This window comes from Lacrimispora amygdalina, assembly GCF_003432035.1.
GTDB classification, from domain to species: Bacteria; Bacillota; Clostridia; order Lachnospirales; family Lachnospiraceae; genus Lacrimispora; species Lacrimispora amygdalina.
On sequence record NZ_QOHO01000003.1, the window covers coordinates 1 to 98,538 of the forward strand.

Consider the following 98,538-nt stretch of genomic DNA (forward strand, 5'->3'; position numbering starts at 1 on the left):
TAAGCCGGTGGTCATGATTTTCTTTTCTACAGCAACCCATATCTCACAGGTAAAACCAGGATTCTTCACATCAGCTGACGGATAGGCTTCAAAGTCCGTACCGCCGCAGGGCTGATAGTCGCTGGTAGGAAAAAATTCGCTGTAAATTTGCTGATACAGCCTGGTAAATGCTTCCGGCATTGAACCAATGCATGGGAACACAGCGTAAGTATGGGCTGGTATTTCCCATACTATCAGATCTTTTTTAGCAGCTGGAATGCCATTATAATGAACACCAATGGCATAGGGGAAGTTGGAATCAGAGGCATCCTTGCCAAAGCCCGCCCCGGCAATGCTTTCACCAAATATATTAGCTTCAGAAATGTATCTGGACAGTTCCGTAATTGTTCCATCCATGCGGCACTGATGCCAGAAATCAGATATTCTGTCAGAGGTCAGTTCCTTTTTACCGGACACGCGCAGAGGTCTGCCAATCATTTGAAAGCCTTCTCTCTTTTCAATTCTGTAATTGGTCACATTGGCACCTGCCAGTATCAGTTTTACAGAAAGACGGGAAAAAGATTTTAAACCGGCTCCGTTTCGCGCCTGAGAAGGAGATACGCCATGAAAACGCGTAAAAGCGCGGCTAAAGCTTTCCTGAGTGTCGTAGCCATATTTTACAGCAATATCCAGAATCCGGGTGTTTGTTGCCGCCAGCTCCAGGCCTGCAAGAGTAAGTCTCCGCATACGGATATAGTCTCCCAGCGTGAATCCGCAGAGAATTCCAAATACACGCTGAAAATGAAAGCCTGATGAATAAGCCTGTTTTGCAATCTCACTAAAATCCAGATCCATGGTGATATGTTCTTCCACGTAATCCACTGCCTTTTGTATTCCGCTGATCCAATCCATCTTACTTTACCTCCAGCCTGATTTCTGATAATGTTACGGTTTTATTCAAACAAGGGAATAATCTCCCTGGTAACCAGTTCAATTTTAACTTTGTATTTCGGCACAAACCGGGATGCTATGGCGACAACAATGCTTTTATCCTGGTTGACAAATATAAAGTTCCCTCCGTCACCAATCGCTGCGTAACAGTGGTATCCATCATAATCAGCAATCCACCATAAATAACCATAAGGCAGTTCTCCCCATCGGCTTTTTTCCTTTGTGCTGTCCGCAATCCATTTACTGGGTAGGATCTTCCGGCCTTCATAAATTCCGTTGTTTAAATATAGCTGCCCGATTTTTGCCATATCCCGGGGCGTCAGGCAAAGCCCCCAGCCAGCCGTATTCACGCCCTTTGGATCTACAGCCCAGCCGCTAACATGTCTGTCCTTTAAGAAGGCAAAATGTTCCTCTTTATTGCTTATTCTGGTATTGCCAGGAGCTTTTATGCCAAGAGGATTAAACAAATACTGCGCTGCAAAATCGGACACTGGTCTGCCTGTAGCATTTGTAATGATCCCTGATAAAATCTGTGTTCCTACAGTGGAATATTTAAATTCCCTGGTGATACCAGCTTTGCCTCCTAGTAAATCCAGGGCAGCTTTTGTCCAGTCATCACTGGTATATACCTTTGTGTAAGGCTCTGATTTATACTTATACGGTGCTGTCATAGTAAGCATATTTTCTATGGTAACATGTTGTATCGTTTTTTCTCCCCGCTTAAGTTTGTATTCAGGAAAAAATTCCAAAACCTTCTGATCCGGGCTTTTGATATAGCCTTTATCTATAGCAATGCCTGTCAGTGCCGATATGATACTTTTTGTCACCGACATAGTATGAATGGTATCATTAGAGGCGAAACCATCAAAATATCGTTCATAAACGATTTCACCCTTTCTTTGTACAACAATACCTGCAATATTATCATAATCCGTTTTAATTAAGTTCTCTAAATTCATAATAGCATTGTTCATGATCTTTCCCCGCCTGTGAGTTTTTAGTTTTATGTGATAGTTCGTATAGAACCTATAATACGGGAAAATAATTTTAGCCGCCTGACAATTTGTGCGGAGCGGTGTTATTTCTGGCAGATATTATTTTTGATTGACAGCTATATTTTTCTCAGATAGTCCCAGTATAGCATAAAGTATAGTTTTTTCAATCTGAGAGAAAAAACTATGTGTTAGTTCAGTTTTACTTGACAATTAATACCCATGGGGGTATATTTGACGAGTAAATACATATACCCCTATAGGTATACATGGAGGAAGATTATGGTTAAATTAAAAGAGATTCTGGAATGGGGAGGTCCTTTAAAGGAAAAAGCAAGTCTGGCAGTTTCCGCACTTGCACTTATTATCAGCTTTTTTCATCTGGCCCCGGTTTCCTTTGATCCAGCGTGGGCTGCAGTTCTTCTTTGTGGAATTCCTATCATTTTGGAGGCGTTTATTGGTTTAATCACTGAGTTTGATATCAAAGCTGATGTGCTGGTATCCATTGCTCTGATTGCTTCTATTGTAACAGGAGAAATATTTGCTGCCGGAGAAATCGCCTTTATCATGCAGCTGGGGGCATTTCTGGAAGAGTTTACTGTGAAAAAAGCGAGAGAGGGGATTGAAAAACTGGTTCATTTAACGCCCCGCACAGCAAGGCGGCTGGAAGGATCCAAGGAAACCATTATACCGGCGGCAGAGGTTCTCAAAGGAGATCTTCTGAGAGTGCTTCCGGGAGAGACGGTTCCTGCTGACGGGGTCATTAAATCTGGCAGAACCTCTGTGAATCAGGCTGTTATGACAGGTGAATCCCTTCCTGCTGATAAGGGTCCGGGAGATGAAGTTTCCAGCGGTACAGTCAATCAGTTTGGTTCCTTTGACATGGAGGCGTCCAGGGTAGGAGAGGATAGTTCCATACAAAGAATGATACGTCTGGTTCAGTCGGCAGATGCAGGAAAAGCGAAAATAGTAGGCATCGCAGACCGATGGGCTACGTGGATTGTGGCAGCAGCCATGATTTCTGCTGTACTGACCTGGTTTTTTACAGGGGAGCCAATGCGTGCAGTTACCATACTGGTTGTATTTTGTCCATGTGCGCTTGTTCTCGCTACCCCTGCGGCTATTATGGCAGCAATCGGCAATGCCACAAAGCATGGATTTCTGGTCAGAGAGGGAGATGCATTAGAACGCCTGTCTGCAGTCAGTAAACTGACCTTTGATAAAACCGGTACCTTAACCTATGGCACTCCAAAAGTAGTGGCTGCAGTCAGTTTTATGAAAGAGTATGGGGGAGAGAAAATATTTGCACTTGCTGCAGGTGCGGAAGCCCGCTCTGAGCATCCCCTGGGAAAAGCGGTTCTTCGTTCGTTCAAAGAGGAAAAGAAAGAAGATATCATGTCTGCAGAGGAATTTGAGATGATTCCGGGACGGGGAGTTAAGTCAGTCGTTATGGGAAAGGAAATTCTGGCTGGGAATCGGGAACTGCTGTGGGAAAACGGGATTGAATTAGACGGGCAGCACAGAGGAAAGGCAGAATCTTATCTTCAACAGGGCTGTACTGTCATCTATCTGTCTGTGGACAGGAATCCGGCTGGCTTCCTTGCATTATCCGATACGCTCAGAGAGGAGGCCGGTGAGGTAATCAAACAGATAACGGAAATCGGAGCAGCGCCTGTGCTTCTGACAGGTGATCACAAAAGCGCAGCCATGCATATTGCCGGACAGCTTGGGATTATGGAAGTTCATGCAGAGTGCCTGCCTGAGGATAAACTGAGCTGGATTAATACCTGTGAGGGAGATCAGAACCGGGTCTGTATGATTGGAGATGGTATAAATGATGCTCCTGCTTTAAAACGGGCTTTTATTGGAATCGCCATGGGCGGAATCGGAAGCGATATAGCAGTGGAAGCAGCAGATATTGCTCTTGTGAGTGACGAGATAAAGGAAATTCCGCATCTGCTTTCCCTTTCTAAAAAAATGATGAGGACGATCCATTATAATCTGGGGTTTTCCATGCTGCTGAACTTTGCGGCAATTATTCTTGCAGTAACCGGAGTGTTAAATCCGGTAGTGGGAGCTCTGGTACATAATGCAGGATCTTTAGCAGTGATTATTAACTCGGCGTTTTTATTAAAGTGGAGTGTGAAATAAATAAGCAGCATTGGAAATGCGGGGAGTACTAATAAAATCCTCTCATTTCCATGCTGCTTAACCGTTATTCTTTTTCTCTGCCGTTTACAAAGGCTTTAATTGCTGCAAAGCTTTCTGCACTGATCACATGCTCAATCCGGCAGGCATCCTCCAGGGCGATCCTGCGCTCAACGCCAAGAGCCATAAGCCAGTCGGAAAGGAAGGTGTGGCGCTCGTAAATCCGTTCTGCGATTTCCTGACCTTTTTCCAGCAGTGTAATATGTCCATTTTCATCCATATCGATGAAACCATTCTCCCGCAGATTCTTCATAGCCACACTGACGCTGGGCTTAGAAAACTCCAATTCTCCCGCTATATCGATTGAGCGGACATATCCGTTGCGTCTGTGAAGCATCAAGATTGCTTCCAGATAATTTTCAGCAGATTCCTGTATTTTCGTAACAGCACCTTCTTTCAATAGTTCTTTTAGTATCTGTTTATTATAACACAAACAGCCTGGTATTTTCAAGTCAGGTTATCCAAACCTTTTTCGTGCTTTTTTATCATAGTCCTAAACTGGCTGATAGTGATTCCCAGGACTTCGCTGCCGGTCCGCAAAGAATAGTCCCGGTTCAGCCATTTTTCATATACCGGGAAGAATTCATCAGGAAGGGGGGAAGGATATCTTCCCAGATGTTTGCCGTTTGCTTTTGCTATGGCAATTCCTTCTGCCTGTCTCTGCCTGAGCTACATATGAAAGCAGCTGTAGGACAATGTCAGATATCAAAGTTCCTATTAAATCCTTATTTGTCCGTGTGTCAAGAATCGGCATGTCAATAATTACAATATCTGCCTTTGTCATTTTAACTATGTCTCTCCATTCTTGTTGTATATCTTCATAGTTTCTTCCAAGACGGTCCAGGCTCTTGACCACCAGTACATCACCCTCTTTTAGTTTTCGCTTCAGCTTCTGATACTGAGGCCGGTTGAAATCTTTTCCCGATAATTTATCACAGTAGATGTTTTTCTCTAAAACTCCCCATTTAATCAGCTCAATCAGCTGCCGTTCCACATTTTGGTCCAGTGTGGATACTCTTACGTAACCATAAAAATTATTCATATTGTTCTTTAACCTCCTGACCTTCTTATTATGGCAGAAAGGGTCGATTTTAAAATGAGACAAGCATATTGTAATGCTAAAAAGGTGTACCTTTCTATATCAACATCAAAAAAGCCCTTTCTGTTATTTTTTTGTTGAAATATGTCGGAATTTTTATTATAATATATTATGGTTGATTTTACTCATTTAACAAGCATATTGTAATGCTGAAAAGGTACACCTTTTTATCACCAAATATAAGAAAACTTATAAAAATAAGTTATTTTAATCGAAAATAAGAAGGTTATAACTGCATTTTGTAACAAAGAAAGGGGGGGGCCGGTGTAAATCCGGTACATAACTATGAAAAGATCATCAATGAAAAAGGCATTTGCTCTGCATTTTCTGGCAAATACCGTGCTTAAAACAAGTGTCAACTCATGATTGAAGGTGTAGTAAATGACGGAAAAAGATGCCTATGTTCTTCTTGAACAGATTCGGAGTATTATGTTAAACAAACCGGCGGTAGGAGAACTGGAAGGAGAAGCGCCAGTATATAAGGAACTGCAGGAGACAATATCCTGTCTTTCCAGATGCATGAAGGAAATGAAAGTAAGAGAGAATAAGCTGATAGAGCAGGCGGTTAGAAGCAGGGGATTCAGTTCCCTGCTTTTGTCCATAATTAACAGCTTAAAGGACTGGGTTGTTGTAACGGAGGAAAAGACAGGTAAAGTCCTTTATACCAACAATCTGGTCAGAAAGCGTCTCTATAATCAGGAAAACGGGCATTTTATCTGCGGAGAGACGTGTGGACTGATGGAACGGCTTCGGTCATCAGAAGAAATAACAGATATACATAAATATGAGTTTAAATGCAGCAGAGAGAAATTTTTTCAGGTGGAATCCCATCCGCTGAAGTGGGAAAATACGAAAGCGGTCATTCATCTGATCACAGATGTGACTTATCAGAAAGAAACAGAAGCCTATCTGGAAGTGATGGCATATAAGGATGAACTGACGGGGCTTAATAACCGGAGATGCTGTATCAGTACCATTGATGAGTATATCAAGGATAATTCTTCATTTGCCTTGTGTATGGTGGATTTAGATGGATTAAAAACCATCAATGATCAGTATGGTCATTTAAATGGAGATAAATATTTAAAATGTGTATCTCAGGAATTAAAAGAGTCTGCCGGTAAGGGTGATTTTGTCTGCCGGTTCGGCGGAGATGAATTTGTGGTCCTTTACCGGGGATTAACGGAAGGTGAGGCTGAGAAAAGGCTGGCCGGAATAAACCGGAATCTTTCTGGCATTTTGTCAGGCTACCCCATGTCTGTCAGCTATGGAATCATCTGTATTAAAAAAGAAATGAATCTGCTGCCTGAGACTGCCTTAAAGATAGCGGATGAAAAAATGTACAGGTTAAAAAGACTGAGAAAGCAGAAAAATAAGGAGTCTTAAGAAAGCAGTAACTGGCAGGTGTATCTTTTCTTGTGTTTTTTATGATTTTACATTATAATGATAGGCAGGTAAAATGAAATGGGAGCAAGAAAAGAATGAGATTTATTGGAAGCAAGACACTGCTGCTGGATCAGATTAAGAGTGTAATTGACGAGAAAGCACCGGAAGCGGAAAGCTTTTGTGATATATTTTCTGGAACCGCTGCGGTTGCCAGATATTTTAAACAGTGGTACCAGGTCTGTTCCAATGACCTGCTGTACTTTTCTTATGTGCTTCAGCGGGCAACCGTTGAGAACGATCAGATGCCGGAGTTTGCCCGTTTGCAGGCAGAGACAGGGATTGCAGATCCTCTGGACTATTTTAACGGGTTACAAAAGAAGGAATTGGAAGAATTGCCTTTGGAACGGCGTTTTTTTCAGAATACATATGCACCTGCGGGCGGCCGGATGTATTTAAATGATGACAATGCACTACGTATCGATTTTGCACGCTGTACTGCAGAGGACTGGAAGACAGCCGGAATGTTAAGTGAAGATGAGTATTTTTATCTGGTTGCATGTATTGTGGAGGGAATCCCCTTTGTTTCCAATACATCAGGAACCTATGGCGCGTTTCATAAGTCCTGGGAGAGAAGAAGCTATAAGCATTATGAGCTTTACCGGCTGCCGGTCACTCACAATGGGAAGGAAAACCGCTGTTATAATGAGAATGGTTCGGATTTATTAAAGCGGCTGGAAGGTGATATACTCTATATTGATCCCCCTTATAATTCCAGACAGTATTTTTCTAATTATCATGTTCTGGAAACAGCTGCCAGATATGATTATCCAAACGTGCGTGGAGTTACAGGACAAAGACCGGAAACAGAAGGACAGAAGTCAGAGTTCTGTATGAAAAACAAGGCAGTTCCTGCCTTTGAGGAATTGCTTTCTAACGCCAGGTACCGCCATATCATACTGAGTTACAGTACAGATGGACTGATGTCAATGGAAGAGATAGAAGCGGCCATGAAAAAATATGGAAAGCCGGAGACCTATCAGGTTTATGAGATCCCTTACCGTAGATACAAAAGCCGGAAAGTTAAAGAAACCGAACGTTTAAAGGAACTTTTGATTTACATTGAAAAGCAGGTGCCGCCATGTACATAAAAAGTCCTCTAAATTATACAGGAGGAAAGTTTAAGATTCTGGAACCTGTTTTTCAGGCATTTCCGGCTGATATCCGCACATTTGTGGATGTGTTTGCAGGAGGGTTTAACGTAGGGATTAATGTAGAGGCTGAGACGATTATCTGCAATGATCAGATTAATTATTTAATTGAGATGTTTCAGATGTTTCAGGCTACTGAGACGGGAGAACTGTTAGAAAGAATTAAAGGCATTATCAGCACCTACCAGCTGACCCAGCAGAATAAAGACGGTTACTATGCACTTCGGTCTGATTACAACCGAACCGGTGATTTAACAAAGCTTTTTGTTCTGACCTGTTATGCGTTCAATCACCAGATCCGCTTTAATAACAGCCACGAATTTAATTCTCCCTTTGGGAGAAACCGAAGTTCCTTTAACAGCAATATCGAAAAGAATTTAACACAGTTTTGCCTGGCGCTTCAGAAAAAGAATATTCAGTTTACCAACAGGGATTTTACGGAACTGGATTATTCGAAACTTGGGCCGGAAGATTTGGTTTACTGCGATCCGCCTTATTTGATTTCCACTGGAAATTATAATGATGGTAACCGGGGATTTAAAGACTGGAAGGAAAAGGAAGAACGGGCGCTGTTAGACCTGCTTGACAGAATGAATCAGAATGGAATCCGATTTGCTCTGTCCAATGTATTTTACCATAAGGGACTATCCAATGAGCTTTTGATTGAATGGAGCCGGAAGTACCGCATCCATTATATAGATAAAACTTACTCTAACTGTAATTATCAGTTTAAAGAACGGAATGCAGTTACGGTTGAAGTGCTTATAACAAATTATTAATAAAAGCGGAATCTCTGATTCGTAACATACAGAGATTCCGCTTATTTTATTTATCTGATTCTTTCTCCACCTTAATCTCCCAATGGATCAAAAACGTGAGTGCAGCCCTAAGAATTATGATGGCAGCAACCAGAACCACCTCAGAAAGCTCCCGTACAACTACAGTTCTTAAAATCTCACTTCCAAGCTTAAATTCCAATCCAAGTGCCATGCCCTGGGCAAGATGCAAACGTATGGCAGGATTGTGCTTAACATAGTTGATGATACCCTTTATACCAGATACAATGATGACAATTACTCCCATAAATTCAAAGAGAAGAATAGCCATATCGACCACCTGCCGCAGCAAAAGTTCCAGATTTCCTACCATGTGTTTCTCCTCCGTCTGGTATTATTAATTAGACTTAACTTCCTTCCAGGCTTCGTTATAGAGACTGTCCGGCTGATCCCCCAGGTATTGATAAACTTCGCTGTTCTTTAACACGCTGTCATCTGGGAATAAAGCCTTATTATTTTTCATCTCCGGATCAAGAAGGTCAAAAGCACCTTTATTTGGTGTGGGGTAAGTGATGTATTCAAAGTTCTTCTTTGCAATATCCGGACGGCATAAGAAGTTGATCCACTTTTCTGCATTTTCCTTGTTGGGAGCATTGGCAGGAATTACCCAGGAATCAAGCCATAGATTGGTTCCCTCTTCCGGAATTACATATTCAAGTGAATAATCAAGGCCAAGTTCCTTTACTTCGTTCTGAATGTAGAGCATCTCACCGGAATAGATTACGCCCACAGCCGCTTCGCCGCCGATCATCTTGTCGCGTACCTGATCGATAACATAAGCCTGTACCAGCGGTTTCTGCTTAATTAAAAGCTCTTTCGCTTCTTTAATTTCTTCTTCATTGGTGGTATTCATGGAATACCCCAGTGATTTTAATGCTACCATAAATGCATCCCGGACACTGTCCTGCATCAGGATGTTGTCTTTGAATTTTTCATCCCACAGATCGGACCATTTGGAAGGAGCATCTTCTTTCGCCACCATGCTGGTATTGTAAAGAATTCCTACTGTTCCCCAGCAGTAGGGGACGGAATATTTATTTTCCGGGTCAAAGCTCTTTGACATCTCTAAGTACTTGGGGTCGATTTCCTTAAGGTTTGGGATGTTGTCAAAATTAATTTCTGCAAGCAGGTTGTTCTGTGCCATCTTCTGAATCATGTAGTCAGAAGGGCAGACAGCATCGTACTTTACACCGCCTGCTTCAATAACAGGGTACATCTCTTCATTGGTTTCAAATAAGTCATATACAACCTTAATGCCCGTTTCTTTTTCAAATTCCTCAATGACTGATTCGTCAATGTATTCTCCCCAGTTGTAAACGTAGACCTCTCCGTTGCTTCCTGCCTTAGTCTGGGATTTCCCGCAGCCGCTTAACAGGGAAATGGAAAGCAGGGCAAGGGTGCTGATTGTCATAACCGTTTGTACTCTTTTTTTCATATACGTGATCTCCTGTTATTTTTTTCGCTTTGGTGCAAAGTTGGTAATTAAAAGAAGAACCAGCACCGTTAAAAAGATAATCGTGGAAAGTGCATACATGGAAGGCTTGATTCCCCTTCGCACTTCACTGTAAATTAAAGTCGATAATGTATTAATGCCGGCGCCCTTTGTAAAGTGAGTGATAATAAAATCATCAAGAGACATGGTAAATGCCAGCAGGAATCCGGAAAGTACACCTGGAAGAATGTCCGGGAATACTACCTTGAAAAATGCGGAAACTGAGGTGGCTCCCAAGTCCATGGCTGCCTCGTAGGTACTTTTATCTGTCTGCTTTAACTTCGGCATGACACTTAATATGACATACGGAATGTTAAAGGTAATATGTGCGATCAGTATGGTATTAAATCCCAGAGAAATTCCAAAAGCAATGAATGCCAGCATTAAGGAAATACCCGTCACAATATCCGCGTTCAGCATGGGAATGTTGGTGATGCCCATGAGAAAAGAGCGGGGAAACGGCTTCATGCTGTTGATTGCAATAGCTGCTGCTGTTCCGATCATAACTGCAATCAGAGACGAGACAAATGCAATCAGCAGGGTTGTGTAAAGTGCATCCATAATTGTGCTGCTTGAGAACAGCTCTGCATACCATCTGGTAGTAAAACCGCCCCACTGGGTGCGTGATTTTGAATTATTAAAGGACAGCACTGTCATGGTAGCAATCGGTGCATACAAAAACAACACGATAAAAACCAGGTAAAAATCCTGGATAAAACGTTTGATAAAAGCAGTTTTTCGATTCATCACAGTACCGTTCCCTCCCCATTTTTATCATACTTGGCAATCAGTGCCATGCTGATTAAAATAAATACCATAAGGACCAGAGAAAGGCCGGAGCCTAAGTTCCAGTTGATCCCTTTCGTAAATTCCTGTTCGATTACATTGCCGATTAAAAGAATCTTGCTTCCGCCTAATATATTAGAGATTACGAAGGTTGTAAGGGCAGGAACAAATACCATGGTAATGCCGCTTACGATACCAGGTATGCTTAAAGGAAGGAGAATCCGAATGAGCACCTGGGCAGAATTAGCACCTAAATCCCTGGCAGCATTGATCACATTGTCATCGATTTTCATCAGCACGTTGTAAATAGGAAGAACCATAAATGGAAGAAAGTTATAAACCATACCAAGAATAATGGCTCCCGGTGTGTTGATCAGTCCCTGGTTTGGCAGATGGAGTGTGGATAAGATTCCGTTAATCACACCATTCTTCTCCAGAAGCGTCTGCCATGCAAGTGTGCGGAGAAGAAAATTCATCCACATGGGAAGGATAAAGATAAATACGATAAAACTTCCCTGTCCCATGCCTCTGGAGCGGAGGACAATTGCGAGGGGATAAGCCAAAAGCAGGCATAAGACCGTACTTAAAAGGGATAGTCCCAGGGAAAGCCACAGTGCTTTTGCGTGTTCTTGCGTGGTAATAGAAAGAACATTGGAAAGCGTGAAAGCCCCGCTCTTGTCAGTCAGTCCGTAAAATACAATCAGTGCAAGGGGTATCAGGATAAACCCGATCATCCATAGAAGATACGGTCCGGACAATAGTTTCTTATTCATTGACTCCCACGGCCTCCTCATCCTCTGAAGCCGGCTTATTCATGATCTGGATATCAAAAGGATCGACATGAATGCCCACCTTTTGTCCGACCGGGAATAAGTCCGTACTATGTACCAGCCATTCAAAGCCATCCGGTGAAGTCACTTCCATTTCATAGTGAACACCTTTAAATATTAAATGTGTCACCACTCCCTGAAGGCTTCCGTTCTCCGGGGCAACCAGGTCGATGTCTTCCGGTCTGATTACCACATCGACAGGAGTGTTGAATCCAAATCCCTTATCCACACAGGTAAATTTAGCACCGAATATTTCCACCAGCTCATCTCTTAGCATAATTCCAGGCACGATGTTGCTTTCTCCAATGAAATCAGCTACAAATGCATTCTCCGGTTCATTATAGATATTTTCCGGAGATCCCATCTGCTGAATATAGCCCTGATTCATGACGACGATGGTGTCTGACATAGTCAGTGCCTCTTCCTGGTCATGGGTAACATAAATAAAGGTAATGCCAAGCTCATTTTTTAAACGGATCAGCTCATACTGCATATCCTGACGCAGTTTTAAATCCAGTGCACCCAAAGGTTCGTCCAGCAGAAGGACCCGGGGTTCGTTAACGATGGCTCTTGCAATGGCGATTCTTTGCTGTTGTCCGCCGCTTAAGGAACTGACGCTGCGGTTTTCAAAACCATCTAAGTTTACCAGCTTTAAGGCGTATTTAATCTTATCCTGAATATAGGATCTGGATTTATTCTTAATTTTCAAACCGAATGCAATATTTTCCGCAATGGACATATGGTTGAAAAGTGCATACTTCTGAAAAACCGTGTTCAGCTGCCTTTTATTAGGCGGCAGATTGGTGATATTCTGCCCGTCAAAGATGACTTCGCCTTTGCTGGGGCTCTCAAAACCTCCGATAATTCGCAGGGTAGTGGTCTTTCCGCAGCCGCTTGGGCCCAGTAATGTAACAAAGGTGTTCTCCTTTACGGAGAGATTTAAATCATCAAGAACCATAGTTCCGTCAAAGCTTTTTGATATATTTCGTAAATCAATGAGTGGCTGACCCATGAGCTTTATCCTCCTGTTAAAAGCTTGGAGGTGAACTTACCCAGATTAAGGAAGCACCTGCCTTGCTGCTTAAGTAATGTTTTTTATCTGGTATAAAGTAAAAGGATTCCCCCTTTTTTGCTTTATATGTTTTGTTTCCTATATGAATGGAGACGCTTCCCTGCAGCACATATCCGAATTCCTCTCCTTCATGAGGATTGTCCGGATAAGTCTGTCCCCCTGATTCCAGGGTCAGTAAAATGGGCTCCATCATATTTTTCTGTGCGTTTGGAATGATCCATTTGATTTCGTTTTTCAGATCCCCGTCGTGCTTTTCAAAATAATCAGTTTTGCCGAATACGATCTGCTCTTCCCGGCTTTCATTGAAAAATTCTCCGATGGAGGTTCCCAGACACTGTAAAATATCCATAAGAGTCGCAATGGAGGGGGAAGTTAAGTCCCTTTCCAGCTGAGATATAAATCCCTTTGAGAGCTCCGCGCGGTCAGCCAGTTCTTCCTGAGTCAGCCCTTTTAAAACGCGCAGTTCCTTTAATTTTGTACCGATATCCATGTGCTCCTCCTTCTTATTATGTTAAGCTGAAAGTTTACTAATACTAACTGACGATAAATATAACTATAAAGTTTAGTAATAATAAACACGCAGCAAGATACATTATACTTGTTTTTCCATGTATGTCAATAGTTTTTAAGGAAGTTTTTCCTTAACAAACAGGGAAACTTATGATATGATATTTCTAGTTTATACAAGGAAGATTCGAGGAGGAAAAGTGTTATGACAGGTAAATATATGGCGTATGTAGGTTCCTATTCCTACAATGGACAGGCCAAGGGCATCACTGTGTATGATGTTGATGTGGAAAAGGGCCGTTTTATCCCAAGATGTGAAGTGGAAGTAGACAATTCTTCTTATGTTATTGCTTCCAACAATGGCAGGACACTTTATTCCATAGCAGATGAAGGCGTGGTATCCTTCCGCATTCATGAGAACGGTTCCATAACAAGACTAAACTCTGCAAATATTAAGGGTATGAGAGGCTGTCATTTATCTACGGATCAAGATGACAGATATATTTTTGTATCCGGCTATCATGATGGAAAGTGCACCGTCCTCCGTTTAAATGACGATGGTTCCGTTGGTGAGATTGTGACCGGAGTGTTCCATAAGGGACTTGGCAGCGTGGCAGAAAGAAATTTCCGCCCCCATGTAAGCTGTTCCAGGCGGACTCCGGATGGAAAGTTTATCATGGTTGCCGATCTGGGAATCGATCAGGTGAAGATCTACCATTTTGATGAAAAGGACGAAGAGATGCTTCTGGTAGATGCCATAAGAAGCGATTTAGAGTCCGCTCCAAGATGTTTCCGGTTCAGCCAGGATGGAAAGTTCTTTTATCTGGTTCATGAACTTAAGAATGTCATTGATGTATTTACCTATGAAACGGGAGTACACCAGCCAAAGATTGAAAAGATACAGACTATAAAGACGACTGGCCCCAAGCCGCTGACACAGCTGACTGCAGCAAGTGCCCTCCGTTTCTCAAATGATGAAAAGCACATGTTTTGCGGAAATGCAGGAGATAATACGGTTACGGTATATGACCGTGATACCCGGACAGGTCTGTTGACCTATTTATGCTGCCTGCCGATCAGCGGAAGCTATCCAAAAGATATCTGCGTATTCCCGGATGACAGGCACATCGCTTCCATTAACCACGAGACCGGAAGCATTACCTTCTTTACGGTGGATTACGAAAAAGGACTTTTAATCATGAACGGCAAAGAACTGAAGGTTAATGAGCCCAACAGCTGTGTAATCGTACAAGTCAGCAAATAAAAGGAGAGACAACTATGGCGGGATCGACACTTGGCACAATATTTAAAATCACAACATGGGGAGAATCCCACGGAAAAGGAATCGGTGTGGTAGTAGACGGCTGTCCTGCCGGTCTTTCGCTGGAAGAAAAGGATATTCAGTGTTTTCTTGACCGAAGAAAACCGGGGCAGAGTAAATTTACCACAATGCGCAGTGAAGGAGATCAGGTGGAGATTTTATCCGGCGTATTTGAGGGAAAAACAACCGGAACTCCCATCTCGATGATTGTCTGGAATACAGACCAGCGCTCTAAGGATTACGGGAATATTATGGAAGTTTACCGTCCTGGCCATGCTGATTACACTTTCGATGAAAAATATGGTTTCAGGGATTACCGGGGAGGAGGGCGTTCCTCCGGAAGGGAAACCATCGGCAGGGTTGCGGCAGGTGCCATAGCTGCCTGTTTTTTAAGAAGCCTGGGAATCACTGTCACGGCATATACCAGATCTGTAGGACCGTATGAAGTAAAAGAAGATAGTTTTGATTTAAACGAGAGGGACCAAAACCGTCTCTATATGCCTGATAAGGAGACATGTCTTCTTGCAGAACAGTATTTGGAAGAGATGATGGGAAGAAAGGATTCTGTTGGCGGTGTGGTGGAATGCGTCATCGACGGAGTACCTGCCGGAATTGGAGATCCTGTATTTGACAAATATGATGCTTCCCTTGCAAAAGCAGTTATGTCCATTGGGGCGGTAAAAGGCTTTGAGATCGGAGATGGGTTTATGGCATCCCGTGCTTTGGGCTCTCAGAATAATGACGGTTTCTGTATGGATGCAGAAGGCAGGGTGAAGAAAGTAACCAACCATGCCGGAGGTGTGCTGGGAGGATTCAGTGATGGGTCCAGAGTCGTTTTCCGTGCTGCTTTTAAACCCACTCCCTCTATCGCACAGCCCCAGAAGACAGTTACCAGACAGGGAGAAGAAACGGAGATTGAAATCAAAGGCCGGCATGATCCTATCGTAGTGCCACGGGCAGTTGTGGTGGTGGAGGCGATGGCAGCTCTTACAACCGTTGATTTACTGCTTGCCAATTTATCTGCCAGAATGGATCGTATTGTTACCTTTTATGGCAAAGGAACTGAATAACTTGATTATATCCGGTATTTATGCTATGTTAAATGCCGGATATATTACTGAATATTTATATGGATACGAGGAGAATGACAATGAAGATTGCAATGGGTAATGATCATACAGCGATAGAGATGAAAGAAGTGATTAAAGAATTTGTGGAAAGCAAAGGCTATGAAGTAATTGATTTTGGGACCAATTCCACGGAAAGCTGCGATTATCCAGAATATGGAGAGAAGGTAAGCCGCGCGGTAGTAGAAGGAAAGGCAGATTTGGGAATCGCAATCTGCGGAACAGGAGTTGGTATTTCTCTTGCCTGCAACAAAGTAAAAGGAATCCGTGCCTGTGTCTGCAGTGAGCCATATACAGCGAAGCTTTCCAGAATGCACAACGATTCCAATGTCCTCTGCTTTGGTGCCAGAGTTATTGGTGTGGAGATGGCCAAGATGATCACGGAAGAATGGCTTGACGCCAAATATGAAGGCGGAAGACATCAGCGCCGCGTAGATATGGTAATGGATATCGAAAAGAGAAATTAGCCGTGTGAAAGGGGGGCCTATGAGCTACGAACCGGAAAACAGGACAAAGCAAACCCTGGCGGAACAGGTGGCAGAGCAAATCCTGAATGATATTGTGGATAAAGATCTGGAGGTAGGTGCAAAAATTCCCAATGAATTCGAACTGGCTGAAAAAATCGGAGTAGGCAGGGGAACGATCAGGGAAGCTGTGAAGATTCTGGTTTCCAGAGAGATTCTTACCATACGAAGGGGAGCGGGGACCTTTGTCTCTGAACGCCAGGGACTGTTAGACGACCCGCTGGGACTTTGCCTTTTAAAGGATAAAACCCATCTGGCCCTGGATTTATTAAGCATCCGACTGATGCTGGAGCCCGAAATCTCTGCGCTTGCTGCGGCAAATGCCAGACCAGAGCAGCTGAAAGAACTGGGAAAGTTAAGAGACCAGGTGGAAGAACTGATTAACCGGGGAGAGGACCACACCCATGCAGATATTCTTTTTCACCGGCAGATTGCCGCATGCAGCGGCAATCTGGTGATGGAAAAACTGATTCCTGTGATTCATTCTTCTATTACCCTGTTTGTGGATTTAACGAATGCCAGACTTAAACAGGAGACCATTGATACGCACAGGGAAATCACGGACTGTATTGTCAGAAAAGACCCGGAGGGGGCCAGATGCGCCATGTATATGCATCTGACAGTGAACCGGAGACTGATTAAATCTCTTGAGGGGAATTAGATGGTTATTTCAATCTGGTTCCCTTCCAGACCTACAATACAGCTTTCATAATATCCGTCACCGGTCGTACGCGGACCGCTGATCACTTCATAGCCATCCTGCCTTAGTTTGCTGGTGAGCCTGTCAACATTCTCTTTGCTCCCTGTGCTGAAAGCGATATGGATGAAACCGGTGCGTGCCAGTGTTTTTTGTGGATCTTCCATAACCGGTTTGTTCATGATTTCCAGCCGGCTGCCGTCTTCAAAAGTCAAAAAATAGGACCGGAAATCTGTTTTTTGATTGTGGTATCCGTCATTTGCTTTTCCATTAAAATAAATGGTAAAGAATTCCTTCGCTTTTTCCAAATCATTTACATACATGGCAATATGCTCAATCTTCATTATGATCCTCCTCATTATTCCGGCATTTCCCGTCTGATTAAAATTCCCTTCATGTATCTATTCCCTGTCCATCCATGGAAGATGTGTTCTTTAAGTATCCATAATCAACCCTGTAGATAAAATCAGGATATTTAGGATGAGCGGATCCCTTAGGTCTGTCAATAATGATTTCGGAATTATTTGCAAGCTGTTCCAGAGCAGCCCAGAATTCAGGATTCAATTGGATCACTTCCTTTCACACTGGCGGCTATATCCCCATGAAGCTGCCAGACATTGTCTCCATAATTACTTACTAAGGTTACCAGTATCTGATTTTCCTTATCAAAAGAAGAAATAAAGCTGACACCCGGATCACAGCCTTCAAAATGGGGATTATAATCATTGCCTGTTTCTGTTAACCAGACTCCATAGCCATAACAATGGCCTTCGCTGCTATGATTGGATAACATAGTTTCTGTCATGGCAGGAGAGAGCAGCTTGTATGACAGAAGGTTCTCCCAGAATAAGCGGATATCTCCGATTGTTGTAAAAGCACCTCCTGCACCTGTCCCTTTTACATCAACACTATATATATTTGTCCGGTAGTCATTTCTTTCCCTGTCAAATATGTAATTAAAAGCGCATTTAGCTGGCAGTCTGTCCAGTTCGTAATATCCGGTATGTGTCATATTGCAGGGAACAAATATTGATTTTTCCAGATATTGGTCAAATTCCATTCCTGTAATCTGCTCCAGAATCATTGCTAACACAACAAAACCAGTATTGTTGTATTGGAATTTGGTCCCTTTTGGATACATCATGGGTTTATGTATGAAAAGCGGAAGCAGATCTTTGTTGGAACGTATCCTGTAGTTGGGAAAGTCATACCACAAATCTTCATATTCCGTCATTACAGATTCATCGAAATAGTCGGGTATCCCGGAAGTGTGGGTGAGGAGCTGCTCAACTGTGATTCCCGGGTCGATCTGCTCCCAGTCAAAATCAAACAGTGTTCCGATTTTATTTTCCAGATGAAGCTTCCCTTTCTCAACCAGCTGCAGGATTCCTACAGCAACGAATATCTTTCCTGCAGAAGCTGTTGCAAATCTGGTTTCAATATCATTAAGAACTTTATTGGACAGATCTGCATATCCGTATGCTCTCTGGAAAAGCCTCTCTTCTTTTTTATAAATGGATATACAGCCTCTAAAGCCGGTTGGAATTATCCTTTCAATATTCATACAAAAGCCCCTCTCCTGTTTCTGATAATTTTATCTTAATAGTAGCAAAAAAGTGAAGAAAAATATAGTGCTTTATTCATCATATGTGTTTAGAGGCTGTTTGATATTGACTTTTAGACAGAAAAATGTTATTTTTTAATCATAAATACATCATACGTATTATGACTATGAAAAAGGAAGTGGCCGCAATGGAATTAAGAAGTCAGCAGGTAAGAAAGATTGCTCCTGAAATGGACCCGCTTAAAATGGGAATGGGCTGGTCTGCGGGGGATTTGGAGAAACCCCAGATTATAATTGAAAGCACATTTGGAGAGAGCCATCCGGGAAGCGCCCATCTTCTGGAGCTGGTGGATGAGGCAGCAGAGGGAATCTATGAGTCCGGCGGCAGGGGAGCACGTTATTTTGCCACAGATACATGTGACGGCATGAGCCAGGGGCATGACGGAGGAAATTATTCCCTGGTATCAAGAGATATGATCTGTAACATGATCGAAATACACAACAACGCAACCCCTTACGATGCGGGGGTATTCATAGCAAGCTGTGACAAGGCAGTACCTGCCCATTTAATGGGAATCGGCAGAATTAACATTCCCTCCATCGTTATAACAGGAGGTGTGATGGATGCCGGTCCGGATCTTTTAACTCTGGAACAGATCGGGATGTACAGTGCCATGTTAAAGAGAGGGGAAATCTCTGAGGAGAAGCTTACCTGGTATAAGCATCATGCATGTCCCTCCTGCGGTGCCTGTTCCTTTATGGGGACTGCCTCCACCATGCAGATCATGGCAGAAGCGCTGGGGCTGATGCTGCCAGGAACAGCACTTATGCCTGCCACCTCAAAAGAATTGAAAATTGCGGCAAAAGAAGCAGGTGCACAGGCAGTATGGCTTGCAAAGAACGGTCTTACTCCCAGGAAAATGATAACCATGGAATCCTTTGAAAATGCGATTATGGTACATGCAGCCATCTCCGGGTCTACCAATTCCCTGCTACATATCCCCGCTATCGCCCATGAACTGGGACTCACCATTGAGGCGGATACCTTCGACCGGATCCACAGGAATGCCCGTTATCTTCTTGATATCCGTCCCGCAGGAAAGTGGCCTGCACAGTACTTCTACTATGCAGGAGGTGTACCCAGGATCATGGAGGAGATAAAATCCATGCTTCACTTAGAGTGCATGACAGTAACCGGAAAGACGTTGGGAGAGAATCTGGAGGATTTAAAAAAGAAGGATTTTTATGAGACATGTGACGACTACTTGCAAAAAATTGGAATTAAACGTACCGATGTAATCCGCTCCTTTGAAGACCCGATTGGAAAGAACGGTACCGTTGCCATTTTAAAAGGGAATTTAGCACCTCTTGGGGCGGTCGTCAAGCATAGTGCCGTAGCAAAGGAAATGCATCAGGCAGTGTTGAAGGCAAAACCGTTTGACAGCGAAGAAGAGGCCATGGAAGCGGTACTCCAGGGGAATATCCACCCGGGAGAAGCTGTGATAATCCGGTATGAAGGTCCAAAGGGAAGCGGGATGCCGGAAATGTTTTATACCACTGAGGCAATCTCATCCGATCCCGTTTTATCAAAATCCATTGCGCTGCTTACAGACGGAAGATTCTCAGGTGCCACAAAGGGTCCTGCAATCGGACATATTTCGCCGGAGGCGGCGCAGGGAGGCCCCATTGCGTTAATTGAAGAAGATGATCTGATTGAGATTGATATACCGGGGAGAAGTCTTCGGATTACGGGAATAAAAGGGAAAGCGGTGAGTGCGGAGGAGGCAGACCGGATTTTAGAAGAACGGAAAAAGGCCTGGAAACCCAGAGAAAGCAGAATGAAATCCGGTGTTCTTAAAATCTTTTCCCAGCATGCAGTATCGCCCATGAAGGGTGGATATATGGAATAGCAAAACCGGCTGAAGGAAAGCGGGAATTGATCCCGTTTTCTTTCAGCCGGTTTTTTACTGAAGCTGTTTGATTGATGGGAAATAGCGGAACAACACTTTGGCAATAATCTTGTCCTTTTTCACATACTTATTTTTCCACCTTCTTGCATCAGCCGAATAATTCCGGTTGTCGCCGAGCATGAAGTAAGAATCGTCAGGCACCTCATAGTGGGCGTCCGGTTCCGGCTCCATGGGTTCCGGCAGATACGGCTCCTCAAGAGGGGTATCGGAATTATTGATATAAACCTTTCCGTCTCTGATATCAATGATATCCCCAGGGAGTCCGATGATACGCTTCACATAGTAAGTCTTACCAGTGGGATCGTCAGGAAAATGGAAGATGACAATGTCGCCCCGTTCCGGCTCTTCAAAGTAATAGGATAGTCTGGAGCCGATAACCCGGTCGCCGGTCATGATGGTCTTTTCCATGGAACCGCTGGGGACTCTGCTGTTCGCAATGATGAAATTGTTCAGCAGAAATGCAATAACGGCAGCTGTAATAATAATTTTGATCCAGCTGATAACTTCTTCCTTCCAGTTAAATGGTTCCTGTGGCATGTTTTCTTCTCTTTTCATATGGTTTCTCTTCTTTGCTTTCTTCATAGTTCTGAATCAAAGTTTAAATGAGAATGGAAAATTGTGCAAGGGGTTTCACAAAATGGTAAGAAAATATTCACAATCATTCACGGTTTGTCCATAATCATGTGGTAAAGTTTACTCCATAAAATCATTCACATCCGGGGGACACAGGATATGGGAAAAAGAGGGAAAATTACTGATAAAAGATTGATTATAAGTTCTGCAGTTTTGTTTCTGCTGTCGTTTGCATTTCAGATTCTGGCCAGATCTGTTCCAGGGACCGGTGACCGGTATGCGTTACTTATTTATCCGGCAATTGTAGGAATCGCAGGCAGATTTTCAGGTTTATTTCCCTTTGCAGTGGTTGAACTGCTTTCTTATGCACTGGTACTGTATTGCGTTGTATATGGAATCAGGCATATTAGAGAAGGGAAGCGACTTCTTGTCCGGACACTTTTTGTGATTGCGTGTCTGTTTTTCCTCTTTACCTTTAACTGCGGGATTAATTATTACAGGACGCCGTTTTCAAAGACATCGGGACTGGAAGTGAAAAAATCTACAGAAGAAGAGCTAAGGAATCTCTGTCTTCAGCTTACCAAGATTGTCAATGGATTGTGTGAAGAAGGAGTAACCGGGCAGGTGGATACAGACGTTATAAAAAAAGAGAGTGTGAAAGCGATGGGAAAGCTGGGAGAGACCTATCCGGACTTATCCGGATATTATCCGCAGCCTAAGCCGCTTCTCTTATCCCAGTTTTTTTCTGTTCAGCAGCTTTGCGGACAGTATTCTCCTTTTACCGTGGAAGCAACCTATAACCGTTCCATGCCCGATTATAATATTCCCCATACAGTCTGCCATGAGCTGTCCCATTTAAGAGGGTTTATGAGAGAAGATGAGGCGAATTTCATCGGATATTTAGCCTGCATTGGTTCGGATAATGAAGCCTTCCGTTACAGTGGGTATCTAACCGGCTGGGTCTATGCCACCAATGCGCTGTCTAAGGCAGATGCTGTCTCTTACAGGGAGATCTGCCATCTTCTTGACCAGAGAGCATGGGAGGATTTAAGAGATAATAACGAATTCTGGGGGCGGTATGAGAGTAAAACAGCAGAAGTTGCAAACCAGATGAACAATACGTATTTAAAAATGAACAGCCAGTCTGACGGAGTAAAAAGCTACGGCAGAATGGTGGATTTAATGCTTGCTTACGCCAGAACAAAGTAAAGGAAAGCCATTGGAACTATTGAAAAATACTTTCTGCTTTGATAAAATTACGGTACAGAATCAAAAAAAGCGGGAGGAGCCAGATATGGATAAAACTTTATATGAGTTAATGGATTGGGCAGGTATCGAGGAAATCGTATATTCGGAAGCAGCAGATCCCCACCGGTTATTGGGACCTCATGTGACAGAGGCAGGGCTTTTGATTCAGACATTTATTCCTACGGCTGCAGATATCGTGGTGAAAGGAATGAATAACGGCAGGCTCTATCCGATGGAGCGGGCAGACGATGCCGGGTTTTTTGCGGTGCTTTTACCGGAGAAGACGAAAATATCCTATCTCTATCAGGTTACCTATGATAATGGCACCACCGGGGAACTAGTTGATCCTTACTGCTTTGATCCCTGCTATACGGAAACAGACATTAAAAAGTTCAGTTCCGGAATTCACTACAGCATTTTCGAGAAAATGGGAGCGCACCCTATGACCATAAAGGACACGAAAGGCGTTTATTTTTCTGTCTGGGCCCCCTGTGCCATGAGAGTCAGCGTCGTGGGTGATTTTAACCTGTGGGACGGCAGGCGGCACCCGATGCGAAGGCTGGGTGATTCCGGAATTTTTGAATTATTTATTCCCGGCTTACATACTGGAATGATATATAAATTTGAGATAAAGGCAAAGGATGGGGCTGTTCAGCTGAAAAGTGATCCCTATGCGGGCTTTTGTGAACTGCGCCCGGGCAATGCTTCTGTTATCTGGGATATGGAAGGCTATTCCTGGAATGATGATGCGTGGCTGAAAAAAAGAGCCTCTGTAAATCTTGCCAGGGAACCGTTTTCCATCTATGAAGTTCATCTGGGATCATGGCTTCGCAAAGAGGCGGAATATGATGAAAAAGGTTCCCCTTTGAATGGTTCAGAATTTCTCAATTACCGGGAGATTGGTAAGAAGCTTGTTTCATATGTGAAAGAAATGGGATACACCCATGTGGAGCTGCTTCCTGTTATGGAACACCCCCTTGATGCTTCCTGGGGATATCAGGTAACCGGTTATTACGCGCCTACCAGCCGTTTTGGAACGCCTGATGATTTTAAATATTTCGTGGAGCTTCTGCACCAGGAAGGAATTGGTGTGATTTTGGACTGGGTTCCGGCACATTTTCCAAGGGACAGTTTTGGTCTTGCCTGTTTTGACGGCACCTGTGTCTATGAGCATAAGGATCCGAGGCAGGGAGCCCATCCCCATTGGGGAACACTGATTTATAATTATGGACGCCCTCAGGTGACCAACTTTTTAATTGCCAATGCCCTGTACTGGGTAGAAAAATACCATGCAGACGGAATTCGTATGGATGCTGTGGCCTCCATGCTCTATCTGGATTACGGAAAAAATCCTGGAGAGTGGATCCCTAATATATATGGGGGGAATGAGAATCTGGAAGCGGTAGAATTTTTAAAGCACTTAAATTCCATTTTTAAAAACAGGAAAGACGGTGCGGTTCTGATTGCAGAGGAATCGACTGCCTGGCCCAGAGTTACTGGTGATGTGAAGGAAGACGGACTGGGATTTGATTTTAAATGGAATATGGGCTGGATGAATGATTTTACGGGTTATATGCAGTGTGATCCTTATTTCAGGAAAAATCATTACGGAGAACTGACCTTTAGCCTGCTGTATGCTTACAGTGAAGATTTTATTCTGGTGTTTTCCCATGATGAGGTAGTTCATTTAAAGGGATCTATGATTGGTAAGATGCCGGGAGATACGATGGAGAAGAAGGCGGCCAATTTAAGGGCTGCTTATGGATTTATGACAGGGCATCCGGGAAAGAAGCTTTTATTTATGGGTCAGGAATTCGGCCAGGTCCGGGAATGGGATGAAAACAGAAGTATAGACTGGGAACTTTTAGACGAAACTCTCCACAGTCAGATGAAGGATTATGTAAAAGCCCTGAATCATCTCTATATAAGCCAGCCGGCCCTGTATGCGTTTGATTATGATCCGGAGGGTTTTGAATGGGTGGAATGTACGAATTCCGGGGACAGCATCATTGTTTTCTTAAGAAAGACAAAAAAGAAGGGAGAAACGCTTCTCTTTGTCTGCAATTTTGATACCATGCTACATGAAAAGTATCCGGTGGGCGTCCCGTTTGAGGGAAAATATAAGGAACTGATCAACAGCAGCGATACTTCGTTTGGCGGAGAAGGATACCAGAATAAGAGAGTAAAGATTTCTAAAAAGAAAGAAGCCAACGAACGGGAGAATTCCATAGAGATTACGGTGGCCCCTCTTAGTGTGGCTGTCTTTTCCTGTACGCCCGTAAAAGTAAAAACAACAAAAAGAGTTGCAATAAAAAAGGATAAGAAAGTGAAACAGGAGAATCTGACATGATAGTTCATTTCATTGCCGCTTCAGCGTCTCAGGAGTCTCTTGCAGCGCTGCAGCAGGAAGTTCAGGAAAATTTAGAACAATTAAAACCCAATGTTTTGATGGACACGATAAAAGGCTGGCTGCCGGCAGTCATTGCATTTGGCATTAAACTCTTACTGGCACTTTTGATTTTTTTTATCGGATCCAGAGTGATTAAGGTTTTGCATGGTATGCTGAACCGTTCTTTTAAAAGAGTGGATATGGAGGTGAGTGTAAGAAAATTCCTTCTTTCCGTCTTAAATGCAGTCATGTATTGCCTTCTGGCATTTATCATTGCAGGGCAGATTGGTGTGAATTCCGCTTCCATTGTAGCGCTTCTGGGTTCTGCCAGTATTGCCATTGGTCTGGCTGTTCAGGGAAGTCTGGCAAATTTTGCGGGAGGAGTACTGATCCTTCTTATGAAGCCGTTCCGGGTGGGTGATTACATTGTATCACAATCAGGTGAAGGAACCGTCCGTACTATCGGTCTGGTCTACACTATTCTCAACACGGCAGATAATAAACAGGTGGTAATACCAAACGGAACTCTTTCCAATTCCCCCCTTACCAATGTGACAGCCATGGATAAGCGCAGACTGGATATCCTTGTAGAGATCGGTTATGGGGCGGATTTAAAGAAAGCAAAAGAGCTGCTGGAATCCATCTTTAACAGTCAGCCTGAGGTGAAAAAGGAAGAACCGGTTGATATCTTCGTCAATGATTTATCCTCCAATTCGGTAACCATCGGGGGAAGGGGCTGGACTTCAGTGGAAGACTACTGGACTGCAAGGTGGAAGATTTTAGAGCGGATTAAGCTGGAGTTTGATGAAGCGGGGATTGAGATTCCTTACAGCCAGCTGGATGTTCATATTAAAGACGGGGGAAGATAAAAAGAAAGCTGTAGCAGCCTGTTCCCGGAGATATCTCCGGGCGGGTGCTTCAGCTTTCTTTTATTTATTTAATACTGTAGGTTACGGTAACCTGCGCTGTTATGCTGATCTGACCAGGTTCAATAGCTATTTGTTTGGCGCCTGCTTCAAGGGAACCTGCGGCGGAGTCTGCAGCATAAGTTGTATATCGGTTCTCATTGTAAGAACTGATTTCCTGTACATTTGTAACCTCGCCAAGAGATTTTCCGCTTGCAGCTGCCATAGCCTCCGCTTTTACTTTTGAGGACTCAACAGCTTTTTTTAAGGCTTCCTGATAGGATTCATCATATTTGCTGGACAGGTAAGATATACGGTCTATGTTGTTGATACCTGCATCGATGGAAGAGGTAAGGAGCGTACCTACCTGATCCATAGGGATATCTGAAACAACAATACCTGTTCGCATCTCGTAACCGGTTATTTTCTGTCCATCGTTCCAGTCATAAATAGGCTGCAGACCGAAACTGGAGGTCTGAATGGATTTTTCATCAATACCGGTGCTTTTCAAAAAGCTGATTACTTTATTTACGTCAGTGCTGTTTAAATCCTGAACGGATTTTGGGTCTGCAGCCTGGGAGGAAACAGCAAAGCTGACTTCTGCTTTGTCGGGAACAACCTTTACTTCCTCTTCGCTTTGTACCTGTATATTGTTCTGGTTCTGTGCATTAACAACCGCCTGCGGGGCGGGAGCAGAAGCACCGGCTGTCTGAGTGCAGGCAGTTAAGCCGAGAACTGCGGCTGTAGCAGCAGCTGCTGCCAGTGTTTTATTCATTCTTCTCATAATTAAATCCTCCTGATTTTATAGTAGTTGCTGCGTTGTTGTGACATCTTCATTCTACATGAAAACAGAAGAATTAGTATTTCTTTTCTCTTAACATTCCGGGTCGAAATTCCTATGATTTTTTTACAGAAAAATCCTGGGAAGGCAATGGTTGCCATTCCTGTGGCTTTATGCTATTGTTAACCCATAAGATTGTTGAAACATTGGAAAAATGTGTGGATAAAGGAGACTGGTTTATGCGGAAATGCGGTATGTTGCTTCCGGTTTCAGGCCTTCCGTCCAAGTACGGAATCGGAGCGTTTTCAAAAGAGGCTTATGAATGGATTGATCTGTTAAAAAAAGCGGGACAGCATTACTGGCAGATTTTACCCCTGGGACCTACGGGTTATGGGGATTCTCCCTACCAGTCCTTTTCTTCCTTTGCAGGAAATCCATATTTTATTGATCTGGAAGAACTGGTCAGGGAACATTTGATTTCAGAAGAACAGTGTGATTTACAGGACATTGGAGATGATCCCTCATCTGTAGATTATGAAAAGATATATGAAAGCCGTTATCCTTTATTGAGGCAGGCATATGAGTCGTGGAAAGATAAGGGGAATTCTGCCGGAGAGTTTCAGGAAACTCTGGGTGGGGAAACGGTATGGTATTGCTTTTATATGGCATTAAAGGATCATTTTCAGGGAAAAAGCTGGATTGACTGGGATGAGGATATCCGCTTAAAACAAGACGCGGCTGTGGAATATTATAAGAAGACTCTTTCGGATGAGACAGGTTTTTATATATTCCTTCAGGTTAAGTTTTGGGAACAATGGGAAAAATTAAAGGCCTATGCCGGTGAACAGGGGATCCGGATCATCGGAGACCTTCCTATTTACGTGGCATTTGACAGCGCAGATGCCTGGGGCCACCCCGAGCTTTTTCAGTTTGATGAAAGCGGATATCCGGAGGCAGTTGCGGGCTGTCCGCCGGATGCGTTCGCTGCTGCAGGCCAGCTGTGGGGAAATCCCCTTTACCGCTGGGACTATCACAAGGAGACGGGGTATGAGTGGTGGATGAAACGTCTGGAATACAGCTTCCGTCTGTATGATACGGTAAGGGTGGATCACTTCCGTGGCTTTGATGAATATTACCGTGTTCCGGCAGGAAGAGAAGATGCCATGGTGGGGACCTGGGAAAAGGGACCAGGCATTCAGCTGTTTCAGCGTTTAAGGGAGAAATTCGGGAATCTTGATATTATTGCGGAAGATCTTGGGTTTCTGACTCCGTCGGTACTGAATCTGCTTTCAGAAACAGGTCTGCCAGGCATGAAGGTTCTGGAATTTGCTTTCGATGCCAATGGCGAAAGCATTTATCTTCCTCATAATTACTCCAAAAATTGTGTTGTTTACACCGGCACCCATGATAACCAGACCTTAAGAAGCTGGTATGAGGACCTTTCTGAGGCGGACCGGAATTTCAGCCACAGATACTTAAACAATTGGAATACTCCTTACGATGAGGTTCACTGGGATTTTATCAGGCTTGCACTTGCAAGCGTGGCAGACCTTGCTGTAATACCGGTTCAGGACTATTTAGGAACTGGCAGAAACGGAAGAATTAATGAACCGTCTACGCTGGGAAACAACTGGAAGTGGCGTCTGAAACAAGGGGAGATAACGGAAGACCTTATTAATAAATGCAGAGAGTTGGCATTGCTTTATGGACGAAAATAAAAAAAGGATCCGTGCCTGTTTTAAGCGCGGATCTGTTTTTTTGCCTTTATAAATTAATTTTTCTTTTTGTTAGAATTTGATTTCGACGGAGATTTCGAGGTATCTGTATTTTTAACGTTTTCTTTCGTTGCTTTGGCAGCAGTAGTAGCTTTAGCAGCAGTGGTAGCTTTGGCTGCCTTGGTATCATTGGCTGCCTTGGTTTCTTTCGCCGCCTCTGTTTCCCCGGTGGCTTCAGTTTCTACAGTATCCCCGCTTCCTTCGGCTTCCTCATTTTCCATCTCAGCCTCCTCAAAGCTTTCTCCCTGAGGTGTGAAAGTAACGTGAAGTTCATTACCGATCTTATCCTTTGCGGTAATAGTGATGTTCTCTTTCTTAATTTCAAATGTCACAAGTCCGGTACTGCGGTCAATAGATAGGGGAAGAATATCGGTATTCTCCTCATCAGATGCTGCAATGGAGGAATAATCGACGCCGGACTGGGTATCTTCCAGACGGAATGAAAGAATGCCATTCTCCAGTACATTATCTTTAACTACAGGAGGCGTATCATCCAGTACACTGACCTGTTCATACATAGCTGTTTTCATTTTGTTAAATCCGGTTAATTTCACTTCCAGCATGCCATTATTGGTTAACGTGGCTTTGTAGGTTTTTCCCCCTGTTTTAGTTAATTCAATAGGAGTGCTGTCCAGGGCGACTTCCATGGTTTTTATGGGAAGAAGGGATTTGACCTTTAGTTCCATCGTGGTGGTAATATAATCGCTGCTTTCACCAATGGTAATCTCCGCTTTCGGACTGGAGGTTACCAGTAAAAAGATGAGTCCGTTAATTACGATGAAAGGAAGCACATAAAACAGAAGGACCGAAAGAAAACCGCTTTTTCCATTGTCACGCCGGTATCCGGAGCTTGTCCTGCGGCGGTCCGGTCTGGGTTGGTTGTTATACTGATTCATATGAATTCAAATTCCTCCTGATAATTATTCCGTTACCTAGCATAGCAGAAATTGGGTGATCTTACAAGTTTATACGGGAAATTGTAATAATTTAATTTATTCTTACGAAACGCCGTTTCTATGCGTGTTTCAGTGGTTCCATTTTCTGCATACCTAAAACTGGGCACAGGTGTCACATGTAGACCTTCGGCTTATGATTGATACTTATTATAGTAACAAATGTTGAAAAACATGTCGAAATATGTTAAAATGAGTAACATGAAAAGGGGGGATTAAAACTATGGTAAACTTAATATTTTTCTTGTTGGTAGCTGTAGCGTTAGGTTCTGTGATAGTAAAAAAGTTAAAGAAATAAAAGTGATTAAGAGGCGGTTAACCCGTCTCTTATTTTTCCTGGCAGGTTGTTGACATTATTAAGTCTAAAAATTACTATAAGGGAATTGCAAATGCTATATTAATGATGTATATTATATAATCGTATTTTTGACGAAGGCATTGAACAAGTGCCTCTTTCTTATCTGGTGATATAACCGGCTATTTAAGGTTATTTAAGCTTTTTACAATACGGACTGTTAAATTGTCACAATTTGTGTTAATATATAAAAAAAGATAAGGAGATCAGGTATGGTGGAGAAAGCTGTTGCATTTGCGAGCAAATGCCATGAGGGGACCTGTCGGAAGGGAACTCAAATCCCTTATATTGTCCATCCTTTGGAGACCGCAGTGATTGCATCATTAATGACTTCAGACCAGGAAATAATCTGCGCTGCGCTGCTGCATGATGTGATTGAGGATGCAGGCGTTACGAAATCACAGCTGGAAAAGGAATTCGGATGCCGGGTTGCACAGCTTGTCATGGAAGAGACAGAAGATAAGACCAAAAGCTGGAAAGAACGCAAAAGTGCGACATTAAAGCATCTGGAACAAGCCTCAGAGGAGATTAAGATTCTTGTATTAGCGGACAAGCTTAGCAATCTAAGAACAACTGCAAGAGATTACCTTCTTATGGGGGATGAGATCTGGCAGCGTTTTAATGAAAAAGATAAATCCCAGCATGCCTGGTATTATTTAAATATAGCCAGACTCTTAAGCGAATTAGAACAGTTTGGTGTTTATCAGGAATATAAAACATTGTGTGAACATGTATTTGGTAAGATCTATGAGTGAGAAACAACATAAACTTTTCCCTAACCTTTACGAACCTGCTGACAGACATTTTTGAACTCATTTGTTGCTGTATTTGTGAACACTTATATGAAAATCTTTGCTGGATACATAGATTAAGTAAAATTATAAATGGATTGGTTAGAAACCTTTACTTTCAGGTAAACTACCAGATAAAAGCTTTATTGTATGAAGTGTGACCGAAAGGAGTAGGTCGTATGAACAAACTTTGTATTGTTGTGCCATGCTATAACGAGGAACAGGCGCTTTTGTACACCAATGCGGAATTGACCGGAGTTGTGGCCCGGCTGGTGAAGTCTGAAAAGATTGATAAATCCAGTTTTATTCTTTATGTGGATGACGGCAGCGAAGACAGCACCTGGAAAATCATTGAGAATTTCCGAAAGCAGTCTCCGCTTGTCTTTGGTTTAAAACTTGCCAGAAATACAGGGCATCAGAACGCTTTGACAGCTGGTCTTTTAACAGCCATGAATTATGCGGATATGGTTATCTCAATTGATGCCGACTTACAGGATGATGTCTCTGTCATGGTAGAGATGGTGGACTTATATCTTCAGGGTAATGATATCGTATATGGTGTACGTAAAAAGCGTGATACAGACACCTTTTTTAAAAAGTTCACTGCCCTTGGTTTTTACAGACTGATGCAGCTGATGAAGATTCAGATTGTTTACAATCATGCTGATTATCGTCTTATGTCCAAGAGAGCGCTGATGCAGTTTTCTCTGTATAAGGAACGAAATCTGTTTTTAAGAGGAATCGTTCCTTTGATTGGATATCCGTCTGCCACAGTAACGTATGACCGGAAATCCCGTGTTGCAGGTGAGTCCAAATATTCACTGGGCAAAATGCTTTCCATGGCTTTTGAAGGAATTACTTCATTCAGTATACAGCCCATCCGCATGATAACGGATTTAGGTCTGATCATTGTACTCTGCAGTATCTGTGCAGCTGTTTATGCATTTTATTCCTTTATTACGGGGAGAGTGGTTGCAGGATGGACTTCTACCATCCTGTCCATCTGGTTTATCGGTGGAGTGCAGCTTCTATCGGTGGGACTCATTGGCACGTATGTGGGAAAGATTTATGTTGAGGTAAAGGAGAGACCCAGATATGCAATTGAGGTAAATGATTTGGCGGAGATAAAGCATGAAGAATCGTGAGGATAAAGGAGCAGCTTCCTATATTACATTTTTAATAAAGTTTCTGCAGAGAGTAAGAAGCAGGATAAATAAGATTAATTCCATTATGGAAGGAAAATATTCTCCTGCCCTTCTTGCATTTGCTGTTACAGTCCTTGCAGCGCTTACAACAATTTTGATTCTTTTTCTGCCTAATTATCTTGGTGTGGCAAATGACGGATCTACAGATGAAGTGATGAGATCTGCAGGGATTTATTATATGGAAAAAGATCCGGAACAAAATTACGGGGATTATTTTAATAAAACTTATACAGAAGTTGCATCTGGAACGGAGGTTCACGGGAAGGTATTAAATAGCCAGCTAATCTTTTTTAAGGCAGCAAAGGCTCTTGACCATTTGTTTACAAGAGACAGTATTTTTGATATTCGTTTTTTGGGTTTGATCTATTTCCTGCTGTATCTTCCTGCTTTGTATCTCATTGTCCGGCAGACTTGTGAACGGGTGAAGAGCTTCTCAGAAGGGATCCTGATCGCAGGAGCGGGACTGATTATTTTTTCAGATGTAGGGTATGTGACTTATTTTAATTCTTTTTATCCGGAGGCGTTATGGTTTCTTGCCATGCTTTATTGTGTGGGTGCCTTTATGTCTTTTCAGAATAAGCGCTCTGTGTATAAAGATTTAGCTGCCCTGATTCTGATTCTGGTATCAGGAAGTGTACTGATCAGTTCCAGACGGCAATGTGCTGTAATGGGTTTTATTCTCGCGGTCACGGTTATTCGTCTGATCTCTGTCCGAAGAAGCTTTATCTGGATAGGAGGCTGTGCTGCAGGGGCTTTTATGCTGAGTCTTCTTTCGTTTATTTGTATCCTGGGCTATCCGTCTGATTTCAGTGAGACCAGTAAATTACATGCCATGACGAGAGGCGTTTTGTTTTGTTCTGCTGATCCTGCCCGGACTCTTGCGGAATTTGGTATTGATCCTTCCTATGAATTGCTGGCTGATGCTTCTGCCTATGATTATCTGCCTTTTGTAAAATCAGGTGACAGTTCCTTATACCATGGTTTCATGGATCAGTATTCGATTTCCGATATTGGGGTTTATTACTTAAGACACCCTGGCAGTCTGATTGGTATGATTGATGTTTCCATCAAACAGGGGATGGATATGAGACGAAGTAATTGCGGAAACTATGAGAAAGAGGCAGGCTTTCCGGAGAAAGCAAAGAGTCTGTTCTGGTCAGGCTGGAGCAGTTTTAAGGAATTGTCGGTACCCAAAACGGCAGGGTATTTATTTTTGCTTACAGGTTCCATTATTTTTTTGTTTTACAGAGGATATTCCATACGTCCGGTGAAAGACAGAAGAAATGCGGTTTTTTTAGATATGCTTTTCATGGTCCTGTTTTCTTTGCTTTCCCAGTCCATTGTGGTAATTGTTAACAGCGGTGATGCGGAGATGGTGCAGAGACTGTTTCTTGTGGGGCTGTCAATTGATATTATGACCTACTGTGTTTTCGCAGAATTACTTCATAAACTGGGAATCGTTTAGAATCCGCTTTATGTGTTGAAATGTGAGGAAATTAATATGATGACAAGTAAAAATTCGTTTGGTTATCTGCTGCAGGATTTTGGACTGGTGATTTTGCTGTTTTGTCTGTTTGCCGGATCGATGATAGTCAGTTATTCGGAAAAGAGCATGATGTTTGAAGCAGTTATTATGCTGCTTGGAACCTTTTTTGTAATTCTGTTTTCCGGATTTAAGCTGTTTTCCCTGTCACTAATTCTGGCAGGAATAGAAGTTACTTTTTATACCGCTTACCGGTTGTATCTGTTCCTTTCCTATGATGTTGAGATTCCCCTTTACAGCTATCTCTGGATTATCATACCGATTATTTCCGCTGCGGCCATGTATCTGTTTGTATCCGGAACCCACAGACTGGAGCTTGAAAATGATATTTTAAGAAACCAGGTGGAAGAACTGGTTGTGCTTGATCCGCTCACTAAGCTGTATAATCTAAGAAGCCTGTACAATGATTTAAATGTGCTGACAGCTTATGCGGAAAGAAACCAGATGTCACTTTCCTTAATGATCATAGTACTGAAATATGAGGCAGAGTTAAAAAGCATTTTATCAAGACAAAACTATGAGCTTGTCATACAGAGACTGGCCGAACTTGTGGTGGATACGGTGCGGGTGGAAGACAAAACTTATTCCATTGACAAGAAAGGATCTCTCGCAGTCATACTGACCTGCGGCAAAGAAGGAAGTGAAATTGCAATGAGAAGGATCAGAAGCCGGATTTCCAACCGGGAAGCCTTTCATGGTATTACTGACGCTTCTATTAAGATTGAAGTAAAGATGGCCAGCCTGGAATATAACAAAGAGGTATATGAGAACAATATGATTCTGTTCAAGCAGAGGGTAGAGAATGAATTGCAATATGATGTATAGAAAGTTTTTTGCATGTGTGGGCGTATTCCTGTATTTTTCTTTCGTCAGTATGGGCGGTGTTTTAACTTCTTATGCAGAGGACATGCCCCAGGGAGATATCCTGATTATCTACAGTGACAATGCTGGTGAAGATACAGTGGCTGCAGTCAATGATCTTGTGGAGCTTCTGACCTATCAGAGCTTTAAAATCAGCTATGGACCGGCTTCTTTTGGAATGCAGTATATGGACCGGTTTTCCTATATTATCTGTTATGATTTAGATCAGAGTCCGGCTGGCTTTACTGAAAGGCTTAAACAGTATGAAAACAGCGGCATAACAGCCGGAAGAACAGAATCACCCCATATTTTATTTACAGGCAATGAGTATTTCAAATACTATCTTGATCATACAAAGAGATCGGATCAGTATGAGCTGTTAAACAGCACTGTGGGACAGCTAAAATATTCCTTTGATGGTTTAGACAATAAGACCGGACTGGTCAGGGAGAGCTGTTTCGTATTCTTAAAAAATTCAACATATCGTAGCGGAATGTTAACAGTCAATGATAAAAGGGGATATTTTTGTGCCGGGAACGGAAGATTAACCCATATACCTGCAGCCGATATAACCAATCAGTTAATAAGGGCTGCTATGATAAAAGAGGTATCCCAATGGAAATGGCCGTTTAACGGAAGTCCTCACGTATATGCGCAGTACATTTTAATAGACAGGGTTTATCCCTATGAAGATCCGGAGAAGCTGCTTAAAACAGTAAACCTGCTGATTGAGAGAAAAACTCCGTTTGTAATCTCTGTGATGCCAATGTATGTAAATGGAGACTATCCTTCCATGGTGCATTTTTGTGAAGTATTGCGTTTCGCACAGGCAGGCAAAGGCGCAGTGATCATCAATGCTCCCATTAATCAGATGAACCGTCTGGATAAAGACGTTATGCTTGACTATCTCAACCGGGCGATAACCATATACAATAAGCAGGGAGTTTATCCTTTAGCTTTGGAAGTGCCCCGCAACTGGATGTTTCAAAAAGATACCATTGAGATTATGAGCCATTTTAAAACAATTTTTACTTCCAGTGAGACGGATCCGTATTTAAAGCCGGAAGATAGGAACACCAATGAGGTTTACAAAGACGGACATCAATGGGTGGGGACATCAATTCCTATCGATGATACAAAAATCAGCTATGTATCAGCTTATTCCACGTCACTACCCATCAGCCTGCAGGAGGATTATGAGGAAATTGAAAGAAAAGTAAAAGCCTGCAGGGACTCGTTCGTTCCGTTTAAAAGCCTCTGGGATATGGAACATGGTTATTGGCTGGATAAGCAGCTGATGACTTATAAAAACGGGGATTTGATTCTGAATAATAAAAAAATGGATTTAAAATTTACGCCTTCTGTTTATCCGGACCGTTATAATTACCGCCGCAATATGCTTCAGCGGTTTTCCAGGGATTTAACTTCCCAGAGCAGGAGACTGGTCATTGCAGTGGGACTTACTTCGGTACTTTTTTTGCTGCTGATTCTCTGGGCCAGGTATAGAAACAGGAAAAACTATTTCTTTCATGATTAGGGAGGGGCCATGTCATTTATTGATGTTCTCGCAATCTATTCAATCTTTGCCATTTGGAGTCTGCTGTTTTTAAATATTGTACTTTCCATAGGGGGTTATATCTATATTATGGGAATGTACCGTACGGACGGGCATCAGCCGGTTTTGGAATATCCCATGGTGACGGTTATGGTTCCTGCCCACAATGAGAGTATTGTGCTGAGAAAAACGATGGAAGCTTTATTAAAATTTGATTATCCAAAGGACCGGTATGAGATCATCGTGGTGAATGACAATTCTACCGATGATTCAGCCCAGGTTTTAAAAACCATTCAGCAAAAGAATCCGTCTGCCAGAATTATTATCATCAATACGGATCATGTAGCAGGAGGAAAAGGAAAATCCAATGCGTTAAATATCGCACTTTCTATGGCCTCTGGCTCCGTAATAGCCATCTATGATGCGGATAATACACCGGAAAAACAGGCCCTTAGGATTCTTGTGGAGAATCTTATGTCAGACGACAGGCTGGGAGCTGTAATTGGCAAATTCCGTACCAGAAATAAATATGCATCTCTGCTGACCAGGTTTGTAAACATAGAAACTCTGGCTTATCAGTGCATGAACCAGGCAGGGCGGTACTTCTTTTTTAAATTGTGTACCATACCTGGAACAAATTACGTGATACGCCGGGAACTGATTGACCGGATGGGCGGGTGGGATGTAAATGCACTTGCAGAGGATACAGAGATCAGCTTTCGTTTATACAGAATGGGTTATTATATCAAATTTATACCTCAGGCAGTCACCTGGGAGCAGGAACCTCAGAAACTGAAACAGTGGTTTAAGCAGAGAACACGGTGGGTAAAAGGCAATTTATATGTTTTAAAAAGTAATTTTAAATATGCCTTTGATCCTGAGGCAGGAATCATGAGACTGGATGTGATCTATTATGCCCTGGTTTATCTGATGATGTTCAGCTCTCTTATTTTCTCGGATATGATATTTATCATTGGAATTCTTGGGCTTGGTCATGTTACCCTGGGCGGATTTTCTTCCCTGCTGTGGGAGATGGCAATTTTACTTTTTGTATTAAATGTAGCAATTACTTTATCTGTAGAAAGAAATGAATTTAATTTGAATAATATACTGCTTACATTTGTCATGCTGTTTACTTATGCAAAAATGTGGGTACTGGTTGTAGCAAATGGCATGATTCAGGGAATCCGGGATGCACTTTATCAAAGGGAGACAGTCTGGGACAAGACGGAGCGTTTTGAGGAATTGGCAGAGACAGTTACAAAAAATACGAAGCAGATGTGGAAGTAAGGAGACGAATATGACAACATTGACGGATAAACATAAGAAAAAAACAGCGGCGCCGCGGAAAATATCAACCGCCTTTCTGCTGCTGTTTATCGTGATAACAAATCCTCTGGCTGCATACGGCTCCAATGCAAATGTTCCTGAACCTGGAAAAACTCAGGAAACTACACAGGAGAGCGTACAGCAGGAAAGCCAGCCTGACACGCCTGAAGCTCAAAAAGAGGACCAGTTAAACGTTCTGCCAGCAGCAGATCCTGACCTAGCTCAGATACCAGACCAGAATGAACCTGTGTACGAGCCTGTCAGTCATACCCAGGATACCTTTTTCTACAGGAAAACGCTGAAAGGAATTTATTCTTCCACAGATCTGTATTTTTATGTGGAAGATTACTGGGATACAAAGTATGTATATGCAAAAATACAGTATGATGTCAGTCAGCTCATTGAGAGCGCGGCATCATCCGTTACCTTTTCTGTCAATGATGTCCCTGTTCAGTCTTACAAATTGGAGTACAAAGATGGTAATTCCCAGATTCTCTATGTGAAGATTCCCATGGATCAGGTTCATACCGGTTTTAATTCGCTTTCTGTATCTGCTTATGCAAGACTTTTTGATGAACAGGGCTGTGTGGACGATTATTCAGATGCCAACTGGCTGAGCATTGCAGATACATCCTATATCCGATGCGGATATGAAAGCAGGGATCCTGAACACAGGATTTCCTATTACCCCTATCCGTTTATGGCAGCTTATGAGCCGGCTGGTAAAGGGCTGGTGATTGCTGTATCTGATAAAGCCGCATCAGGGGAAGTCGCTGCCGCCATGAACCTGATGGCCGATTTGAGTAAGCATACCGGGAAAAGAAATGATATTGAACTATGCCGGATATCTGATTTAAAGAATTATCAGCCATCAGAAACTATACTTATATCGGATTATAACGATCTGCCTTCCGAATATAAAGATAAAATCACAAAGGCGCCGGATTCCTCAGGAAATGCAATTGTAAATTTTATCGATGATTCCAATGCAAAACCATTGCTCATAATCACTTCAAATGATGATTCAAGCCTTATGGAGGCAGCTGACATGCTCATGGATGAGAACCGCCGCAAGCAGGAGACTGGAAATCTTGCAGTCATAGAAAAGGGAAGCGGGCAGCTGGCGGTGAATGCAGCAAAACAAAGTGATATGACTGCGTGGAACTATACTCTTGAGGATATAATGGGAAGCGGGCTTTCCTATGTAGGACCGTTTCATCAGGAGAAATATATCTATCTTCCTGTGTCAAAAGATTTTGTACTGGCACAGGGCGGTAAGGCAGTTTTAAAGTTCCGCTACAGTGAAAATCTGGATTTTAAACGTTCTCTGATCACTGTATTTTGGGGAGATGTGCCTTGCGCCAGCAAACGCCTCAGCCAGGAAAAGGCTTCCGGAGATGAGCTGACATTTGAGATGCCGGGGGATGTGACAGGAACATCTGCGTCCAGTTTAAAAATAACATTTGATTTGGAACTTCCTGATTTGCTTTGCACCCCCAGACAGAGTGACATGCCATGGGCTTATGTCTCCAGAGAATCTGCCATATTTTTGCCGCCTGCTGCTGATATTACGCTGTCTTTTGATTCCAGAGTATCTCCGTTTAGCAGAAATGGAAAATTTAATGATGTGCTGCTGATTCTCAGTGATGAACCGACTTCTGTTGAACTGAATCTGCTTGGACAGACACTGGCAATGTATGGTGAGGAGGCAAAACCCTATGGAACCATTCTTGTGAAAAGAGCGGGCGAATTTAATGGGAAGGAGGGAGATTACAATATCATTACAGCAGGTACACGCAATGGGAATGCTTTTATTTCCCAGATTAACAATAATCTGGCATTTAAGTTTGCACAGGACGGTGCCTCCTTTGAAAGCAATGAGCAGTTGGTTTTATCCAGGGAATATGCAGGGAAGATCGGGATTATGCAGCTGTTAAAATCGCCTTATTCCCTTAACAGGGGCATGCTGGTTCTGACTGGAAGTAACGATGAAACCCTTAAGAATCTTCTTGATTATCTAAGAGACAGCAGTAAGAGAGAAGAACTGAAAAAGGACTGCGTCATTATAGATGCCAGTCAGAATATTACGGCTCTTAAGTTTATAAAGGATGAGGAAGGTAAGGAGGGGCCGACTCTTGCCGAAAAACTGGTCAGGAATAGGAGATCCCTTGTATTTACAGCTATTGCAACATCAGCCATGTTTTTAATGCTGCTTGCAGTAATCATAATATTGCTGCGGATGCGCTCATACAGAAAAAAGAATGAAGAATAAACGGATACTTTGGGGAAGGGGTGAGGAAAAGGGTGAAATTAGAGAAAAACTGGTTTTATAGTTTTTGCATTGCATTATCAATTGCAGGCATGGCATATATCCTGATTACCGGCGTTTCTGATGTACAGGGCAATCAGGAGTATCCTTATGCAATGAAAGGAATGCTCATTCTTTTCTTTTTCCTCACCTGGGCCGGAGTAAATTTCTTTGCGCTGCTGTCTGCAAGAATAGGAATTACCGCAAAGCTTCGGAAGTATTATAAATACTTCTCTGGTATGGAGGTGGTCTATGTTTTCCTGATTCTGATCCTTGCATTTGCCGCAAGAGTTTTTGTGATACGGGAACTGCCCATGGATCTGGAATCTGATTATAAGACTTACTATGAGATTGCTAAAATGTTAAAGGATGGAGTTCTTCAGGAAAAGGGAGAGGGATATTGCAGCTATATCGGGATGTTTCCCATATATTAGGGTATAGTTATATTTTAAAGATTATTTTTGTTGTATTTGGGACTAGTATATGGCACGGACAGGCTGCAAATGTCCTGTTTTCCGTAGGAACTGTATTTTTAATTTACCGGATCGCCAGACGGCTGGGAGGCAGAATGGCAGGATTGACAGCGCTTACAGCTGCGGCGCTCTGGCCCTCCCAAATCCTCTATATCAATATGCTGGCTGCCGAGTACTCGTTTACCTTTTTCTTTTATTTATGTGTTCTGCTTTTTCTACATCTGGTCATGGATTATGATGGTGCCACAAAGCATGGGGTCAGAGGGGTTCTTCTTCATATTCTGCTCGGCTGTATGATTGCAGTGACAGCCGCAATCCGCCCTATGGCTCTGATACTTTTGATAGCAGTCCTATTATTTTTGATACCCATTAAGACCAGATTACCGGGAATACCGATCAACAGCATTTCCATCTGGGTGAGATTTCTGGCTAAGGGCTGGCTGCGGGCAGCACTGATTCTGGCGGCTTATATGACTGTATCAAGTATCATTAATACAGATATAGAACTTACTATCAATCAGTCAATTCCTTCCTTCAGCCAGTCCTTTGGATATAATTTGCTGGTGGGACTTAATGCGGATTCCAATGGCGGATGGAATGAAGATGATTCCAGGTTCTTATATGAAAATCTGGAACGGACCGGTTCTCCAATCCAGGCACAGCTTGCGTGCCGGAATAAAGCGTACCAACGGCTTACAGCTGATCCGGGCGGGGTATTTAACCTTGTTATAAAAAAATATGAATTACTTTGGGGAAATGATAATTATGGTGCTGACTGGAATCTGGCTTTTTTAAAAGAACAAAATGAGCTGACCCCAAACCGGGCAGTATTTCTGAATCAAATGAAAAGTGCCAACCAGATTGCTTATCTGGTGGCTGCGCTCTTTTCCTTTCTGACTTTGATTTATCTGCTGCAAAGGAGCGCTTCCGCCCTCTATGTTCTGGTTCTGGTTTATCTTGGAACGGCAGCCATACATCTTATGGTTGAAAGCCAGAACAGGTATCATTTTCATGTTCTGCCGGTTTTCATAATTATTGCATCTGTTGGAATAAAATATATTTTTGAGAATGCTGTGACGTTTGTAAAAGCATCAGATTTGGAACGGCAGCAGAAGGAAAACCAGCAGACGAGAGAAGAGGCCGTATTAAAGCAATTTGAAATCGAAGAACATAAAGCCATTGAGCAGCGTTATAAAAGTATGACCAATTCATTTGATATGCAGTCTGCCATACGGAATGGCAATGTAACTGTCACTGTTTCGGAAGGTTATATGGGACCTGATATGTTAAAAAAAGATAAAAGCGTGGTTACTGCAGCTGAAACTCTCCCTGAGAGGAATACAGCTTCTGCAGCTGACGAAATTCCTATTAGAGAAAGTGCAGAGCATAATCCTGCGCCGAAGATATTTCAGGAAGAAAAAACGAAATTTGATAACACAGATCTTGAAGAATTAATCCTGGAGCTGGAAGAAATTGCTGAAACAGGCAGGGTACCGCATAAAAATGTTGAGATACAACCCGCTCCCGAAAGTCCGCAGGATGAGACCTCTTTGCAGGAGGATAAAAAGGTATCTGAGCTGGAAGAAATACTGGATAAAATCAAAAAACTTGAGAAAAACCAGAATGATCTTCTGGAAGGGTATACAAAACTGAAGGAAGAATTGGAACAGGTTAAACTGGACCATACAGAAGCGGCACGTAACGAAAGGGGACATACCATATGAAAAAGGCTCTGCCGGGGAGCAGAACGGAGAAGGCATTAATCATCATTCTTTGCATACTGACGGTATTCACTGCAGGCGGTCTGCTATTACTGTCTCATTATTTCAATAAGGAAGAAGAGCTGCTAAGGAGGCAGAAGGAGAGCGCAGAAGAAACCTCTCTTGACGATATTACGGCAATCCTGCCGGAATACTGCAATTTAAATGAAAAAATTCCTGATATCGGTTTTACCAGTGAGACAGGAAAAAAAATATCCATAAAAGAATTTGAGGGAAAGCCGGCTATATTAACTTTTTGGGCCAGCTGGTGTCCGGATTGCCAAAACGAGCTTTCACATATAAATGAATTTTTAAAAACCGCAAAAAATTATGGAGACATCAATTATATCCTGGTGAATAAAACAGATAACAAAAAGGAGACAAAAGAAACGGCAAAAAAGTATTTATCAGATCAGAGGATCAGTTTGAATACTTACTATGACGAAGGGCTGTCTGCCTATAACGAACTCGGTATTCATGCCATCCCAACCACATTGTTTCTGGATGAGCATGGGGTGATACGGGCATGGAGCACAAAGCCGATTGTAAAAAATTCTGTGTTTGAGGGATATCTGAAAGATCTGACAGAAGGAAGCGCAAAAGTGACCGGTGATTTTGTACTGGGCAATCTGATGGATGACAGGGGAGGTGTTCATACTACCTATGATCCTTCTCAGGGGAATGCCATAAACAGCGATGTATTAAGCGAAACACAGGGAGTGATGCTGGAATATGCGTTATTGCGAAAGGATCAGCAGCTGTTTGAAAAAACGCTTTCTTACATCACAGGAATGATGCGCCCAAACGGATTAACAGCATGGAAAGTAAACGGAGATAAGCCGTCGGAGGTGAATTCGCTTATGGATGATTTCCGGATCATGGGTGCACTTCTTTCTGCAAATGATTTATGGGGCGGTTATGACCAGCTGATAAACGATTATTCCGGAGAAATAGCAAAATACGGACTTCACAACAGAAATTACGTGGATTTCTATGATGCCCGTTATAGGAAGTATGCAGACCGCTTTACTCTTTGTTATGGTGACTTACAGACGATGTCCCGGCTGGCAGACCGGGATGACAAATTCGCAGAACCTTATGAATCGGCCAAAAAGCTGATTCTTGGCGGAAAAATAAGCGATAGCTTTCCTTTGTATTACAGCTGGTATCATTATAGTACAAATTCCTATGCTTCCGATGATTTAAATGCTGCAGAAGCCATGATTACGCTGCTTCATTTAGCAGAAGCCGGGCTGCTGCCGGATGATTCAATGTCCTGGTTAAAGGCGCAAATGGATGCAGGAGGAGTGAAAGCGCGTTATAAAACAGATGGTACGGTTGTAGAAGGCTATCAGTATGATTCAACAGCTGTTTATGCTCTGATCGCGATGATTGGGGAGGTTAAGGGGGATAAAAGACTCCAGGGGAAAGCTCTTAAAAAAATAGAAAAAATGAGAATTATGGATACTGCTTCCCCTTATTACGGAGCTTTTGGTATGGAAGACGGAAGCGGGATTGCGTCATTTGATCAGGTTATGGCAATGCTGGCCTATGAGTATACAGGTAAATCCGCTGAATGAAAGGAGTTTAATCCGTGAAAAGTATCATGCTTGTATTTGGGACAAGACCGGAGGCCATAAAAATGTGTCCTTTGGTACTGGAACTGAGAGGCAGGGAAGAAGCCAGGGTATGTGTCTGTGTAACAGGACAGCATAAATCCATGTTAAAGCAGGTTCTGGACGCGTTTTTAATTGAACCGGACTATGATCTTTCCATAATGAAGGAAAAACAGACACTTTTTGAAATTACCATCAGTATCTTAAATAAAATCAGCGGCGTTTTGGAAAAAGAAAAACCGGATGTGGTTCTGGTTCATGGGGATACGTCAACAGCATTTGCCTGTGCACTTGCCTGTTTTTATTTACAGATTCCCGTAGGGCATGTAGAAGCCGGGTTAAGGACTTATGATATTTATTCGCCTTATCCTGAGGAATTTAACAGACAGGCAATTGGTATCATAGCAAATTATCATTTTGCCCCGACAGAAAAGGCCAGGCAGAATCTGATTGGTGAGGGGAAGAATCCTTCCACCATATTTGTCACGGGTAATACAGGGATCGATGCGCTGAAAACTACGGTCAGAGCGGATTACAGCCATGAACTTTTAGAATGGGCATCTGGAAGCAGACTGATTTTACTCACTGCTCACAGAAGGGAAAACTTAGGGGAGCCGATGAGGCAGATTTTTCGTGCCGTAAAACGGATAACAGAGAAGTATCCTGATGTTAAGGTCATTTATCCCATTCACTTAAATCCGCTTATCAGGGAAATTGCCGGCTCTGTATTCGCCGGAGAGGAACGGATCCGTCTGATTGAACCCTTAGATGTAATAGATTTTCATAACTTTCTTGCAAGAGCTGCGCTGATTCTGACAGACAGCGGAGGGATACAGGAAGAAGCACCAGGCTTAGGAAAACCGGTGCTGGTTCTGCGCAAATCAACGGAGCGTCCGGAAGGCGTTGATTCAGGAGCATTGCTTTTGGCTGGGATTGAAGAAGAGAGGATATATAATTCGGTATCCGGTTTGCTGAATGATAACAATTTATATAACAGGATGAGCAACGCAGGCAATCCATATGGAGATGGGGAAGCCAGCAGAAGAATTGCGGATATTTTACTGGGGCAGAAAGATAAATAAATAGTACAGACTCTACAAAGGAAACATGTATAGCCTGTACTATTAATAAAAACTTATAACGTTTTTGCTCTGTCTGCTATATTCTTATTAAAATTAATTACCTGATGTTCATAAGTATTTTCCATGAGAGGAGAGGTAATGATGAAATCAGCGGTTGCTCTGGTATTGGCAATTGGAATATCATAAACCTGGGCAATTCGAAGCAGTGCCTTTACGTCCGGATCATGAGGCTGTGCAGTCAGAGGATCGGAGAAAAAGATAACCAGATCAATGCGGCCTTCCACAATCTTTGCACCAATCTGCTGGTCACCGCCTAAAGGACCGCTGTTGTAGCCTTTTACCGGAAGGCCTGTCTGATCTGTAATCATGCGGGCAGTCGTACCCGTACCGCAAAGCGCATGGTTCTTTAAGATCTCTTTATGCTCGGTGCACCATTCGATTAATGCATGTTTCTCGTTGTCATGGGCGATCAGCGCAATGTTTTTTTGCTTTTGAAGCGTCAGTGTAATAAAATCATCCTGTAACATCATATTCCTCCTGTAGTAGGTATTAATAGAGAGGTATCACCTCATTTAAAAGGCAGAACACTTTGAAGAGAATAGGTAATGGACAAATCTTTCCGGGAATATTCCTTTTTAAAATTCTGGATAATCCGTTTTAAAACCATCTCTCCGTTTTCATAGGTTGCAGTAGGAAGAAGCATTAAATACTGGCTTACACTGTACCTGCTGTAAACATCTCCTCTGCGCAGGGAATTACGGATGGAACTGCCCAGTTCATCCATGGCACGGGTCTGAACCGCCGGCTTCAATAATTCTCCCTTTAAATTGCTGATGGTAAGCAGACATAAAAAGATGGAATCTCCCGTTCGTTCGATGGCTCTGGCCTCCAGCTGGTAGATATCCCTGAATACGGAAGGCTCACAGCAAAATGCTCCCTTATTGGTTCCTCCCTCTAAAAGGATCTCCCTGATGGTGCTTAAATCCATGGTTATTCCATGCTTTTTGTCGCTGATCATCTTATACAGCTCTTTAAAGCGAATGGAGGGAGTGATGGCAAACTCGTTGTAGAACATGTCGTTTACCCGTTTATAATGCTCCAGGGACATCATCTGGTTGCCGCTCTGATACAGGGCATAAATCAGATAATAATGGGCATCTTCCCCATACGGATCGATGGAGATTGTCTGCTGGCAGACATCAATCATTGTTGGATAATCCTTCCGGTCATCTAACATCAAAAGGATTTTTTTCACTAATTTCTGATAAAGGGTATGATAATAGGTGTGAATCGGAATCACCCAGGATTCCCATTCAGATTTTGGAAGGAAGTTTCCCTTATAAAGATTAAATGCTTCCATTGACAGCTTCAGGCGTATCTCTTCCGGAAATTCCTTGCTTTCAGCCTGAAGACAAAGCTCTTCAAACTTGTCCGTGTCACACACGGTGGTAAGCTCCCTTGTCCAGCCGTAAGCTTTTCTGTTTTGAAATACCAGTTCCTGAGTTGGAAGTCCAAGAGGCTCAAGGAGCTTTCGGACGCGGAACATCAGAGTCTTTAAAGCGCCGGCAGGATTGTTGCTGGCTTCATCTTTCCAAAACAGGTCGATTAATTCCTCAACAGGAATATCCCTTCCCCGAAAAGTAATTAAATACTCCAAAAGACTCCAAGGTTTTTTTGCCTGATTATTTTGATCAACTATTATTTTGTCTCCGATGGTAACGGAGAACCCGCCTAGCATGTTCACATAAATGATCGTCTCTTGATTTTTCATAATATTCTCCAAAGTAACATTTTCTTTCCTTAGTATATAGAAAAAAACGTTAAAAGTCTAGCGCAGCTTATAAAAGATTGAGATTTTTATTAAAATAAGCTATACTGAAGCAGAAGAATATAAAAAAGAAAGCAGGAGAGTGCCATGAATAGAAAAAAAATGTCAACAGGAATTCTCACATTTGCTTTCCTGCTTCTGGCAGCGGGGGCAGGAGTACTTTATTCTGATTACCGGGAAAAGCAGGATTCTAAACACCTTTACGAAAGTCTTGCTGAGCTGGCCGGGGGACAGGAAGAAAGCGTTACTGCTGAATCAGACACAGAGATAAAAAAAGAAGAACCTTATGTATCCCCCATTTCTTTTGATGAACTGCGAAAGATCAACCCGGACATCGTTGGCTGGATCCGCATCGAAGATACCAGCATCGATTACCCCATAGTCCGTACTGACAATAACGATACTTACCTGGATACGGATTTTGAAGGGAAGAAGAATCCGTCAGGAGCCATATTTCTTGACTGTGACAGTGAACCTGATTTTTCCGGAAGGCATAACATAATTTACGGGCATCATATGAAAAATGGATCCATGTTTAAGGATATCATAAAATATAAGGATGAGTCTTTTTACCGTGCCCATCAGAACATTGTAATCTATACACCGCAGCGGGAATTTCATCTGCGTCCGGTCACTGTGCTTTATACAGATGCGTCCGGAATCCGCAGAAAAACGAAATTTGAATCGGATGAGAGCTTTCAGTCATATGTTGACGAGATGACAAAGAACGGTATGTTCTATCAGGCACCCCAGGAGCCGGTTGAGACTCTTTGGTCGTTTGTCACCTGCAGCTATGAATTTGATGATGCAAGAACCATTCTTTATGCAGCTTTAGTCCCTTAATTTGAAAACAGGGCATTAATATGGTATAGTACATATCACTTTGTATCACCGCAGATTTTTAAAGGAGAATAATAAAATGGGAAAATATTTTGGAACCGACGGTTTTAGAGGAGAAGCAAATGTTACGCTGACTGTTGAGGATGCGTTTAAGGTAGGCCGCTTTTTAGGCTGGTACTATGGACGGAAAAAGCCGGCTGAGGTATGCAGGATCGTAATCGGAAAAGATACAAGGCGCAGCAGCTATATGTTTGAATATTCCCTTGTGGCAGGTCTTACTGCGTCAGGAGCCGATGCGTATCTGCTTCATGTAACCACCACTCCCAGCGTTTCCTACGTTGTCCGTACAGAAGGCTTTTCCTGCGGCATCATGATCTCTGCCAGCCATAATCCATACTACGATAATGGAATTAAAGTGATCAATGAAAAGGGAGAGAAATTAGAAGAGTCAGTAATTACAGAGATAGAGAGATATTTAGATGGAGAGATGGAAGAACTTCCATTTGCCACACAGGACAGGATCGGCAGAACCGTGGATTTTGCTGCAGGAAGAAACCGCTATATCGGATATCTGATTTCTACGGCAACCAGATCCTTTAAAAATAAAAAGGTGGCGTTAGATTGTGCCAACGGAAGTGCCTCCGCTATTGCCAAGAACGTATTTGATGCTCTTGGTGCAGAAACCCATGTAATCAGCAATGAACCCAACGGATTGAATATCAATACCGGCTGCGGTTCCACTCATATGGATCAGCTTGTAAAGTTTGTTAAGGAAGTGGGAGCAGATGTGGGATTTGCCTATGATGGAGATGCGGACCGCTGTCTTGCAGTGGATGAGAACGGAAATGTGGTTGACGGAGACGGAATTTTATATATCTGCGGTAAATATATGAAAGAGCAGGGACTCCTTAAAAATAACAAAGTGGTAACGACCGTGATGTCTAATTTCGGATTATACAAAGCTTTGGACCGGGAAGGCATTGAATATGAGAAAACCGCTGTTGGAGACAAATACGTCTATGAAAACATGGTTACCTATGGAAACTGTCTGGGTGGCGAACAGTCCGGTCATATTATATTCAGCAAACATGCCACTACCGGAGACGGAATCCTAACATCCTTAAAAGTGATGGAAGTGATCCTTGAAAAGAAAGAAAGCCTGGGAAAGCTGGTATCTGAGCTGGAAATTTATCCACAGGTATTAAAGAATGTCCGTGTACATGACAAGACAGCAGCCCAGGATGATGAAGCCGTGAAGGCAGAAGTGGAAAAAGCAGCACAAGGCCTTGGAGACAGCGGAAGGATTCTTCTGCGCCAGTCTGGTACGGAACCGGTTGTCCGTGTAATGGTAGAAGCTGCGGATCTGAAAACCTGCGAGAAGTACGTGGAACAGGTGATTGATGTGATGAAAGCAAGGGGACACGTCATTTCCTGATTGTAAATATAAGTCATTGAAAACCGTGAGTAAAAGCCGGTTTTTCAATGACTTTTTCAGTATTTATAAAGGTGTCTGATTGTAAATGACAACAATTCATGGTATGATTGTACGTATCTGCAAATTTATTTTGGGAGATCGGAAATATGGATAAAAAAGATAAATCAAACTTAGGAGAACAAATCCGCAGTACGGTGCAAAGTGCCATTGATTCCAGAGATTTTAACCAGCTGAACCGAATCATATCCGATTCCGTAAATTTTGCGCTTGATGAAGCAAGAAGCCAGCTGGTAAAAGGTACGAAAGGCTTTACCCGGACGCAGGGGCGGGATAACAGGAGCGAAAGCGGTGAGTCGGGGGACGAGACAGATGACGGACCTGGATACAGGGCGTTTCAGACCAGCCGTTCCGTAAAGGAACGGACAGGCGGTTCTTCGGCCGGAACAGGCAGGCAGGAGATCAGGATCAACCAGCAGGGGCGTGTATCCGGAATACTTTTAACCATTTTCGGAAGTATCTTTCTGGGCTTGGATTTTATCGCCATACTTGCTGCTCTTTTTGTTTCCCTGATGTTAAGGCCTGTTGCATGGGCGGCAGCCAGCGCTTTTACATTCCTTCTGGCGGCTTTCATTGCTTCCGGGTGTATGCTTTTTGCCGGACTGTCTGTAAACGGAAGATTAAAAAGAGCCCGGATCTATGCCAAACAGTCAGAAAAACGGATGTATTCCAATCTGGAAGAACTGGCGGCAAGTGTTGGGAAATCCCGTGAATATGTACTAAAAGACGTGGAGAAAATGATGAAGCTTGGTATTTTCCCTCATGCGTATTTAGACGAGCAGAAAACCTGCCTGATCTTAAGCGAAGCCACTTATAACCAGTATCTGGAATGCCAGAAGGCATTAAAGGAGCGGGAAAAAGAAGAAGAACTGAGTCAGATTTCAGATAATGCCTTTCAGGAAAACAAGGCTTTTCAGGAGATGATGACCCAGGGAAGAGATTATTTAAGAATATTAAGAGAAGCCAATGATGCGATTCCCGGAGAAGTCATTTCCCGGAAGATATCCATGCTGGAAGATGTAATACAGAGAATTTTTGATACCGTTTTAAAGCATCCGGAGCAGATGGGTGAGATGGAGCAGTTTATGGATTATTACCTTCCCACAACTGTAAAGCTGGTCAATGCATACAGGGATTTTGAAAGCACGGGGATAGAGGGGAATAATATTGTCAGTGCAAAAAGGGAGATAGAGGGAACTCTTGACACCATCAATCAGGCATTTGAAAGGCTGCTTGACGATCTTTACCAGGACGCGGCCATGGACATTACCACTGATGCATCGGTGCTCCAGACCATGTTAAAGAAGGCTGGCTGGACCGGAAGCGATTTTACAGGAGGAACAAAGAATGAGTAAGGATATGGAAGAGATGATAAAAGAAGCGCCCCAGCTTACGCTGACACCATTTGAACAGACAGAAGGTGTGAAAGAAGGGAATGAGCTTTTAAAAAGCAATGAAACAATCACTGCTGAGGCTGATCCGGTTCCGGAGCTTACCCCGGAAGAAGAGCGTCTGGTTTCTGATTTTGCAGAAAAAATCAATTTAAAAGATTCCAATATGGTACTTCAGTATGGTGCCGGAGCTCAAAAAAAGATTGCTGACTTTTCCGAGTCTGCTCTTGACAATGTAAAGTCTAAGGATCTGGGTGAAGTTGGCCAGATGCTCACTAATGTGGTGACGGAATTAAAAAGCTTTGAAACGGAAGAAGAGGAAAAAGGCTTTTTCGGCTTCTTTAAAAAGAGCGCGAACCGGCTTGACAGTATGAAGGCCAAGTATGCCTCTGCAGAGACCAATGTCAACCAGATCTGCAAGATTCTTAAGAATCACCAGATTCAGCTTTTAAAGGACATTGCCCTCTTAGATAAGATGTATGAGTTAAATGCTACTTATTTTAAAGAACTGACCATGTATATTCTGGCAGGCAAGAGAAAGCTTTTAAAGGTCCAGCAGGAAGAACTCCCGCTTTTAATGGACCGGGCAGCAAAAAGCGGTCTTCCGGAAGATGCCCAGGCAGCCAATGATTTGTCTGCCATGTGCGGACGATTTGAAAAGAAAATCCATGACCTGGAACTGACCCGTATGATTTCCATTCAGATGGCACCTCAGATCAGGCTGGTTCAAAATAATGATACCTTAATGACAGAAAAGATCCAGTCAACTCTTGTCAACACCATCCCTCTCTGGAAGAGTCAGATGGTTCTTGCCATCGGAATCAATCATTCCGAGCAGGCGGCAAAGGCACAAAGAGAAGTCACCGATATGACCAATGAACTGCTGCGCAAGAATGCAGAGGTGTTAAAGACTGCAACCATCGAGACGGCTAAAGAGTCAGAGCGTGGAATTGTGGACATGGAAACTCTTAAAAAGACTAATGAATCCCTGATTACAACCCTTGATGAAGTGGTGCGTATTCAGGCAGAGGGAAGAGCGAAACGGAAAGAAGCAGAAGCAGAGCTTGCCCGTATGGAAGGGGAATTAAAGACCAAGCTTTTACAGATGAGCAGGTAAAAGATTTTATTGGTTTGAAAAGTTTTTGTTGTAAGTCATTTTTACTCGTGCTATAATAGCATAACACTTTACCGTGGTGGTTTGTCAGAGCACGGCATGTGATTATAATGCAAAGGAATGATGATAGATGGGGTTAGACCTTTAAAACCCACGTTGTTCATTGTCAAGAAATACAGCGTGATTTATCGACTCCAAAGCCTGGACTGATTTTTTATGAAGGAAATACAGAGAAAAAGGAATATGGAGGAGATCAGACATGTTGAATTATGAAAGATATAAGCGGGTACCGGTAGTGAACTATCCGGAAAGACAATGGCCGTGCAGGGAGATTAAGAAAGCGCCGATCTGGTGCAGTGTGGATTTGAGAGACGGAAACCAGGCTCTTATTGAGCCTATGGTGGTGGAAGAAAAGATTGAGATGTTTAACCTTCTGGTTAAACTTGGTTTTAAGGAGATTGAAGTGGGATTTCCCGCTGCTTCCCAGATTGAGTTTGATTTCTTAAGGCAGCTTGTGGAACGGAAGCTGATTCCCGATGATGTGGTGATTCAGGTTCTGGTCCAGTGCAGAGAGCATTTGATTAAGAGAACATTTGAGGCCCTGGAGGGAGTAAAGAAGTCAATCGTTCATATCTACAATTCCACATCTACATTACAGCGTGATGTGGTATTCCGCAAAGAGATGGATGAGATTAAAGAGATCGCAGTACAGGGAACCCAGTGGGTGAAACAGTATATGCAGGATTTTAAGGGAGAGGTTGTACTTGAGTATTCTCCTGAAAGCTTTACCGGAACAGAGCTGGAATTTGCCCTTGATATCTGTACGGCTGTGCAGGATACCTGGGAAGCAACTCCGGAAAAGAAGATTATCTTCAATCTTCCTTCTACTGTGGAGATGACAACTCCCAACGTATATGCCGATCAGATTGAATGGATGAATTCCCGGTTTAAAAACCGTGACAGCATTATTTTAAGCGTTCATCCCCACAATGACAGGGGAACGGGAATAGCGGCCACTGAGCTGGCTCTTCTTGCAGGTGCAGACCGTGTGGAAGGAACCCTGCTTGGGAATGGAGAACGTACCGGCAACGTGGATATTTTAACAGTTGCCTATAATATGTTTTCCCAGGGCATTAATCCGGAACTTCATCTTGAGAATATCCGTGAAATCGTGGATGTTTACGAGCGCTGTACCAAGATGGAAGTGGAACCCAGACATCCATACGCCGGCAAACTTGTTTTCACTGCATTTTCAGGTTCTCACCAGGATGCCATTAATAAAGGCATGCAGGCGATGCATGAAAGGAAGAATCCGTTCTGGGAGGTACCTTACCTTCCTATCGATCCTTCCGATATTGGCAGGCAGTATGAGCCCATTGTCAGGATCAACAGCCAGTCCGGCAAAGGCGGCGTAGCATTTGTTATGGATACGTTCTATGGCTTCAAGCTTCCGAAGGGTATGCACAAGGAATTTGCTGATGTCATTCAGGCAATTTCTGAAAAGCAGGGTGAGGTTGCGCCTGAGCAGATCCTGGAAGAGTTCAAAAGCTGCTACACCGAGAGAAAGGAACCAATCCATTTCAGAAAAAGCCAGATTACAGAGGCAGAGGAAGACGTGGAGTTCTCAACTCTTGCAAAAGTCCGTTACACAGACCATGGTGTGGAGAAAGTCTTCGAGGGTGTGGGAAACGGACCCATCGATGCGGTACAGAAGGGTCTGGAGAAGGAGCTTGGTATCGAGATCCGGGTGCTGGATTACTACGAACACGCACTTACATCCGGTTCCGGAGCCCAGGCTGCATCCTATATCCATCTGCTTGATGTAAAAACCGGAAAGGCAACTTACGGTGTGGGAATCAGTTCCAACATCACCAGAGCGTCTATTCGGGGTATCTTCAGTGCGGTAAACCGGTTATTTTATTAAGATCAGATAATGAAAGGGATCCTGTCTTCTTTTACAGAGGCGGGATCCTTTTTTTTCTGTCATTTTATTCGTTTCTCAAAGCAGACTGCATCGACGCGCCCCTGATATTTTCCATAATTGTGCCTCCTCCTCATGAATTGATCTCAATTATAAAACAGATCATGTCCCCAGACAATCATTATTTCGAATTCCGCAAATGGAACCGGCGTTTACTTTTGTTACAGACTTTAGTATAATTAATGCAGTTTATAAAATGACGGGAGAGTAAAAATGAAGAAATATGATTATGTTCTTGTCGGAGGCGGTCTTTACTCCGGCGTATTTGCCTATCTGGCCGGAAAGCAGGGAAAGAAGTGCCTGGTCCTTGAAAAAAGGGATCATTTGGGAGGAAATCTGTATTGTGAGGAGACAGAAGGAATCCATGTACACCGGTATGGCGCACATATTTTCCATACCAGCAACCGCAGAGTCTGGCATTTTGTAAATGAACTGGCGGAATTTAACCGGTATACCAACAGCCCGGTTGCCAATTATTTAGGTGAGATGTACAACCTTCCTTTTAATATGAATACCTTCAGCAAGATGTGGGGCGTGTCAACTCCAAAACAGGCAAGGGAAAAGATCAATGAACAGAGACAGGTAATTACAGGAGAACCCCGGAACTTAGAAGAACAGGCAATCAGCCTTGTAGGAACGGATATCTACGAGAAACTTGTTAAGGGTTATACGGAAAAACAGTGGGGCAGAGACTGCAGGGAGCTGCCGGCTTTTATCATTAAGCGGCTGCCTGTACGCTTTACTTATGATAACAACTATTTCAATGATTTATATCAGGGAATTCCGATTGGCGGTTATAATGTAATCACAGACAAGCTTTTTGAGGGCTGTGATGTGGAGCTTTCCGTGGACTATCTGGAGCATAGGGAAACGTATGACAGTATGGGAGAAAAGATCGTGTATACCGGAATGATCGATGCCTTTTACGGATACAGGTTTGGAAAGCTGGAATACCGCAGTCTGAAATTTGAGACTGAGACGCTTGATACAGACAATTATCAGGGCGTGGCGGTTGTAAACTATACAGATCGTGAAACTCCCTATACGAGAATCATTGAGCATAAGCATTTTGAGTTCGGAACACAGGAAAAGACGGTTATAACCAGAGAATACCCTGTTGACTGGAGTGAAGGGATGGAACCCTATTATCCGGTTAATGATGAAAAAAATCAGAAGTTGTATCAGGCATATGCACAACTTGCCCAGAAAGAGGATCGGGTTATCTTTGGAGGCAGGCTGGGAGAATATAAATATTACGACATGGATAAAGTGATTGAGTCTGCTTTCAATATGGCCAGATCCCAGCTCGCACTTCTTCCCTAGCCCCCGGCTGTTTACTTTTCTAATCAGATATAGTACAATACAACGGAAAAATCGGTATGCGGGGAGGTTATTATGAACGTAGTTTACGCTTCCAACGATAAGTTTGCCAGACATCTGGCAGTTTCTCTCTATTCTCTTCTGGATCGTAATAAAAAGATAGAAACGCTTGATATCTGGGTATTGTCCATGGGACTGTCAAGGGAAAGCAAAGACCGTTTATCCGGTATCGCACAGGAATTTGACCGGGAGCTTTCTTTGATAGAACTGGGGAATTTAAAGGAACGGTTTTCCCATGAGGTGGATACAGGAGGTTTTGATTTAAGCATTATGGCACGCCTGTTTTTGGGAGAGGTGCTTCCTGAACATGTGGAACGGGTTCTTTATTTAGACTGCGATACCGTTATTCTGTCTTCTCTGGAAAAGCTGTGGAAAGCGGATCTTGGCCCGTTTCTGCTGGGCGCTGTCATGGAACCCACCATTTATCCATGTATTAAGGAAGAGATCGGATTAAGACCGGAAGAACCTTATTTTAATTCCGGGGTGCTTCTGATTGATTTAAACCGGTGGAGAGAGGAGAACGCTCAAAAGCTGCTTCTTGACTTTTACCGTTCCAAGGACGGAAAACTGTTTGCCGGTGATCAGGATACGATTAACGGAAGCTTAAAGGGCAGAATCAGGCCATTGTCTCCCCGATATAATTTCTTTACGAATTACCGGTATTTCCATTACCGGCATTTAGTCCGGCTGTCCCCGGTGTATGCACTCATAACTGAGAATGGCTTTAAAGAGGCAGGCAGACATCCGGCGATTCTCCATTTCATGGGAGATGAAAGGCCCTGGAAGGAAGGAAATTTAAACCACTACCGCAGAGCATACGAGAAGTATTTAGCAAAAACTCCCTGGGCCGGAACTCCAAAGGAGAAGGGAAACCGGTTTTATATGGCAGCTTATCATCTCATGAATTACGGTACCTATTTGTGTCCGCCGTTTCGTGATTTTATCAGCAGCCGGTTTGGAATGAAGCTGGTGAATTCCAGAAAAGGATCTTAAAAGGAGAAGATATGAATGTAAGCTGTATCATCCTGAATTATAATGATGCCGATACTACCATGAGGCTGGTTCGTTCGATTAAAGATTATTCTTCTCTGGACTCCATTGTCATCGTGGATAACCATTCCACTGATGATTCCGCCGCCCGATTGAAGGAATTAAGTGACGGCAGAATACATGTGGTCAGCTCCTTAAAGAACGGCGGATATGGCTATGGGAATAATCTGGGTATCCGCTATGCTTACAGGGAACTTGGTGCTACCCATGTTCTGATTGCCAATCCCGATGTCCTGGTTTCAGAGGAGACGATTGCTGCCATGAAAGCAGCATTTCAGACCGGCAAAACTGTTGCAGTGACGGCCGCAGTTCCAGTCGATCAAAAAGGCAGGACAGGTCTGTCAGGATGGAAGCTTACTGGTCTGTTCATGGATTTACTGGATACGGGACTGGTAACACGGCGTTTGTTGAAACGGTGGCTCAGTGATAATCCGGGAAAACGTGCATTTTTGATAACTTCGCCTGAGGGGACAGAACGCTGTGCCTGGGCTGATGCAGTTCCGGGCTCCTTATTGCTGGCTGATACAGATGCTCTGCTGGCATGCGGGCTTTATGATGAGGAAGTATTTCTTTATTACGAAGAGAAGATCCTTGGACATAAGTTAAAGGCAAAGGGGTATGGGACACTCCTTCTTCTTGACCGTACCTATGTCCATCTTCATTCCGTATCCATTGATAAATCCGTAAGTTCGATCTTGAAGAAGCAGGCGCTGCTCCATAAAAGCAAGCTTCATTACTATAAAAAATATCTAAAAATAAACCGGTTTCAGGAATTGGCTGCGAGAGGATTCCTGGAATTTCTCATGTTTGAGATCTGGTTTTTAACAAAGATTCTGGGAATGTCATGGTAAATGGCGTTGGAAGAAGGGATAGAATGATAACAGTACTTTTGGCTGCCTGGAATGGGGAAAAATATCTAAAAGAACAGATGGAATCACTGCTTGGTCAGACGAATCAGGAGTTTACCATTTTAATTTCAGATGACGGTTCTACTGACCGGACCCCTGAAATAATTTCAGAATATGAAAACCGGTTTCCGGACCGTATAAAAAGTTTAAAAAACATAAAGCCGTCTGGCAGTGCCAGGGATAATTTTTTCCGCCTTTTAAAAGCTGCTTCCGATGAATATCTGATGTTTTGCGATCAGGATGATATCTGGCTGCCGGATAAAGTAGAAGTGACATTCACAGAGATGAAGAAAATGGAGAAAGAATGGGGCAGGGATATGCCTTTACTGGTTCATACAGATCTTTCCGTTGCAGATCAGGCGGGAGCGGTTCTTTACCCTTCCATGGCCAGATATCAGAAGATTGGAGTTTATGATAACCGAACCAGTCATTATCTGGTTGAAAATAATATCACAGGCAATACCATGATGATTAACAGGTCTTTAAAAAATCTGATGGTGGATATTCCAAAAACATGTATCATGCACGACTGGTGGTTTGGTCTCATTGCAAGCTGTTTTGGGAAAATCTCCTACATTGACCGTCCTCTGGTTCTCTACCGGCAGCATGGAAGCAATCAGGTAGGAGCAAAGAGCGGAATGAAACAGCTGTCGGAGAGAAGGAACAGCCGGGAAAAAGTAAGGGATAATTACGGCAGTTTATTTGAACAGGCAAAAGCGTTTCTTTCCATTTACGGGCAGTACATGACTCCTGATCAGAGAGAATTGTTTGAAGAATTTCTAAAACTTTGCAAAAGAAGCAGAGCCGGAAAAATAAAGACCATTTTAAAATACAAATTGTTTAAAAGTACCCGTGTCAGAACGCTTGGACAGATGCTTTCTATCTGACCGGAGGCGGCCCATGGAAAATGAGGAGAATGGCAGAATGATACCAAATGAAAAAGAAATACTGGTAACGAGGGCATCCATGCCTTCTTACGAAGAATTTATTACTGAGATCAAACCGATCTGGGAAACTGCCTGGATGACCAATATGGGAGAATTTCACGACAGATTGAAGGATCAGCTGAAGGAATATTTAAAAGCGGAAAATCTTCTGCTGTTTGTGAACGGACATATGGCTCTTGAGATGGCGCTGCAGGCGATGAACTTAACCGGAGAGGTAATTACCACCCCCTTTTCCTTTGCTTCCACCACCCATGCAATCGTAAGAAATAATCTGACTCCTGTATTCTGTGATATCAGAGAGGATGACTATACCATAGATGCAGATCAGATAGAAGCGCTGATTACGGAGAAAACAACAGCTATTCTCCCTGTGCATGTGTATGGAAATGTCTGTGATGTGGAAAAAATAGAGTTTATTGCAAAAAAACACAATTTAAAGGTGATTTATGATGCGGCCCATGCATTCGGGGTAGAGGTGAATCACCGCGGAATCGGAACCTATGGAGACGCTTCCATGTTCAGCTTTCATGCTACCAAGGTGTATAACACCATAGAGGGGGGAGCGGTCACTTTTAAAGATCCCTCGCTGGAGATTTTATTCAATTACTTAAAGAATTTTGGTATAACCGGAAAAGAATCTGTTGAATACATAGGCGGCAACGCAAAAATGAATGAATTTCAGGCAGCCATGGGAATCTGCAATCTGCGTCATGTGGATGAAAACATTGAAAAGCGCAGGCTGGTGTCAAAACGGTACAGGGAACATTTAGAAGGTGTTGCCGGTATCCGTCTCAATCCGGTAAAACAGGGGATCAGTCAGAATTATGCATATTTTCCTGTGTCATTTGAAGGGTTCGCACTATCCAGAAATCAGGTGTATGATCTGCTGGCATCCCATCAGATATTTGCGAGAAAATATTTCTACCCGCTGATTACTGATTTTGACTGCTACAGGGAGCGCTTTTTAGGTCTTAACCTTCCCATTGCAAAAAGAGCAGCAGACAGTGTGCTGACTTTGCCCCTTTACGCAGACCTGTGTCTTGAAGATGTAGACCGGATATGCGAAATAATTTTAAGTGCCGCGCAGGGAGGAAAATAATAAGTATGAAAACTGCAGTTGTAACCGCAATCGGATCATTTTCGGCTGACATTGTGATTAAAAATTTAAAAAAAATGGGGCTTAAGGTGGTCGGTTGTGATATATATCCGGCAGAATGGATTGCTGATTCTTCCAATGTTTCCGCATTTTATCAGGTGCCCCTTGCAACGAAAGAAGAGCAGTACACAGAAAAGATTCTCAGTATCTGCAGGAAGGAAGCTGCCGATGGGCTGATTGTCCTTACCGATGCAGAGGTGGATGTGTGGAACCGCAACAGAAAAAAACTGAAGGAAGCCGGAGTGACTTTATGCTTATCGCCGGAAGAAACCATAACGATCTGCAGGGACAAAAGGAAGCTTTATGAGTTTCTCTCCGAAAATGGTATTGGAAATCCCATACCTACCAGAATGCTTGGCTGTATTTCTCCGGAGTCTGTTACCTATCCGGCAGTTGTAAAACCGTATAACGGAAGAAGCAGTCAGGGGTTGTGCTATCTTCGTGATCAGGAAGAGATGGAACGCTTCCTTGCTGGCTGTGAGCCGGACGATTATGTGGTACAGCCCTATTTTAAGGGAAGTATCATCACGGTGGATGTGGTGCGGCAGGCGGACACCGGGCAGTCGGCAGCTGTCTGCCGTAAGGAATTGCTGCGGACCCCTAACGGTGCAGGCACTTCTGTTCTGGTATTTTCAAATCCGGCTCTGGAAGCTTTATGCAAAGAGACTGCCAGGGCTTTGGGGATCACGGGATGTGTTAATTTTGAATTTATAGAAGGGGAAGACGGAACCTTCTCCATGCTGGAATGCAATCCCCGTTTTTCAGGCGGTGTGGAATTTTCCTGTATGGCGGGGTATGACTGCGTCTCAAACCATGTGAAGTGTTTTACAGGAGAGGAGATTGAGCCGTTACCCCTTGTAACAGAGATGTATATTGCAAGAAAATATGAGGAATACGTGACAAAGGTACTTAAAAAGGCAGGAACTGAGGTATGAGAGACGGATCAAACAGTGAAATCATGGCAAGCATCAACTGTGTCACCTATAACCACAGTGCGTTCATCCGCCATGCTCTTGACAGTTTTCTGATGCAGAAGACAGACTTTGAGTATGAGATTCTGGTTCATGATGATGCGTCCACGGACGGGACAGGAGATATAATCAGGGAATATGCTGAAAAATATCCGGATAAGATCCGGCCTTTAATTCAGACAGAGAACCAGTATTCCCAGGGAATTGATAATATAAGCGGTGCTTTTAACTTTCCCCGTGCAAGAGGGAAATATATATTTATGTGTGATGGGGACGATTATTTTGATTCCCCGGACAAGCTTCAAAAGCAGGTGGACTATATGGAGTCCCATCCGGACTGTACCCTTTGCATCCACAGTGCTAAAATCCAGCTGATGGGAAAAGCCGTTACAGAACGCCAGATGAGGCCTTACCGGAAAACTACAGTTATTAAGCCGGAAGAGATCATAGATAAAGCTTCCGGTTATGCCATGTCTTCCATGGCATTTCCCGCAAGGCTTGTGAAAGAACTTCCCGATTACTATACGGACTGTCCGGTGGGAGATACCCCCCTGCAGCTGATGGCTGCAGCAAATGGATACGGGTATTATATAGATGAACCCATGAGCGTATACCGGGTGGGGGTCTCCGGGTCATGGACTGCTGAGGGGAAAAAAGGGAATTATGCTAAGAAACAGCAGGCATATTATGAACGTATGAAAATAGTTTATGAAGAATTTGACAAAGCAACAGGCGGCCGTTATAAGGCGGCCGCCATGAGTGCATCCAATAGAACCTATTACCAGACGAAGGTCAATACAAGGGATTTCAAGGAAATATTAAATCCCTTATACCAAAGGTATTATAAGGAACTTACGCCCCTGACCCGGTTCTTTATTCAGTTTCAATACCGGACCCCCGGAATATATCATTCACTTCGAAGATTAGTTACCGGAAGCAATGATTAAAATAACACGCTGCTATCACATGTTGGGATCAGTTGGATCCCAGGTCTGTGTCTCCGGAATGATCTGTTCAATAGCCGGCCGTTCATATGGACCGGGAACCGGCGATTCGTAAATGGTTACGGTAGTTCCAAGCGCACAGTGATCGTAGATCCATTTGGCATCGCCGGAAAGGAGACGGACACAGCCGGCCGATTCGGCAATACTTAAATAATTATATGTTGTGGGATCAAGAGTCATCTTGTTGGGGCGGCTGTAAAGAATCGAGTGGATCAAAAAGCCCTTCCAGATGCGGGTTGCATACTGAGTGAAGATTCCGTGATTCATATCCCGCCAGCGGTATTTTTCAGGTGTCTGGAATGTTCCCAGGGGAGTATCCGGACCTGTAGAGGTAAGGAATGACTTTACCGGAATGATAAACCCGTTTGCACCATCTTTTGCAAAGACCGTCATGCAGTTCATCTGTTTGTTGATGCTGATAAAAAATGGTCCGTTGTTTCCAATAATAGGTTCTAAATCGGTAAGCATCTTGCCGGAATTTAAATCAAAATAGTATTTGAAGCCATCGATGTACTGCCAGCCTACAACCGGAAGAGAGTCCTTAAAATAGTACCGGTCATTTTCAATCCATGCCCAGCCGGTAAAAGGTGTGCCGTCTCCGTTAAAGTAGCGCAGTCCGCCGTCAACAATCTGCATTCCGTCTTTTGTAGCGGAAATCAGCGGTTTATCTGTCTTATATGGAAAGGCAGAGTTCTTTGCATAGAATGCCATACGAAAACCTGTGATATAATGTCCGGTTCCCATGGTTCCCGCACTGGTTCCGTTCTTTGCCCAGTCAGTGGTGGTACCGTCCTCTAATTTTGCTGAATAATAAAGATTGAACTGGTTGTTTACATAACCGGAAAACCTCATCTGTATGGCTTCAATGTTTACGTCATTGGGGTAATTGGTTGTCTGCTGACCGTTCATGACCCATGGGGACCAGCCAGTGCCTGAGGTGTAGGTACGGTAAAGCACATTCCCTACAATATTCGTGAGAAATGTAGACAAACCATGAAAGCCCTTTCCGTCGTTGGTGATCCAGGCATCGTTGACAAAAGGCTGTGTCCAGTTGCCGTCACCAGTCATAACAGTGGTCTGAAGACGCGGAAAGTTGGCTTTTAATGCTTCCTGGGCGGCTTTCGTCGCTTCATCAACAACACCGTTTTCTCCACTTCCATCCCCTTCCTGTCCGATATCTATTCCTGCATTTGCCAAAGCGGTTTCTGCTTCCTCTGTAGTTACGCCTTCCGCAGTCTCAGCCGTAGTCTGTTTTTCAGACTTACTGGTATCGCTGATGCTGACGCCATTCCTGTAGCCTGGTCCATATGCCTCATCCGCCCGCGTAAGGGCAGCCTGTCCCAGGACAAGAGCAGCTGTCAGGCAGATTGCCGCCAGGCCGCGTGTCAGTTTACGCATGATAAAACCTCCTGTAAATCATTAATAATTTTATGGTGATTCCATAATACTTTAACATAACTAACTGGAAAATGCTATAAAAGATTTACATTTATTGGTCAATATAGTACAATAAGGCGAAAATGTAAATTGGATAATTGAGGAGAAAAGCCAGTATGTACCAGGAAAATATGAAAGAGAGAGTGCTTTCCGGACTGTTTTGGAAAGTCATGGAAAACGGGGGAACACAGGGGATTCAGTTCCTTGTATCCGTTCTTTTAGCCAGGCTTTTAACGCCGTCCGAATCCGGGGAAGTCATGCTGATCATGATATTTATTACCATCGGCAATGTATTTGTCCAGAGCGGTTTTAACACTTCTCTGATCCAGAAGCAGGAAGTGGATGAAAGGGATTATTCTTCTGCTTTTTGTGTGAGCTTCCTGATTGCCTTTGTTCTGTATGTAATTCTGTTCTTTTCTGCACCTGCAATCGGGGATTTTTATGGACAACCGTTGTTCGTTCCGGTATTAAGGATTTTATCCCTGACCTTATTTTTCGGTGCAGTCGTATCCGTTCAGTCCGCGTCTGTTTCCAGAAATATGGAATTTAGAAAGCTTTGTATGGCAAGTCTCTTTGCTGCGGCAGGTTCCGGCATGATCGGGGTGCTGATGGCATTAAACGGATTTGGATTATGGTCTCTTGCCATGCAGCAGTTTTTTTACAGTTTTTTTCTCATGATTGTGCTGCATGTTTTAAAAACCTGGAAACCCAGCCTGAATTTTTCTTTTCAGAAAGCTGGGGAGTTGTTCTCATATGGCTGGAAAATTCTGATGTCCGGTCTCATTGACACAGTTTTTACCAATGTTTACGGGCTGGTGATCGGGAAACTATATAATTCGGCTATGATGGGGCAATACTCAAGAGGAAACCAGTTTCCTGCCCTTATTGCCAATAATTTAGGGGCTGCCATACAGTCAGTGATGCTCCCTGCTTTTTCTGCATGTCAGGAAGACCGGGAGAGGGTGAAAAACATGGTAAGAAGGTCCATCGTTACAAGCTCCTATCTTGTCTTTCCTATGATGGCGGGATTAATTGCAATAGCAGAACCCATGGTGAAGCTTTTACTCACAGATCAGTATTTACCATGTGTTCCCATGCTTCGTCTTTTGTGCATCGCCTATGCCACCTGGCCGCTTCATGTTGCGAATTTACAGGCGATCAATGCCCTTGGAAGAAGTGAGATCTTCTTAAAGCTGGAGATCATTAAAAAAGCTGTCAGTGTGGCGGCTTTAATCATCAGCATTCCATTTGGAATTTATACCATGGTGGCGTTAAGAGCAGTGACGGATTTCATATGTACATTTATCAATGCATACCCCAATAAGAAGCTTCTTAATTACAGCTTTCTCCAGCAGTGGAGGGATGTATTCCCTTCTCTGATTCTGTCAGGGCTCATGTGCGCTCTGGTTTACAGCGTTCAGTTTCTGGTGAAAGGCACTCTTCTGACTCTGACGTTGCAGATTACCACAGGAGTTCTGTTTTATGCAGGTCTTTCCTGGCTGTTCCGTATCGAAAGCTTCTTTTATTTATGCAGGACAGTAAAGAACATGAGAGGGTAAGAAGCCGGTTGTTGGTTTACTTTTTTAGGCGGATCATGTAGAATAAAAGGAACTTCTTAAATGAAATGAAATAGAGGAATAATAATGGAACGTAAAAATGTGGCATGGAATATGATTGGAAGCCTGGTTTATGCGGGTTCCAGCATGCTGCTGACCGCCCTGGTCAATCATCTGGTAGGAACGGATCAGGGAGGCATCTTTGGTTTTGCTTTCAGTACATTCGGCCAGCAGATGTTTCTTGTGGCTTATTTTGGAATGAGACCCATCCAGAGCACGGATGTGAGAGAAAGCTATACATTTGGGGAATACCGGCTGGCCCGTATGGCCACCTGTGGTATGGCCCTGATTTTAGGTATCTGCTACATTATATGGAAGGTTTTCTTTTCTTCTTCTGACTACACTTATGAGAAAACCCTGGTAGTGTTTTTTATGGTTCTTTATAAGGTGCTTGATGGTTTTGCTGATGTATACGAGTCGGAATTTCAAAGAAAAGGAAAGCTTTATCTGACCGGACAGGCCATGACATGGCGGACATTGTTTTCCGTGTGTTTATTTTTAGGCACTCTGGCTTTTACAAGGGATTTAATTACCGCTTCGGCGGTTGCCGCCGCTTCTCAGGCAGTGGGAATCTGGCTGTTTGATAAAAGGACTGCGGACCGGATACCGGATATTACTTATTTACATGCAAAGGGAAGATACAGGCAGCTTTTACAGGACAGCTTCCTTTTGTTTTTGTCTGTATTTTTAGACGGTCTCATCTTTGCAATGGCAAAGTACGCCGTTGATTCCCAGATGACTTCCGCGGATAATGCCATTTTTGTGGCAATATTTATGCCTACATCCGTGATTAATCTTGCGGCTAATTTTGTAATCCGCCCTTTCCTCACCAGACTTTCCATTCTTTGGGAGGAAAAGAGGACTTCAGAGTTTCTTATGGTTTTGAGGAAGCTGTCGGGAATTATTCTGTTTCTCACTGTAATTGCCCTGGCTGGAGCCTGGGTAATCGGGGTTCCTGTGCTCTCCGCTGTCTTTAATGTGGATCTGGCGCCTTACCTCTTTGGACTTCTTGCTATTATTCTGGGAGGCGGTTTCTTCGCAGTAATGAACTTATTTTATTATGTCCTGGTGATCATGAAGAAACAGAGACTGATATTTTTTGGATATGTTCCGGTCTGCATTCTTTCGTTTGTCCTTTCCTACCATTTTGTGAAAACAGGCGGAATTAACGGCGGTGCGTACTCCTACATGCTTGAAATGATGATTCTTATGTTTTGTTTTATGGGACAGGCAATCCGGATTATTCATACAGAAGAAAAAGAAAGGAGTAAACAGAGGATATGACAGACCGGGTACTGGTAGTGATACCTGCATACAATGAAGCTTTAAATATTGAGCGGGTAGTGGGAGAGGTCATAGAGAATTATCCCATGTATGACTATGTGATTATTAATGACGGTTCTACGGACAGTACCGCCAAAATCTGCAGGAAGCATGGCTGGAAGATCATTGATCTTCCCATGAATTTAGGTCTGGCAGGCGCGTTTCAGACCGGGCTTAAGTATGCACACCGAAAGGGCTATGGATATGCCATACAGTTTGACGGAGACGGACAGCACCGGCCGGAGTTCATTCTTCCCATGAAGGAAAAGATGGACCAGGGATATGACATCGTCATTGGCTCCCGGTTTGTAACAGAGAAAAAACCCCGTTCTCTCCGTATGCTTGGGAGCCGGATGTTAAGCGGCGCCATCTGGTTTACCACAGGAGTAAAGGTGAAGGATCCTACATCCGGAATGCGCATGTTCAGCCGTAAGATGATTAAGGAGTTTGCAGACGGACTTAATTACGGTCCGGAACCGGATACTATTTCCTATCTGATCCGTCACGGTGCGAAGGTTGCTGAAATACCGGTTGTGATGGATGAGAGGATACTGGGAGAGAGTTACTTAAATCCCCTAAATGCGGCCCGGTATATGGGAAAGATGCTGTTTTCCATTTTACTGGTACAGAGCTTTCGCGTTCGGGACAGAAGATAAAGGAAGGGAGTACGTGATATGACGGTATTACTTCGCTGCGTGCTGATATGCGTTTCCCTGGTACTTAGCATTTATGTACTGGGAAGAATACGCCACTCAAAAATGAAGATAGAGGATTCCATTTTCTGGGTAATGTTTTCCCTGCTTTTGGTAGTTTTCAGCATTTTTCCTAAAGTGGCGGATTTTATATCCGGCCTGGTGGGAACCTATTCCACAGCTAATTTCATTTTTACACTGATGATCTTTATTCTGCTCACCAAGGTCTTTTTTCAGTCGATCAAAATATCCCAGTTAGAGCGCAGAGTGACGGAGTTAATCCAGATGCTGGCGCTGGATAAGGAGGAAGCCATAGAGAAGGAGGAACATAAACTGTGAAGCGTTTGTTAAAGACGAAAGGCTTATGGCTTGCAGCGGGAAGCATTCTGCTTTTGATGTTCCTGTTTGTCAGAACCTATTTAAAAACCATAGTGGGGATTCCTTCTCCGGAGTTTGAGCCGGTCCGACGGTTTTACTGGTGGTTTATTGTCTTCGGTTGTGGATTTCTTGGTGTTTTTGCCTTTCTTTTGTGGATAAAAAATATTTTTAACCAGTGGCTGTTCCCCCTGGTTGTTATTGGACTTGGTGTTTTTTATCTGTTCGCTTTAACACCTTTTTCTGCACCCGATGAAGCTGCCCACTTTGTCAGTGCCTACCGTCTTTCCAGCCAGATTATGGGCAAACAGGCAGTGGCAGGAGAAGACTTTTTAAAGCATGCTTCATCAGAAGAAAAAGAGCGGATTAAAAAAGGAGCCAATGTTCTGGTTCGTAACGGGGATGATGTCACCGGTCTATATACAGAGCCGGGGCAGAGAACGTACAACCGTGTCCTGACAGAACTGTTTTCCCCGGATGACAGCCAGTCGGTGACAGTCCGGGAGGAAGTTCCGGTGAATACCACACCTGTGGTTTATCTGCCTCAGGCAGTGGGAATTACGATTGCCAGACTTTTACACCTTGGCTATATTCCCCTGGTATATCTGGGACGGTTTATGAATCTTCTGGCATTTGCAGCCATGGCAGCGGTTTCTGTCAGGCTGATGCCGTTTAAAAAAGAAGTTCTCATGGCAGTATCCTGTCTGCCCATGACTCTTCATCTGGCGGCTTCCTACTCCTATGATACCGCATTTATCGGTCTTTCCATGCTTTTGCTTTCCTGGTGCTTTCATCTGGCTTATGAAAAGAAAGAGATAAATACAAAAGACCTTTTGGTACTGACTCTGTTGCTGGTACTGTTAGAGCCCGGAAAAATTGTATATCTGCCAGCAGCCGGAATCTGTCTGCTGATTCCAAAATCAAAATTCAAATCTCAGAGACATTACTGGATTTCCGTGTTTGGTGTCATTGCAGTGATGCTGCTTGCAGTATTCCTTGTAAACCGCCTTGTACTTTCTGCATGGGCCGGGGCTACGGAAAGCTACGTGGGCTGGAGTGAGGCGGCAGGCTATAATTTATCTGACGTGTGGCAGAGACCATTTAACGTATTTACGGTCTATTATGAAACCCTGGTGACCCAGTACGACTATTATCTGGTAACTATGCTGGGAGGATTCCTGGGAAATTTAGATCCGAATCTGACGATTCCGCCGGTCTGCCTTACCCTTCTTTGGTACGCCCTCTTTATCAGCGTAATAAAGAGAGAGGGGGAAGTGGTGAAGATGACGGACGGACAGAAGCTGTGGGTATTAATTCTTGTATTTACCAGTGCAGTTCTGGTTCTGACTTCTATGTTTTTGGGGTGGACTCCCAGAAATTTAACGTATATTACGGGAGTTCAGGGGCGTTATTTTATTCCTCTTCTGCCTCTGCTTCTGCTGACTCTATATGACCGCCGTCTGGTAATCGGTGTGGATTTAAGAAAAAGTGCCTGGTATCTGGAATGCTTTGTAAGCATTTATGCCCTGATCCGTATCTGCTCCACATCATGTCTGCGTTACTGACAGGAAAGAAGGAAATTTAAATGGAAGAAATAAGAGGGGAGCAAAAGACCGTTGACGTAATTATTCCGGTTTATAAGCCGGACGAAACGCTTATGCGGCTTTTTCACAGGCTGGAAGAGCAGTCTTATCCCATACGGAAAATTATTGTGATGAATACGGAAAAATCCTACTGGAAGGATTCTGATTATGAGCATGTAAAGAATTTAGAAGTTCATCATGTGACGAAAGAAGAATTTGACCATGGCGGCACAAGAAACAGAGGAGCCGGCTATTCTAAGGCTGATATCATGGTGTTTATGACGGATGATGCGGTTCCTGCTGACAAAAATTTAATCAGTGCACTTGTAAAGGCGTTTCTTAAGACCGGAAAAGGCGGGGAAAAGGTAGTGATGGCTTATGCAAGGCAGCTGCCCAATCAGGACTGTGCTCTGGCAGAACAGTATACCCGTTCCTTTAATTATCCTTCTGAAAGCAGGGTTAAGACAGAGGCTGATTTAAAAGAACTGGGAATCAAAACATTTTTTGCATCAAATGTCTGCTGTGCTTATGACAGAAGTTTATTCTTAGAAGCAGGAGGATTTACCAAAACCACAATTTTCAATGAAGATATGATCTATGCAGGAAATGCAGTGCGCTACAGAGGCGAGGCTGTGGCATATGCTGCAGATGCAAAGGTAATTCACTCCCATAATTACGGCTGTATTGCCCAGTTTAAGCGGAATTTTGATTTAGCCGTGTCTCAGGCAGACCATCCGGAGATATTTGGCGGAATCCGTTCTGAAAGCGAGGGAATCCGGCTGGTGAAAAAAACCTGCATCTGGCTGGTAAAACAAAAGAAACCCTGGATGATTCCCGGTGTGATTATAAAGAGCGGTTTTAAATATATGGGGTATCTTATGGGAAAACGATACCGCACCCTGCCCAGGCGGCTGATATTAAGCTGTACAATGAACCGGTCTTACTGGGGGAAACATAAAACTGAATAAGATGGTATACCCTTTACCTGTCATAATGAACATGACTAAATGGAAAGTGAGAAAATTTATTATGAGCTATTTAAATGGACAGACAGGATACCGTGATGAATTATTGACTACCAGATCCGTCGTAAAAAAAGAAAATTATGTTTTAATAGAGCCGGATGGAATTGTAAAAAACATGATTCCAGGATATGAAAAATGTGATGTTACGATTCTTGGATCTCCTCAAATGGGAGCTTCTTTTGTGGATTACTTAATAACCGTCCGCGATGGCGGATATAATTCTGCATTTGGTGGGGAAGGGCTGGAATCATTCATTTATGTAATGGAAGGTTCCATTAAAGTGAAAAATGCAGATAAAGAAGAAGTACTCACAGGGGGCGGGTATATTTATTCTCCTGCCAGTAAGAAGGTGTCTTTTGTAAATGCGGGAAAAGAGGATGCGAAGCTATTTGCCTATAAGCGCAGATATGAAGAGTTGGCTGGTTACTGTGCTTATACCGTAGTGGGCAATTCAAACGATCTTCCATGGATCCCTTATGAAGGTATGGAAAACTGCTATATTCGGAATTTACTGCCTGCAGCAGAGAACTTTGGATTTGATATGAATATGCATATTCTTAAATTCCATTTAGGGGCATCCCATGGTTATATAGAAACTCACATACAAGAGCATGGCATGTATTTCCTTACTGGAAGTGCGATGTACAGACTGGATAATGACTGGGTACCTGTGAAAAAGGGTGATTATGTCTTTATGGATGCATATTGCCCTCAGGCCTGTTATGCAGTGGGGCGGGAAGAGGATCTGACCTATCTTTATTCCAAAGACTGCAACAGAGATGTAAAGCTTTAATATCAGTAGAAATTGTTAAAAGGTAGCATTTTACGAAAAAATGCTACCTTTTAACAATTTTCTCCTGCTTTTGTTTTGCCCGGTCATTTAGTATAATAAACTTATTGGAAAGACAAGGAGGACATAATTATGGAAAACGGAAAAAGGGGCCTGCTTTTTTTAATGCTTGCCGGTTTGGCCGGAATAGTATTTCTTACACTTTTAACCTCCTCCTTTTATGGATATGTGCTGAAAAAGATCGGAGTGGAGCATGCGGAAAATACCGTTACATACCGATACCATTATGTAATGATAATTGATAACCTGGATTCCCAGTTCTGGAATGATGTGTATCAGAGCGTGAAGGAAGAAGCGGCACAATATGATGCCTTTGTAGAACTGAAAGGGAAAAACCAGTCATCAGAATACTCCACTCTGGATTTCATGGATATGAGCATAGCGGCCAGAGTTGACGGGATTTTGTTGGAATACACCGGTGAGCGTATGTTAGAGGACCGGATCAATGAAGCGGCGAGAAACGGGATTCCGGTTGTCACTATTTTAAATGATGCCCCCAATACGGAGCGGAAAAGCTATGTAGGAATCAATTCCTACCAGCTTGGACAGGAATACGGCAATCAGATTTTAAAGATCCTGCCTGACCATGGTGGGATCACGCGGGTTATGATGCTTCTTCATGATAATTCCATAGACAGCAATCAGGCCCAGATATTTAATCAGATTAATAACCGCATGGTTACATCCAAGGAGAATGCGGACAGAATCAAGGTTGAGGAAATCAGGATTCCATCGGGAAGAGCCTTTGAATCAGAGGAGGTTGTCCGCAATCTGTTCCAGAATGCCCAGGGTCCGCCGGATATCATAGTATGCATGGATGAGGTGGATACGGAAGCTGTTTATCAGGCGGTAATCGATTATAACAGAGTGGGTAAAACTCAGGTGATTGGTTATTATAAGTCTAAAGCGGCACTGGAGGCAGTGGAGAAGGGTACCATGGCGATGACTCTGTGCATTGATACCAGACAGATGGGCAAATACAGCGTACAGGCACTGACGGAATCCATAAAGGACGGACGGACCAACTCCTTTTACAGCGTGGATTTACAGTTTGTAACAGAGGAGCAGGCGCCTGAATACATGAAGCAGGAGCGGAAATCCCATGAAAATTAAGCGTAATCTAATCTGGGAGAATTTACCCATCACCAAAAAACTCTTTCTGGAAATAGCGGTGACTGCAGTGGTCCTCTTCGCCAGCAATTTATTTATCTATGCCCAGATTAATCAGATGGTGGAACGGATGAATTCTGTTTATATGAGCAATGTGAATTTAAATGAATTATCCGATGCCCTGACTGATGTACAGAATTTCATGTACAAATACTTACAGGTGAAAGACTCAGAGTCATTAACTGATTACTATCGTGCAGAGCAGGATTACAGAAAGCTTTTAGAAGGGCTGAATGTACTGGTTACGGACAATCCCGTTCAGATTCTGGAGAAGAATATCCGGAATATGTCTGAAAGCTATCTGGCAGTCACAGATGAGACGGTACAGGCAAAGCGGGGTCAGAATGTAGAGAAGTATAAAAGCTCCTATGAATCGGCCTTAAAACTTTACCAGTTTATTAACCACGATATCTCCGTGTTAAACAGCAGACAGTTTAAGAACAATTCCGCAAGCTATCAGACTCTGCAGGCGGCACTTCAGTACCTGGAAGTCATCAGCTCTGTCATACTGGTTATCGTCATGATTATCAGCCTGACGGTTATGATAATGATGACCAGGGACATTGTTACACCCCTTACCAGTCTGGCACATACAGCCAAGCTGGTGGGTCAGGGGAATTTTCATGTAAAGGTGCCGTATATCCGGTCGGGGGACGAACTGGGAATTGTGACGAAGACATTTAACCAGATGGTGGACAGTTTAGCTGATTATGTGAATAAAATTAAAGAGAGTGCTGAGAAAGAGCAGGAGATGAAGGAACGGGAACTTCTGATGGAAAACCATTTAAAGGAGGCCCGCTTAAGATATTTACAATCCCAGATTAATCCCCATTTCCTTTTCAACTCCTTAAATGCAGGCGTACAGCTGGCAATGATGGAGGATGCGGAAAAAACTTCGGTATTCATGGAAAAGATGGCGGATTTCTTCCGGTACAATGTAAAAAAGAGCTCTGAGGATGCCACTATTCGGGAAGAGGTGGATACGGTTGAGAACTATATTTATATTTTAAATGTCCGGTTTGCGGGAGATATTCATTACGAATCCAGAGTGGAAGAGGAAGCCCTGGATTATTCCATACCAAGTATGACTTTGCAGCCTCTGGTTGAAAATGCAGTAACCCATGGGATACGCAATATCAGCTGGCAGGGAAATATCCGTCTCTCTGTTAAAAATCTGGAAGATACCATAGAGATCCGGATTGAAGATAATGGAAAAGGAATCGATAAAGAAAAATTAAAGCACATTCAGGAAGGCGTGAGAATCCAGGAAGACTCGGCATCTACAGGAATCGGTATTTACAATGTGATCTCCCGTCTGGAACTTTACTATAATAAAAAGGATTTGTTTTCCATTGTCAGTGAGGGGGAAGATCAGGGGACTTCAGTCATTTTAAGGATTCCTAAAAAGGGGGAAGAGGTACATGTTTCGGATACTGGTTGCAGATGATGAAGGAATTATGCTGGAATCCATACGGAGTATTATTGAATCAAACTTCAAAAGCGAATGTGAAATTGTCTGCGTAAAGACTGGAAGAGCGGTGATTGAGCAGGCCGGGCTGTTCCGCCCGGATATTGCTTTTGTGGATATCCAGATGCCTGGATTAAGCGGAATCCAGGCAATCAGGGAGATACGTAAGTTTAATCAGACCATGGTTTTTATTATAATGACAGCCTTTGATAAATTCTCTTATGCCCAGGAAGCGGTAAACCTTGGGGTGATGGAATTCATTATGAAGCCGGTTAACAAGAAAAAAATTCTCGATGTATGTGTAAAGGCCATGCATCAGGTTGAGGAGGCAAGACAGAAGATAAGTGATGATTTAAAGATAAGGGAACGGCTGGAAATCGTCATTCCCATGATCGAAAGCGGCTTCATTTACACCATCCTTCAGGAAGATTCGGACCCTCTTCACAGCGGATATCCGGAGATGCTTGATATCCGGAAATCCTACGGCTTTATCGTAGTTCTGGAATTTGGAGACAGTATGGAGGGAGGAACCATGACCAATGCCATCGGGGTGGGGGTAAAGGTCAATAAATATTACAGTACGATCAGGGAAATTGTCAAAGACTATTTTGAATGTGTCATTGGTCCTGCCATGGGAAACCGCCTGGTCCTCTTCCTTTCCTTTGATCAGGAAAAGATGCAGTATGAGAAGCGGGTGGAAGTGATCACCAGAACCAGAAATATGATTCATAAGCTGGAAAACAGCATGGACATTAAATGCAGGGGCGGAATCGGCTCTGTAAAGGTTCTTGCGGGAATCAGGGACTCCTATACAGAAGCCTTGAAATCCCTTCGGGAAAGCGACAGCCATGTGGTGCATATCACCGATATTCCGGCAGTGGCGGAATACGACGGGGAATATCCTCTGGAACTGGAGAACCAGTACCTGCAAAGAGGCATAAAAGCAGACAGGGAAGGTGCGTTATCCTGCGCCAATGAATTTTTTGACTGGATGCTGGTGCATGACGGAAATGTGAGATCCAATATTGAAATCAAGATTCTGGAACTGGTGATGAGACTGGAGCGAAGGGCTTTTGAAGCCGGCAATGTGCGCTATGGGTTCCGTTACCGGGAAAATTATATGGATGAACTGAAGGAAGCAGCTGACGGGGAGGGGATGCGGCGCTGGTTCTTAAACAAAACCAGAGATATCTGCGACAAGATCAGTACATCCAGGGAACGGGAATATGAAAATGTGGTATCCAGAGTCAAGGGATATATTGACGAGAATTATGCCAAAGACATCTCTCTTGATGACGTATCACGAATGGTGGACATCAGCCCCTATTATTTCAGTAAGCTGTTTAAGCAGGAAGTAGGGGAGAATTTCATTGAATATGTTACCAGAACCAGAATCAGGAATGCCAGAAGGCTGCTGGAGGATCCCAGATACAGCATTAAAGAGATCTGTGTGATGTCCGGCTACAGTGATCCCAACTATTTCAGCAGAATTTTCAAGAAATATGAAGGGATGACACCAACCGAATACAGGGAGAGGTAAGTGTTATGAAAATGTGGGGCGGGAGGTTATTACTTACAGTATTAGCCTGCTGCATTCTGACGACAGGATGCAGACAGGCAGAATCGGAGACTACAGTGCAGGCGCAGGAAAAGGAAGGGGACCGGCCTTTGCAGATCGGACTGAGCATTGACTCATTTGTCATTGAACGGTGGATCAGAGACCGTGATGTTTTTGTATCCGCTGCAAAAGAGATGGGGGCTGAAGTCAATGTGCAGAACGCCAATGGAGACGTGAATGAGCAGATTGAGCAGATCCAGTACTTTATCAAGAAGCAGATGGATGTAATCGTGGTAGTGGCAGGTGACTGCGAAGCGCTGGCTGACGTAATGAAAAAGGCAAAAGCGGCAGGGATAAAAACCATGAGCTATGACCGCCTGGTTTTAAATGCTGACAGTGATATGTATATATCCTTCGACAACAGGGGCGTGGGGAGCCTGATGGCGGAGAATCTGGTTAAGAATATTCCTGATGGCGGTAAAATTGTCATGATACAGGGGCCGGAATCCGATCACAATGTGGCAATGATCCGTGAGGGTTTTTATTCCGTTCTGGAAGGGAAAAATTTAGATGTGATCTATCAGAACAACTGTGAGGGATGGCTTGCGGAGAATGCTTATAATTACGCCAAGGAAGCCCTTGAAAAATACCCGGATGTCAAAGGGATCATGTGCGGAAATGATGATCTGGCCACCCAGGTTTTTAAAGCGCTTTCCGAGGACCGGCTGGCAGGAAAGGTGTGCCTTGTGGGTCAGGACGGAGATTTAATGGCCTGTCAGCGGATTGTGGAGGGCACTCAGAATATGACTGCTTTTAAATCGGTGGAAGAGGAAGCGAGACTGGCAGCAGAGTATGCGGTAATGCTGGGGAGAGGTGAGCCCTTAAAAGGAATTGACCAGACCATTCATGACGGGACCTATGACGTGCCGTATCTGGAACTCAAGCCGGTGGCAGTCACCCGTGAAAATATGGATTCCGTTATCATCCAGGGAGGTTTTCATGCCCGGGAGGATGTATATTTAAATGTCATACAGCAGTAGCATTTTTTTGCCTGATAAAAAAGTCCTGTTCATTCAGGGCTTTTTTTTATGTGGATGAATCCGTGCTAACGGTTGGCAAACAAGTCCTGATTATCCCATGCTAATATAGGAATATCAAAAACAAGTATTGGAGGAGGATATTTCAATGAAAAGAAAACTTTTAGCAGTGGCGATGACACTTGCCATGACAGCAGGAATGCTGGCCGGGTGCAGCGGGGGAAGCAAAGCACCGGAGACCAAGGCTCCTGAAACCACTACGGCAGCAGCTGCTGAGACAACCAAAGCAGCAGAGACCACTGCGGCAGAAACAAAAGCAGACAAGAAAGACGGAGTTTTAATCGGTGTTGCCATGCCGACCAAGGATTTGCAGAGATGGAACCAGGATGGCGCCAACATGAAAAAGGAACTGGAGACAGCAGGCTATAAAGTAGATCTACAGTATGCCAGCAATGATGTTCAGACACAGGTTTCCCAGATTGAAAACATGATCTCCAATGGCTGCAAGATGTTAGTTATCGCATCCATTGACGGAAGCTCCTTAGGAGAGCCTCTTTCCCAGGCAAAATCAATGGGAATTCCGGTTATCGCCTATGACCGTCTGATCATGAACTCCGATGCAGTTACTTATTATGCCACCTTTGATAATTACAAAGTAGGCCAGAAGCAGGGCGAATATTTAGAGAAGTCTCTTGGGCTTGACAAAGCCGGCGATCCGAAGAATATCGAATTCTTCACAGGCGATCCTGCTGATAATAACTGCAAGTTCTTCTTCGGAGGAGCTATGGATGTTTTAAAGAAATATGTAGACAACGGCAGACTGGTTGTCAAATCCGGCCAGACAGCATTTGAGCAGGTTGCAACCGAGAAATGGGATTCTGAGAAAGCCCAGAACCGTATGGATACCATTATTGCAGGCAACTATTCAGACGGAACCGTACTTGATGCAGTTCTCTGCTCCAACGATTCCACCGCTCTTGGTGTTGAGAATGCACTTGCTTCTTCCTACACCGGAAAATATCCTGTTATCACCGGCCAGGACTGCGACATTGCCAATGTAAAGAACATGCTTCAGGGAAAACAGGCCATGAGCGTATTCAAAGATACCAGAACTCTGGCTACCCAGGTAGTTAAGATGGTAGATTCCGTTATGCAGGGCGGCAAAGCTGAAATCAATGATACCAAGTCCTATGACAACGGAACCGGAATCATTCCTACTTATCTTTGTGACCCGGTAGTTGTTACAGTTGACAACTATAAAGAGATGCTGATCACTTCCGGCTATTATACAGAGGATCAGTTAAAGTAATCAGGCGGATTTCCTTATGGGGGACGGCTTTTATGAATGAAAGCCGTCCTCTGAATATATAAAGAGGGAGGGATATTCTTGGCAAATATACTTTTGGAAATGAAAAACATCACCAAGACGTTTCCGGGTGTGAAAGCCCTGGATTTAGTGAACCTTCAGGTAGAAGAAGGGGAGATCCATGCTCTGGTGGGCGAAAATGGAGCGGGTAAGTCCACTCTGATGAATGTACTCAGCGGTATCTATCCCTATGGATCTTACGAGGGAGACATTATTTACAACGGAGAAATCTGTAAATTCAGTCATATCAGCGACAGTGAAAAGAAGGGGATCGTCATAATCCATCAGGAACTGGCACTGGTTCCCTACATGACAATTGCCGAAAACATGTATCTTGGAAATGAAAAAGGAAAAAAATTCGCAATCAACTGGAATGAAACCTTTGGGGAGGCTGACAAATACTTAAAGACAGTAGGACTTTCCGAATCCTCCCATACGCTTATTAAGGATATCGGGGTAGGAAAGCAGCAGCTGGTAGAAATAGCAAAAGCTCTTGCAAAAAATGCGAAGCTGCTGATTCTTGATGAACCCACTGCATCATTAAATGAAGAAGACTCAAAAGCGCTTCTTAATCTTTTGAAAAAATTCAAATCAGAGGGTATGACCTCTATCATCATATCACATAAACTGAATGAAATTGCCTATGTAGCGGATAAAATCACCATAATCCGCGATGGCTCAACCATAGAAACACTGAACAGGAAGACAGATCAAGTTACAGAGGACCGGATTATAAAAGGAATGGTTGGAAGAGAGCTGGTGGACCGTTTTCCAAAGCGCACCGGCATTCAAATCGGAGAAAAATCCATGGAAGTGGAGCACTGGAATGCCAGCCACCCGCTTTATTCCGAACGTAAGGTAGTCAGTGACGTCTCCTTATATGTAAGAAAAGGGGAAGTGGTGGGAATCTGCGGACTGATGGGGGCAGGAAGAACAGAGCTTGCCATGAGTCTTTTCGGAAAAAGCTATGGAGTAAATATCTCCGGTACTTTAAAGATTCATGGCCAGGAAGTCCATCTTCGTTCCGTACGGGACGCGATCCGGCATAAGCTGGCCTACGTAACAGAAGACCGGAAAGGAAATGGTCTGATTCTGGGAAACCCCATACGAATCAATACCACACTTGCCAATCTGCGCGCAGTCAGCTTCAGAACTATCATTGATAAGGATAAGGAAGTTCTGGCTGCCGAGGATTATATAAATAAGCTGAAGACGAAATGCCCTTCCGTGGAACAGTCAGTAGGAAATTTAAGCGGAGGAAACCAGCAAAAGGTTCTTTTATCTAAATGGATGTTTACAGAGCCTGATATTATGATTTTAGATGAACCGACCAGAGGAATTGATGTAGGAGCTAAATATGAAATTTACTGTATTATAAACCGCCTGGCTGCCGCCGGAAAATCAATTATCATGATATCTTCAGAATTACCGGAGATTCTCGGAATGTCGGACCGTATTTATATCATGAATGAGGGGCGTATTGCAGGAGAAATGAGCGCACAGGAGGCCACACAGGAAAAAATTATGTCATGCATTTTAAAATCAGATAAGCATCCTTCGGGTATACCTTTAACCCCGGATAACATGGGCATGGAAGAGGAAGGGAGAGTAGAAGATGGAGAATAAATTAAAATTGTCGGAAGGACTTAAAAAATATACGATGGTTATTGTTCTGGCAGTAGTCGTTATCCTGTTTACGGTAAATACAGGAGGGAAAATGCTTCTTCCCCAGAATGTAAACAACTTAATCGCACAAAACGCATATGTATTTATTCTGGCAACCGGAATGCTCTTCTGTATTCTGACAGGCGGCAACATTGATTTATCTGTTGGATCTGTGGTCTGTTTCGTAGGAGCCATAGGTGGAAGCATGATGATTAAGATGGGAATGAATCCTTATCTTTCCCTTCTTTCCATGATCATTATCGGCGTACTGGCCGGAGCATGGCAGGGCTTTTGGATTGCTTATGTACGGATTCCGCCATTTATCGTAACTCTTGCAGGAATGCTGATCTTCCGGGGACTTTCAAATGTAGTTCTTCAGGGAATGACTCTGTCCCCTGTACCGGACAGCTTTTTAAATCTGTTTAATACTTATGTTCCAGATGTGTTTGGCATGAAGGGCTTTAACCTCACCTGTTTCCTTGTGGGAATTTTGGCCTGCGTAATCTTTATTGTAGCAGAACTTATCACCAGAAAAAGAAAACTGAAAAAGGGATACCGGGTAGATCCTCTGAATAGTACGATTTTAAAAATGGTATTGATGACTGCTGTTATACTCGCCTTTATGTATAAACTGGCCCTGTACAAAGGAATCCCCAATGCTCTCATCTGGGTTGTTGCAATCATCGGAATTTACAGCTACATATCTTCCAAAACAACTACCGGACGTTATTTCTATGCAGTGGGAGGTAATGAGAAGGCAACAAGACTTTCCGGTATTGATACAAATAAAGTTTATTTTCTTGCATATTTAAATATGGGCTTGCTGGCAGCAGTGGCAGGCATGGTTACCCTGGCCCGTTTAAATTCTGCCAATCCGACGGCAGGAAATAACTATGAAATGGACGCCATCGGAGCCTGCTTTATCGGCGGAGCTTCCGCATACGGCGGAACAGGAACGGTACCGGGCGTTATTGTAGGTGCTACGCTGATGGGTGTCTTGAACCTGGGAATGAGTATCATGGGAGTGGATCAGAATCTTCAGAAGGTGGTAAAAGGAACCGTTCTCCTGGCGGCGGTTATTTTCGATGTGGTAAGTAAGAGAAAATCATTTATTGTGAAGCAGTAAGACGTAGGCGTGGGAATGGGATAATTGTCCTGTTCCTGCGTTTTTTTACTATTTGGAGTATTAAGTAAGCAGTGGGAACGAAGTAATTAATTATTGTGGACTAAGGAAATATATGGTAAGATTTATTCAGGAGTAACCGAATACAGGGTGGAACCTTCCAGCTTTTATATTTACATGTCGTAACAAGATGGGAGGTGTGCAGATGGACATATACCAAACTTTAAGCATATTGTTTTTAGGAGGTACGTTTCTAATTGCATTGCTGACTTAAATAGGAAAAAAATAGCCTACCCTGCTGCGAACAGGATAGGCGTGCTCATTGCTAGATGAGCATTTAACCAATCATGGAAGCTTCCACCTTGTGTGGCGGTTGCTCTTTTGTAATATAAATATACCACACTGCAGATATGGTTGTAAAGAGGAAAATCATCTGTGACTGATTACCGCCTGTTAATTATTAAGGATAATAAAACGTAAAAACCGCCGTTCAGCTGAAAAATCTTTAGCTGGGCGGCATTTATGCATACATGTATCACAATTGAGCCTCTGACCGGGCTAAAACCAATAAAAATTTTCCTTTATATAGAAATCTTGGCTGAGTTGTGGTAGAATGCTACAAGTAAAAGAATGTTTTAAAATGTAAAGGAGCATAAAAATATGGGAAAGATAAAAGTAACATCATGTGAGATAGAAGGGCTTTATGTCATTGAACCAACGGTTTTTCCGGATTCCAGAGGATATTTTATGGAAACCTACAACCAGAATGATTTTAAAGAAGCAGGCTTGAACATGAATTTCGTACAGGATAACCAGTCCATGTCCGTAAAAGGGGTGCTAAGAGGACTTCATTTTCAGAAGCAGTTTCCCCAGGGGAAACTGGTCCGTGCAGTGAGAGGAACCGTTTTTGATGTGGCAGTAGATTTAAGAGCTTCTTCTAAAACTTATGGAAAATGGTTCGGCGTGGAGCTGTCTGCAGAAAATAAAAAGCAGTTCTATATTCCCGAAGGCTTTGCCCATGGCTTTTTAGTTCTCTCTGATGAGGCTGAATTTGCATACAAATGCACAGATTTCTACCATCCGGGCGACGAAGGCGGAATTCTTTGGAGTGATCCCGAGATCGGAATTGAATGGCCTGTTTCAGAAGGAATGGAGCTGATTATTTCCGATAAGGACCAGAAGTGGAACGGTATCCGGGATACGTTTAAATTCTAACGAGAGGAGAAAACCATGAATTATCTGGTTTCCTTATTAAAAGAAATCTATATAAAGAGAAAGCTGATTCTGGATTTATCCAAGGCAGATTTCAAAAAGCGGTTTGTAGGCTCCTATTTCGGTATTGCATGGATGTTTCTGCAGCCGATTGCGACGGTCCTTGTTTACTTTTTTGTGTTTCAGATGGGATTTAAAAGTGTACCGCCGATTAAGGATTATCCATATGTATTGTGGCTGATCCCTGGTATTGTGCCCTGGTTTTATATCAGTGAGGTCTTAAATATGGGAACCGGCTGTCTCCAGGAATATAATTATCTGGTAAAGAAAGTAGTTTTTCGAGTGGAGATTCTTCCATTTATTAAGATGCTGTCCTGTCTGATGGTACATGGCATATTTGCTGTAATTATGATAGTAGTATTTTTATGTTATGGTTTTTTACCAAAGGTCACCTGGATTCAGATTATTTACTACTCCTTTGCGGCATCCATGTTGTCTCTGTCCATCGCCTATTTTACCAGTGCCATCAATGTGTTTTTCAAGGATATGGCACAGATTGTGGGTATCTGCCTGCAGTTTGGCATGTGGATGGTACCGATTATGTGGGCACCGGAGATGTTTCCCAAAGCACCTGAGTGGCTTCCGACCCTGCTGAAGATAAATCCGGTTTATTATATTGTGGCTGGATACCGTGACAGCATGTTAACAGGGAACTGGATTTTTGAACGTCCAATTCTTGGCCTTTATTTCTGGTTTGTGACCATTGTCTTATTTTTAATAGGACTGAAAGTATTTAAAAAGCTGCGCCCGCATTTTTCCGATGTGCTGTAGGCAGTTACCATGGAGGATTCAATGTCCGTAGAGTCGAACAACAAAGCACTATCTGTTAATAATGTAACCAAAATATATAAATTATATGAAAAACCCATTGACCGTTTAAAAGAGGCCATGAGTCTGACTCATAAGAATTACCACCGGGATTTTTATGCCCTAAACGGTATTTCTTTTGATGTGGAAAAGGGACAGACCGTAGGTATTATCGGTACCAACGGTTCTGGAAAATCCACGATTTTAAAGATTATTACCGGAGTTCTGACTCCGACTACCGGAGAAGTGCAGGTAAATGGGGTGATCTCTGCTCTTTTGGAACTGGGAGCGGGATTCAACATGGATTATACAGGGATTGAAAACATCTACATGAACGGTACCATGATGGGATTTTCCAGAAAAGAGATGGATGAAAAACTGCAGGACATCCTGGATTTTGCCGACATCGGAGATTTTGTCTATCAGCCGGTAAAGACCTATTCCAGCGGTATGTTTGTCCGTCTTGCATTTGCCCTTGCCATTAATGTAGAACCGGAGATTCTGATCGTTGATGAAGCGCTTTCCGTAGGAGATGTTTTCTTTCAGGCAAAATGCTACCGCCGTATGGAGGAAATCCGCAAAAATGGCACTACCATTCTCATGGTTACCCATGATATGGGTGCTATCATCAAATATTGTGACCGTGTCGTTGTGTTAAATAAAGGCAATTTCATCGCAGAAGGCGAGCCGGGGAAAATGGTGGATCTTTATAAGAAGATTCTGGCAAACCAGATGGATGATTTGGATGAAGAACTGAAAGCTGCGGACAACGGGCTGTATAATGATTTTTCCGGCGACCAGGCAATTGCTGAAAGAAGCAGGGCGGCAGCAGGCGGAATGATGAAGGATAAACTGACCATCAATCCAAACCGCACGGAATACGGCGATAAGAGGGCTGAGATCATAGATTTTGGTCTTCTTGATGAGAGAGGAAATATTACTAATCTTCTGTTAAAAGGAGAACGTTTTACCATAAAGGAACGGATTCATTTCCATGGAGAAATCGAAACACCGATTTTCACTTATACCATCAAGGACAAGCGGGGGGCTGATCTAACCGGAACCAATACCATGTTTGAGTCCTCCGATGTGAAATCTGTTAAAAAAGGCGATGAATATGTCGTGGAATTTACCCAGAAGATGACGCTTCAGGGTGGAGAATACTTACTGTCCATGAGCTGTACCGGTTTTGAAAACGGCGAGCATGTGGTTTACCACCGTCTGTATGATATTGTGAATATCACCGTTATATCCAACAAGAATACGGTTGGTGTTTACGATATGGAACCGGATGTAAGCTTAACACTTATGCGTGCAGAAAAGTAAGGAGGAATGATGCATGAATGATATCAGCCCTGAACTTAAAAAGCTGTATCAGAATTATAATGGAGATATCAAAAAGCTGCTGCAGGAAAATCCAAGGCTTGATTACTTATACGCTTTATCTGAGATAAGAGAAAATCTTCTGGACTGGTTTGAATTTAAACCAGATGCAACCCTTTTGCAGGTGGGATCCGACTACGGCTCGCTTACAGGCTTATACAGCAGACGGGTAAAAGAAGTAACCGTATTAGACCCCAGTCACAATAATTTATCTTTCAACCGCCTTCGTCATCAGAAACAGGACAATATCCACTACGTGAACGGTGATTTACACTCTTTTACCAGTGATGAGGGCTTTGATTATATCGTTTTTGCAGGCTCTCTCTGTGAACCGTATCAGGACATGACACAGAAAGCTAAAGAACTTTTAAAACCGGACGGAACTATGATTGCTGCAATTACAAACCGGCTGGGATTAAAGTATCAGGCTGGTGCAAAAGCGGAGCAGTTTTGTCTTTCCAGGACAGAGCTGAAAGAACTTTTATGCGGCAGTGAAGGCGAGGAAGGAACTGTGAAGTTTTATTATCCCATGCCGGATTACCGTCTTCCCGTAACTATTTACTCCGACGGGTATCTTCCGGGAAAGGGAGATTTAACCCACGCCATTCTTGCCTATGATTATCCCAAGTATTTACGTTTCGATTTAGGTAAGATGTTTGATGAAGTGTGTGAAGGAAAACAGTTTGAAACATTTGCCAATTCATTTTTAACCGTTTGGAGCCGTCATGAAGAAAATTAATTTTGTAAAATATAATAAAACAAGAAGAGAAGCTTTTCAGATACGAACCAGTCTTGTGGAAGAGAATGGACTGCCGTATGTGGAAAAGTCTGCCCTGACGGCAGAGGGTATTCCTCACATCCGTTCCTTTGAAGAAAAATACAGAAATTTAAAGGAACAGAATCAGGGGTTAAATGTGGCAGACGTGACTGTCAGTGCCGATGGAACCACAGCCCGTTTTTCTTTCTTAAAAGGTGAGACTTACGCCGAGCTTCTGGGCCGAGAGATTCAGAATGGAAAGGTACCCGAAGCCTCATTGGAAGAAGGCATTTCCATGATTTTAAAGGTGCATGATGATTATATGACGCCATTCCATGTTACTGAGGAGTTTGAAGAGGTATTCGGTGTGCTGCCTGATACCGGAGAGCAGATTAAGAGGGACTGGGCATTTAAACATTCAAATATTGACTGCCTCTTTGAGAATATCATGATGACAGAAGACGGTCCTTACTGTCTGGATTACGAATGGGTATTCTCTTTTCCTGTTCCCGTTAACTTCATAAAATTCCGGGTTCTGTATTATTTTTATGAGCAGTATAAAAGCATCCTGAGCTATGATTCTATGGAAGCATTTATGGAAGAACAGGGAGTGGACAGGGAGCTTATCGGGATTTATGAAGACATGGAACGTCATTTTCAGGAATATGTCCACGGTGAGAACCAGCAGATTTATCTCTTAAACTATATGCATGAGACGTTTGCACTGCCTGACAGCATGTTTGAGGTATCCCAGATCATTGATGATACCAAAGACCGCATTGCCCAGATGAAAGCAGAGTTAAAAGAAAAGGATTTAACCATAACAAAACAGCAGGAAGAAAAACGCTTAACGGATAACCATGTTACCAATCAGGAGATGATCATTGCATCCCTTAGAAAGGACTGCGAAACCATGCAGGGGATCATCGAACAGTTAAGAAAGCATGAATCCTTCTTTTATAAGGTATGGCGCAGACTGGGAAGAATTTTTAATGAAAAATTCCCGAAAGGAACCAAAAAGCGGAAGATCCTGTTTTATATGAAGGAGACCATTCTCCACCCCATAAAGTCCATTTCCCTTTATACAACAGATGAGGGAAGGAATCTCATGGAAGGGGATATGAAGATCGGTGAGGAATACCGGATTCATGGAAAGCTTCGTTTTGTGAAAGAAGGACACCCCATGGTATCCATCGTCATTCCGGTTTATAACCAGATCCATTATACCTATGCCTGTCTCCTATCCATACTGGAGCATACAAAGAATGTGGATTATGAGGTGATCATTGCAGATGACGTATCCAGTGATGCCACAGCAGAGCTGTCCAAATTCACAGAGAATGTGGTGATCTGCCGTAATGAGACCAATCAGGGCTTTTTAAGAAACTGCAACCAGGCGGCGAAGTCGGCAAGAGGAAAATACATCATGTTTTTAAACAATGATACTCAGGTGACCGATGGCTGGCTGGACAGTCTGGTGAATTTAATCGAGTCAGACTCTTCCATCGGAATGGTGGGTTCCAAGCTGGTTTATCCTGACGGACGCCTTCAGGAAGCTGGAGGCATCTTATGGAGTGACGGCTCCGGCTGGAATTACGGACGTCTGGACGATCCGGAGAAGCCTGAATACAATTATGTAAAAGATGTAGATTACATTTCCGGTGCCGCAATCCTTCTTTCTAATGATTTATGGAAACAGATTGGCGGCTTCGATGAACGCTTTGCACCGGCTTATTGTGAAGATTCCGATCTTGCCTTTGAGGTGCGTAAAGCCGGCTACCGTGTGGTTTATCAGCCCCTTTCCAAGGTAATTCATTTTGAAGGTGTTTCAAACGGTACTGATGTCAATGGTTCCGGATTAAAACGCTATCAGGTGGAAAACAGTAAAAAGCTGAAAGAAAAATGGGCCGCGCAGTTCAGCCTGCAAAGCGAAAACAACGGTAACCCTGATCCATTCCGTGCCAGGGAAAGAAGCCAGGGAAAGGACATCATCCTTGTGGTAGATCATTATGTACCTACCTATGACCGGGATGCGGGTTCCAAAACTACATTCCAGTATTTAAAGATGTTTATTGATAAGGGATATGTGGTCAAGTTTCTGGGAGACAATTTCCTTCATGAAGAACCATACTCCACCGCTTTACAGCAGATGGGAATCGAGATTCTTTACGGCAGGGAATACCAGGCAGGTATCTGGGACTGGTTAAAGTCACATGGAGATGATATCAAGGCAGCTTATTTAAATCGCCCCCATATCGCTCAGAAATATATTGATTTTCTCCGGGAACATACCAGCATGAAGCTGATTTATTATGGTCATGACCTGCATTTCCTCCGTGAAGGCAGGGAATACGAGCTAACGGGAGATCCTAAAAAGAGGGAGGCGTCCGAATACTGGAGATCCATGGAACTGCGTCTCATGAAAAAGGCGGCGGTATCCTATTATCCCTCCTATGTTGAGAGAGAAGCCATTCATGAAATTGAGCCTTCCGTACCGGTAAAAGCAATTGTAGCTTACGTTTTTGACAAGTTTTTAAATCATATCCCTGATGATTTTGAAAAGAGGGAAGGACTGCTGTTTGTGGGCGGTTTTGCCCACCCGCCCAATGCAGATGCGGTATTGTGGTTTGCCAGGGATATATTTCCGTTAATCCGGGAACAGATACCTGTTAATTTCTACATTGTCGGCTCCAAGGTTACTGATGAGATTAAGGCTCTGGAACAGCCGGATAACGGAATCATCGTAAAAGGCTTTGTGACTGAAGAGGAACTGGCAAGTTTATATGCCAGCTGCCGGATTGTGGTAGTCCCGCTGCGCTATGGAGCAGGCGTGAAAGGAAAGGTAATTGAAGCCCTTTATTATGGCGCCCCTGTTGTTACCACCTCCATTGGAGCAGAGGGAATTCCTGAGGCAGAAAAGGTGATGGTTGTAAGAGATGAGCCGGAAACATTTGCAGAAGAAGTAATCACTCTTTATAATGACCCGGACAGCTTAAGGCAGATGAGTCAGAATACCCAGGACTACATTCGGACGTATCACAGCATTGATGCGGCCTGGAGCGTGGTGGGAGAGGATTTTTAGAACAGATAAAGTAAGAACAGATGATAACAGATGATAACAGATGATAACAGATGATAACAGATAAGGGAGGACATGAAGATGCAGGCAGTTTTGCTGGCAGGCGGGCTGGGTACCAGACTTCGTTCCGTAGTAAGTGACCGGCCAAAGCCCATGGCGCTGATAGAAGAGAAACCTTTTATGGAATATGTGGTGAGACAGCTCATCCGTTATGGTGTAACAGAAATTATCTTCGCTGTAGGATATAAAGGTTCTATGGTGGAAGATTATTTCGGAGATGGTTCTAAATGGGGAATCCGTGTTTCTTATGCTTATGAGGAGGAACTCTTAGGAACAGCCGGAGCCATAAAAAATGCTGGTAAACAGGTAACAGAAGATATGTTTTTTGCTTTAAACGCAGACACCTTCTATCAGATCGACTGCAGCAGCTTCACGGAACTGATGGAGGAAAAGGACCTTGATATGGCTCTGGTTCTCCGGAAAGTTCCTGATGTATCCCGTTACGGGCAGGCAATTTTGGAAAACGGCCGTTTAACAGCCTTTGACGAAAAGGTTAGTGAGTCTAAAGAAGGAACGATCAACGGTGGATTTTATTTAATGAAACGTGCTCTATTAGATACCATACCGGAAGGTAAGGTATCTCTTGAGCATGATATGATTCCAAAGTGGCTCTCAGAAGGAAGAAAGCTTGGCGGTCTGGTAAATGACGGATATTTCATTGATATCGGTATTCCGGAAGATTATTACCGTTTCATGGAAGATGTAAAGGAAGGAAAGGTGATCATATGATTATCAGAGGACGGGCTCCCCTGCGTGTCAGCTTTGGAGGAGGAGGAACAGATGTTGCTCCCTTCTGCATCGAGCAGGGAGGAGCCATAATTGGCAGCACCATCAATAAATACGCCTACTGTTCCATTGTACCCAGACAAGATGACCAGATCATCGTCCATTCCCTGGATTTTGATATGACGGTAAAGTATAATACAAAAGAAAACTATGTATACGATGGACGTCTGGATCTTGTTACTGCTGCATTAAAAGCCATGGATATCAAACAGGGCTGCGAAGTTTATTTACAGTGTGACGCACCTCCCGGATCCGGTCTTGGAACGTCTTCTACTGTAATGGTAGCACTTTTAACTGCCATGGCAAGATGGAAGGGCGTGGAGCTTGACAGCTACGCTATGGCTGATCTTGCTTATCAGGTGGAACGGGAGGATTTGAAGATAGACGGCGGATATCAGGACCAGTATGCCGCTACCTTCGGAGGCTTTAACTTTATCGAATTCCATGGGCGTAATAACGTAGTTGTCAATCCCCTCAGAATCAAAAAGGAAATCATTCATGAACTGCAGTATAACCTTTTGCTTTGTTATACAGGAAATGTTCATGTATCCGCCAACATTATCAAGGATCAGGTCTCAAATTATGAGAAAAAGGACCCATTTGAAGCCATGTGTGAAGTGAAGGCGCTTGCCTATGCCATGAAAGATGAGCTTTTAAAGGGCAACTTATACAGCTTTGGAAAGCTTCTGGATTATGGCTGGAAAAGCAAAAAGAGAATGAGCAGCAAGATTACCACACCCCAGATTGATGAACTTTATGAAGAGGCTCTGAAAGCAGGTGCACTTGGAGGAAAGCTTCTGGGAGCAGGCGGCGGCGGATTTTTGCTGGTTTATTGTCCTTATAATGTACGCCATAAGGTGGCTGCAAGAATGGAAGCAGCAGGAGGCCAGCTGACAGACTGGAACTTTGAGTTAAGAGGTGCCCAAAGCTGGATTACCGATGAATCCCGCTGGGATTATCAGGATGTCAGTGTTTCCATACCAGGAGGGCAGTATCAGTTCCATTTATAATAAATAAGAAAATCAGGCAGCAGGAGAAGGAACAAAGATGGATAAAATTGTTTTTTTAGATCGGGATGGAACAATCAATGAAGAAGTGGAGTATTTACACAGGCCCTCGGACCTGGTGATCCTTCCCGGTGTCTCTGCTGCATTAAAACGTTTAAAAGAGCAGGGCTTTCGTCTTGTGGTAGTTACCAATCAGGCAGGGGTTGCCAGAGGATATTATAGTGAAGCAGATGTAGATCAGCTTCATCAATATATGAACCGTCTTCTTGCGGAAGACGGAGCAGAAATAGACCGTTTTTTTTACTGCCCCCATCACCCGGTCCATGGAATCGGAGCTTATAAGAAGTCCTGCCATTGCCGCAAACCGGATATTGGTATGTTTGAGATGGCTGAGAACTATTTTCAAGTGGACAAGTCCCATTCCTATATGGTCGGAGATAAACTTCTGGATACGGAAGCGGGACATAAATATGGCGTAAGTTCTGTCCTAGTAGGCACAGGATATGGAAAGGAATTATATAAAGGCCTGACCGAAGAGCAGAAAAAGAAAGCCTTTGATGCTTATGCCAAAGACATGACAGCAGCAGCAGAGTGGATTTTACAAAAAGAAGGAGCGTGAGTTTGATGGAACCAATGAACTATTTGGAGGAGCTTCTTACACGTTATCCGGTGTTAACCAGTGTGAAGGCTGAGATAAAAGAAGCGTATGAGATTCTGGAAAACTGTTATAAAAACGGAGGAAAGCTTTTGATTGCCGGAAACGGAGGAAGCTGTGCGGATGCAGAACATATCGTGGGTGAGCTGATGAAAGGTTTTGTAAAACCCCGGAGTGTTTCCGGTGATTTTGCCCAAAAGCTTTTAAAGGCTGACCCGGTCCGTGGTAAGGAACTGGCAGATAAACTTCAGGGAGGGCTTCCGGCCATTGCTTTAACAGGTCACCCTGGACTTTCCACTGCCTATTTAAACGATGTGGACGGCAGTTTAATCTATGCCCAGCAGACATACGGTTACGGAAAAGAGGGAGATGTTCTTCTTGGCATTTCCACATCTGGAAATTCTAAAAATATCATGTATGCCATGGCAGCAGCCAGAGCCATTGGCATGAAAACCATTGGCCTCACCGGTAAGGATGGCGGCCAGCTAAAGGAGACGGCAGATGTATCCATCGTGGTTCCAGAGAAGGAAACTTATAAAATTCAGGAGCTTCATCTGCCTGTATATCATGCATTATGCCTGATGCTGGAGGAACGGTTTTTTTAATTTTACGAGAACAGGAGGAAAAGATGGAAGAGAGACAATGGATGGGTAAGGAAGCTTTATGGAAGAACGAAGTCATTGCAGCTCTGCTTTTGGTTTCCTTTGCTTTTTTCATTAACAGAGGGATTAAAATAAAAGGTCTATATATGGATGATCTCTATCTTTGGTCCTGCTACGGTGAACAGACCTTCCGGCAGTTTGTATTTCCATTAGGGAGCACCCGGTTTCGTTTTGTTTATTATCTGGCAGCCTGGCTTGAGATGATGATTCTTGGAAGTCATACGGAATGGTTTGTGCCGTTTAATATTCTGCTGAACAGTTGTATTGCGTACACCATATACCGGTTCGGAAAGCGTCTTTCCCATCGGTGGCTTGTGGGATTTGGCTGTGGATTCTTATATCTTCTTTCCAGAATGTCCTACTATCAGATCAGTCAGGTGTACGGCCTTATGGAAAGCATGGCTCTTTGGATGGCAATCGGAATTCTATACTTTCTGTATCGCTATTTATCTGGTGAAGAGCAGCCGGACCGGTATATCCGGACAGCGGCGGGGCTGTATTTTTCCGTATGTTTTGTTCATGAGCGTTATATGGTTTTGCTTCCTTTGTTTTTCTTTGCATTCTTAATGAAAAAAGAGAAGAAGGTATCCTATTGGCTTGGTATAACCGGCGCTTTTCTGGCAGTTCAGTTCATACGTTTTCTCACCATCGGAAGCATATCTCCTGCCGGAACCGGAGGCACCACAGTAGCCGATACATTCAGCATATCCCAAAGCATTCAGTATGCCATCAGCCAGGTGCTTTATATATTCGGAATCAATGCAGGACCTGATTATTTAAGTGGTTTAAGCTGGAGCCAGTCTCCCTCCTGGGTGCGGGTTCTTATTATGCTCGCCAATTTTTCTCTTTTAATCATGATTGTCAGATTTTTATTTGTTTTATTTAGAGACAAGGAGAAATTAAAGGAACGTCTTCCGGTTATTGCATTATTCATTATTTTTATAGCACTGTGCATTGGATCATCAAGCGTTACCATACGTGTAGAAACCAGATGGATCTACGTTTCCATGACAGCTGCATGGCTGTTTGCCGCATATTTATGCGGGGAGGCAGTACCGCCGAAAGAGGGACAGGCATATTCTGTCAGGCCTGTTTTATACTGCGGCCTGTTTGTGCTCTACGGACTCCTTATGCTTCCTGTTGAAAGTTTTTACAGGGGCAAGTACGATAATCTTTACTACTGGTCTTCTCAGCTCCGTTATAATTCTCTCGCAGAAGAGACCTATGGAAAGTACGGAGATGATATATTCGGGAAAAAAATCTATATTATCGGAAATACTTACAAAATGAGCGATTTTACAGCACGGACCTTTTTTAAGACCTTTGACAGCAAACGTCTGGCAGAAGGAACAGAAGTCACATTTATTGATTCCATCAGAGATATTGGTCTTGTGCAGCCAAACATGCTGATCTTGCGGGAAGATCCCGCACATAATGCGTTTCAGGATGTAACTTCATTTGTAAAGGATCTGAAATTCCAGCGGGTTTACGGCAGCTATGAAGATGGCTGGCTGGATGAAAATGCAAAGATCAGAATTATGGCTGGAAAAGAAGGGGTAATCAAACTGAAATTCTATTACCCGGGTGTGATAACCGGACTGGAACACATCACTGTTATGGCAGAAGGAAAAGAAAAAACGGTTGTTTCCATCAATTCCAGCACTGCATCTGCAGAGATTGATGTCCCACCATATAAAGTCTCAGAATTAACGTTTGAAAGTAACTTTTATTATCAGGCGGCAGCGGAGCAGCGAAGCGATAAGCATCTGGCTGTTGTTGCAGAAATTACAGCCGATTAAGCGACAGAGGTGAATTGATGAAACAAAAATATCTTTACTATACAGTCCCTGTTCTGGGAACGATTTTCTGCCTCTGGTACATCTTTGCGGCAACCTGTGACGGAATCTACTCAGACTATGTACGTCTGGTAAACAGCTATCTTCCCAATGTGTTTAACCCGGGACTGTTTTTCGTGCCGGATATTCTGACACGGATTCCCATCAACTATCTGGCAAGAATCATCAATGTAACCTTATTTGATTACAATGTCATGTTTGACCGCGTACTGGGTGTGCTGGCACTGGGACTTTCCGGTGCCGCCATAACTGCTTACTGCGTACGTAAGAAGCTTCCTTATGGCTGGTTTCTGGCACTGATGGCAGTATTTTTCAGCCTGAATAAATGGGAGATGCTAAACAATGGAAGCGGATTTGCACATTTTCTTTCATTTGCGCTTTTTTACTGGCATTATGAAGTTCTGGACCGGGTATGGAGCGGCAGAGATAGCTTTCGTGACCGGATCAGCCTGATTGTAATTCCGTTTCTCACAACCCTTCTTGTGGCAGGACCATATTGTGCCATCTATACTGTGACAGTGCTTCTGGCCTGTATCATGATGTTTCTGCTTAAAAGGAGTAAACTGGGACTTCGGCCGGTTATTTACGGACTTTGCACCCTTGTTCCGTTCCTTTTATATCTATGGAGCAATCACTATGCAGTAGAAGATCACGCTGCGCCTGCGACTGTCTCACTTATCACCCAGCTTATGGATACCCCCGGATTTTTCGTCCGATTTTTTATAAAATCATTTTCTTCCATGGTAATCGAAGGAGAGAGGGCGGAAGAGATCTTTCGCACAAATGGTCCGTTTCTGGCTATGGGACTTCTGGTAATCGCTCTTTATGCACTTGCACTTTGGTACAACTGGTATTACCGTCTTTATGAGGAAACCATTCTTCCGGTTATTTTAATTATGTCAGGAGGTTTGAATCATGTGCTTATCGTGTTGTCCAGATGGATCTTTCTTATGGATAACTACGGTCTCAGTTCCAGATATGCCCTGCAGTTTCAGACCGGTATACTTGGAATTATTCTTACCTTTGCACTGCTTTTAAGACAGCGGAGATACCGGATTGGTTCTGGTGTGAAGCTTGCAGCGGGAATTACCTGTTTTGTTTTTCTGGCAGGTAACTGTTATACCACTTATACTGAAATAAAAAAAGCACCTTACCGGAAGGCTGCTTACGAACAGAGAGCAGAACTGTCCCTTAGATTTGAGCAGGTGACAGACGAAGAACTTCGTGCCAATTTCGAATACCGGCTTAGTCGTGAGGACAGCGGACAGAAAGTGAGAAGTGCACTGACTATATTAAAAGAAAATGGTTACAGTGTATTTCGAGAGGGTAACCAGTAGCTAAGGAGTAAATTTATGAAAAAGACATTATCGGTGGTTGTATCATGCTACAATGAAGAACTGGCTCTTGACCGGTTCTATGAGGAAACTGCCAGCATTTTAAAAAAACTAAACTGGAAGTATGAGCTTATCTTTGTAAATGACGGAAGTCAGGATCAGACACTTTCCGTACTTACCCGTCTGTCCGAGTCAGATGACCGGGTAAAAGTTATAAGCTTTTCCAGAAACTTCGGTCATGAAGCAGCCATGATTGCCGGATTAGATTACAGTCAGGGTGACGGAATTGTGTGTATGGATGCAGATTTGCAGCACCCACCGGAATATTTGACTGAGATTGTTAAAAAGCTGGAAGAAGGTTACGATGTGATTAACATGGTTCGTACCAGAAATGAATCCGCAGGCTGGTTTAAAAATTTTGCTTCCTCCGCATTCTACCGACTGATCAATGTACTTTCTGATGTGAAATTCGAGCCAAACGCCTCTGATTTTTTTGCGGTATCAGGAAAAGCGGCAAAGGTGCTTAAAGAGAATTACAGAGAAAAAGTCCGCTTTCTGAGAGGATACGTACAAAACATCGGATATCCCAGAACTACGATTGAATATGAAGCCAGAACCCGGGTTGCAGGAGAAAGTAAATACAGTATTAAGAAATTAATTGCTTTTTCTGTGAATACCATTATGTGTTTTTCTAATCTCCCTCTGAAGCTTGGGATTTATGCCGGCTGCGGGGCCGGTATTCTTGGAATTGTCATGATGATTTATACCATATGGAGCTGGGCAAGAGTGGGAACGCCAAGCGGGTATGCCACGATTATTGTTCTGATGTGCTTTATGTTTGCAGTTTTATTTTTGATTGTTGGAATTATTGGAAATTATATTGCGATTCTGTTTGCGGAACTGAAGGACAGGCCGATTTATATTGTTGAGGAGACCAAAAACATTCATTGATTCCTTTTTCCGGGAATGGTAAGGAGCGGTACCTGAATTATAAGTTACAAATTAATTGAGTAAGAATAAAATCAAAAATATGAAAGGCCTGGGAGTTCATTCCCAGGCCTTTTTCTTATACAGTTATTTAATGAATTCCAGGTCCGATCTCCCTGCCCGGTGCAGTTTCGCTTACTGTTCCCGAATTGCCGGAATTTGTATTGCCTGTTCCATTGGAATTATTCTGTGGAGTTGTTGTACCAGGTGCGGCAGGTTGTGTTTCGCCAGTCGTTTCCTGAGTTGTTTCAGCAGGAGTCAATGTGCAGACACCGTCTGCATTTGCCGTATAGGAAACACCGTCTGCTGTAAAGGTTTCTGATACTTTCATCTTACCATCAGAAGGATTTAAGTAATACTGCTTGCCATTAACCGTTATCATACCGGATGCCATAGCACCGCTTTCTCCGAAATAATACCAGCTGCCGTCAACCTGTCGCCAGCCAACGGTCATCTTACCTGAAGAATTGCTCAAGTAATATTTAGCACCCCGGTCATCCAGCCATCCGGAATGCATCTTACCATCGCCTGCCAGGTAATACCAACTGCCGTCGGCATTAACCCAACCTGTGCTCATAGTGCCGTTGGTGTTAAAATAATACCAGCTGTTATCCAGCTGCTTCCATCCGGTAGACGCACTGCCGTCATCAGCCATGTAATATTTAGACATTCCATCTGTATGCCACCCTGTTACCATGGTGCCGTCATTATTTAAATAATAGCGTTTGTTATTTAGATCAATCCACCCAGTTGCCATAACGCCGCTATCCTGTAAATAATACCGCTTCCCGTTTAAATCCATCCACCCGGTCTTCATCTGACCGTTGGTATCACTCATATAGTAATGCTGTCCGTTTAAATCAACCCAGCCCGTAGCCATGGTACCGTCAGAATTCAAGTAATATTTTGCACCATTATCCAAAAGCCATCCGGTATTCATGGAGCCGCCTGCATTGAAGAAGTACCATTTGTCGGAAAGCTGTTTCCAACCGGTAAACATACGTCCGTTGGTATCATCAAGATAGTAACGCTGCCCGTCTTTATCAAACCATCCGGTAGAAGCCTGCCCCTCATTGTTCATATAGAACCAGCCTGTTCCGTCGTTGATCCAGGTGTTCTTCTGCATGGCGTAGTTCTGATAATAGTATGTCTTGTCTCCGATTTTTCTCCAAAGATTGCCTGGCAGCTTTGGAGTCAGATCCTGATACAGAAAATCAATATCCACATTCCCGTTAATGCCCTGTATCTGTCCGGTGCTGGTAACCTGCCACATAACCGGGTTCTGGTATGTATGCTTTGCTTCATAACGGGCAACCCAAATATCATATTTCATCTGAGATAAATCAATCTTATTTGCCAGCCAGTAATCATTAGCATAAACAAGGGGATGATACCCGGCTTCTCTAATGCGGTCACAGAACGCGTTGATGATCTGGCTTACCTGATAGGGCGGGAGAGTTCCCAGTGTGGAACTGTCCTCAGCATCAAATGCAATTGGAAAAGAAATGGGATAGTCCTTGACAAGATCCAGAACAAAGTCCGCCTCTGCTCTTGCCATATCCGTAGTGGTAGCCAGGGAATAGATATAGGCGCCTACCTTCAGCCCTGCTGCTGTGGCACCCTGTACATTTGTATGAAAATTAGGGTCAATTACACCTTTAGAGCGGGTTCCAAGCATTACGAAACTGACATCATTGGCGGCAACTGCGGTCCAGTCCACATTCCCCTGCCAGCGGGAAACATCAATTCCTCTGGCGATTGCTTCTTTTATGACGGTACCGTCTTTTAACTGATAATAACCATTTACCCGTTCATAGGGCGCTGCCTGAGTGTTCATAACCGGGTAAAAGCCCGCCGACATGCCGATGAAAGCGCTGAGTGCAGCAGTGGCAAAGCGCATACTGATTTTCGTGTATCTCAAAGTGATATCCTCCTTTGTTCCTTAAGTATTATTAGAGAAAAATGTTTCTATGTACACAAGAAGACGAAAAAATAAGTGCGGGCATCTGCGGAAAGGTGCAGATACCCACACAGAAAAATCCGGTCAATGATCAACCTGGTCCATTGGTTAATCCAGGTGCTAACTGATATGTACCGCTTCCGGATGGATTCGTGGTTCCGCCCGGTGTGTCGTTGGTTTGACTGGTGGGAGGGCTGCTTAAATTATTCGCTCCTGTAGATGATCCGCCCGGTCCTCCGGAATTGGTTGTAGAGGTGCCTCCAGGGGCGGTTGTGTTGCTGTTGCTGCCCGTGCCTCCGGGAGCATTGCTGCCTGTCGTTCCCGCCGGCGTTCCGGAAGAGCCGTTCTGATACGCCCCATTGGAACCGAAGCTATAGCTTTTACCATCAATGGTGAGTGTGGTATTTGCTGCCATCTTGCCAGTTGACGGATCAAGATAATAGTAAACGCCTGAAAGCTGAATCCACCCGGTAGTCATATGTCCGGAATCGCTGAAATAGTAATAGGAACCTTCAATCTGTTTCCAGCCATGAGCCATCTTTCCATTGCTGGTATCCATATAGTACTTGTTGGTGCCGTCACTGAGCCAGCCTGTCATCATCTTACCTAATACTGACTTGGAATCAGCATTCAGATAGTAATAGGCATTGTCAATCTGTTTCCAGCCGGTGACCATCTTACCGTCAGAACCGAAATAGAACCAGTCGTTGCCAACCTTTCCCCAGCCAAGGGTACAGGTGCCGTCTTCTTTAAAATAGAACCAGCCGTTGTCCATCTCTCTCCAGCCGGTAGCCATAGCGCCGTCACCTTTCATATAGTAGTAACTGCTGCCAATCTTTAACCAGCCCTTTACGAGAACTCCGGTATCGTCCATCAGATAATAATATTTTCCGCCGTCCTTGATCCACTTGGTAGCCATGGAACCATTAGAATGGAAATAATACCAGTTTCCATTGATCTGCTTCCATCCGGTAGCCATGATACCGGTAGTTAAATCAAGATAATAAAACGTACCGTCAGATGTCTTAACCCAGCCTTTATGAACAGATCCGTCCCCATCTAAATATTTCCAATGAGAACCTTCCTGCACCCATCCCGTTGCGGCCCAGGCTGTATTAGCCGGTATTAAAGCTGCGGTCCCTACAAGTCCTGCAAGCAGCAGAGCCGCTGTTTTCTTTCCGTATCTCATACCGTTTACTTCCTCCTGTTTTAGCCATTTCTATATTGCACATAGAGACATTATAACATAGTGCTATTCATAATACCTAAACATTTTATTACGATTTGCAGACAAATTTCCAAAAATGTCAAAAATTCGGAAGCCCCTTACATTTTTTATAATATGTTTTGGCATACCGGTACATGATTATGGTGTATTCGCCAAATTCCTCCCCCAGAAAAGCCTTATAAATAGCCCAAAGGCTCCATAAAAATCCACCAAGGGCCATATAGGCATAAACAGTGAACCGTTCCTCGGTGGTCGGATTCCGTTGAAGATATATCTCGATAAGCCGGTCAGTTTCTTCTTCATTATAATAAGAATATATAGCGCACATGGAAATATCAACAAGAGGATCACACATACCGGCATATTCCCAGTCTATCAGACGGACCGTTCCATCCGGAAGCATAAGGAAGTTGTCCACCACCGTATCCAGATGGGACAGAACCTTTTTATGCCCCAGCCTGTCTAAATTCTGTAAAAGTTCAGCCATCTGACTGCGGATCTCAGAATAATCCTCAAAGGGGACAGCTCCATACCGCCTGCAGAGATTTTCATAAAAATCAATTCGTTCCTGGAAATCAAAGCTGTGGGAAACTTCGATTCCCGAATTATGAAATTCCCGTACAAGTGCCATGCAGCGGCTGATCTCCTTTAAACTGTCAGGGTTGGCATTATGGGCACCCTCATAAAACTCCGCAATCTTATATCCGGATTCTCCATTAAAATAAATAACCTTTTCCGTAATATCATATTGAGAAAGAGCATCGTAAACCGATTTCTCCTGCTGCCTGTTAATCAGCAGTTCCGTACCAGGTCCGGGAATCCTGCAGATATAATGCCGGTCCTTAATCTTAAACAGAAAGGATTTGTTAGTCATACCTGCTTTTAAACATCTGATTTCTGTAATGTCAGATTCCGGAACAGCAAAAACTTTGGAAACCAGCTCCAGAGCTTCATTGTCAGAGCGGTGCTGGTACTTGATATCGAACCGCCGAAGCTCTTCCAGATTCTCAAATTCATAAACCTCATCAGCCGGTCTCCGGTTGATATACAGTTCGATTTCACGGCCTGCTTCAGAGATTTCAGGAAGTCGTTTTGCAGCTTCGCCTGAGAGCATTTCCATTAAGACATTTTCCCAATAAAACTGCTCAGTTCCAGGAATCTCATAATAAGCTTCCAGAACAGGCAGAAACTGATCTGAGAAGGATTTGGAGAAAAATACAGGTCCGTACATCACCCATTTGTCCTGCCCCCCAACTGTCACGTTTAAAATGCGTCCCTTCTTATTATAATCAAAACACCATTCAGAAGTTTCTCCTTCCATATAAGAAGAGGAGTACCAGGCGCCACCTTCGTAGGCATGATACATATTATGGCGCATCCAGTTATCTGAAGAAAGGAGATACATATTTCTGTTCCTAAATAATTCTCTGGCGTGGTATATGGTAGCCAAAGTATTCTTCTTAGAGTATTCAGGATTGTAAAGAAGTCTGACCTTATATTTATCTATAAGGTATTCAAACTTTTCTTTCAGATATCCGACTACGATTGTGATGTCAGTGATACCTGCCTCATGCAGCTGCCGGATCTGGCGCTCGATCATGCGCTCGCCAAATACTTCTAAAAGACCCTTAGGGGTCTCGAAGGTCAGAGGAACAAAACGGGACCCGAAGCCGGCCGCAATAATTACTGCTCCATCCACCTTATGCTGGTCAAGAAGAGTCCTGCCGGCTGGAAGCAGTTCATATGATTCATTCATTTTACCAGGTGCTATCAGTTCTTTTTCTATACAGTCCTTTACCAGGCTGTTTGCAGTTCCAAGAGAAACCATAAGTTCCTGAGAGATCTCTCTTTGTGTGACTGCCGGATTTTCCAAAACAAGACGGCAGATAATAACATTACGATTCATATTAATTTAACCTCCACATACAGTAAATTGAGTTTGATTATGCGTTCAAAAAAATATTAGTCCATATTTATATGAACATTATACCATTGAACTGGTAAAAATCAATAGATGATTGGCGCTGGAAAAGGCGTAAATAACACCGATAAAATAAGACTTTCCACCAAAAAACGAAGCTATGTATTTTTAAAAAACAATTTTTCTTAAAAAAAGCCATTTCGTAATATTTACGTAAGAAAATGAACAGATAAATGTTATAGCATTTTTACAAAATATGTATTATAATGTTCCATGTGATGGAGGAATTGATAGCTTCTTCCGGAATTGTAAATATTTTTTTGAATTTGCAAAATATGCAAAAAAAGTAAAAAAAGTATTGATAATTTCCATTATAGGAAGAA

At 43.3% G+C, this 98,538-nt stretch carries 85 protein-coding genes; 63 read left to right on the forward strand and 22 right to left on the reverse strand.

Translation table 11 applies throughout. From position 1 onward, the window contains the following. Both DS742_RS00635 and DS742_RS00640 read right to left on the reverse strand, forming a co-directional pair. Positions 1-891 (reverse strand): effector binding domain-containing protein (locus DS742_RS00635; RefSeq protein WP_117415111.1); only part of this gene is annotated, 891 nt, incomplete at its 3' end. Between the two features lie 41 nt (positions 892-932). Next, a complete protein-coding gene (locus tag DS742_RS00640) occupies positions 933-1,904 on the reverse strand; it encodes a serine hydrolase domain-containing protein (protein WP_117415112.1) in 972 nt (323 codons plus the stop codon). Positions 1,905-2,204: 300 nt separating this feature from the next. On the opposite strand from DS742_RS00640, the gene DS742_RS00645 reads away from it, so the two are divergent. Next, positions 2,205-4,073, forward strand: coding sequence for a heavy metal translocating P-type ATPase (locus DS742_RS00645; protein WP_117415113.1), 1,869 nt, complete (start codon positions 2,205-2,207; stop codon positions 4,071-4,073). Between the two features lie 64 nt (positions 4,074-4,137). Here DS742_RS00645 and DS742_RS00650 read toward each other — a convergent pair whose 3' ends face one another. Both DS742_RS00650 and DS742_RS00655 read right to left on the reverse strand, forming a co-directional pair. After that, positions 4,138-4,530, reverse strand: coding sequence for a metal-dependent transcriptional regulator (locus DS742_RS00650; RefSeq protein WP_341457585.1), 393 nt, complete (start codon positions 4,528-4,530; stop codon positions 4,138-4,140). Positions 4,531-4,716: 186 nt separating this feature from the next. Continuing rightward, complete coding sequence (locus DS742_RS00655; RefSeq protein WP_341457583.1) at positions 4,717-5,172, reverse strand: recombinase family protein; 456 nt, start codon at positions 5,170-5,172, stop codon at positions 4,717-4,719. 438 nt (positions 5,173-5,610) lie between these two features. On the opposite strand from DS742_RS00655, the gene DS742_RS00660 reads away from it, so the two are divergent. The 3 genes from DS742_RS00660 to DS742_RS00670 all read left to right on the forward strand — a co-directional run bounded on the left by DS742_RS00660 (position 5,611) and on the right by DS742_RS00670 (position 8,602). After that, positions 5,611-6,615: a GGDEF domain-containing protein gene (locus DS742_RS00660; protein ID WP_117415114.1), complete on the forward strand. Its 1,005-nt coding sequence runs from the start codon at positions 5,611-5,613 to the stop codon at positions 6,613-6,615. A gap of 95 nt (positions 6,616-6,710) precedes the next feature. Further along, positions 6,711-7,763: a DNA adenine methylase gene (locus DS742_RS00665; RefSeq protein WP_117415115.1), complete on the forward strand. Its 1,053-nt coding sequence runs from the start codon at positions 6,711-6,713 to the stop codon at positions 7,761-7,763. Next, positions 7,754-8,602 carry a DNA adenine methylase gene (locus DS742_RS00670; RefSeq protein ID WP_117415116.1) on the forward strand — a complete coding sequence of 283 codons (849 nt, stop codon included), beginning with the start codon at positions 7,754-7,756 and terminating at the stop codon, positions 8,600-8,602. Before DS742_RS00665 ends, DS742_RS00670 begins: the two co-directional genes overlap by 10 nt. Positions 8,603-8,648: 46 nt before the next feature. On the opposite strand, the gene DS742_RS00675 is transcribed toward DS742_RS00670, so the two are convergent. From DS742_RS00675 to DS742_RS00695, 6 genes are read right to left on the reverse strand one after another with little or no spacing between them, the layout of a single operon-like run. Next, on the reverse strand, positions 8,649-8,972 hold the full coding sequence (locus DS742_RS00675; protein WP_117415117.1) for a DUF1622 domain-containing protein: 324 nt from the start codon (positions 8,970-8,972) through the stop codon (positions 8,649-8,651). A 24-nt stretch (positions 8,973-8,996) separates the two neighbouring features. Further along, on the reverse strand, positions 8,997-10,094 hold the full coding sequence (locus DS742_RS29330; protein ID WP_242996347.1) for an ABC transporter substrate-binding protein: 1,098 nt from the start codon (positions 10,092-10,094) through the stop codon (positions 8,997-8,999). 15 nt (positions 10,095-10,109) lie between these two features. Further along, entirely contained in the window at positions 10,110-10,898 is a 789-nt protein-coding gene (locus tag DS742_RS29335; RefSeq protein WP_242996351.1) for an ABC transporter permease, read from the reverse strand. Further along, entirely contained in the window at positions 10,898-11,710 is an 813-nt protein-coding gene (locus tag DS742_RS00685; RefSeq protein WP_117415118.1) for an ABC transporter permease, read from the reverse strand. Before DS742_RS00685 ends, DS742_RS29335 begins: the two co-directional genes overlap by 1 nt. Then, on the reverse strand, positions 11,703-12,779 hold the full coding sequence (locus DS742_RS00690) for an ABC transporter ATP-binding protein (RefSeq protein WP_117415119.1): 1,077 nt from the start codon (positions 12,777-12,779) through the stop codon (positions 11,703-11,705). Before DS742_RS00690 ends, DS742_RS00685 begins: the two co-directional genes overlap by 8 nt. A gap of 16 nt (positions 12,780-12,795) precedes the next feature. Beyond that, complete coding sequence (locus DS742_RS00695; RefSeq protein ID WP_117415120.1) at positions 12,796-13,329, reverse strand: helix-turn-helix domain-containing protein; 534 nt, start codon at positions 13,327-13,329, stop codon at positions 12,796-12,798. 222 nt (positions 13,330-13,551) lie between these two features. On the opposite strand from DS742_RS00695, the gene DS742_RS00700 reads away from it, so the two are divergent. The 4 genes from DS742_RS00700 to DS742_RS00715 all read left to right on the forward strand — a co-directional run bounded on the left by DS742_RS00700 (position 13,552) and on the right by DS742_RS00715 (position 16,979). Beyond that, positions 13,552-14,610, forward strand: a complete 1,059-nt coding sequence (locus DS742_RS00700; RefSeq protein ID WP_117415121.1) for a lactonase family protein — start codon at positions 13,552-13,554, stop codon at positions 14,608-14,610. Positions 14,611-14,624: 14 nt separating this feature from the next. Then, the gene (gene aroC, locus DS742_RS00705) at positions 14,625-15,737 is read left to right on the forward strand and encodes a chorismate synthase (RefSeq protein WP_117415122.1); all 1,113 of its coding nucleotides are present in this window, start codon (positions 14,625-14,627) and stop codon (positions 15,735-15,737) included. An 80-nt stretch (positions 15,738-15,817) separates the two neighbouring features. After that, positions 15,818-16,261: a ribose 5-phosphate isomerase B gene (gene rpiB / locus DS742_RS00710; protein ID WP_117415123.1), complete on the forward strand. Its 444-nt coding sequence runs from the start codon at positions 15,818-15,820 to the stop codon at positions 16,259-16,261. A 19-nt stretch (positions 16,262-16,280) separates the two neighbouring features. Further along, a complete protein-coding gene (locus DS742_RS00715) occupies positions 16,281-16,979 on the forward strand; it encodes a FadR/GntR family transcriptional regulator (protein ID WP_117415124.1) in 699 nt (232 codons plus the stop codon). Here DS742_RS00715 and DS742_RS00720 read toward each other — a convergent pair. From DS742_RS00720 to DS742_RS00730, 3 genes are read right to left on the reverse strand one after another with little or no spacing between them, the layout of a single operon-like run. Beyond that, positions 16,976-17,359: a VOC family protein gene (locus DS742_RS00720; protein WP_117415125.1), complete on the reverse strand. Its 384-nt coding sequence runs from the start codon at positions 17,357-17,359 to the stop codon at positions 16,976-16,978. The two genes, DS742_RS00715 and DS742_RS00720, sit on opposite strands and share 4 nt — an antisense overlap. Positions 17,360-17,408: 49 nt before the next feature. Next, positions 17,409-17,579 (reverse strand): hypothetical protein, encoded by a 171-nt coding sequence (locus tag DS742_RS00725; RefSeq protein ID WP_205692724.1) that lies wholly within the window; start codon positions 17,577-17,579, stop codon positions 17,409-17,411. Further along, positions 17,569-18,579: a serine hydrolase domain-containing protein gene (locus DS742_RS00730; protein WP_117415126.1), complete on the reverse strand. Its 1,011-nt coding sequence runs from the start codon at positions 18,577-18,579 to the stop codon at positions 17,569-17,571. Before DS742_RS00730 ends, DS742_RS00725 begins: the two co-directional genes overlap by 11 nt. 188 nt (positions 18,580-18,767) lie before the next feature. On the opposite strand from DS742_RS00730, the gene ilvD reads away from it, so the two are divergent. Further along, positions 18,768-20,489, forward strand: coding sequence for a dihydroxy-acid dehydratase (ilvD, locus tag DS742_RS00735; RefSeq protein WP_117415127.1), 1,722 nt, complete (start codon positions 18,768-18,770; stop codon positions 20,487-20,489). 54 nt (positions 20,490-20,543) lie between these two features. On the opposite strand, the gene lepB is transcribed toward ilvD, so the two are convergent. Then, positions 20,544-21,104, reverse strand: coding sequence for a signal peptidase I (lepB, locus tag DS742_RS00740; protein WP_242996348.1), 561 nt, complete (start codon positions 21,102-21,104; stop codon positions 20,544-20,546). A 177-nt stretch (positions 21,105-21,281) separates the two neighbouring features. On the opposite strand from lepB, the gene DS742_RS00745 reads away from it, so the two are divergent. The 3 genes from DS742_RS00745 to DS742_RS00755 all read left to right on the forward strand — a co-directional run bounded on the left by DS742_RS00745 (position 21,282) and on the right by DS742_RS00755 (position 25,628). Continuing rightward, the gene (locus DS742_RS00745) at positions 21,282-22,331 is read left to right on the forward strand and encodes a DUF3810 domain-containing protein (protein ID WP_117415128.1); all 1,050 of its coding nucleotides are present in this window, start codon (positions 21,282-21,284) and stop codon (positions 22,329-22,331) included. Between the two features lie 85 nt (positions 22,332-22,416). Beyond that, complete coding sequence (glgB, locus tag DS742_RS00750) at positions 22,417-24,720, forward strand: 1,4-alpha-glucan branching protein GlgB (protein ID WP_117415186.1); 2,304 nt, start codon at positions 22,417-22,419, stop codon at positions 24,718-24,720. Beyond that, on the forward strand, positions 24,717-25,628 hold the full coding sequence (locus tag DS742_RS00755; RefSeq protein WP_117415129.1) for a mechanosensitive ion channel family protein: 912 nt from the start codon (positions 24,717-24,719) through the stop codon (positions 25,626-25,628). The genes glgB and DS742_RS00755 overlap by 4 nt, the downstream gene beginning before the upstream one ends. A gap of 64 nt (positions 25,629-25,692) precedes the next feature. Here the strand turns inward: DS742_RS00755 and DS742_RS00760 are convergent, their stop codons facing one another. After that, the gene (locus DS742_RS00760; RefSeq protein ID WP_117415130.1) at positions 25,693-26,448 is read right to left on the reverse strand and encodes an SIMPL domain-containing protein; all 756 of its coding nucleotides are present in this window, start codon (positions 26,446-26,448) and stop codon (positions 25,693-25,695) included. A gap of 236 nt (positions 26,449-26,684) precedes the next feature. On the opposite strand from DS742_RS00760, the gene malQ reads away from it, so the two are divergent. After that, positions 26,685-28,163: a 4-alpha-glucanotransferase gene (malQ, locus tag DS742_RS00765; protein WP_117415131.1), complete on the forward strand. Its 1,479-nt coding sequence runs from the start codon at positions 26,685-26,687 to the stop codon at positions 28,161-28,163. Between the two features lie 53 nt (positions 28,164-28,216). On the opposite strand, the gene DS742_RS00770 is transcribed toward malQ, so the two are convergent. After that, positions 28,217-29,116, reverse strand: a complete 900-nt coding sequence (locus DS742_RS00770; protein WP_205692725.1) for a hypothetical protein — start codon at positions 29,114-29,116, stop codon at positions 28,217-28,219. A gap of 624 nt (positions 29,117-29,740) precedes the next feature. On the opposite strand from DS742_RS00770, the gene DS742_RS00775 reads away from it, so the two are divergent. The 11 genes from DS742_RS00775 to wecB all read left to right on the forward strand — a co-directional run bounded on the left by DS742_RS00775 (position 29,741) and on the right by wecB (position 44,051). After that, on the forward strand, positions 29,741-30,283 hold the full coding sequence (locus DS742_RS00775) for an HD domain-containing protein (RefSeq protein ID WP_117415132.1): 543 nt from the start codon (positions 29,741-29,743) through the stop codon (positions 30,281-30,283). Between the two features lie 215 nt (positions 30,284-30,498). Continuing rightward, positions 30,499-31,464 (forward strand): glycosyltransferase family 2 protein, encoded by a 966-nt coding sequence (locus DS742_RS00780; RefSeq protein ID WP_117415133.1) that lies wholly within the window; start codon positions 30,499-30,501, stop codon positions 31,462-31,464. Beyond that, a complete protein-coding gene (wsfD, locus tag DS742_RS00785) occupies positions 31,451-32,989 on the forward strand; it encodes a glycan biosynthesis hexose transferase WsfD (RefSeq protein WP_117415134.1) in 1,539 nt (512 codons plus the stop codon). The genes DS742_RS00780 and wsfD overlap by 14 nt, the downstream gene beginning before the upstream one ends. A 36-nt stretch (positions 32,990-33,025) precedes the next feature. Then, a complete protein-coding gene (locus DS742_RS00790; protein WP_117415135.1) occupies positions 33,026-33,892 on the forward strand; it encodes a diguanylate cyclase domain-containing protein in 867 nt (288 codons plus the stop codon). Further along, a complete protein-coding gene (locus DS742_RS00795) occupies positions 33,870-35,465 on the forward strand; it encodes a DUF2334 domain-containing protein (protein ID WP_117415136.1) in 1,596 nt (531 codons plus the stop codon). The genes DS742_RS00790 and DS742_RS00795 overlap by 23 nt, the downstream gene beginning before the upstream one ends. A gap of 9 nt (positions 35,466-35,474) precedes the next feature. Further along, on the forward strand, positions 35,475-36,773 hold the full coding sequence (locus DS742_RS00800; protein WP_117415187.1) for a glycosyltransferase family 2 protein: 1,299 nt from the start codon (positions 35,475-35,477) through the stop codon (positions 36,771-36,773). Positions 36,774-36,783: 10 nt separating this feature from the next. Continuing rightward, positions 36,784-39,084, forward strand: a complete 2,301-nt coding sequence (locus tag DS742_RS00805) for a cellulose biosynthesis cyclic di-GMP-binding regulatory protein BcsB (protein WP_170313323.1) — start codon at positions 36,784-36,786, stop codon at positions 39,082-39,084. A gap of 32 nt (positions 39,085-39,116) precedes the next feature. Continuing rightward, a complete protein-coding gene (locus DS742_RS00810) occupies positions 39,117-39,554 on the forward strand; it encodes a hypothetical protein (protein WP_117415138.1) in 438 nt (145 codons plus the stop codon). Further along, entirely contained in the window at positions 39,521-41,317 is a 1,797-nt protein-coding gene (locus DS742_RS00815; RefSeq protein ID WP_170313324.1) for a glycosyltransferase family 39 protein, read from the forward strand. Before DS742_RS00810 ends, DS742_RS00815 begins: the two co-directional genes overlap by 34 nt. Then, positions 41,314-42,933 carry a TlpA family protein disulfide reductase gene (locus tag DS742_RS00820; protein WP_117415140.1) on the forward strand — a complete coding sequence of 540 codons (1,620 nt, stop codon included), beginning with the start codon at positions 41,314-41,316 and terminating at the stop codon, positions 42,931-42,933. Before DS742_RS00815 ends, DS742_RS00820 begins: the two co-directional genes overlap by 4 nt. Positions 42,934-42,947: 14 nt before the next feature. After that, positions 42,948-44,051 carry a non-hydrolyzing UDP-N-acetylglucosamine 2-epimerase gene (gene wecB / locus DS742_RS00825; RefSeq protein ID WP_117415141.1) on the forward strand — a complete coding sequence of 368 codons (1,104 nt, stop codon included), beginning with the start codon at positions 42,948-42,950 and terminating at the stop codon, positions 44,049-44,051. 53 nt (positions 44,052-44,104) lie between these two features. On the opposite strand, the gene DS742_RS00830 is transcribed toward wecB, so the two are convergent. Together DS742_RS00830 and DS742_RS00835 are read right to left on the reverse strand one after the other, a co-directional pair. Next, on the reverse strand, positions 44,105-44,578 hold the full coding sequence (locus DS742_RS00830) for a methylglyoxal synthase (RefSeq protein WP_117415142.1): 474 nt from the start codon (positions 44,576-44,578) through the stop codon (positions 44,105-44,107). 41 nt (positions 44,579-44,619) lie between these two features. Continuing rightward, entirely contained in the window at positions 44,620-45,822 is a 1,203-nt protein-coding gene (locus DS742_RS00835) for an AfsR/SARP family transcriptional regulator (protein ID WP_117415143.1), read from the reverse strand. Positions 45,823-45,966: 144 nt separating this feature from the next. Here DS742_RS00835 and srtB point away from each other — a divergent pair, with 144 nt between their 5' ends. The 12 genes from srtB (at position 45,967) to DS742_RS00895 (ending at position 60,056) form a co-directional block, all read left to right on the forward strand. After that, positions 45,967-46,722 (forward strand): class B sortase, encoded by a 756-nt coding sequence (srtB, locus tag DS742_RS00840; RefSeq protein WP_117415144.1) that lies wholly within the window; start codon positions 45,967-45,969, stop codon positions 46,720-46,722. A gap of 76 nt (positions 46,723-46,798) precedes the next feature. Further along, entirely contained in the window at positions 46,799-48,154 is a 1,356-nt protein-coding gene (gene glmM, locus DS742_RS00845; protein WP_117415145.1) for a phosphoglucosamine mutase, read from the forward strand. 146 nt (positions 48,155-48,300) lie between these two features. Beyond that, on the forward strand, positions 48,301-49,566 hold the full coding sequence (locus tag DS742_RS00850; RefSeq protein ID WP_117415146.1) for a 5-bromo-4-chloroindolyl phosphate hydrolysis family protein: 1,266 nt from the start codon (positions 48,301-48,303) through the stop codon (positions 49,564-49,566). Continuing rightward, positions 49,559-50,719 (forward strand): toxic anion resistance protein, encoded by a 1,161-nt coding sequence (locus DS742_RS00855; protein WP_117415147.1) that lies wholly within the window; start codon positions 49,559-49,561, stop codon positions 50,717-50,719. The genes DS742_RS00850 and DS742_RS00855 overlap by 8 nt, the downstream gene beginning before the upstream one ends. A gap of 256 nt (positions 50,720-50,975) precedes the next feature. Further along, on the forward strand, positions 50,976-52,640 hold the full coding sequence (gene leuA, locus DS742_RS00860; RefSeq protein WP_117415148.1) for a 2-isopropylmalate synthase: 1,665 nt from the start codon (positions 50,976-50,978) through the stop codon (positions 52,638-52,640). Between the two features lie 270 nt (positions 52,641-52,910). Continuing rightward, positions 52,911-54,020 (forward strand): UDP-galactopyranose mutase, encoded by a 1,110-nt coding sequence (gene glf, locus DS742_RS00865; RefSeq protein WP_117415149.1) that lies wholly within the window; start codon positions 52,911-52,913, stop codon positions 54,018-54,020. Between the two features lie 72 nt (positions 54,021-54,092). Then, entirely contained in the window at positions 54,093-55,070 is a 978-nt protein-coding gene (locus DS742_RS00870) for a glycosyltransferase family 8 protein (protein WP_117415150.1), read from the forward strand. Between the two features lie 11 nt (positions 55,071-55,081). Beyond that, positions 55,082-55,978, forward strand: a complete 897-nt coding sequence (locus DS742_RS00875; RefSeq protein ID WP_117415151.1) for a glycosyltransferase family 2 protein — start codon at positions 55,082-55,084, stop codon at positions 55,976-55,978. Positions 55,979-56,001: 23 nt separating this feature from the next. Continuing rightward, positions 56,002-56,922: a glycosyltransferase family 2 protein gene (locus DS742_RS00880; RefSeq protein WP_170313325.1), complete on the forward strand. Its 921-nt coding sequence runs from the start codon at positions 56,002-56,004 to the stop codon at positions 56,920-56,922. 13 nt (positions 56,923-56,935) lie between these two features. Then, positions 56,936-58,081, forward strand: coding sequence for a DegT/DnrJ/EryC1/StrS family aminotransferase (locus DS742_RS00885; RefSeq protein ID WP_242996349.1), 1,146 nt, complete (start codon positions 56,936-56,938; stop codon positions 58,079-58,081). A gap of 5 nt (positions 58,082-58,086) precedes the next feature. After that, positions 58,087-59,073 (forward strand): ATP-grasp domain-containing protein, encoded by a 987-nt coding sequence (locus DS742_RS00890; protein WP_117415153.1) that lies wholly within the window; start codon positions 58,087-58,089, stop codon positions 59,071-59,073. Next, positions 59,070-60,056 carry a glycosyltransferase family 2 protein gene (locus tag DS742_RS00895; RefSeq protein ID WP_117415154.1) on the forward strand — a complete coding sequence of 329 codons (987 nt, stop codon included), beginning with the start codon at positions 59,070-59,072 and terminating at the stop codon, positions 60,054-60,056. Before DS742_RS00890 ends, DS742_RS00895 begins: the two co-directional genes overlap by 4 nt. A gap of 15 nt (positions 60,057-60,071) precedes the next feature. On the opposite strand, the gene DS742_RS00900 is transcribed toward DS742_RS00895, so the two are convergent. Further along, complete coding sequence (locus tag DS742_RS00900; RefSeq protein WP_117415155.1) at positions 60,072-61,511, reverse strand: L,D-transpeptidase; 1,440 nt, start codon at positions 61,509-61,511, stop codon at positions 60,072-60,074. Positions 61,512-61,666: 155 nt separating this feature from the next. Here DS742_RS00900 and DS742_RS00905 point away from each other — a divergent pair, with 155 nt between their 5' ends. The 27 genes from DS742_RS00905 (at position 61,667) to DS742_RS01030 (ending at position 93,010) form a co-directional block, all read left to right on the forward strand. Continuing rightward, entirely contained in the window at positions 61,667-63,109 is a 1,443-nt protein-coding gene (locus tag DS742_RS00905; RefSeq protein WP_117415156.1) for a lipopolysaccharide biosynthesis protein, read from the forward strand. An 84-nt stretch (positions 63,110-63,193) separates the two neighbouring features. Continuing rightward, entirely contained in the window at positions 63,194-64,450 is a 1,257-nt protein-coding gene (locus DS742_RS00910) for a lipopolysaccharide biosynthesis protein (protein WP_117415157.1), read from the forward strand. After that, positions 64,447-65,145 (forward strand): glycosyltransferase family 2 protein, encoded by a 699-nt coding sequence (locus DS742_RS00915; protein WP_117415158.1) that lies wholly within the window; start codon positions 64,447-64,449, stop codon positions 65,143-65,145. The genes DS742_RS00910 and DS742_RS00915 overlap by 4 nt, the downstream gene beginning before the upstream one ends. 18 nt (positions 65,146-65,163) lie before the next feature. Further along, complete coding sequence (locus tag DS742_RS00920; RefSeq protein WP_117415159.1) at positions 65,164-65,520, forward strand: DUF2304 domain-containing protein; 357 nt, start codon at positions 65,164-65,166, stop codon at positions 65,518-65,520. Further along, positions 65,517-67,121: a DUF2142 domain-containing protein gene (locus tag DS742_RS00925; RefSeq protein WP_117415160.1), complete on the forward strand. Its 1,605-nt coding sequence runs from the start codon at positions 65,517-65,519 to the stop codon at positions 67,119-67,121. Before DS742_RS00920 ends, DS742_RS00925 begins: the two co-directional genes overlap by 4 nt. Before the next feature lie 20 nt (positions 67,122-67,141). Continuing rightward, positions 67,142-68,107: a glycosyltransferase family 2 protein gene (locus tag DS742_RS00930; protein WP_117415161.1), complete on the forward strand. Its 966-nt coding sequence runs from the start codon at positions 67,142-67,144 to the stop codon at positions 68,105-68,107. Between the two features lie 61 nt (positions 68,108-68,168). After that, on the forward strand, positions 68,169-68,957 hold the full coding sequence (gene allE, locus DS742_RS00935; protein ID WP_117415189.1) for a (S)-ureidoglycine aminohydrolase: 789 nt from the start codon (positions 68,169-68,171) through the stop codon (positions 68,955-68,957). Between the two features lie 129 nt (positions 68,958-69,086). Next, entirely contained in the window at positions 69,087-70,127 is a 1,041-nt protein-coding gene (locus tag DS742_RS00940; RefSeq protein WP_117415162.1) for a substrate-binding domain-containing protein, read from the forward strand. Beyond that, positions 70,117-71,631, forward strand: coding sequence for a sensor histidine kinase (locus DS742_RS00945; protein WP_117415163.1), 1,515 nt, complete (start codon positions 70,117-70,119; stop codon positions 71,629-71,631). Before DS742_RS00940 ends, DS742_RS00945 begins: the two co-directional genes overlap by 11 nt. Beyond that, positions 71,606-73,192, forward strand: a complete 1,587-nt coding sequence (locus DS742_RS00950) for a response regulator transcription factor (protein ID WP_117415164.1) — start codon at positions 71,606-71,608, stop codon at positions 73,190-73,192. Before DS742_RS00945 ends, DS742_RS00950 begins: the two co-directional genes overlap by 26 nt. Positions 73,193-73,197: 5 nt before the next feature. Continuing rightward, on the forward strand, positions 73,198-74,250 hold the full coding sequence (locus DS742_RS00955; protein ID WP_117415165.1) for a substrate-binding domain-containing protein: 1,053 nt from the start codon (positions 73,198-73,200) through the stop codon (positions 74,248-74,250). A gap of 196 nt (positions 74,251-74,446) precedes the next feature. Next, entirely contained in the window at positions 74,447-75,556 is a 1,110-nt protein-coding gene (chvE, locus tag DS742_RS00960; RefSeq protein WP_375340412.1) for a multiple monosaccharide ABC transporter substrate-binding protein, read from the forward strand. 78 nt (positions 75,557-75,634) lie between these two features. Beyond that, positions 75,635-77,239 carry a multiple monosaccharide ABC transporter ATP-binding protein gene (mmsA, locus tag DS742_RS00965; RefSeq protein WP_117415167.1) on the forward strand — a complete coding sequence of 535 codons (1,605 nt, stop codon included), beginning with the start codon at positions 75,635-75,637 and terminating at the stop codon, positions 77,237-77,239. Continuing rightward, positions 77,229-78,404, forward strand: coding sequence for a multiple monosaccharide ABC transporter permease (mmsB, locus tag DS742_RS00970; protein WP_117415168.1), 1,176 nt, complete (start codon positions 77,229-77,231; stop codon positions 78,402-78,404). Before mmsA ends, mmsB begins: the two co-directional genes overlap by 11 nt. Positions 78,405-78,606: 202 nt before the next feature. After that, complete coding sequence (locus tag DS742_RS29340; protein WP_242996352.1) at positions 78,607-78,675, forward strand: putative holin-like toxin; 69 nt, start codon at positions 78,607-78,609, stop codon at positions 78,673-78,675. A gap of 386 nt (positions 78,676-79,061) precedes the next feature. Next, positions 79,062-79,616: a dTDP-4-dehydrorhamnose 3,5-epimerase gene (gene rfbC / locus DS742_RS00975; RefSeq protein ID WP_117415169.1), complete on the forward strand. Its 555-nt coding sequence runs from the start codon at positions 79,062-79,064 to the stop codon at positions 79,614-79,616. A gap of 15 nt (positions 79,617-79,631) precedes the next feature. Next, on the forward strand, positions 79,632-80,444 hold the full coding sequence (locus tag DS742_RS00980) for an ABC transporter permease (RefSeq protein WP_117415170.1): 813 nt from the start codon (positions 79,632-79,634) through the stop codon (positions 80,442-80,444). Between the two features lie 21 nt (positions 80,445-80,465). Continuing rightward, positions 80,466-81,806, forward strand: a complete 1,341-nt coding sequence (locus tag DS742_RS00985; RefSeq protein ID WP_117415171.1) for an ABC transporter ATP-binding protein — start codon at positions 80,466-80,468, stop codon at positions 81,804-81,806. Positions 81,807-81,819: 13 nt separating this feature from the next. Further along, on the forward strand, positions 81,820-82,602 hold the full coding sequence (locus DS742_RS00990; protein ID WP_117415172.1) for a class I SAM-dependent methyltransferase: 783 nt from the start codon (positions 81,820-81,822) through the stop codon (positions 82,600-82,602). Further along, positions 82,589-85,702: a glycosyltransferase gene (locus DS742_RS00995; protein WP_117415173.1), complete on the forward strand. Its 3,114-nt coding sequence runs from the start codon at positions 82,589-82,591 to the stop codon at positions 85,700-85,702. The genes DS742_RS00990 and DS742_RS00995 overlap by 14 nt, the downstream gene beginning before the upstream one ends. Positions 85,703-85,780: 78 nt before the next feature. After that, complete coding sequence (locus DS742_RS01000; protein WP_117415174.1) at positions 85,781-86,488, forward strand: nucleotidyltransferase family protein; 708 nt, start codon at positions 85,781-85,783, stop codon at positions 86,486-86,488. Beyond that, positions 86,485-87,555: a GHMP family kinase ATP-binding protein gene (locus DS742_RS01005; protein WP_117415175.1), complete on the forward strand. Its 1,071-nt coding sequence runs from the start codon at positions 86,485-86,487 to the stop codon at positions 87,553-87,555. Before DS742_RS01000 ends, DS742_RS01005 begins: the two co-directional genes overlap by 4 nt. A gap of 37 nt (positions 87,556-87,592) precedes the next feature. Next, positions 87,593-88,171 (forward strand): D-glycero-beta-D-manno-heptose 1,7-bisphosphate 7-phosphatase, encoded by a 579-nt coding sequence (gene gmhB / locus DS742_RS01010; RefSeq protein ID WP_117415176.1) that lies wholly within the window; start codon positions 87,593-87,595, stop codon positions 88,169-88,171. 5 nt (positions 88,172-88,176) lie between these two features. Beyond that, positions 88,177-88,812, forward strand: a complete 636-nt coding sequence (locus DS742_RS01015) for a D-sedoheptulose-7-phosphate isomerase (RefSeq protein WP_117415177.1) — start codon at positions 88,177-88,179, stop codon at positions 88,810-88,812. A 23-nt stretch (positions 88,813-88,835) separates the two neighbouring features. Further along, on the forward strand, positions 88,836-90,668 hold the full coding sequence (locus tag DS742_RS01020) for a hypothetical protein (RefSeq protein WP_117415178.1): 1,833 nt from the start codon (positions 88,836-88,838) through the stop codon (positions 90,666-90,668). A 17-nt stretch (positions 90,669-90,685) separates the two neighbouring features. After that, positions 90,686-92,062 carry a hypothetical protein gene (locus DS742_RS01025; protein WP_117415179.1) on the forward strand — a complete coding sequence of 459 codons (1,377 nt, stop codon included), beginning with the start codon at positions 90,686-90,688 and terminating at the stop codon, positions 92,060-92,062. A 15-nt stretch (positions 92,063-92,077) separates the two neighbouring features. Beyond that, positions 92,078-93,010 carry a glycosyltransferase family 2 protein gene (locus DS742_RS01030; RefSeq protein ID WP_117415180.1) on the forward strand — a complete coding sequence of 311 codons (933 nt, stop codon included), beginning with the start codon at positions 92,078-92,080 and terminating at the stop codon, positions 93,008-93,010. Between the two features lie 127 nt (positions 93,011-93,137). Here the strand turns inward: DS742_RS01030 and DS742_RS01035 are convergent, their stop codons facing one another. The 3 genes from DS742_RS01035 to DS742_RS01045 all read right to left on the reverse strand — a co-directional run bounded on the left by DS742_RS01035 (position 93,138) and on the right by DS742_RS01045 (position 98,140). Further along, complete coding sequence (locus tag DS742_RS01035) at positions 93,138-94,967, reverse strand: GH25 family lysozyme (protein ID WP_117415181.1); 1,830 nt, start codon at positions 94,965-94,967, stop codon at positions 93,138-93,140. A 130-nt stretch (positions 94,968-95,097) separates the two neighbouring features. Next, on the reverse strand, positions 95,098-96,195 hold the full coding sequence (locus DS742_RS01040; RefSeq protein ID WP_117415182.1) for a PspC-like choline-binding domain-containing protein: 1,098 nt from the start codon (positions 96,193-96,195) through the stop codon (positions 95,098-95,100). Positions 96,196-96,313: 118 nt separating this feature from the next. Then, entirely contained in the window at positions 96,314-98,140 is a 1,827-nt protein-coding gene (locus tag DS742_RS01045; protein ID WP_117415183.1) for a phosphotransferase, read from the reverse strand. Positions 98,141-98,538 lie beyond the last annotated feature (398 nt).

Bases quoted from the DNA above. Each gene is read 5' to 3' on its own strand.
- DS742_RS00640 (WP_117415112.1), bottom strand. From the start codon at position 1,904: ATGAACAATGCTATTATGAATTTAGAGAACTTAATTAAAACGGATTAT.
- DS742_RS00645 (WP_117415113.1), top strand. From the start codon at position 2,205: ATGGTTAAATTAAAAGAGATTCTGGAATGGGGAGGTCCTTTAAAGGAA.
- DS742_RS00655 (WP_341457583.1), bottom strand. From the start codon at position 5,172: ATGAATAATTTTTATGGTTACGTAAGAGTATCCACACTGGACCAAAAT.
- DS742_RS00660 (WP_117415114.1), top strand. From the start codon at position 5,611: ATGACGGAAAAAGATGCCTATGTTCTTCTTGAACAGATTCGGAGTATT.
- DS742_RS00665 (WP_117415115.1), top strand. From the start codon at position 6,711: ATGAGATTTATTGGAAGCAAGACACTGCTGCTGGATCAGATTAAGAGT.
- DS742_RS00670 (WP_117415116.1), top strand. From the start codon at position 7,754: ATGTACATAAAAAGTCCTCTAAATTATACAGGAGGAAAGTTTAAGATT.
- DS742_RS00675 (WP_117415117.1), bottom strand. From the start codon at position 8,972: ATGGTAGGAAATCTGGAACTTTTGCTGCGGCAGGTGGTCGATATGGCT.
- DS742_RS29330 (WP_242996347.1), bottom strand. From the start codon at position 10,094: ATGAAAAAAAGAGTACAAACGGTTATGACAATCAGCACCCTTGCCCTG.
- DS742_RS29335 (WP_242996351.1), bottom strand. From the start codon at position 10,898: ATGAATCGAAAAACTGCTTTTATCAAACGTTTTATCCAGGATTTTTAC.
- DS742_RS00685 (WP_117415118.1), bottom strand. From the start codon at position 11,710: ATGAATAAGAAACTATTGTCCGGACCGTATCTTCTATGGATGATCGGG.
- DS742_RS00690 (WP_117415119.1), bottom strand. From the start codon at position 12,779: ATGGGTCAGCCACTCATTGATTTACGAAATATATCAAAAAGCTTTGAC.
- DS742_RS00695 (WP_117415120.1), bottom strand. From the start codon at position 13,329: ATGGATATCGGTACAAAATTAAAGGAACTGCGCGTTTTAAAAGGGCTG.
- DS742_RS00700 (WP_117415121.1), top strand. From the start codon at position 13,552: ATGACAGGTAAATATATGGCGTATGTAGGTTCCTATTCCTACAATGGA.
- aroC (WP_117415122.1), top strand. From the start codon at position 14,625: ATGGCGGGATCGACACTTGGCACAATATTTAAAATCACAACATGGGGA.
- rpiB (WP_117415123.1), top strand. From the start codon at position 15,818: ATGAAGATTGCAATGGGTAATGATCATACAGCGATAGAGATGAAAGAA.
- DS742_RS00715 (WP_117415124.1), top strand. From the start codon at position 16,281: ATGAGCTACGAACCGGAAAACAGGACAAAGCAAACCCTGGCGGAACAG.
- DS742_RS00720 (WP_117415125.1), bottom strand. From the start codon at position 17,359: ATGAAGATTGAGCATATTGCCATGTATGTAAATGATTTGGAAAAAGCG.
- DS742_RS00730 (WP_117415126.1), bottom strand. From the start codon at position 18,579: ATGAATATTGAAAGGATAATTCCAACCGGCTTTAGAGGCTGTATATCC.
- ilvD (WP_117415127.1), top strand. From the start codon at position 18,768: ATGGAATTAAGAAGTCAGCAGGTAAGAAAGATTGCTCCTGAAATGGAC.
- lepB (WP_242996348.1), bottom strand. From the start codon at position 21,104: ATGAAAAGAGAAGAAAACATGCCACAGGAACCATTTAACTGGAAGGAA.
- DS742_RS00745 (WP_117415128.1), top strand. From the start codon at position 21,282: ATGGGAAAAAGAGGGAAAATTACTGATAAAAGATTGATTATAAGTTCT.
- glgB (WP_117415186.1), top strand. From the start codon at position 22,417: ATGGATAAAACTTTATATGAGTTAATGGATTGGGCAGGTATCGAGGAA.
- DS742_RS00755 (WP_117415129.1), top strand. From the start codon at position 24,717: ATGATAGTTCATTTCATTGCCGCTTCAGCGTCTCAGGAGTCTCTTGCA.
- DS742_RS00760 (WP_117415130.1), bottom strand. From the start codon at position 26,448: ATGAGAAGAATGAATAAAACACTGGCAGCAGCTGCTGCTACAGCCGCA.
- malQ (WP_117415131.1), top strand. From the start codon at position 26,685: ATGCGGAAATGCGGTATGTTGCTTCCGGTTTCAGGCCTTCCGTCCAAG.
- DS742_RS00770 (WP_205692725.1), bottom strand. From the start codon at position 29,116: ATGAATCAGTATAACAACCAACCCAGACCGGACCGCCGCAGGACAAGC.
- DS742_RS00775 (WP_117415132.1), top strand. From the start codon at position 29,741: ATGGTGGAGAAAGCTGTTGCATTTGCGAGCAAATGCCATGAGGGGACC.
- DS742_RS00780 (WP_117415133.1), top strand. From the start codon at position 30,499: ATGAACAAACTTTGTATTGTTGTGCCATGCTATAACGAGGAACAGGCG.
- wsfD (WP_117415134.1), top strand. From the start codon at position 31,451: ATGAAGAATCGTGAGGATAAAGGAGCAGCTTCCTATATTACATTTTTA.
- DS742_RS00790 (WP_117415135.1), top strand. From the start codon at position 33,026: ATGATGACAAGTAAAAATTCGTTTGGTTATCTGCTGCAGGATTTTGGA.
- DS742_RS00795 (WP_117415136.1), top strand. From the start codon at position 33,870: ATGAATTGCAATATGATGTATAGAAAGTTTTTTGCATGTGTGGGCGTA.
- DS742_RS00800 (WP_117415187.1), top strand. From the start codon at position 35,475: ATGTCATTTATTGATGTTCTCGCAATCTATTCAATCTTTGCCATTTGG.
- DS742_RS00805 (WP_170313323.1), top strand. From the start codon at position 36,784: ATGACAACATTGACGGATAAACATAAGAAAAAAACAGCGGCGCCGCGG.
- DS742_RS00820 (WP_117415140.1), top strand. From the start codon at position 41,314: ATGAAAAAGGCTCTGCCGGGGAGCAGAACGGAGAAGGCATTAATCATC.
- DS742_RS00830 (WP_117415142.1), bottom strand. From the start codon at position 44,578: ATGTTACAGGATGATTTTATTACACTGACGCTTCAAAAGCAAAAAAAC.
- DS742_RS00835 (WP_117415143.1), bottom strand. From the start codon at position 45,822: ATGAAAAATCAAGAGACGATCATTTATGTGAACATGCTAGGCGGGTTC.
- srtB (WP_117415144.1), top strand. From the start codon at position 45,967: ATGAATAGAAAAAAAATGTCAACAGGAATTCTCACATTTGCTTTCCTG.
- glmM (WP_117415145.1), top strand. From the start codon at position 46,799: ATGGGAAAATATTTTGGAACCGACGGTTTTAGAGGAGAAGCAAATGTT.
- DS742_RS00850 (WP_117415146.1), top strand. From the start codon at position 48,301: ATGGATAAAAAAGATAAATCAAACTTAGGAGAACAAATCCGCAGTACG.
- DS742_RS00855 (WP_117415147.1), top strand. From the start codon at position 49,559: ATGAGTAAGGATATGGAAGAGATGATAAAAGAAGCGCCCCAGCTTACG.
- leuA (WP_117415148.1), top strand. From the start codon at position 50,976: ATGTTGAATTATGAAAGATATAAGCGGGTACCGGTAGTGAACTATCCG.
- glf (WP_117415149.1), top strand. From the start codon at position 52,911: ATGAAGAAATATGATTATGTTCTTGTCGGAGGCGGTCTTTACTCCGGC.
- DS742_RS00870 (WP_117415150.1), top strand. From the start codon at position 54,093: ATGAACGTAGTTTACGCTTCCAACGATAAGTTTGCCAGACATCTGGCA.
- DS742_RS00875 (WP_117415151.1), top strand. From the start codon at position 55,082: ATGAATGTAAGCTGTATCATCCTGAATTATAATGATGCCGATACTACC.
- DS742_RS00880 (WP_170313325.1), top strand. From the start codon at position 56,002: ATGATAACAGTACTTTTGGCTGCCTGGAATGGGGAAAAATATCTAAAA.
- DS742_RS00885 (WP_242996349.1), top strand. From the start codon at position 56,936: ATGGAAAATGAGGAGAATGGCAGAATGATACCAAATGAAAAAGAAATA.
- DS742_RS00890 (WP_117415153.1), top strand. From the start codon at position 58,087: ATGAAAACTGCAGTTGTAACCGCAATCGGATCATTTTCGGCTGACATT.
- DS742_RS00895 (WP_117415154.1), top strand. From the start codon at position 59,070: ATGAGAGACGGATCAAACAGTGAAATCATGGCAAGCATCAACTGTGTC.
- DS742_RS00900 (WP_117415155.1), bottom strand. From the start codon at position 61,511: ATGCGTAAACTGACACGCGGCCTGGCGGCAATCTGCCTGACAGCTGCT.
- DS742_RS00905 (WP_117415156.1), top strand. From the start codon at position 61,667: ATGTACCAGGAAAATATGAAAGAGAGAGTGCTTTCCGGACTGTTTTGG.
- DS742_RS00910 (WP_117415157.1), top strand. From the start codon at position 63,194: ATGGAACGTAAAAATGTGGCATGGAATATGATTGGAAGCCTGGTTTAT.
- DS742_RS00915 (WP_117415158.1), top strand. From the start codon at position 64,447: ATGACAGACCGGGTACTGGTAGTGATACCTGCATACAATGAAGCTTTA.
- DS742_RS00920 (WP_117415159.1), top strand. From the start codon at position 65,164: ATGACGGTATTACTTCGCTGCGTGCTGATATGCGTTTCCCTGGTACTT.
- DS742_RS00930 (WP_117415161.1), top strand. From the start codon at position 67,142: ATGGAAGAAATAAGAGGGGAGCAAAAGACCGTTGACGTAATTATTCCG.
- allE (WP_117415189.1), top strand. From the start codon at position 68,169: ATGAGCTATTTAAATGGACAGACAGGATACCGTGATGAATTATTGACT.
- DS742_RS00940 (WP_117415162.1), top strand. From the start codon at position 69,087: ATGGAAAACGGAAAAAGGGGCCTGCTTTTTTTAATGCTTGCCGGTTTG.
- DS742_RS00945 (WP_117415163.1), top strand. From the start codon at position 70,117: ATGAAAATTAAGCGTAATCTAATCTGGGAGAATTTACCCATCACCAAA.
- DS742_RS00950 (WP_117415164.1), top strand. From the start codon at position 71,606: ATGTTTCGGATACTGGTTGCAGATGATGAAGGAATTATGCTGGAATCC.
- DS742_RS00955 (WP_117415165.1), top strand. From the start codon at position 73,198: ATGAAAATGTGGGGCGGGAGGTTATTACTTACAGTATTAGCCTGCTGC.
- chvE (WP_375340412.1), top strand. From the start codon at position 74,447: ATGCTGGCCGGGTGCAGCGGGGGAAGCAAAGCACCGGAGACCAAGGCT.
- mmsB (WP_117415168.1), top strand. From the start codon at position 77,229: ATGGAGAATAAATTAAAATTGTCGGAAGGACTTAAAAAATATACGATG.
- rfbC (WP_117415169.1), top strand. From the start codon at position 79,062: ATGGGAAAGATAAAAGTAACATCATGTGAGATAGAAGGGCTTTATGTC.
- DS742_RS00980 (WP_117415170.1), top strand. From the start codon at position 79,632: ATGAATTATCTGGTTTCCTTATTAAAAGAAATCTATATAAAGAGAAAG.
- DS742_RS00985 (WP_117415171.1), top strand. From the start codon at position 80,466: ATGTCCGTAGAGTCGAACAACAAAGCACTATCTGTTAATAATGTAACC.
- DS742_RS00990 (WP_117415172.1), top strand. From the start codon at position 81,820: ATGAATGATATCAGCCCTGAACTTAAAAAGCTGTATCAGAATTATAAT.
- DS742_RS00995 (WP_117415173.1), top strand. From the start codon at position 82,589: ATGAAGAAAATTAATTTTGTAAAATATAATAAAACAAGAAGAGAAGCT.
- DS742_RS01000 (WP_117415174.1), top strand. From the start codon at position 85,781: ATGCAGGCAGTTTTGCTGGCAGGCGGGCTGGGTACCAGACTTCGTTCC.
- DS742_RS01005 (WP_117415175.1), top strand. From the start codon at position 86,485: ATGATTATCAGAGGACGGGCTCCCCTGCGTGTCAGCTTTGGAGGAGGA.
- gmhB (WP_117415176.1), top strand. From the start codon at position 87,593: ATGGATAAAATTGTTTTTTTAGATCGGGATGGAACAATCAATGAAGAA.
- DS742_RS01015 (WP_117415177.1), top strand. From the start codon at position 88,177: ATGGAACCAATGAACTATTTGGAGGAGCTTCTTACACGTTATCCGGTG.
- DS742_RS01020 (WP_117415178.1), top strand. From the start codon at position 88,836: ATGGAAGAGAGACAATGGATGGGTAAGGAAGCTTTATGGAAGAACGAA.
- DS742_RS01025 (WP_117415179.1), top strand. From the start codon at position 90,686: ATGAAACAAAAATATCTTTACTATACAGTCCCTGTTCTGGGAACGATT.
- DS742_RS01030 (WP_117415180.1), top strand. From the start codon at position 92,078: ATGAAAAAGACATTATCGGTGGTTGTATCATGCTACAATGAAGAACTG.
- DS742_RS01040 (WP_117415182.1), bottom strand. From the start codon at position 96,195: ATGAGATACGGAAAGAAAACAGCGGCTCTGCTGCTTGCAGGACTTGTA.
- DS742_RS01045 (WP_117415183.1), bottom strand. From the start codon at position 98,140: ATGAATCGTAATGTTATTATCTGCCGTCTTGTTTTGGAAAATCCGGCA.